This window comes from Romboutsia sp. Marseille-P6047 (assembly GCF_900604535.1).
GTDB lineage: Bacteria > Bacillota > Clostridia > Peptostreptococcales > Peptostreptococcaceae > Romboutsia_E.
Genome location: NZ_UWOT01000002.1, coordinates 288,358 through 378,486, shown reverse-complemented (window position 1 = coordinate 378,486; position 90,129 = coordinate 288,358). Strand labels below are relative to the sequence as shown.

At 27.1% G+C, this 90,129-nt stretch carries 89 protein-coding genes, 1 pseudogene, 1 riboswitch and 2 other annotated features (1 of these 93 only partly in view); of the genes and pseudogenes, 12 read left to right on the top strand and 78 right to left on the bottom strand.

Annotated features, from left to right (window positions below; genetic code table 11):
* Nucleotides 1–260: 260 nt before the first annotated feature.
* From EIH23_RS03730 to EIH23_RS16200, 6 genes are all read right to left on the bottom strand, one after another.
* On the bottom strand, nucleotides 261–920 hold the full coding sequence (locus tag EIH23_RS03730) for an NAD(P)/FAD-dependent oxidoreductase (RefSeq protein WP_122638872.1): 660 nt from the start codon (nucleotides 918–920) through the stop codon (nucleotides 261–263).
* 138 nt (nucleotides 921–1,058) lie between these two features.
* Nucleotides 1,059–1,766, bottom strand: a complete 708-nt coding sequence (deoD, locus tag EIH23_RS03725; RefSeq protein WP_122638871.1) for a purine-nucleoside phosphorylase — start codon at nucleotides 1,764–1,766, stop codon at nucleotides 1,059–1,061.
* A 152-nt stretch (nucleotides 1,767–1,918) separates the two neighbouring features.
* The gene (locus EIH23_RS03720) at nucleotides 1,919–2,770 is read right to left on the bottom strand and encodes a patatin-like phospholipase family protein (RefSeq protein WP_122638870.1); all 852 of its coding nucleotides are present in this window, start codon (nucleotides 2,768–2,770) and stop codon (nucleotides 1,919–1,921) included.
* Nucleotides 2,771–2,893: 123 nt separating this feature from the next.
* The gene (gene sstT / locus EIH23_RS03715; RefSeq protein WP_122638869.1) at nucleotides 2,894–4,141 is read right to left on the bottom strand and encodes a serine/threonine transporter SstT; all 1,248 of its coding nucleotides are present in this window, start codon (nucleotides 4,139–4,141) and stop codon (nucleotides 2,894–2,896) included.
* 296 nt (nucleotides 4,142–4,437) lie between these two features.
* Nucleotides 4,438–5,751 carry a Na+/H+ antiporter NhaC family protein gene (locus tag EIH23_RS03710; protein ID WP_122638868.1) on the bottom strand — a complete coding sequence of 438 codons (1,314 nt, stop codon included), beginning with the start codon at nucleotides 5,749–5,751 and terminating at the stop codon, nucleotides 4,438–4,440.
* A 130-nt stretch (nucleotides 5,752–5,881) separates the two neighbouring features.
* Nucleotides 5,882–6,136, bottom strand: a binding site (T-box leader).
* Nucleotides 6,137–6,254: 118 nt separating this feature from the next.
* A complete protein-coding gene (locus EIH23_RS16200; RefSeq protein WP_164488974.1) occupies nucleotides 6,255–6,431 on the bottom strand; it encodes a hypothetical protein in 177 nt (58 codons plus the stop codon).
* A 195-nt stretch (nucleotides 6,432–6,626) separates the two neighbouring features.
* On the opposite strand from EIH23_RS16200, the gene EIH23_RS03705 reads away from it, so the two are divergent.
* Nucleotides 6,627–7,253: a peptidylprolyl isomerase gene (locus tag EIH23_RS03705; RefSeq protein WP_122638867.1), complete on the top strand. Its 627-nt coding sequence runs from the start codon at nucleotides 6,627–6,629 to the stop codon at nucleotides 7,251–7,253.
* A 46-nt stretch (nucleotides 7,254–7,299) separates the two neighbouring features.
* Here the strand turns inward: EIH23_RS03705 and EIH23_RS03700 are convergent, their stop codons facing one another.
* The 4 genes from EIH23_RS03700 to EIH23_RS03685 form a co-directional block, all read right to left on the bottom strand.
* A complete protein-coding gene (locus tag EIH23_RS03700; protein ID WP_122638866.1) occupies nucleotides 7,300–8,499 on the bottom strand; it encodes a cation:proton antiporter in 1,200 nt (399 codons plus the stop codon).
* A gap of 165 nt (nucleotides 8,500–8,664) precedes the next feature.
* Entirely contained in the window at nucleotides 8,665–9,636 is a 972-nt protein-coding gene (locus EIH23_RS03695; protein ID WP_122638865.1) for a Gfo/Idh/MocA family protein, read from the bottom strand.
* 78 nt (nucleotides 9,637–9,714) lie between these two features.
* Nucleotides 9,715–10,272, bottom strand: coding sequence for a C40 family peptidase (locus EIH23_RS03690; protein WP_243113309.1), 558 nt, complete (start codon nucleotides 10,270–10,272; stop codon nucleotides 9,715–9,717).
* Nucleotides 10,273–10,332: 60 nt separating this feature from the next.
* Nucleotides 10,333–11,823, bottom strand: a complete 1,491-nt coding sequence (locus tag EIH23_RS03685) for a phytoene desaturase family protein (protein ID WP_122638864.1) — start codon at nucleotides 11,821–11,823, stop codon at nucleotides 10,333–10,335.
* A 140-nt stretch (nucleotides 11,824–11,963) separates the two neighbouring features.
* Here EIH23_RS03685 and EIH23_RS03680 point away from each other — a divergent pair, with 140 nt between their 5' ends.
* Entirely contained in the window at nucleotides 11,964–12,878 is a 915-nt protein-coding gene (locus tag EIH23_RS03680) for a patatin-like phospholipase family protein (protein ID WP_122638863.1), read from the top strand.
* A 64-nt stretch (nucleotides 12,879–12,942) separates the two neighbouring features.
* Here the strand turns inward: EIH23_RS03680 and EIH23_RS03675 are convergent, their stop codons facing one another.
* The 4 genes from EIH23_RS03675 to EIH23_RS03665 form a co-directional block, all read right to left on the bottom strand.
* Nucleotides 12,943–13,383, bottom strand: a complete 441-nt coding sequence (locus tag EIH23_RS03675) for a hypothetical protein (RefSeq protein WP_330566169.1) — start codon at nucleotides 13,381–13,383, stop codon at nucleotides 12,943–12,945.
* A 12-nt stretch (nucleotides 13,384–13,395) separates the two neighbouring features.
* Nucleotides 13,396–13,569 carry a hypothetical protein gene (locus EIH23_RS16840; RefSeq protein ID WP_330566168.1) on the bottom strand — a complete coding sequence of 58 codons (174 nt, stop codon included), beginning with the start codon at nucleotides 13,567–13,569 and terminating at the stop codon, nucleotides 13,396–13,398.
* 82 nt (nucleotides 13,570–13,651) lie between these two features.
* On the bottom strand, nucleotides 13,652–15,514 hold the full coding sequence (locus tag EIH23_RS03670; protein ID WP_122638862.1) for a heavy metal translocating P-type ATPase: 1,863 nt from the start codon (nucleotides 15,512–15,514) through the stop codon (nucleotides 13,652–13,654).
* Nucleotides 15,515–15,670: 156 nt separating this feature from the next.
* On the bottom strand, nucleotides 15,671–15,946 hold the full coding sequence (locus EIH23_RS03665; RefSeq protein WP_122638861.1) for a metal-sensing transcriptional repressor: 276 nt from the start codon (nucleotides 15,944–15,946) through the stop codon (nucleotides 15,671–15,673).
* 205 nt (nucleotides 15,947–16,151) lie between these two features.
* On the opposite strand from EIH23_RS03665, the gene EIH23_RS03660 reads away from it, so the two are divergent.
* The 3 genes from EIH23_RS03660 to EIH23_RS03650 all read left to right on the top strand — a co-directional run bounded on the left by EIH23_RS03660 (nucleotide 16,152) and on the right by EIH23_RS03650 (nucleotide 19,235).
* Nucleotides 16,152–16,793, top strand: a complete 642-nt coding sequence (locus EIH23_RS03660; RefSeq protein ID WP_122638860.1) for an undecaprenyl diphosphate synthase family protein — start codon at nucleotides 16,152–16,154, stop codon at nucleotides 16,791–16,793.
* A gap of 143 nt (nucleotides 16,794–16,936) precedes the next feature.
* Nucleotides 16,937–17,722: a PIG-L family deacetylase gene (locus EIH23_RS03655; protein WP_122638859.1), complete on the top strand. Its 786-nt coding sequence runs from the start codon at nucleotides 16,937–16,939 to the stop codon at nucleotides 17,720–17,722.
* A gap of 241 nt (nucleotides 17,723–17,963) precedes the next feature.
* Complete coding sequence (locus EIH23_RS03650) at nucleotides 17,964–19,235, top strand: DUF1002 domain-containing protein (RefSeq protein ID WP_122638858.1); 1,272 nt, start codon at nucleotides 17,964–17,966, stop codon at nucleotides 19,233–19,235.
* A 43-nt stretch (nucleotides 19,236–19,278) separates the two neighbouring features.
* Here EIH23_RS03650 and EIH23_RS03645 read toward each other — a convergent pair whose 3' ends face one another.
* From EIH23_RS03645 to EIH23_RS03600, 10 genes and pseudogenes are all read right to left on the bottom strand, one after another.
* Entirely contained in the window at nucleotides 19,279–19,527 is a 249-nt protein-coding gene (locus EIH23_RS03645; RefSeq protein WP_122638857.1) for an RsiV family protein, read from the bottom strand.
* Nucleotides 19,528–19,644: 117 nt separating this feature from the next.
* Nucleotides 19,645–19,704: pseudogene (locus EIH23_RS17170) on the bottom strand (hypothetical protein); the annotation flags it as partial.
* A complete protein-coding gene (locus tag EIH23_RS03635) occupies nucleotides 19,695–20,042 on the bottom strand; it encodes a hypothetical protein (protein ID WP_122638856.1) in 348 nt (115 codons plus the stop codon). The gene EIH23_RS03635 and the pseudogene EIH23_RS17170, both read right to left, overlap by 10 nt.
* 80 nt (nucleotides 20,043–20,122) lie before the next feature.
* A complete protein-coding gene (locus tag EIH23_RS03630; RefSeq protein WP_122638855.1) occupies nucleotides 20,123–22,120 on the bottom strand; it encodes a penicillin-binding transpeptidase domain-containing protein in 1,998 nt (665 codons plus the stop codon).
* A 16-nt stretch (nucleotides 22,121–22,136) separates the two neighbouring features.
* Nucleotides 22,137–22,967, bottom strand: a complete 831-nt coding sequence (locus EIH23_RS03625) for a DUF6241 domain-containing protein (protein WP_122638854.1) — start codon at nucleotides 22,965–22,967, stop codon at nucleotides 22,137–22,139.
* Nucleotides 22,960–23,487 (bottom strand): sigma-70 family RNA polymerase sigma factor, encoded by a 528-nt coding sequence (locus EIH23_RS03620; RefSeq protein WP_122638853.1) that lies wholly within the window; start codon nucleotides 23,485–23,487, stop codon nucleotides 22,960–22,962. The genes EIH23_RS03625 and EIH23_RS03620 overlap by 8 nt, the downstream gene beginning before the upstream one ends.
* A 148-nt stretch (nucleotides 23,488–23,635) precedes the next feature.
* On the bottom strand, nucleotides 23,636–25,270 hold the full coding sequence (locus EIH23_RS03615) for a hypothetical protein (protein WP_122638852.1): 1,635 nt from the start codon (nucleotides 25,268–25,270) through the stop codon (nucleotides 23,636–23,638).
* 3 nt (nucleotides 25,271–25,273) lie between these two features.
* Nucleotides 25,274–26,059, bottom strand: a complete 786-nt coding sequence (locus EIH23_RS03610) for an ABC transporter ATP-binding protein (RefSeq protein WP_122638851.1) — start codon at nucleotides 26,057–26,059, stop codon at nucleotides 25,274–25,276.
* A gap of 15 nt (nucleotides 26,060–26,074) precedes the next feature.
* The gene (gene proC, locus EIH23_RS03605) at nucleotides 26,075–26,878 is read right to left on the bottom strand and encodes a pyrroline-5-carboxylate reductase (protein ID WP_122638850.1); all 804 of its coding nucleotides are present in this window, start codon (nucleotides 26,876–26,878) and stop codon (nucleotides 26,075–26,077) included.
* A gap of 137 nt (nucleotides 26,879–27,015) precedes the next feature.
* A complete protein-coding gene (locus EIH23_RS03600) occupies nucleotides 27,016–27,684 on the bottom strand; it encodes a GntR family transcriptional regulator (protein ID WP_122638849.1) in 669 nt (222 codons plus the stop codon).
* Nucleotides 27,685–27,817: 133 nt separating this feature from the next.
* On the opposite strand from EIH23_RS03600, the gene EIH23_RS03595 reads away from it, so the two are divergent.
* Nucleotides 27,818–28,345 carry an AbrB family transcriptional regulator gene (locus tag EIH23_RS03595; protein ID WP_122638848.1) on the top strand — a complete coding sequence of 176 codons (528 nt, stop codon included), beginning with the start codon at nucleotides 27,818–27,820 and terminating at the stop codon, nucleotides 28,343–28,345.
* A gap of 14 nt (nucleotides 28,346–28,359) precedes the next feature.
* On the opposite strand, the gene EIH23_RS03590 is transcribed toward EIH23_RS03595, so the two are convergent.
* The 6 genes from EIH23_RS03590 to EIH23_RS03565 form a co-directional block, all read right to left on the bottom strand.
* Nucleotides 28,360–29,013 (bottom strand): DNA-3-methyladenine glycosylase, encoded by a 654-nt coding sequence (locus EIH23_RS03590; protein WP_122638847.1) that lies wholly within the window; start codon nucleotides 29,011–29,013, stop codon nucleotides 28,360–28,362.
* 112 nt (nucleotides 29,014–29,125) lie between these two features.
* Nucleotides 29,126–29,902, bottom strand: a complete 777-nt coding sequence (locus EIH23_RS03585; protein WP_122638846.1) for a MetQ/NlpA family ABC transporter substrate-binding protein — start codon at nucleotides 29,900–29,902, stop codon at nucleotides 29,126–29,128.
* A 66-nt stretch (nucleotides 29,903–29,968) separates the two neighbouring features.
* A complete protein-coding gene (locus tag EIH23_RS03580) occupies nucleotides 29,969–30,631 on the bottom strand; it encodes a methionine ABC transporter permease (RefSeq protein WP_122638845.1) in 663 nt (220 codons plus the stop codon).
* Nucleotides 30,618–31,589 carry a methionine ABC transporter ATP-binding protein gene (locus EIH23_RS03575; protein WP_122638844.1) on the bottom strand — a complete coding sequence of 324 codons (972 nt, stop codon included), beginning with the start codon at nucleotides 31,587–31,589 and terminating at the stop codon, nucleotides 30,618–30,620. Before EIH23_RS03575 ends, EIH23_RS03580 begins: the two co-directional genes overlap by 14 nt.
* A gap of 83 nt (nucleotides 31,590–31,672) precedes the next feature.
* Nucleotides 31,673–31,779, bottom strand: a riboswitch (SAM riboswitch).
* 98 nt (nucleotides 31,780–31,877) lie between these two features.
* The gene (locus tag EIH23_RS03570; protein ID WP_122638843.1) at nucleotides 31,878–32,510 is read right to left on the bottom strand and encodes a hypothetical protein; all 633 of its coding nucleotides are present in this window, start codon (nucleotides 32,508–32,510) and stop codon (nucleotides 31,878–31,880) included.
* Nucleotides 32,511–32,659: 149 nt separating this feature from the next.
* Nucleotides 32,660–33,154: a hypothetical protein gene (locus EIH23_RS03565; protein ID WP_122638842.1), complete on the bottom strand. Its 495-nt coding sequence runs from the start codon at nucleotides 33,152–33,154 to the stop codon at nucleotides 32,660–32,662.
* A gap of 122 nt (nucleotides 33,155–33,276) precedes the next feature.
* Between EIH23_RS03565 and EIH23_RS03560 the strand changes: the two genes are divergently transcribed.
* Nucleotides 33,277–33,498, top strand: coding sequence for a hypothetical protein (locus tag EIH23_RS03560; RefSeq protein ID WP_124097558.1), 222 nt, complete (start codon nucleotides 33,277–33,279; stop codon nucleotides 33,496–33,498).
* 47 nt (nucleotides 33,499–33,545) lie between these two features.
* Here the strand turns inward: EIH23_RS03560 and EIH23_RS03555 are convergent, their stop codons facing one another.
* The 8 genes from EIH23_RS03555 to asnA all read right to left on the bottom strand — a co-directional run bounded on the left by EIH23_RS03555 (nucleotide 33,546) and on the right by asnA (nucleotide 43,444).
* Nucleotides 33,546–34,307 carry an alpha/beta hydrolase gene (locus EIH23_RS03555; RefSeq protein WP_122638840.1) on the bottom strand — a complete coding sequence of 254 codons (762 nt, stop codon included), beginning with the start codon at nucleotides 34,305–34,307 and terminating at the stop codon, nucleotides 33,546–33,548.
* Between the two features lie 39 nt (nucleotides 34,308–34,346).
* A complete protein-coding gene (locus tag EIH23_RS03550) occupies nucleotides 34,347–35,069 on the bottom strand; it encodes a glycerophosphodiester phosphodiesterase (protein WP_122638839.1) in 723 nt (240 codons plus the stop codon).
* 84 nt (nucleotides 35,070–35,153) lie between these two features.
* Entirely contained in the window at nucleotides 35,154–36,167 is a 1,014-nt protein-coding gene (locus EIH23_RS03545; protein WP_122638838.1) for a sensor histidine kinase, read from the bottom strand.
* Complete coding sequence (locus tag EIH23_RS03540; RefSeq protein ID WP_122638837.1) at nucleotides 36,164–36,841, bottom strand: response regulator transcription factor; 678 nt, start codon at nucleotides 36,839–36,841, stop codon at nucleotides 36,164–36,166. Before EIH23_RS03540 ends, EIH23_RS03545 begins: the two co-directional genes overlap by 4 nt.
* 12 nt (nucleotides 36,842–36,853) lie before the next feature.
* Nucleotides 36,854–40,021 (bottom strand): DEAD/DEAH box helicase, encoded by a 3,168-nt coding sequence (locus EIH23_RS03535; RefSeq protein WP_122638836.1) that lies wholly within the window; start codon nucleotides 40,019–40,021, stop codon nucleotides 36,854–36,856.
* A 210-nt stretch (nucleotides 40,022–40,231) separates the two neighbouring features.
* Entirely contained in the window at nucleotides 40,232–41,611 is a 1,380-nt protein-coding gene (locus EIH23_RS03530) for an MATE family efflux transporter (protein WP_330566167.1), read from the bottom strand.
* Nucleotides 41,612–41,729: 118 nt separating this feature from the next.
* Entirely contained in the window at nucleotides 41,730–42,227 is a 498-nt protein-coding gene (locus EIH23_RS03525) for a lecithin retinol acyltransferase family protein (RefSeq protein WP_122638835.1), read from the bottom strand.
* A 212-nt stretch (nucleotides 42,228–42,439) separates the two neighbouring features.
* Nucleotides 42,440–43,444 (bottom strand): aspartate--ammonia ligase, encoded by a 1,005-nt coding sequence (gene asnA, locus EIH23_RS03520; protein ID WP_122638834.1) that lies wholly within the window; start codon nucleotides 43,442–43,444, stop codon nucleotides 42,440–42,442.
* A 60-nt stretch (nucleotides 43,445–43,504) separates the two neighbouring features.
* Nucleotides 43,505–43,755, bottom strand: a binding site (T-box leader).
* Nucleotides 43,756–44,079: 324 nt separating this feature from the next.
* Between asnA and hydE the strand changes: the two genes are divergently transcribed.
* Nucleotides 44,080–45,147, top strand: a complete 1,068-nt coding sequence (gene hydE / locus EIH23_RS03515) for a [FeFe] hydrogenase H-cluster radical SAM maturase HydE (RefSeq protein ID WP_122638882.1) — start codon at nucleotides 44,080–44,082, stop codon at nucleotides 45,145–45,147.
* A gap of 103 nt (nucleotides 45,148–45,250) precedes the next feature.
* Here hydE and EIH23_RS03510 read toward each other — a convergent pair whose 3' ends face one another.
* A complete protein-coding gene (locus EIH23_RS03510; RefSeq protein ID WP_122638833.1) occupies nucleotides 45,251–47,377 on the bottom strand; it encodes an adenosylcobalamin-dependent ribonucleoside-diphosphate reductase in 2,127 nt (708 codons plus the stop codon).
* Nucleotides 47,378–47,666: 289 nt separating this feature from the next.
* On the opposite strand from EIH23_RS03510, the gene EIH23_RS03505 reads away from it, so the two are divergent.
* Nucleotides 47,667–48,533, top strand: coding sequence for an EamA family transporter (locus tag EIH23_RS03505; protein WP_122638832.1), 867 nt, complete (start codon nucleotides 47,667–47,669; stop codon nucleotides 48,531–48,533).
* Between the two features lie 36 nt (nucleotides 48,534–48,569).
* Here EIH23_RS03505 and EIH23_RS03500 read toward each other — a convergent pair whose 3' ends face one another.
* The 23 genes from EIH23_RS03500 to EIH23_RS16195 all read right to left on the bottom strand — a co-directional run bounded on the left by EIH23_RS03500 (nucleotide 48,570) and on the right by EIH23_RS16195 (nucleotide 71,933).
* Entirely contained in the window at nucleotides 48,570–50,468 is a 1,899-nt protein-coding gene (locus EIH23_RS03500; RefSeq protein ID WP_122638831.1) for an FUSC family protein, read from the bottom strand.
* Nucleotides 50,469–50,808: 340 nt separating this feature from the next.
* A complete protein-coding gene (locus EIH23_RS03495; RefSeq protein ID WP_122638830.1) occupies nucleotides 50,809–51,702 on the bottom strand; it encodes a tagatose-bisphosphate aldolase subunit GatY in 894 nt (297 codons plus the stop codon).
* Between the two features lie 106 nt (nucleotides 51,703–51,808).
* Nucleotides 51,809–52,534 (bottom strand): N-acetylmuramoyl-L-alanine amidase family protein, encoded by a 726-nt coding sequence (locus EIH23_RS03490; RefSeq protein WP_122638829.1) that lies wholly within the window; start codon nucleotides 52,532–52,534, stop codon nucleotides 51,809–51,811.
* Between the two features lie 145 nt (nucleotides 52,535–52,679).
* On the bottom strand, nucleotides 52,680–54,113 hold the full coding sequence (locus EIH23_RS03485; protein WP_122638828.1) for a carbon starvation CstA family protein: 1,434 nt from the start codon (nucleotides 54,111–54,113) through the stop codon (nucleotides 52,680–52,682).
* Between the two features lie 382 nt (nucleotides 54,114–54,495).
* Nucleotides 54,496–55,548 (bottom strand): flavodoxin-dependent (E)-4-hydroxy-3-methylbut-2-enyl-diphosphate synthase, encoded by a 1,053-nt coding sequence (ispG, locus tag EIH23_RS03480; protein WP_122638827.1) that lies wholly within the window; start codon nucleotides 55,546–55,548, stop codon nucleotides 54,496–54,498.
* A gap of 26 nt (nucleotides 55,549–55,574) precedes the next feature.
* Nucleotides 55,575–56,579 (bottom strand): RIP metalloprotease RseP, encoded by a 1,005-nt coding sequence (rseP, locus tag EIH23_RS03475; protein ID WP_122638826.1) that lies wholly within the window; start codon nucleotides 56,577–56,579, stop codon nucleotides 55,575–55,577.
* Nucleotides 56,580–56,591: 12 nt separating this feature from the next.
* On the bottom strand, nucleotides 56,592–57,743 hold the full coding sequence (locus EIH23_RS03470; RefSeq protein ID WP_122638825.1) for a 1-deoxy-D-xylulose-5-phosphate reductoisomerase: 1,152 nt from the start codon (nucleotides 57,741–57,743) through the stop codon (nucleotides 56,592–56,594).
* A gap of 149 nt (nucleotides 57,744–57,892) precedes the next feature.
* A complete protein-coding gene (locus EIH23_RS03465; RefSeq protein ID WP_122638824.1) occupies nucleotides 57,893–58,672 on the bottom strand; it encodes a phosphatidate cytidylyltransferase in 780 nt (259 codons plus the stop codon).
* Nucleotides 58,673–58,686: 14 nt separating this feature from the next.
* Nucleotides 58,687–59,421, bottom strand: coding sequence for an isoprenyl transferase (locus EIH23_RS03460; RefSeq protein WP_122638823.1), 735 nt, complete (start codon nucleotides 59,419–59,421; stop codon nucleotides 58,687–58,689).
* 27 nt (nucleotides 59,422–59,448) lie between these two features.
* On the bottom strand, nucleotides 59,449–59,652 hold the full coding sequence (locus EIH23_RS03455) for a hypothetical protein (protein ID WP_122638822.1): 204 nt from the start codon (nucleotides 59,650–59,652) through the stop codon (nucleotides 59,449–59,451).
* Nucleotides 59,653–59,656: 4 nt separating this feature from the next.
* Nucleotides 59,657–60,211 carry a ribosome recycling factor gene (frr, locus tag EIH23_RS03450; RefSeq protein ID WP_122638821.1) on the bottom strand — a complete coding sequence of 185 codons (555 nt, stop codon included), beginning with the start codon at nucleotides 60,209–60,211 and terminating at the stop codon, nucleotides 59,657–59,659.
* A 28-nt stretch (nucleotides 60,212–60,239) separates the two neighbouring features.
* Nucleotides 60,240–60,944 carry a UMP kinase gene (pyrH, locus tag EIH23_RS03445; protein WP_122638820.1) on the bottom strand — a complete coding sequence of 235 codons (705 nt, stop codon included), beginning with the start codon at nucleotides 60,942–60,944 and terminating at the stop codon, nucleotides 60,240–60,242.
* Nucleotides 60,945–61,045: 101 nt separating this feature from the next.
* On the bottom strand, nucleotides 61,046–61,954 hold the full coding sequence (gene tsf / locus EIH23_RS03440) for a translation elongation factor Ts (protein ID WP_122638819.1): 909 nt from the start codon (nucleotides 61,952–61,954) through the stop codon (nucleotides 61,046–61,048).
* 61 nt (nucleotides 61,955–62,015) lie between these two features.
* The gene (gene rpsB, locus EIH23_RS03435) at nucleotides 62,016–62,738 is read right to left on the bottom strand and encodes a 30S ribosomal protein S2 (protein ID WP_122638818.1); all 723 of its coding nucleotides are present in this window, start codon (nucleotides 62,736–62,738) and stop codon (nucleotides 62,016–62,018) included.
* Between the two features lie 211 nt (nucleotides 62,739–62,949).
* Nucleotides 62,950–64,131: a D-alanyl-D-alanine carboxypeptidase family protein gene (locus EIH23_RS03430; RefSeq protein WP_164488973.1), complete on the bottom strand. Its 1,182-nt coding sequence runs from the start codon at nucleotides 64,129–64,131 to the stop codon at nucleotides 62,950–62,952.
* 82 nt (nucleotides 64,132–64,213) lie between these two features.
* The gene (locus EIH23_RS03425; protein ID WP_122638816.1) at nucleotides 64,214–65,275 is read right to left on the bottom strand and encodes a potassium channel family protein; all 1,062 of its coding nucleotides are present in this window, start codon (nucleotides 65,273–65,275) and stop codon (nucleotides 64,214–64,216) included.
* 224 nt (nucleotides 65,276–65,499) lie between these two features.
* Nucleotides 65,500–66,567 carry a polymer-forming cytoskeletal protein gene (locus EIH23_RS03420; RefSeq protein WP_122638815.1) on the bottom strand — a complete coding sequence of 356 codons (1,068 nt, stop codon included), beginning with the start codon at nucleotides 66,565–66,567 and terminating at the stop codon, nucleotides 65,500–65,502.
* 64 nt (nucleotides 66,568–66,631) lie between these two features.
* The gene (locus EIH23_RS03415; RefSeq protein WP_122638814.1) at nucleotides 66,632–67,321 is read right to left on the bottom strand and encodes an MBL fold metallo-hydrolase; all 690 of its coding nucleotides are present in this window, start codon (nucleotides 67,319–67,321) and stop codon (nucleotides 66,632–66,634) included.
* An 80-nt stretch (nucleotides 67,322–67,401) separates the two neighbouring features.
* Nucleotides 67,402–68,565 (bottom strand): AI-2E family transporter, encoded by a 1,164-nt coding sequence (locus tag EIH23_RS03410; protein ID WP_122638813.1) that lies wholly within the window; start codon nucleotides 68,563–68,565, stop codon nucleotides 67,402–67,404.
* Between the two features lie 26 nt (nucleotides 68,566–68,591).
* The gene (locus EIH23_RS03405; protein ID WP_122638812.1) at nucleotides 68,592–69,536 is read right to left on the bottom strand and encodes a protein kinase domain-containing protein; all 945 of its coding nucleotides are present in this window, start codon (nucleotides 69,534–69,536) and stop codon (nucleotides 68,592–68,594) included.
* 156 nt (nucleotides 69,537–69,692) lie between these two features.
* Nucleotides 69,693–70,949 carry a VanW family protein gene (locus EIH23_RS03400; protein WP_122638811.1) on the bottom strand — a complete coding sequence of 419 codons (1,257 nt, stop codon included), beginning with the start codon at nucleotides 70,947–70,949 and terminating at the stop codon, nucleotides 69,693–69,695.
* A 113-nt stretch (nucleotides 70,950–71,062) separates the two neighbouring features.
* Nucleotides 71,063–71,695, bottom strand: coding sequence for an endonuclease/exonuclease/phosphatase family protein (locus EIH23_RS03395; RefSeq protein WP_122638810.1), 633 nt, complete (start codon nucleotides 71,693–71,695; stop codon nucleotides 71,063–71,065).
* A 79-nt stretch (nucleotides 71,696–71,774) separates the two neighbouring features.
* Complete coding sequence (locus EIH23_RS16195; RefSeq protein WP_164488972.1) at nucleotides 71,775–71,933, bottom strand: hypothetical protein; 159 nt, start codon at nucleotides 71,931–71,933, stop codon at nucleotides 71,775–71,777.
* 307 nt (nucleotides 71,934–72,240) lie between these two features.
* On the opposite strand from EIH23_RS16195, the gene hydF reads away from it, so the two are divergent.
* Nucleotides 72,241–73,467, top strand: a complete 1,227-nt coding sequence (gene hydF, locus EIH23_RS03390; protein ID WP_122638809.1) for a [FeFe] hydrogenase H-cluster maturation GTPase HydF — start codon at nucleotides 72,241–72,243, stop codon at nucleotides 73,465–73,467.
* Between the two features lie 205 nt (nucleotides 73,468–73,672).
* Complete coding sequence (locus tag EIH23_RS03385; protein WP_122638808.1) at nucleotides 73,673–74,239, top strand: hypothetical protein; 567 nt, start codon at nucleotides 73,673–73,675, stop codon at nucleotides 74,237–74,239.
* A 55-nt stretch (nucleotides 74,240–74,294) separates the two neighbouring features.
* On the opposite strand, the gene EIH23_RS03380 is transcribed toward EIH23_RS03385, so the two are convergent.
* The 7 genes from EIH23_RS03380 to EIH23_RS03350 all read right to left on the bottom strand — a co-directional run bounded on the left by EIH23_RS03380 (nucleotide 74,295) and on the right by EIH23_RS03350 (nucleotide 79,495).
* Entirely contained in the window at nucleotides 74,295–75,212 is a 918-nt protein-coding gene (locus EIH23_RS03380) for a hypothetical protein (RefSeq protein WP_122638807.1), read from the bottom strand.
* 19 nt (nucleotides 75,213–75,231) lie between these two features.
* A complete protein-coding gene (locus tag EIH23_RS03375) occupies nucleotides 75,232–75,657 on the bottom strand; it encodes a hypothetical protein (protein ID WP_122638806.1) in 426 nt (141 codons plus the stop codon).
* Between the two features lie 28 nt (nucleotides 75,658–75,685).
* Entirely contained in the window at nucleotides 75,686–76,486 is an 801-nt protein-coding gene (locus EIH23_RS03370) for a putative ABC transporter permease (RefSeq protein WP_122638805.1), read from the bottom strand.
* Between the two features lie 142 nt (nucleotides 76,487–76,628).
* Entirely contained in the window at nucleotides 76,629–76,853 is a 225-nt protein-coding gene (locus EIH23_RS03365; protein WP_122638804.1) for a hypothetical protein, read from the bottom strand.
* A 205-nt stretch (nucleotides 76,854–77,058) separates the two neighbouring features.
* Nucleotides 77,059–77,904 (bottom strand): DegV family protein, encoded by an 846-nt coding sequence (locus EIH23_RS03360; RefSeq protein ID WP_122638803.1) that lies wholly within the window; start codon nucleotides 77,902–77,904, stop codon nucleotides 77,059–77,061.
* A 33-nt stretch (nucleotides 77,905–77,937) separates the two neighbouring features.
* Nucleotides 77,938–78,783, bottom strand: a complete 846-nt coding sequence (locus tag EIH23_RS03355; protein ID WP_122638802.1) for a DegV family protein — start codon at nucleotides 78,781–78,783, stop codon at nucleotides 77,938–77,940.
* 124 nt (nucleotides 78,784–78,907) lie between these two features.
* The gene (locus EIH23_RS03350) at nucleotides 78,908–79,495 is read right to left on the bottom strand and encodes a TetR/AcrR family transcriptional regulator (protein ID WP_164488971.1); all 588 of its coding nucleotides are present in this window, start codon (nucleotides 79,493–79,495) and stop codon (nucleotides 78,908–78,910) included.
* A gap of 200 nt (nucleotides 79,496–79,695) precedes the next feature.
* Here EIH23_RS03350 and EIH23_RS03345 point away from each other — a divergent pair, with 200 nt between their 5' ends.
* Entirely contained in the window at nucleotides 79,696–81,903 is a 2,208-nt protein-coding gene (locus EIH23_RS03345) for a YhgE/Pip domain-containing protein (protein ID WP_122638800.1), read from the top strand.
* Nucleotides 81,904–82,088: 185 nt separating this feature from the next.
* Here the strand turns inward: EIH23_RS03345 and EIH23_RS03340 are convergent, their stop codons facing one another.
* From EIH23_RS03340 to EIH23_RS03300, 9 genes are all read right to left on the bottom strand, one after another.
* Complete coding sequence (locus EIH23_RS03340; RefSeq protein WP_122638799.1) at nucleotides 82,089–82,286, bottom strand: hypothetical protein; 198 nt, start codon at nucleotides 82,284–82,286, stop codon at nucleotides 82,089–82,091.
* 44 nt (nucleotides 82,287–82,330) lie between these two features.
* Entirely contained in the window at nucleotides 82,331–83,614 is a 1,284-nt protein-coding gene (locus EIH23_RS03335; protein ID WP_122638798.1) for an HD domain-containing phosphohydrolase, read from the bottom strand.
* Between the two features lie 198 nt (nucleotides 83,615–83,812).
* Nucleotides 83,813–84,475, bottom strand: a complete 663-nt coding sequence (dhaL, locus tag EIH23_RS03330) for a dihydroxyacetone kinase subunit DhaL (RefSeq protein ID WP_122638797.1) — start codon at nucleotides 84,473–84,475, stop codon at nucleotides 83,813–83,815.
* 52 nt (nucleotides 84,476–84,527) lie between these two features.
* Nucleotides 84,528–85,523 carry a dihydroxyacetone kinase subunit DhaK gene (locus tag EIH23_RS03325; RefSeq protein WP_122638796.1) on the bottom strand — a complete coding sequence of 332 codons (996 nt, stop codon included), beginning with the start codon at nucleotides 85,521–85,523 and terminating at the stop codon, nucleotides 84,528–84,530.
* A gap of 39 nt (nucleotides 85,524–85,562) precedes the next feature.
* Nucleotides 85,563–85,898 carry a Lin0368 family putative glycerol transporter subunit gene (locus tag EIH23_RS03320; RefSeq protein ID WP_122638795.1) on the bottom strand — a complete coding sequence of 112 codons (336 nt, stop codon included), beginning with the start codon at nucleotides 85,896–85,898 and terminating at the stop codon, nucleotides 85,563–85,565.
* A 40-nt stretch (nucleotides 85,899–85,938) separates the two neighbouring features.
* Nucleotides 85,939–86,316, bottom strand: a complete 378-nt coding sequence (locus tag EIH23_RS03315; protein WP_122638794.1) for a Lin0368 family putative glycerol transporter subunit — start codon at nucleotides 86,314–86,316, stop codon at nucleotides 85,939–85,941.
* Nucleotides 86,317–86,352: 36 nt separating this feature from the next.
* On the bottom strand, nucleotides 86,353–87,045 hold the full coding sequence (locus EIH23_RS03310; RefSeq protein ID WP_122638793.1) for an L-ribulose-5-phosphate 4-epimerase: 693 nt from the start codon (nucleotides 87,043–87,045) through the stop codon (nucleotides 86,353–86,355).
* 19 nt (nucleotides 87,046–87,064) lie between these two features.
* A complete protein-coding gene (locus tag EIH23_RS03305; RefSeq protein ID WP_122638792.1) occupies nucleotides 87,065–88,750 on the bottom strand; it encodes a ribulokinase in 1,686 nt (561 codons plus the stop codon).
* 110 nt (nucleotides 88,751–88,860) lie between these two features.
* On the bottom strand, nucleotides 88,861–90,129 hold the 3' portion of the coding sequence (locus tag EIH23_RS03300; protein ID WP_122638791.1) for a sn-glycerol-1-phosphate dehydrogenase. Its footprint extends 90 nt past the window's final position; only the last 1,269 of its 1,359 coding nucleotides appear in the window; the start codon falls outside the window, past its right edge; it ends in the stop codon at nucleotides 88,861–88,863.

The window sequence follows — 90,129 nt, the reverse complement described above, 5'->3', positions numbered from 1 at the left end:
ATATTTGGTGTATGGGAGTATAAGTAAAAAGCTGCGGACAAGGGGTCTTACAGCGGATGTATATAAAAATATGTAATGTTGATAGGAATAATAGGCTTACGTACGTTTGGGTTTTTTTTTTTTTTTCAAGCAGAAGACGGCATACGAGATCCTCTCTGGTCTCGTGGGCTCGGAATGTGTATAAGAGACAGAACTTAAACTTTTTATATTCAATAGCAATGTCTCCCGTTATTTTATAGTCTATCTTAAATATCATATTATTAAATTTTTAATAATATATTCTCTTTTATATCTTTTATACCAATTCTTTCTATAAACATAGTAAACTTTTCGCTATCTAAAGCATTTCTTTTGTATAAATAAAGTAATTTATCAATAATATCTATTACTTCAATTTCATTTAGGTTTTCAGCTAATATATCATATTTTCTTGGGTTTACACCACCCTTTCCACCTACAACTATAAATAATTTTCCCTCAACATTTGATAAAATTCCAATATCCTTTGTATATGCATTTATACATGCGTTTTTACATCCTGCTACTGCAATTTTTACTTTACCTGGTAATTCCATTCCATGAAATTTCTTTGTCACTTTTATACCTAATCCTATTATCGGATACTTTGATCTTCTGCAAAAATTTGCCGAGCACATTTCTACATTTATTACTGAGCATATATTTTTTATGGCAGGTTCCATTTCTAGTTCTTCCCATATTGAATCTATGTCTTCTTCTTTTATATTACCAATTGCTATTTTTTGTGCAGATGTTAATCTTACAAATGCATTATATTTTTTAGCTACTTCACCTATTTTTATAAGTGTTTGAGGTGTTAGGTATCCACCTGGTATCATTGGAGTTATTACATATTTTTCTTTTCCATTTATATTTTTTTGTAATTTTGCATATTTAGGCATATATATCTCCTTATTATAACTTTTATATACTTTATATTATCAAATATTGGTCAATTTGCAACTAATTCAAATTTTAATAAATAAAAAAGAACTGATAAAATAATTTATAACATCATTTTATCAGTTCTTTTTTATTTATTATGCTAATTCTAATGCAACTTCCATCATTTTTGTAAATGCTGTTTGTCTTTCCATTGCAGTAGTAGCAACACCTTCAAATGGTAAATCTGAAATCGTAAGCATACAAAGTGCATTAACCCCAGCTCTAGCTGCATTCATATAAAGAGCTGCAGCTTCCATTTCCACAGCTAATATATTCATCTTACTCCATACTTTTAATGACTCCATACCAGTATCACTGTAAAATACATCACTTGATAAAATATTCCCAACTTTTGCATCTATACCTTTTTCTTTAGCTATATCATAAGCTTTTTTTACAAGATCAAAACTTGCTGATGGAGCATAAGTTCCAGGTAAGTTGTATTGAGCTCCAAAGTTTGAATCTGTACTAGCAGCCATTCCTATAACTAAGTCTTGAATTTTTAAATCCTTACTTAATGCTCCCGCTGAACCTATTCTTATAAGATTCTTAACTCCATAAAAATGTATTAGTTCATATGAGTATATTCCCATTGATGGACCACCCATACCTGTTCCTTGTACAGATATTCTTTTCCCTTTATAGTATCCAGTGTATCCATACATTCCTCTAACAGTGTTGTATTCAACTGCATCTTCTAAAAAATTCTCTGCTATAAATTTAGCTCTTAATGGATCTCCAGGTAATAGTATAGTTTCTGCTATATCTCCTTTATTTGCATTATTATGTGCTGTTAATCCCATAAGTCTTCCTCCTAAAGTTTTAATTTAACTTTTATTATTTTTGATATAAGTTTAACTTCAAAATTTAATATAATAAAAAATTAATAATATTACAAGCTATAAAAAGCTAAAATTTCCATTATAAACTTGAATCTTTTATGTATTATTTAAAATTATTCTTTTTTCATAAACTTTAGAATATCATTGTAAACCTCTTTTGCATCATTATATCCATCTTCATATAGCTGATTTAATTTTTCTCTATTCTTTTCTAGTTGGCTAATTTTTACTGGCTTTTTAGGTCTAATAACAAAAGCATCTCCTGTATCCTCTAATTTTTTTACTAAATCTAAACTTTTATTATAATTAATATGTCTATTTTCCATAGCATCTACTAGCTTTGGATATTCTCTATACCTACTTTTTATTATAGGTATAAACTTTAACTTATCTTTTTTGTATGTTTCATCTCTTGTAAGTATAACTATATTCTTTTTATATCCTTGACTTAATGAATATTCTATAGGTATAGAATCTGCTATTCCTCCATCAACTAATTTATATCCATCAACTTCTACAATATTTGCGAACATAGGTATTGATGATGATGCTTGCATATATAATATTTCTTTATTCATATCTTTTAGTTCAAAATACTCAGCTTTACCACTTTCACAGTTAGTTGTTACCACTATAAATTTAGATTTTGATTTGTTAAATGTTTTATGATCAAATATGTTTAATTCATTTGGTATCTTATTAAATATAAAATCCATGCCGAATATAGATCCCGTTTTTATAAGATTTCTAAAACTTAAATATTCTTTATCTTCTATATAATCTAAGGTAGCATGGTACGATCTCTTGAACTGTCTAGATAAATAAGACGCACCATGACAACTTCCTGCTGAAACACCGATAACTATATCTACCTCTATATCTTTTTCTATAAAAAAATCTAAAACACCGGCAGTATAAATACCTCTCATACCGCCTCCTTCTAATATTAATCCTATCTTCTCCATATCTTACCTCTTTAAATTATTTCACTTATTATTATAGCAAGTTTTACTCTATTTAATTATATATAAAAAGAATCTAATGCATTAGACTAATACATTAGATTCTCTAGACTCTTAATAAAAATATTAACTAAAATCTTTTACATACTCAACTTCTTTTCTAGATTCTTGTTTGCGCTTTTTAGAAAGTTCTGCTACCGCTGTAAAAAGAACATCTGTAGATGAATTAAGTGCAGTTTCGCAAGAATCTTGTATAACTCCAACTATAAACCCAACACCAACTACCTGCATTGCTATATCATTTGATATTCCAAATAAGCTACAAGCAAGAGGAATTAATAATAATGAACCACCTGCAACCCCTGAAGCTCCACAAGCACTTACTGCAGATAATAAACTAAGAACTAAGGCCATTCCCATATCAACTTCTATATTTAAAGTATGTACTGCGGCAAGAGTTAGTATTGATATAGTTATTGCAGCTCCTCCCATATTAATTGTAGCCCCTAAAGGAATGGATACTGAATAGGTATCTTTATCTAATCCTAACTCTTCGCATAATTCCATATTTACAGGTATATTTGCTGCAGAACTACGAGTAAAGAATGCCGTTAATCCACTATCTTTTAAACATTTAAGTACCAATGGATATGGATTCTTACGTATCCCTATAAATACTATTAACGGATTTATTACAAGTGCTATAAATGCCATAGAACCAACTAATAAAATTATTAATTTACCATATCCTAATAATGTCTCTAATCCTTGTGTAGCTATACTATCAAACACTAGTCCCATTATTCCAAATGGTGCAAAGTTTATTATCCATCTCACAATTTGTGATAAAGCATCTGAAACATTACTTATCATTATTTTCGTACTTTGTTCAGCATTTTTAAGAGCAAATCCTAATATTAGTGCCCAAGCTAATATACCTATATAATTTGCATTAAATAAAGCTTTAACTGGATTATCAACCACATTAAGTAATAAGTTCTTTAATACTTCAACAACTCCACTCGGAGGTGTAACGTCTGTTACGCTTGCACCTAAAGTTAATGTTATTGGGAATAAAAAACTAGCTGCAACTGCAACAAGTCCTGCTAAAAATGTCCCTAAAAGATAAAGACATATTATCGACTTCATATTCGTTTTTTTACCACTATCATGCTGAGATATTGCTGTCATTACTAAGAAAAATACCAGTATTGGTGCGACTGATTTTAATGCTCCTACAAATAATGATCCCAATATTACGATTGGACTAGCAGCATTTGGAACTACTAAAGCTAATATAATACCAATAATTAATCCTACTAAAATTCTTTTAACTAAGCTTATTTTGTTCCATTTGTTAATCATTTCTTTCATCGTTTTCCCCCCAATTACTCTTTTGATAAATATATTAATGTCATATTCTATCAAAATTATTTTTAGAATATTTTTAATTTTCCTTACATTATAACAATAATTTTTTAAATTGTATACTTATATTCTTAATTTTTAGAAATTTTTATTAAAAACAAAAATAGCTATTGATTATATTCAATAGCTATTTTTTTATTTTTTAGTACCTAGATACACTCGTACCATCAACTTACTCATTAATGTTTAACAGATGATTCGTCTACAATTGATCTACCTAGTAATATTAAGTTTAATATTTATTAAGCTATGTTTTTAGCTTTAAACTTTTCAGATACCGATTTTGAAAATGCAATTGACAGTATTCCACATATAAACATTAATCCTGGATAGTAAAGATATGGTATTATCTCTACTGGAGATATTCCCGCTACACCTGCAGCTGTTAATAATTGTGCTCCATATGGTATTATCCCTTGCCAACAAGATGAGAATATATCTAATATACTAGCTGATTTTCTTTTATCAATTCCATATTCTTCTGATATATTTTTAGCTAATGGTCCTGCTGCAACTATAGCTATTGTATTATTTGCTGTACATAAATCTATAACACTAACTAAAGCTGCTATACCAAATTCAGCACCTTTTTTACTATTTATTTTACTTGTTATAAAGTAAAGTACATAATCTATTCCACCATTATATTTTATAACTTCAACTACACCACCAATTATTATTGATAGTAAACATAATTCATACATTCCACTTATTCCAGTTGAAGCTGCTTCTATAAGACCATATATATCAAAAGTACTTGTCGCTAATCCTACAACACCTGCAAATAAAACTCCACTACCTAGTAATACAAATACATTTACTCCACATAAAGCACCTATTAATACCAATAAGTAAGGAACAACTTTTATTATTTCATACTCATAGTTTTGACCTAAATTTATATTATATCCTGATGTTACAATCGTTAATAATATTGCTGTTATTATAGCCGCTGGTAAAACTATAAAAAAGTTCACTTTAAACTTATCTTTTAATTCACATCCTTGAGTTCTAACTGCAGCTATAGTTGTGTCTGATATTATAGATAAATTATCACCAAACATAGCTCCACCTACAACTGCTCCTATTACTAATGCTACTGGTATAGATGTTTTTTCCGCTATACCTAAACCAATTGGTGCTAATGCTGCTATTGTACCTACTGATGTTCCCATTGAAACTGATATAAAGCATCCTATTACAAATAGACCTGTAACTATTAAATTTGATGGTAGTATTGATAAACTTAAATTAACTGTTGCATCTACACCTCCAGTTGCTTTAGCAACTCCTGAAAATGCTCCTGCAAGTAAAAATATTATAACCATTGTAATAATATTAGAATCTCCTGCTCCCTTACAAAATACATTTAATTTTTCCTCTAAGGTTGCTTTTCTGTTAAATAATAATGCTACACCTGCTGCTATTATAAATGCTACTAAAGCTGGTAGTTTATAAAAATCCCCACTTATAATTCCACTTCCTAAAAATAGGATCAAAAACACAGCTAATGGTAATAAGGCAAATGGATTACCTTTTTTTATTTCATTTTTCATTTCATATCTCTCCTTTTTTATTTTAATTATAATGTCAGTACTTTAATGTATAACCACTTTTTACTTATAAATACTTAGCCCGCGCGTTAGCTATATAAGCAATAAAAAACTCTCATCCCTAAGACTACGTCTTAGGAACGAGAGTATTATCTTCGTGTTACCATCCTAATTTATTTGTATCTCACGATACAAACCTCATCAAGTACACCAACATTTTGGTTATACTTTATCACTGTAACGGGTGAACCCGTTGTAGCCTAAATCTTTACGATCTCGGTACACCACTCCAAGGCCATTTTCGCTTTAATATCCTTTGCTCCTTCTCACCAACAGGAACTCTCTGTATAAGTATTTTTAAAGTTACTTTCCTTTTCTCTGCGTTTAATTAATTTTATATTTATATAATATATGCATACTATATCTTTGTCAATCATTTTTTAATTTTCTAAATATTTTTTTAATTATATTTTTTAAAAACTACTACTCTTATATTATATGTATACCTATTTGTTATGTTTCTCTGGATGACAATTTTCACCATATACATCTGGACTTTTCTTTAAAGTGGATGTCCATTGATTATTATTTTCATCTTTTTGTTTTATTTCTGCCTTACTTGTTAAAGATGCATTTGCACCTGCCCATTGATTGTTACATTCACACTTATTTTTCTTATCCATAAGGTTCCTCCTTTAAGTAAATATATTTATATTATTTGTAAAAAAGATTGTTATATATATGTAAATACTTGTTAATTCTATATTCAAGTAGAAATAAATTAGTATTATTTTATCTTGCTTTTCGTCTAGTTTATTTTGAGTAGTCAATTTCTTTATGATATAATAAATAATATTAAAATTAAGGATGGTACATATATGACAACAAAAAAGAAAAAAGGATTTATTGCAAGTATTATAGCATCAGTACTTTCTTTAGTTGGTTGTTCATCAAATACTGTAGTTGATGAAGTGAGAACTCCACCTAAAGAATTACCTATAGCAACTATAACATTCAAAGATTTTGGTACTGTTGAAGTTGAATTATATCCACATATAGCTCCAAATACCGTAAATAATTTTATAGAATTATCAAATAATGGATTTTATGATGGGCTTACTTTCCACAGAATTATAAAAGACTTTATGATTCAAGGTGGAGACCCTGAGGGAAGTGGTATGGGTGGACCTGGTTATAAAATAAAAGGTGAATTTACAAGTAATAAATTCACAAATAACTTAAGTCATACTGAGGGTGTAATATCTATGGCAAGAAGTCAAAGCAAAAACAGTGGTGGAAGTCAATTCTTTATAGTAACTAAAGATGCTCCACATTTAGATGGTCAATATGCTTCTTTTGGTAAGGTTATAAATGGTATGGACATTGTTCATGAAATTGAAAATGTTGAAACAGGTGCTAATGATAGACCAGTTAAAGATGTTATTATTGAGTCTATAAAAGTTGATACTAAAGATATTAACTACGATTCACCCATAAAAATATAAATTATAAAAGGATGGTTTAAAAGACCATCCTTTTATAATTTATATACTATTTTACTAAATCAACTTGTAAAGATTCTTTTTTACTTCTAAATGCTAATTTTAATAGTATTGGAGATATAATAGTAGTTATTACAGCTACAATTACTATTGGCCCCAGCATTGTTGATGATATAAGACCTAATGCTGCCCCCTTACTAGCTACTATAAGTGCAACTTCTCCTCTTGATACCATCCCTATACCAATTTGAAATGATTCTTTTTTAGAATATTTACAAAGTTTTGCTCCTAATCCACAACCAATTATTTTACTTAGTATTGCCACTATAGTTAATAATGTTGCAAATATAATCATGTTTATATCCATTTTAGGTAAAACTATCTTTAATCCTATACTTGCAAAAAATACTGGTGATAATAAAGTGTAGGATACTACACCTAGCCTAGCTTCTATATACTCTTTTTTATTTATATTAGATAATGTTAGCCCTGCTATAAATGCACCAGTTATACCAGCTACATTAAATATCTCTTCTGATATATATGCAAATACCAAACAAAATACAAATGCAGCTATTATAAACCTTCTTCTATCTCTATCTTCACGTTCAGACCACCTTTTAAATATATTATAAAAAATTATTCCTACTATGATTGCAAATATAAAAAATCCAACTATTTTTAACAATACACTACTGACATTAACTGATGTGTCTGAAAGACTTGTTACTAATGTCAAACCTACTATTCCAAGTATATCATCTATAATTGCAGCTCCTAATATCGCTGTACCTACAGATGTATTTAATTTTCCCATTTCTTTTAATGTTTCAACTGTTATACTAACTGAAGTTGCAGTTAAAACTATTCCTATAAATATATTTTTTAAAAATGTATTCCCAGTATCACCACTTATATACCCATAAAAATGGCCTACTAAGAATCCTCCAATTAAAGGCACTAAAACTCCTAAAACAGCTATAATAAAAGAAGTTTTACCAGTTTTTTTTAAATCTTCTAAGTCAGATTCTAATCCTGCACAAAACATTAAAACTATAACTCCAAGTTCAGATAGCTGTAATATAAAATCAGTTTCTTTAAGTATATTTAACATAGCAGGCCCTAATACTAGTCCAGCTAATAATGCACCAACAACTTGAGGCATTTTAAATCGTCTAGTCACTAAACCTAATACCTTTGTACTTAATAAAATTAAAGATAGGTCTAGTAAGAAATGATATGATAACATAAGTTATCCCCCCTTTTATTTTACTTTAATTTCCAATAAGTTAATTTACTCCTTTTAATTGACTTTGTCAACAGTTTGTTTGTTAAAAAAAATACACCTTTTTTTAGGTGTATTTTTAACTGAATTTTTTATATTATTATAAAATTTTTTTGTTATATCTGTATTTTATTCAAATGGATAAACTAATCCTATTTTACTTCTAACTATATCCATTAAGCTTGCTAGATCTAAAGTTACTTTGTGAGATGCTATATCGCTTTCAACTTTGTTATTTTTTATACAATCATTCACTTCAATAATTTCATATTTATATCCTGATTTATTATAATTATCCTTAAAATATAATTCTTCATTTTTTGAATATAAATAAGCTTCTTTTGCCATATGGAATTTAGGAATAATTATTTTACCTTTTTCTCCATATATAACGGCTGTATTATCTGTCTCTAAAGCTATGGAACATGTTAAAGATGCTAATGCATCATTTTCATATCTTAAACTGATAACATCACTTTCATCTACATTTGTTCTAGTCATAACTGAAGTGGCATTTATTTCCTTGGGAATATCACTCATCATAAAGTTAGACAATAATATTGTGTAAATACCCACATCTAAAAGAGCTCCTCCAGCAAGATTCGGATTATATAATCGTGAATTAATATCCTCTTTACTTTTAAATCCAAAGTTAGCTGTTATCATTTTTATATTTCCAATCTTATCTTCATCAATCCATCTTTTCGCCTCTTTAATTGCTGGTAAAAATAATGTCCATAGGGCCTCCATTATAAAAACATTATTTTCTTTGGCTAAATCTAAAACTAACTTACTTGTTTTTTTATTATAAGAAAATGGCTTTTCACATAATATATGTTTTTTTGCATTTATACATTTTGTTGCATATTCCATATGATAATTGTGAGGTGTAGCTATGTAAACTGCATCTATATCATTATCATTTAAGAATTCATCAATATTGCTATAAAATTTTTCAATTCCATAGTTATTCGAAAATTCTTTTGCTTTAGTCTCTGTTCTTCCATATACTGCAACTAATTTACCATTTTCTGTTTCATTTATTTCCTTTGCAAAAGCATTAGCTATTGCACCAAGTCCTATTATTCCCCATTTAATCATTTAATGTATTCTCCTTAGGTGTTTTAATTTATATTATTATATAATAAGTATAAAATTTTAAAATATATTCAAATCTTATTACTGTATTTCTTTTATATTATTTATATAATCTATAGGTCTATATATATCTCCATTACTATACATGAAAAAAGGTGACTGTTTTACTCCACCAATTGGATATGCCATATTATTTGATGATTGTATAACTTGTCCTTTACCAATATACATTACTACATGCCCTGGAGTATATATTAAATCTCCAGGTTGAATTTCAAATTTACTTACTTTATAACTTTTTAATATATCCTTTTGTTGAATAGTTGAGTATCCTATATTTATACCAGTTGCCTTTTTATATGTCCAGTATGTAAGTCCAGAACAATCAAATCCTTGCTTTCCAATGTATCTTTCCTTATTTAACGGATAGTAATCTATACCATATTCTGATATAAGCTCATTAAGTCTTTCTTCAGTTATAACTTCACCTTTTCCACCCCATACATACTCTAACTTTATCTTTTCTTTAGCCAATGAAACAACTTCTGTTATTACTTTAAGGTCTTCTTCGCTTATATTCTTATTTTCATCCTTATATTTATTTTCAATATATTTAGTATAAATAAAAAATATTAACATTATAATTATCATTACTAAAAATACTTTTAATAATAATTTTAAAAATCTTTTAATTATAACTCACTCCTTATTATCATTATTAATAACTTCACTTACTATCTTACTTCCATCTATAATTACTGATACGCCATTACCTGGATGAGTTGATGAACCTATAAAATATAATCCTTTTATAGTTTTTGACTTAATATGAGGTCTCATATATCCTATTTGGCTTAATTTATGACTAATACCAAATGCATTTCCATAGTAAGCATTAAATTTATCTTTTAAATCTAATGGTGTTAGGTAGCTTTCATGTACAATATTTTTATCAATATCCTCTAACCCTTTTATATTTTTAACTTCAAGTATTATTTTATCTCTAAATGCGCGTATAAATTTTCTATCCCATTTTATATCTTTAAATTTTAAATTTGGAACCCTTACAATAATATTCATAACGCTACATCCTTTTGGACACATACTTTCATCTATAGAACTTGGTGAATATATATACAATGATGGTTGTTTTGGTATATAACCTTTAAATGCTGCCTCTATACTTTCTCTAAAGTTATCATTTATATATATATTATGTACTTTTAAATTTTCATATTTTTTATTTAATCCCAAATAAATAATAAATACTGAACATGAGTAGTCTTTATTATCTATATTATTTTTATTATATCTAAACTCCTTAAAATTATCTTCAAATAAATCTTTAATTGCATATGGATAATCGGCATTACATATGACTATATCTGATTCATATATTTTATTATCACATTTTACACCTATAACATTATTATTTTTTATTATAACTTTACTAACCTCTTTATTTAACTTAATTTCTCCTTTAAGCTCTTTTATAAGTCTTTCTAAACTACTAATATATTTATACATACCTCCTTTTATATACCAAAGTCCATACATACTAGATATTGAAGGTATTAGTGTGTATAAATTTGAGTTAGTATACGGATTTACTCCAATATACATTGATTTAAATATAAAATACTCTCTTAGTTTTTTATTACTTATTTTAGATGAAATGTATCTACTAGCACTAGAAATTGGATTTATATAAATTAAATTTTGTAATGATTTTAAATTAAGTGTTTCATTTATGTCAATCATAGGTTCATCTAAAAATCCTTTTTTGCTTATTAAATATTTTTTAAATGATGTCATAATAAGATTAAAATACTCTATAGACAGACCTTCTTGGATATCTTCTAAAAAATTAATCATCTTTCTAGTGTCACTATAAATATCTAAGTAAGACTTATCATTATAATTAACTCTATAAATTAAATTTAAATTTATTAATTCAAAATAATCTTTATAATCTTTGCCTACTTCTTCAAATATTTTAGTGTAAATATCTGGAGTCATTAATACAGATGCGGTTAAGTCAAACTTAAATCCATTTTTTTCTTTTAAATTTACCTTTCCTCCTACTCGATTTTCTTTTTCTAGTATAGTAACTTTATACCCCTTATTAAGTAATCTTATGGCAGTACACAATCCACCAATTCCAGCTCCAATAATAATTACTTTTTTCATTTTGCATACACCTTATCTTTGTTATTATGATTTAAATAAATTTTGCCCGAAATTCATTATATTTAATATAGTTGGTTCACTTTTCAAATAATGTAATATTATGTAATAAGATATTTATTTTATTTGGTGGTGAATTATATATGTATGCAGACTTAGTATGTAAAGGTGGTGGAGTTAAGGGCATTGCTCTTGTTGGAGCTATTTCATACTTTGAAGATCAAGGTTACTCCTGGAAAAAACTAGCTGGAACTTCTGCAGGTGCAATTGTAGCATCTTTACTGGCTGTTGGATATACCTCTAGGGAACTTACAGATATTTTATTTGACTTAAAATTAAAAACTTTTATACATGAAAAATCATTAAATTCTATACCTATACTTGGTCCACTATCTAATCTTTTAATAAGAAAAGGCATTTATTCTGGAGACCCTGTAGAAAAATTTTTAAACGAAAAATTTAGAGCTAAAAATAAAACTACTTTTAGAGATGTATATATAGATGGTGAAAGTAAGTTGAAAATTATAGCCGCAGATGTAACAAATAAAAAACTTGTTATACTTCCAGATGATTTAATTAAATACAATATAAATCCTTTAGATTTTGAAATTGCAAAAGCAGTTAGAATGAGCATTAGTATACCATTCTTTTTTAGACCTGTAATAATTAATGATAGTATTCAAAATAATTATATTGTTGATGGTGGACTTTTAAGTAATTTTCCAGTTTGGATATTCGATATTCCAGGAATACCTAGATGGCCTACATTTGGTTTAAATCTATTTGATGATAAAGTAAGTTGTCCTAAAAAAAGAACAAGGTTTACATCTTATGCTTTAGATATAGTTGAAACTTCACTAAATACTAGCGAAGATATTTACTATAAAGAAAGTGATACTATTAGAATAGTTAATATACCTACATTAGGTATAGATTCTGTAAACTTTGATATTTCACAGGATGAAAAATTACGCTTATTTGATTCTGGCTATAACTCAGCTAAATCATTTTTAAACAATTGGTGCTTCGATTCTTATATAAATCGATATAGATTTTAATTTAATAAAACTAAGAGGCTATACTTTCTTTCAAAACTTAAGTTTAGCTTCTTAGTTTATATCATTAAACTCTCTCTATTTTATTTATACCATCTTCTTCTACATAATTAAATTCATTATTAACAGTATTTATAAACGACTTTATCCAAAGGCTTCTTAATTGATAAAATAATTCTACATCATTTTCCCAAACTTTTTTATGTACACATATTCTTCTCTTCCAACTTACAATATCATCACTAGATTCTAATATCTCATTTACTCTATCACATGGCATTCCATCTAGTATGTAATCATCAATCTTTTTAAATATAGATTTAGCATTGGATAAATCTATATTATTTTCTAAACATTCTTTACCTGCTTTAAGACCTTGATCTATATATATCTTTTCTATCTTAGTAATAGATTCACTATCTTTTTTTAAAATTTCTCTTATCCAAAATGCCATTCTTTCTTCTGCACAAGTTATTTTATCTTGCAGCCATCCATGTATATTCTTCATATCTATAAGTTCTTATAATGGCTTATTTGGTAATTTTTCTCCAAAGTTTTTAATTAATATTTCAAATTTTTTATCTACATCTATACCTTCTTCTTTTGCCAAGTTTATAATTTCATCTTCCAACCCTTCAAACCATAGTATTTTGTTATATAGCCAATAATGTATCTTACCTAAATATAAACTCATTATAACCTCCTAATTTATCTTTTCTAATTATTATTTGTATTATTAAATCTGTAAATTCATATTTAAGATAAATTAATTTTTATTAGCTACACCACTTCAGTAATAAAGCTGAGTGTATTATTACTAGTACTGAACCAATATTGTGCACAAGCGCTCCTACTATTTGGTTTAGTACACCTGTCATAGCTAATAATATAGCTACAAAGTTAAGTAACATTGATAATATTAAATTTATATTTATAGTTTTCATTGTTTTCTTAGATAAAGCTAGCAAATGAGGAATGCACTTTATATCATCACTTGCTAAAGCAATATCCGCTGCCTCAATAGCAATATCACTTCCAATTCCACCCATAGCTATACCTACAAATGATTTCTTTAACGCTGGATCATCGTTTATACCATCACCTACCATACAAACTTTATAGTTATCTTTTTGTAAATTATCTATAATAGATAGCTTATCACTTGGCAGACACTCAGAGTAAACAGTCTTGATTCCTGACATAGATGCTATATTATTAGCAGTTTGATTGTTATCACCAGTTATTAATATACATTCTGCCTCTAATCTTTTTATTTTTTCAATCATATTCCTTGCACTATCACGAAGTACATCTTCAAGTACTATAAATCCTTTTATTGCATCTTCATTGGCTATAAATATAATTATGCTTCCTTTTTCTTCAAACTTACTTACTAAACTTTCTTCTTTATTTGATAAATCTAATTTATTATAATTTAACAATTTTTTATTTCCAGCAAATACTTTTTGATTATTTACAGTGGCACAAACACCTTTTCCAATTTCCATTTTAAAGTTAGTAGCTTCATATAATTTAGAATCTGATTTATTCTTAAAACAATCTACTATAGATTTTCCAATTGGATGTTCTGATAACTTTTCTACACTTGCAGCTAACTTTAATAATTCATCATTACTTAAATTTTCCTCAAAAGAATATATATTCGTAATCTTAGGTTTTCCATATGTTAGCGTTCCTGTTTTATCAAATGTAATTTTTTTTATTCTAGATAACCTCTCTAGTGCATCTCCTTCTCTAATCAAAATACCATATTTAGTCGCATTCCCTATACCAGCCATAATAGCTGTTGGCGTTGCTAGTACTAATGAACATGGGCAAAATACAACTAAGATTGTAACAGACCTAATTACTTCCCCTGTTATAATCCAAGTTAATATTGCTGAGATTAATGCAATTACAACTATCCATGTAGCCCATTTGTCTGCTATCCCTACAATTTTAGCTTTTCCTGAATCTGCAGATTGAACTAATTTTATCATTTTTTGAAGTGAACTATCTTCTCCAACCTTTGTAGCTTTCATTGTAAATGCTCCAAATTGATTTACCGTACCACTGAAAACTTCATCCCATATTCCTTTATCTACAGGCATTGACTCCCCTGTCATTATGGATTGATCAATAGATGTTGCACCTTCTATTACTATACCATCTACTGGTATAGTTTCTCCTGGACGTACCTTTATAATATCATTTACTAAAACATCTTTAGCTGATATTATTTCTTCTTTATTATTTCTCATTACCCTTGCTGTTGTTGGAGTTAAATGTACTAGTTTTTCAATACCTGCTTTAGCTTTTGCTACCGTATGTTCTTCTAGTAATGCTCCTAATGTCATTATTAATGCAACTTCACCAGCTACAAAAACTTCACCTATTATTACTGATGCAATTAGTGCAATAGATACAAGTACGTCTGCTTTAATATCAAATTCTTTTATTAATCCTATAATAGCATCCTTTATTATTGGTAAACCACAAAGCATAATTGATATCCACGCAAAGTCAATAGAGCTTTGTACTAAATCAAAAAAGCTAATAAATAGTGATACTGCCGATATTATAAGTACTAATACCTTCCTTTTTTCTTCATCTTCCATAAATAACTTTAATTTAATCATAATCCCATCCCCTTTTATACCCATAGGGGTATATGTATTTATGATTAAATAGTAGTTCTATATATTTATATTTGTCAATAAATTTATCTATTAATAAAAAAGTTATCTAATTATAAACTTTTAATTAAAAGTATTATATTAGATAACTTTTTTAATCTATGACATTCGTGCAAAATGTTCTATTGCTTTAGCAAATTCATCTATTGCCTTATCTGCATCTCCGTGTTCTATTCCATCTTTTACACAGTGACTTAAGTGCCCTTCTAGTACAATTTGCCCCACCTTATGTACTGCACTCTTTACTGCATTTATTTGTATTAGTATGTCCTCACAAGGTACATCTTTATCAATCATTTTATCTATAGCATTTAATTGACCAATAACTTTTTTTATTCTTCTGTGTAAATTATCAGCATCCATGCATTTACGCATAATTCCCACCCCTTTTTATATTAAACTCATTCTTTAGAAAGCATATCATTCATATTTATTATTGTCAATTAATGCAAATTAATTAAAAATTAGTCATAAATAAGTTATATAATTCTCATTTTTTATTATAAAGTACAACCTTTGAGTTTATTTTTTTAATTATATGGAGAAAATAATACAATAATTTATATTTTATGGAGGTTCTATGAGAGTACCAGAGCATATTGGAATAATACCCGATGGAAATAGACGTTGGGCTTTAGAAAATAATTTAAGTAAGGATAAAGGATATGTATATGGAGTTAATCCAGGTCTTGAGGTATTTAAGCTTTGTCAAAAAGAAAATGTAAAAGAAGTAACTTTTTATGGATTTACAGTTGATAATACAAAACGCCCATCAGATCAAAAATTAGCATTTACAAAGGCTTGTATTGATTCTGTCATGCTTTTAACTAAAGAAGACTGTGAAATACTAGTCGTTGGAAATACAGAATCTAGTGCATTTCCAACGGAATTAATTCCTTTTACTACTAGAAGGAAATTTGGTAATGGAGGTATTAAAGTTAATTTCTTGATACATTATGGTTGGGAATGGGACTTAAATTTATTAAAGGGTAACGATACATCTAAGAAACGTATACTTCCATATCTTCATTCAAAAGATATTTCACGTATTGATTTAATTATTAGATGGGGTGGAAGAAGAAGACTTAGTGGTTTTTTACCAGTTCAATCTGTATATTCAGATTTTTATATAATAGATAGTTACTGGCCTGCATTTAAGCCACAAGATTTTTATGATGCGTTAAATTGGTACGATAAACAAGACGTTACTTTAGGTGGATAATATACATATGGTATGTCAATTATACTCATTTTTCTTACTATTTTGAGTATTTTTAGACATACTTTTTTATAATTATTTGTCAAATATATATCTTTTTTTCATAGTATATTATAAATCTTCTTATAAAAAGGAGTTGATATAAGATGAAATTTAAATCAAAAAAGTACTTTATATGGATATTGCTACCTATTTTGATATTTATTTTATTGTTTATAAACTACATATCTCTTTATTCAAATAAAAAATTTAATGACTATGTTGTTTTTTATCCTCAGCATCAAGATGATGAAATTCTTTGGGCTGGTAGTGCTATTTTAAATGCAATAAATGAAAGAGGCAATAATCATGTTTTTATAGTGCTTATTTCAAATGGATCGGGATCTTATATTTTTGATAAGTATGATAAATATAAAGATTTAACTATTGAAGAAAAAAGGGAAATACGTAATAAAGAATTTTTATCATCCGTTGAGGCTTTAGGCATAAAAAAAGAAAATGTCTTAATCTTATCAGATAAAAATCCTTCTAATTCATCGGACTTTAATTTAATGAAAGAAACTGCTTTAAGTTTTGAAAAAAAATATAAAAGTGTAACTCATATTGCTCATACTTATAAATATGATAACCATCCTCAACATTTAAAAAATGGATTGGTTATTAAATCTTTGTATGATAATGGGTATATAAAAGATGCACGATTTTTTATTAAACCTAAATTTGTATACCATGTACCCAAAAATATTCTTGAAATTTACTATATAATTTCAAATAAAGATCTTAATAAAATAAAAAATTCTTGTAATCAGTATAAAATTATAGATGAATCTATAGGTCGAGAAGGAATAGGATACAAATCAGATAATAAATCATTTGATGCACTTTTAAATGATTTTCATGCTAAATCCTATTTACATCATCTAGATATATAGATAATTTAAAAGTATTGACAAAAATATTCTAGTAATTATAATATTTATAAGTCTATAAACTAGAATATTTTTATTTTTATTAATATTTATTAAGAAATTCTTAACTTTTTTGTCATTAGAGTTACAAAATTGTAAATGCATTGAATAAAAAAATAGTTTATAGTATATTAACAGGGGGATACATAAATTCTGATAACAAATCGTATACATTGTTTGTACGATAAATTAAAGGAGATTGAGTATGAAATTAAAAAATAAAATAACTTCCTTATTACTTTGTGGTGCTTTATTTTTAGGAAGCATAAATTTTGCATTTGCTGATGGAACTAGAGTTGTTACTCTAGGTGCAAACTTAAGTACTGAACAAAGAGCTACTATGTTAAAGTATTTTGGTGTTAATGAAAATGAAGTTGTAATAGTAGAAGTAAATAACCAAGAAGAAAGAAAGTATCTTGAAGGTGTTGCTACTGAAGCACAGCTAGGTAAAAAAACTTATTCTTGTGCTTATGTTGAGCCTACTAAGTCTGGTAGTGGTATCAATGTTAAAACTGCAAATATAACTTGGGCTACAAGTTCTATGATAGCAAGTATAATGTCAACAGTTGGTATAGAAGATGCTAACGTAGTTGCTGCGGCTCCATTCCCTGTATCAGGAACAGGAATGATGACAGGTATAATGAAGGCTTTTGAAGATGCAACTGGAGAGCCTTTAGATGAAGATAAAAAGGAAATTGCATCAGAAGAATTAATAATAACTGGTGATTTAGCTGATGAAATAGGTGGAGAATCTGGTCAAGATAAAGCTACAGGAATTATTAATGATATAAAAACAGAAATAATAAAGAACAACACTAGTGATACTGTTCAAATAGCTGAGACTATAAATAATATTACTAATAACTATAATATAACTTTAACAAGTGAACAACAAAAACAAATAGAGGAATTAATGGCTAAAATAGCACAACAAGATTATGATTATAATAGCATAAAAAATGCTTTAAATAGCGTTAAAGATAACGTAAATGATAGTTTAATCGCTGCTGGAGAAATAAAACCAGGATTTTTCGACTCTATAAAAAATTGGTTTAGTGGTATCGGTCAGTGGGTGTCTGGTATATTTGAAGGAAACAAAGATTTAGGTATACTTGAAAATACTAACGATACTCTACTTGGAGATAATGCAGTTATAGATGCTACAGATAAGGATGCTATAAACTTACCTTCAAGTGAACAAGTAGAAGGATTCTTTGCAAAAATTTGGAATTGGTTTACAGGATTGTTTGATAATAATGATTCTAATAATGTGGATAGTAATACTTCTACTACAGAAGAATCTAATGATAGTGATGTTAATTCATTAGAACAAAACTCTACTACCTATGAAAATGTTCAACCAGATTCTTCATCAACTCAAAATGGTACAGTTGAAAATCCATCTGAAGATGTAGATAACTCAAACAATAATGATACAGTAAATCCTTCTGATAGTGAACATGCTACAGAACAATAAAATAACTAAAATAAAAAAAGACAGATTTTATTATCTGTCTTTTTTATATATTTAAGTATTTTTTAAATTGATTATTGTCAATTTTAAACTTTGGAATTCCAACATAATATGGTGCTATATCATAAACTTGGAAATAAATCACAATTCCATCATCTTCAATATAAAAATCTTGATTATCAGATATCCCATTAAACCCTTCTTTTCCTGTAAAGTATAACTCTTTATTTTTATTTATTTCTGAATTTATATAATCATTAATTACTTTTTTATAATCTACATCTTTTTTAAACATATCACTTAATAAAATTTTATCTCCAGTAAGTAAATTGTAATTAAATGATTTTAAATAAGTTATCCCATGAGCTCCTCCTGTGAAATTATATGTAGTTAAAGGTATTGAGATAATATTATTTTTATTATAAGTAACATCGTACTCTGAATACGCTTCATACTGATATTTTACATATTGTTGATTTTTATCTTTTGAAAGATCATTTGTATATTCATTTTCATATTTTTTAGACTGTTTTCTATCTCTTCTTTAAAATTTAATACGTATTTTTCTATATCCTCATTAATTTTATTAATTACTTTGATAGTATTTTTATCATTATAATTTTCTTTAATTTTTAAAAATGGATATTTTATATTTGCTTTAAAGAATTCACTTTCTTCATTTATACTCTTAACTTCTATTGTAAACATATTATTTGCACTTAAATCATTCTTTTCTTGTGCATATGAGTTACTTAAAACTATAAAAAACATAACTAGTATAGTTGATAATATTATTTTTAAATCTTTCATTTTCATTCTCCTATATATTTATTTTCGTAAATATATTTTCTTCTATATTCTATCAACTATACTAATTTTAAATTAATAAATTATCTATTTAAGTAGCTTTTTATTACATTTTTTACTTTTGGAACTAAATATGAAGATGTAGATTTATCCTTCATATCTTCCATTACCATAGCTATTGATAATTTTGAATTATCTAGATCTACTGCTACAAACCAACTATTTTCATTCCCATTATTATCATCTTTACTAGATTTTATTTCTGCAGTTCCAGTCTTCCCTGCTAGATTAACTCCATCTATTTTACATAAATATCCACTTCCATTAGGATCATTTATTACTCCAGAAAAATCTTTTTTTAATTCTTCTAAAAAATCTTTTGATATAGCTTCACTATATATATTAGGTTCACTATTTTCACTTATAACTAGTCTAGGCGCCATTATTTTTCCACCATTAGCCAATGAACTATATGCCATAGTTACTTCAAGAGGAGTGGTAAGTACTTCTCCTTGACCATAACCCGTATCTGCTAGTAGTATTTCATCTTCTATACTTCCACTATTAGAAATTTGTGATTTAGCCATAGGATATTCAAATTTTATATCTGCTCCTATTCCAAACTTCTTAGCACCTGATATAAATTTTTCGCGTCCTAACTTGATAGCTTTATCAGCAAAGTATATATTATCAGAATATATTGTTGCCTCATATAAACCAACTGAATCTATATCTTTTACTCTACTTACTTTATAATTTCCCCAAGAAGAAGAATTTTGCCAAGTTAATCCTTTTATGCTCATTTTTTCATTTGGATTTATTACATTATTTTCAAGACCAATTGCTGCTGTTATAAGCTTCATTGTAGACCCTGGAGAGTACGCATTATTTGCTCTATTATCAAACTCTGCATTTTTGCTTTCTTCCAACTCTTTAGCTATAGTTTTAGTTTTGTAACTTACCAATGTATTTGAATCATATGAAGGTGAACTTACCATAGCTAATACTTCTCCTGTAGTAGAATTCATTGCAATAGATGCACCTTTTTCATTATCCATTTGATTATATATTTCTTGCTGAAGCTTTGAATCTATGGCCAATTGTATATATTCTCCATCTTTAGAATCTGTTTTGGCTACAGTAATTTTTTCTTCTCCTCTTTCTATATAAATATGTACTCCATCTTTACTTCTTAACTTCTCTTCATATACTTGTTCTAATCCATTTTTACCTATCTGACTACTTGCAGTGTAACCTTTATCTGAATTTTTTTCTAATTCTTCAGCTGTTATATTTCCAATATAACCAAGTAAACTACCAAATGCCTCACCTTGTGCATAGACTCTTGATATTCCTACTTGTACATTAACCCCCTCTATTTCAAGTGCTTTACTTGCCTTTTCTTCATCATACTTTGAAACTTTTACAATAAATATTAGGTGGTCTGGATTTGAATTACTATCTAACTTATTTTGTATATATTCTTCGCTAATATCTAAAATACTAGCTAAATTACTTACATTACTCTTATCAAAAGTTTTTGGATTTATATATATATAATTAACTTCTCCATCGTATGCAAGTATATTTCCATCTCTATCTAATATTCTTCCTCTACTTCCGTTATATATTTGAACTCTTATTTTATCTCCTTGAATCATGTTAGGTAATATAAGACTCTCACTCCAAGATATTTTATATTCATTATCTTCTTTTTCTAATTTTATAATTAAATCATCATATTTTAACTGTCCAGCAGATGTATCCATGCTAATACTTATAGGGACTTGTAAATTTTCCTTACTTTCTTTTAATGCTATTTTAATATTACTTACATTCATAGCAGAATAAATTGATGTATATTTATTTATAAATCCTTCTTTACCCCCATACTCAGTTTCAATATATTCTTTAGATTTTTTTGATAATCCTTCATAAAATTCATCATACTTTTTTTCATTTAGTAATTGTACATAATTGTTTATACTGCTTTGTACTTTATCTTTAGTGCCACATCCTACTAAAAAAATCATCGTAAAACTTATAATGCTTATTAATAAAATAATTCTCTTTAATTTCATTTAGTTCTCCCCCTTATTAATTATTAAAGTAATTATTAATTATATCTTCTATCCTTTCTTCATTTATAGATATAGCTTTACCAACTTGTCCATCTAATATATTCCATACATAGTTATGAACTTCTACAGCATTTCTAAATTCACCCTTTTTCCACTTATTAAGTTCTGCATATAAATAATTCCTTGCCTCATTATTTTTAATATATTCTAATCCACTAATTGCTAGTTCTATACTTTTTGGTGTTATCTCTATATTTCCATACTTTTTATTGTCTATAGGGTTTATTATACTATTTGACATTTTATGTATAAACTGAACTGCTAAATATTCACTTTTAGGGCTTTCTGAGTTATCATTAATACTACTTAATATCTCATCTTCTTGATCTTCACTTATATTATCTACATTATTTACTTTATATTTTATAGGTTTAACAAACTTTATTTTATTATCTTTGTCTAAAGTAGCTTTGGGAACTATATTATCTATTCCTAACCTATATGCTAGTTCATCAATTTTCAAAGTTGAATTTATATTTCTTAACGCCATTTCTAAAATAGGTATTTTATGAGCTAATGCAGGGTTATATACACCTACGCTAAAAATAATAAATATACTCGCCGCACTTGCTACTAATCTTTTTTTATTTTTACTTTTCTTTATATCTAACTCAGCTTTATCTATAGATTCCTTTATCCAAATCTTCATATCATTAGGTGCTTTAATTGAGTTAATTTTTTCTTTATCTATATAAAATTCATTCATTTCTAAATCTAATTCTTCTAAACTTATATTTTCAATTTCATTGCCTGATTTATCATTTATTATCTTATTGTTTTTACTCATTACTATATCCCTCCTTTAATAGATTTTTCATATCAAAAATTGCTTTTCTAAGGTGGGTCTTTATAGTATTAATAGGCCTATTTAATACTTTAGATACTTCTTCAATTTTCATATCATGTATATATCTTAATATTATTGCATCTTTATATTTATCTTCTAATTCATCTATAGCATTATATAAATCTATTTTTGTTTCTATTTTATCATCTACTATTATTTCTTTTATATATGAACTTTCATCGTGTTCTAAATCAATCATCCCAATTTTGCTTATATAGTCATTAGAAGTATTTATAAGAATTCTACTTATCCAAGTTTTAAAATATTTAGGCTCTTTTAGTGAGCTTATATTTCTATAAGCTTTATAAATTGTTTCTTGAATTATTTCCTTTGCATCATCTTCATGCTTACATCGTATATAAGCTTCTCTATATAATCTATCTGAATATATATGTATTAATTCTTCAAATGCCTTTCGGTCCCCCTTTATGGCCCTTTTGACTAAGATTATCTCCTCCATTATATCCCCTCTTCTAATTATTTAATTTTATATTCACCTATTAGACTCTATTTTTCACAAAAAAGTTTTAAAAAAAAGACTATTTCTCACATACTTACATAGTATGATTAAAATAGTCTTTTTTTCAATATGTTTTTATATAAAGTTTTTATTTTACTGTAAATACTTTATTCCAAAGCAATGCGATTAATCCTACTAATAAGAATGAATAGCCATAAATAAAAATACTTTGCTTTGTAATACATATACCAAAATGAATTCCTACTAAAATTAAAGTTATAAACATAGCTTTAAAAACTACAAACATATTTTTAGATGAATTTGCAACATTATATGGCTTAGAAAATGGAAGACTTTTTTCATTTAGTTTAAATGTTGCCATTGATACAAGTATTCCTGATAAAAGAAGTACTATCATATGTTTTATAACTGATATGCCGAATATAAAAGCAAATATTATACTTAGTAATATAAATGATGGTAAAAATAATTTAATTAAACTACTTTTAAACATTCCAGTATATATATTTCTTTTATTTTTGATAGGAAGTATTTCATATATCCATGCTCCTTCATATTCATTTGAATATCCAACCATGGATACTATATTTTGCATTATTACTACTGCAAAGTAACCACTTAAAAATAAATAGCTTCCTTTTATTTCACTTAAATAATTAAATATACCACTATTATCATATGAAGTAAATATCATAATTAAAGGCATAAATGTTCCTAATGCTAAAGATGGATATACCTTTGTTTTAAACGTTCTATCCTTATCTAATACATTATAAACAAAATTAAATATAGCTCTTTCTTCTTTATCTTTGCAAATATATTTGCTAATCTTAAATCTTAAAGGATCTTTTTTTACTTTAATTTTATAATAATTATCATTTAACTTTTGTAAACTTTCTTCAAATACCGGTACTAATCTTTTATATATAAATAAAGATACTATTGGTACTATTATTGATAATATACTTAATATTATAGTCATAGTGTCAATATCATTACCTTGTATAAGTTTAAAGTTAGATGCAAAATACATTGGTACAAAAAATATATTCCACCATGATGAATTATATACAAAGTCTATGTTCATATAATCAAAGCTTCTAATTATAAATTGATATCCAATTGTAAATAGTAATAAGAATCCTATTTGGAATGTATTTAACATATCTTTAAGCTTTTCTCCTTTAAATAGCCTAAGAATTATTAAATATAAAATAGCTGTTATTACTATCATTAATATATCTATAAGAGCAATACTAAATAAAAATAGTAAAAAGTTTTTAATTCCAAATCTTAAAAATACAATCATGCTAAATCCACATAAAGCCAAACTTAAAGTAAATATGTATATAAATATATGTGTGGTTTTCGCTGCATTTAAAGTTTTTGAATCTATTCCTCTTATTCCGATTATATCTTTATCATCAATATCTAGTATAACACTTGAAAAATCTGATATTAATATAGTTAATAATAAAATCATAAAACATGAAAAATACATCGTCATTTTTAGTCTTATATCAATATTCATAAATAACATTGGTATATACATAACACCTAATATAGCATATACAATTAATGAACTATAAAAATAGTTTTTTTCTTTTAAATTTTTACTATTATCTATAGTATTAGGAACCCTTCTACTATCTAATGTAAGCTTTACTTGAAGAATTAATCTCATAGTATTATAATCAACACCAAACTTTGTATAAATACCTTTAAATAAATCTAATATTCTAAGTGTAAAATAATTTTTCATATTCTACACCTCATTTAAAATATCTATAAACTGTGTTGATAGGTTATCATGCTCATCAAATCCAGTTATATTATTAAATATTTCTTCTAAAGATCCATCAAAGCTAGCGCTTTTTATCTCTTCAAAATTACCATCTGCAGCTATATTTCCATCATTTAAAACTATTATTCTATCGCTTATCTTTTCTACAACTTCCATAATGTGAGATGAGTAAAAAATAGTTTTTCCATCTTCTTTTAATTTGCTTATTATTTCTTTAATAAGAAGAACACTATTTGCATCTAAACCACTTAATGGTTCATCTAGAAATAATATATCTGGATTATGCAATAATGAAGATATTATAGCTACCTTTTGTTTCATACCTTTTGAGTAGGATGATATTCTACTTTCATATGCTTCTCCTATTCCTAAAACATTCATAAGCTTTCTAGATTTATCATCACACTTTTTATAATCTAGTCCGTATAGTTGACCTATAAATGTCAAATACTCCCTTGCAGTTAAGCTTTCATATACTTTTACAACTTCTGGAACATAACCTATTTTGTTTTTGTATTCAAATTCTTTTTCTTTGATATTTCTTCCAAATAATTTTATTTCTCCGTCATAACCATCTATAATACCTAAAATTATTTTTATAGTAGTACTTTTTCCCGCACCATTCGGACCAATATATCCTATAATTTGCCCTTTATTTATATCTAAATTAATACCTTTTAATACTTCTTTTTCTCCATAGCTCATTTTTAAATTTTTTATCTCAATTATTTTATCGCTATCAAACATTATGATCCCCTTTTATTATTTACTCATTTTTTTTGATTTTTTTGCAGCCTTACTTACAGCTTTTATAACAGATGCTCTCAGATTTTCTTCTTCTAATACAGCAACAGCATCTATAGTTGTTCCACCTGGAGAACAAACCATATCCTTTAATTCACCTGGATGTTTTCCACTTTCTAAAACCATCTTTGCAGAACCCATAACAGCTTGTGCTGCAAACTTATACGCTTGATTTCTTGGCATACCTTCTTTTACTGCTCCATCAGCTAATGCTTCTATAAACATAAATACATATGCAGGTGATGAACCACTCACTCCTATTACTGAATCGATTAAAGATTCTTTAACTACTTCAGATTTTCCAAATGAATTAAACAATTCTATTACTAAATCTAAATCTTCTTTTGTTATATTTTTATTTGGGCAAATAGCAGACATTCCTTCATTCACTAAAGCTGGTGTATTTGGCATAGTTCTAATTATTTTTTTATCACTTCCTATAACTGCTTCTACTGACTCTATACTTTTTCCTGCAGCTATTGTTACTATTAATTTTTCATCATCTATAAATTCTTTAACTTCTTCTAGTACTATATCATAAATATTGGGTTTAACAGCAACTACAATTATATCTGAATTTTTAACTACTTCCTTTGAATCCTTAGTAGTCTCTATTCCAAAATCTATTTTTATTCTTTCTAATGTAGATTCACTTAAAGCTGAAGCTATTATTTGATCTGTATTTAATAATTTAGAATTAATTATACCTCCAATTATCGCAGATGCCATATTCCCTGCACCTATAAATCCTATCCTTTTCATATTTAACCTCCTTAAAATATTAAATTTCATTTTATTCCAATTTCTTTTTATTATATCATTTATAGATATAAATTTTTAAAATTTTATATATAAAAAAATAGAGTTAACAAGTAATTATATCGTTAACTCTCTATATATTATTTAGTTGATTCAATAAATCTCTTTTTAGCATTTCTAACATGCTTTCTAGCTTCTTCCTCTGCTAAATATTCATTACCTTTGTCAATTGCTTGTACTATTTTTATATGCTCTTCTAAAATATCCGATCTTTTCTCTATTGCATGTAATCCTACTTTTCTTAAGCTTTTTAAGTATTCATATATATTTTCTATTTGTGATAATAATCTTTTATTTTTACTAGCTGACATAATTATATCATTATATTCAGTATGTGCTTTCATATATTCATCATAATTTTCTTCATTCATAGTTTCTTTCATTATATCTATAATTTCTTTTAAACGATTTATTTCTCTTCTAGATATGTTTAAACAAGCTAGCCTTACTGCTAACCCTTCTAAAACTTCCCTTAAATCGTAAATTTCCATAGCATCTTCCTTTGAAATTCCTTTTACTAATGTACCTCTTCTTGGAATATTTACTGCTAATCCTTCTATCTCTAATTGTCTTAAAGCTTCTCTTACAGGCGTTCTACTTATACCCATGCTAGATGCAATTACATTTTCTACTAATCTATCTCCAGGCTTTATTTTATTTTCAAAGATTGCACTTCTTATTTCATCTAAAACTACTTCTCTTATTGGTCTTAAGTCTGTAACGTCTATTTTTTTAAATACAGTTTCCATTTTACACTCCTTAAAAAATTATAATCCATATATATATTACAATATTATTTAGTGTTCTTAAAGTGTTTTATGTAGCAAAATGAATACTTGTATTGTATAATCAAAATTAATGACATAATCTAGGAGGATATATATGGATAAGGCTATTTTAAGCTCGGCTATTGGATTAGACAAAATAATATACACTTTAGCTATTGGCTCTATTGGAGGAGTAATTGGGGTTAAGTTAAAAATTCCTGCAGGAGCTATGATTGGGTCTATGATTTCTGTTGGTATATATAACGTTTTTATCAGTAAAGGTTACGTTCCTTCTAACTTCAAAACTATTGCACAAATAGTTATTGGCTGTATAATTGGACTTAATTTTACTATGGATTCTATTTTAGGTCTAAAAAAACTTATAATCCCATCTATAATCTTAGTTATTGGATTAACTTTTTTAAGTATAATTTTAGGACTTATATTACATAAAACTACAGGACTTGATTTGCCAACTGCGTTATTTAGTTCAGCTCCTGGTGGTTTAACAGATATGGTTATTATGTCTGAATCATTTGGTGCACAAACACATATTGTTGCTTTACTTCATCTTACTAGATTAACAACTGTATTAACAGTTTTACCTATAGTTATAAGATTTATTACAACTAAACTTTTATAATAAAACTGGGAGCTTTACTTGCTCACAGTTTTATTTTTTTCAATTACAGAAACATATTTATTATTTTTTATATAAAATCTCCAAAGATAATCTTTAGCTTCTTGAGCATAATCTATATTTATTCTTTTTCCTATCTCAATTTCAAAGTTATTATCTGCATAAATTTTTTCATTATTTTTATAATAAAAATCACTTATGTATAATTCATCTCCTAATATACTTTTTTCATTTAAGCTTTTATCTATTTTTAGTCCCATACAAAGCTTTCCTGGTCCATTTGTAATATTTTTTCTTTGATATGTATTTAAGTCTTTATATTCTTTTTTATATCTATTTTCTGATATTTCATCTATATTTTCAATAGGTTCCACAGCTCTAATTAAAACACATTCGGGTATATTTTCTTTATTTGCAGATATATTTAGACAATAATACATACCATAAATTAAATAAACATATATGTGACCTCCCTCTAAGTATAAAGGTTTTGTCCTATTTGTTTTTTTATCCTTATATACGTGAGCTGCTTTATCATTTATTCCCATATAACTTTCTGTTTCTACAATTTTACTTACTATTTGTTTTCCATCATACTCTCTTATCAGATACATACCTAAAATACTTTTAGCTAATTCTATTGCATCTTGTTGAAAAAAATGTTTATCCAAAGTAGCATCTCCTTTATAAATGTATTTAAACTTAGTATATCACGACTTTAAATATGTATAATAGTATGAAGAAAACTGGAATAAAATAATATCCCAGTTCAAGAATTAATTACTAAAATGATGGTATTATACTACCTTCATATTTTTCTTCAATAAAGTTCTTTGCTTTATCGCTAGTTAAAGCATCAGATAAAACTTTTATCTTCTCACTTTCCTTATTATCTTCTCTGCATGCTAATACATTTGAATATGGTGAATCTGAAGATTCTATTGCTATAGCATCCTCTGTTGGATTTAAGTTTGCGCTTAATGCATAATTTGTATTTATTACAGCTGCATCTACATCTTGCAATACGCTTGGAAGTTGAGCTGCTTCTACTTCTATAAACTCTATATTTTTATTGTTTTCAGATATATCTTTTACTGTTAATAATTCTTTATTATCAACCTTTATTAATCCATTATCAGCTAATAATTGTATAGCTCTTGATCCATTAGTAGGGTCATTTGGTATTGCTATTTTTGAATTATCTTTTAACTCACCTAATGATTTTAGTTTATTTGAGTACACTCCCATTGGTTCTAGATGTACCTTAACAGAGTAAGTTAAATCATATCCTTTTTGGCTTACTGTTTCTTCTAAATATGGAATATGCTGAAAATAGTTAGCATCTAAAGCCCCTTCAGATAAAGCTGTATTTGGCAATACGTAATCATCAAATATTTTCACATCTAATTTATATCCTTTTTCTTCTACTAGAGGTTTTATTGCATCTAGTATTTCTGCATGAGGAGTTGATGATGCACCTACAACTATTGTTTTATCTTCTGATGCATCTGCTTTTTTGCTACTATTCTCACCTAAGGAGCATCCCACTACTGATGTCATTATCACTAATCCCAAACCTAATCCTAATATTTTTTTAATTTCATAATTTTATCCCCCTATTATATACTATTTTAGTTTTTTATAAGCTAAATTTCCTAAACTTTGTATTATTTGAACAATTATTATAAGAGTTATTACTGTGTAAATCATTACTGCTGTATCAAATCTTTGATGTCCATAAGTAAGCGCTACATTTCCAAGTCCACCAGCCCCAACAGCACCTGCCATTGCAGTATATCCTAGTATTGAAATTACTGATAATGTTATTCCTGACACAATAGAAGGCATTGCTTCTTTTATCATTACTTTAAATACTATTTGAGTTTTAGTAGCTCCAAATGATTTTGCAGCTTCTATTAATCCATAATCAACTTCATTTAATGCACTCTCTATTATTCTAGCTATAAATGGAGCTGCACCAACAGTTATAGGAACTATTGCAGCTTCTTCTCCTATTGATGTGCCAACTATTAGTCTTGTAAATGGAATTAAAGCAACTATAAGTATAATAAATGGGAAACTTCTAAAAATATTAACTATAAATCCTAATACTTTATATATTAAACTACAAGGCTTTAATCCATTTGGCTTTGTTACAACTAATGTTATTGCTAATATAAATCCAATTATTGTTGCAAGTATTGTTGGTACTAATATCATGTATAATGTTTCTAAGAACGCTTCTCCTAAAATTTCTGTTAAAAATGTACTTAAACTAGTTTGATTCATTGTTTATCTCCTCCCATCTTAGCCCTTCACTTTCTAAGTATGCTTTAACTCTATCTCCATATTCTGAAGATACATTTATAATTAATGACCCTAATATTTCATCTCTGAATTTCTCTAACCTTCCAAATACGATTGAGAAATCTATATCTAAATTTCTAGCCATACTTGTTATGACACAACTGTTAGAAACATTTTTAGGGAATAATATTTTTATATTAGTTCCTTTTGGTAAAATTATATTTTCTTCCCCAATTAACTTACTAAGTGCTTTACTATCATTAAAAAAAACTTCTTCTGTTTCATTTATATCTAAAACTTCACCATCTTCCATTATTGCTACTCTTGTGCATATTTGCTTTATAACTTCCATTTGGTGAGTTACCATAATAATTGTTATTCCAAACTTTTTATTTATATCTTGTAATAAACTAAGTATTGATTTTGTAGTATTTGGGTCTAATGCTGAAGTTGCTTCATCACAAAGAAGAACCTTTGGATTTAATGCTAATGCTCTTGCTATTGCTACTCTTTGCTTTTGACCTCCACTTAAGTTTCTTGGTTTAATATTACTTTTATCACTTAAACCTACTAGGTCTAATAATTCCTTTACTCTTTCTTCTTTTTCTTTCTTAGAATATTTAAAACATTCTAATGGTAAGGCTACATTTTCAAATACCGTCTTTCTTTCTAATAGTGAAAAGTGTTGAAATATCATTCCTAAATCTTTTCTAAGTAATCTAAGTCCCTCTCCTTTTAATGATTTGACTTCTTTCTCTCCTACAAGTACGCAACCTTCTTGATAGTCCTCTAAGCCATTTATACATCTAAGCAGCGTTGACTTTCCAGCTCCACTATGGCCAATAATTCCAAAAATTTCCCCATTTTTAATTTCCATATTAACATTATTCAAAACCTTAGTATCACCATAATATTTGTTTACATTTTTAATGCTTATCATATTTACTCCTCCCAAATATAATTCAATTAACGCTTTAAATTTAAAAAGCCTGAGTATAAACTCAGGCTTTTGTAAGCAGTTTATACTCATCTTTCAATTCTTATGAATTGCAGGATTTAGCACCTTGTATATAAAATATACTGGTTGCTGGGTTTCATCGGGCCAGTCCCTCCACCTCTCTTGATAAGGAATTATTTTATTTTGTACTTCTATGATTTATATATTATAGTTTTTTTTTCCATATGTCAATATATTTTCTGAATATTTTTATTTTGCACACTTTTTAGACTATTTGTTTTTTCCATTATTAGATGTAGTATCTATTCCTAACATATTATTCATATCTTTTATCATTTTATCAAACTCAGATCTAACATCATTTTCAACTTTAGTTGTATCATCAACTAATTTAATAAATTCATCTTGGCTCTTATTGTATGCATCTTTAGGAATTGTATCTAATCTACTTATTTTTTCATCTATTTCTTCTATTAAATCTTCACCTTCATCTATAAGCTCTTGATTTGCTTCTTTTAATTTTGCATCATCAGTTTTTGCATCATTTTTTAATCCATTAACAAAAGCTTGTAATTTTTCTTTACTATCTTGATACGCTGCTTTTACTTCTGATAAATATTTTTCATTACCAGGGTATTCTTTAGTTTTATAAGCGTTATTTACTTCATCTACACTACTATACATTGCATAATTATTTAAAGGAGATATATTATTAGTGTAAAGACCAGAGTAAGTATTTGCATACTCTGTATTTAAATACCCATTATCTTGTGTTGTAGTGCTATTTTGTGTTGTATTAGTGTTATTATCTGTTGTAGTTTCACCCTTTTTATTAGTACAACCAACTGATCCTACTGATAAACCTAACGCTAATCCTAGTGCTAATAATTTTTTTAATTCCATTTTACTTCCTCCTTAGTTTTATGTAGTACTCCTTATTATTTTTAATTATTTACTTAAATCTATACCTAATAAATCTTCTATTTTATCTAAAACATCATCAATATTATCATTATTATCTATGTCATCTAATTCTCTATCTAAATAATTTATTAATGAGTTTTTATCACTTTTAATAAATCTTCTTTCTTTAAATTTAAATCATCTTGTTTTTTTATTATTATTTCAATTGCTTTATCTGAGTATGATATTAAATCACTATTTAATTCTTGTAATTTAGAATCAATTATTTTTAATCCTGTTATAGATTTCTTAAATGATTCTATATTATTTTTACTATCTGATAATAAATTTTCATAATTCTTTATTAACTCTTCATTATTTAAGTTACTGTTATTATCTAGTAAATCATCTACACTTTCATCCTTTATATCTATAGGTTCTAAATATTTTTCATAATTCTTAGTTAATAAATCCTTGTACTCATCTTTACTTAATTCATTTGCTTTTTCAGTTTCTGATTGTGTGTTTTGAATACTTTCATTTGTTGTTTTTTCAACTTCTTCACTATTTCTTTTTGCACATCCAGTCATATTGAAGTTTAACATTAAAGTAAATATTATACCTAAAATGCTTAATCTTTTCATTTTTACCTCCTTGTGTATAAATAATTTATTTAAGTTATTATTTGTATATTTTTCTTTTTTAGTCTTATAAAGAGTAATATGTTTAAATAAATTGAAAATATGGGTATAATTCTTCTAGGAGTGTGATTGTTTTGAAAAATATAAATAAAATAAAAATAACTTATAATAACGGATTCACGAGAATAATTGAAAAAGATAGTATTCGAAATTTTTCATCTTTAATTGAATGGATGGATAAATTTAATAAAAACGAAGATGCGGGATTCTTGACACTATCTGGAAGAGATCTCGGTAGTGCAGTTTCTATTAATAAAAATAATGTAAAATATATAGAATCTATATAATAAAAAAGTATCTTAAAATTTTTATTTTAAGATACTTTTTTATTTCATCATATAAATGATTTAAATTCACTTTCTAAAACTTCTAAATCATCATAATCATAATAGAAATGACCTGAGCTTTCTAATTTTATAATACTTTTATTATTTAACTTATTATTGTATTTAAAACTCTTTTTATATATTTTTATACTTTTTAAACTTACAAGTTCATCGTTCATAGAGTGAAATATTAGCATTGGTATATCTATATTATTTAAATTTAATCTAACTTTTATTATTAGCTTAAATAAATCTATGTATCTTGGTGCCCATTTTATATAATTAAATAAATTTGTTTCATTTACACTAATAGCTTCATACGCATATCTTGTTAAAAGATCACCTTTAGGAATTATTCCTAGAGCTATTTTTATACAGCTTCTTATAATATTAAATTTTACTCTTATACATAACGGTGTTGCTATTGCAACAATATATTTTATATTTTGCTTGTACTTTAAATAGAATTCAATAGATAATAATGCCCCCATTGAATGTCCTACTAGTATTATATTTTTATATTTAGTTTTATACTTTTCAATTTCCCTTTCAATTGAAGTTCTCCACATATTTAAATTACTTTTTACAAAATCTTTTCCACTTTTTCCATGACCAGCAAGGAGTACTCCACAAACAGATATATTATTATCCATTGCAATTTGAGCAAGATTTCTAAATTGATATGGACTTTCTACTATACCATGTATAAATATTATCATAGTATCTGAATTCTTTACTTCTTGTACAAATGGCTTATGTCTATCTTTCATTTTCTCTACTCCCTATTACCCTTTTTAAGTATAAAATAACTATCTATTTACAAGTTTTTTTATCACATCAGGATCATCAGATATTAATGAGTCTATTCCCATTTCTATTAATTTTTTATAACTAACTTTCTCTTTACCTAACCAAACATTAACTTCTATACCTTCATTTTGTATTTTATTTACTTTTTCTTTAGTAAGATAATATGCTGATGGATGGTAGCATTCTACATTATAATTTTTAGTATATTTACCTGGCTCCATCATCCAGCAATCAGATAAAAATCCACATTTAATACTATCATCTATATTTTTCATTCTTATAATACTTTCATGATTAAATGATGATATAATAACTTTATCTTTTAAGTTATATTCAATTATTAGTTCATATACTTTCTCTTCTAGTTTTTCATAGTCATATACACTATTTTTTAACTCTATATTGGATATTATGTTAGTATCCTTTACTAGTTCGAAATATTCTCTTAATAGAGGTAATTTTATTTTTCCAAACTGTGCTCTGTACTTCCATGAAAAGTCATATTTTAATAATTCATCATATGTATAATCACATACTCTACCAGTACCATCAGAAGTACGATCTATAGTCTCATCATGTATTATGACAACTTCTCCATCTTTTGTTAGCTGAACATCAAATTCCATTCCATCTACACCAACCTCAATAGCTTTTTCAAAAGCTAAAAGAGTATTTTCTGGGTATTTTCCACTAAATCCACGATGAGCAAAATTTTTTACCATAATTTTAATTCTCCTATTCTTCTTATAAAATAAATCTTATATTACGTAATTTATGTAAATTGATGTTTACCGTAAATATTAATATTATTCAATAGTATTAAAGTAATCAGATAAATTATAAAATGTTATAATTACATCAGTAAACTCATTTTGTTTAGATATTATATTTATATCATGACTTAACTTTGTTAATATATTCTTAGCTATATAAAGTCCTATACCTGTAGATTTAGTCCTTTTTCTTCCATTTACACCTGTAAAACCTTTGTCAAATACTCTATCAATATCTTGTGGTGCTATTCCTATTCCATAGTCCTTTATATGCAGTTCCAATCCTTTTTTATTTTCAATTGTATAAATTTCTATTTTCCCATAACTCTCACTATATTTAATAGCATTATCAATTATTAATTCTATTATATGAGTAATCCATTTTTTATCAGTTAGTATAACTTTATTTAAGTCTAAAACATTTAACTCTATTTTATTATATATAAATTGGTATTTATTTTTCTTAATTACCTCTTTAACTATATTTTCTAAATTAACTTCATTTATAAAAAAATCTGAATTATAATTTCCTGCTCTACTTGAATACATAGCTTGTTCTACTAATTTATCTATTCTAGTAACTTCAGCTTTTATTTGTTTAGATAAATCTTTTCCATATTCTATTTCACTTACTCTCTTTCCAATTATCTCAAGAACTGATATTGGTATTTTCACTTCATGTATCCAATTAGTCATATAATCATTTATTTCTTCTAATTCTTTTTTTAAAGATTTTACTTCATCTTCATTTTTATCTATTATATTCTTAACTCTTTTATATTCATAGCTTTCTTTCAGTTCATAATTTTCTATATTAAAATCACTTACTGCATTAATAAAATTATTAACTCTTTTTTTATAATTTAAATAATCTAAATATAAAAATATAATAGATGTTAATGAAACTAGTAAATTCATATATATTAAGCTATCAGTGCTTTTAGATAAATTAGGATCTAAAATTATAATTAAATTTACTATTATCATTATTAAGATTATTAATATAAAAATTACCTTTGTATTTTTCAAATAATTTATAAATCTCATTTTATAATATATCCATGTCCTTTTTTAGTAAGTATAAATTCTTCTAAGCCTATACTTTCTAATTTTTTTCTAAGTCTATTTATATTAACTGTTAAAGTGTTTTCACTTATAAATTCTTCACTATCCCAAAGATTTTCTATTATTTCTTCCCTACTAACTATTTTTTCCTGATTTTCCATAAGTATCTTCATAATTTTCAACTCATTTTTAGTTAAATCTGTATTTTTATTTTTATAATAAATTTTACCTTCAACAATATTTAATATTACATCCTTAAATTTTATTATTTCATTTTTTATATCACTGTTATAAGAATATGTTCTTCTAAGTATTGCTTGTATTTTTGCAACTAAAATCTGGGGTGAAAATGGCTTTGTTATATAGTCATCTCCTCCCATATTTATTGACATTATAATATCCATATCGTTATCTCTTGATGATATAAATATTATTGGAACTTTTAAAAAGTTTCTTATTTGTAAGCACCAATAAAATCCATCATAACAAGGTAAGTTTATATCCATTAATACAAGCTTTGGATTTTTTTCTAAAACTTCATCAGTTATATTTTCAAAATTTCTAACTTCACATACACTATATCCCCATTTACTTAAGGTTAAACTGATTTCTCTACTTAGAGCATTATCATCTTCTACTATAAAAATATCTGTCATAAATTTACCTCTTTACTTTAATAAATCGAGTATATCCTCATCTGATAAACTCTTTAATACACTTCCATCAGATAAATTTCCATCTATCATATCATCAATTAATTCCTTTTTCTTTTCTTGAAGTTCAACTATTTTTTCTTCTATAGTTCCTTTGGCTATAAGCTTTATAACTTCAACAACGTCTTTTTGACCAAATCTATGAGCTCTATCACTTGCTTGATTTTCAACTGATGGATTCCACCAAGGATCAAAATGAATAACTGTATTTGCAGAAGTTAAATTAAGACCAGTTCCTCCTGCTTTTAGAGAAATTAAAAATACCTTTTTATCATTTCCTTCATTAAATTCATTTACAAGTTTTATTCTATCTATCGCCTTAGTTTGTCCATCTAAATAACTATAGCTTATATTATTTTGAGATAATTTCTTTCCTATATTTTTAAGTACACTTGTAAATTGTGAGAATACTAATATCTTATTATTTTCTTCTGTATATTCTTTTATAATTTCAAAACATGCATCAGTTTTGGCACTTTTACCTTTATAATCTTGTATTATTACACTTGGGTCTAAACAAAGTTGTCTTAATTTTGTTAAATAAGAAAATACGGTTATTTTATCTTTTATATTCTTCTTTTCTTTAAGTTTTTTTTGTATATCTTCTACATATACTCCATATACTTTTCTTTGTTCTTTACCCATTTCAACTAAAAATTGTCTTTCTATTTTATCTGGAAGTTCTTTTATAACTTGTTTTTTAGTTCTTCTTAGTATAAATGGCCTTATCATTCTTTTTAGATTTTCTATATGACCTTCATCTCTTATAAAAACTGCATTAAATTTAGTTAAATTATATAAATATCCAGGCATTATAAAATCAAAGATAGACCATAACTCCATTAAATTATTTTCTATTGGAGTTCCTGTAAGGGCAAATCTATTATTAGCTTTTATAGATTTTACTGCATCCGTACTCATAGCTGTTGGATTTTTTATATTTTGAGCTTCATCTATAATACAATAGTCAAAGTTTATATTTTCATATTTATCTAAATCATTTCTAAGGGAACCATAAGTAGTTAATATTACATCATAATCATTAATACTCTCTACTACTTTTTCTCGTTCTTTTTTTATACCATGAGCTATTCCTACTTTCATACTTGGTGCAAATTTTTCAAATTCACTTTTCCAGTTATGTATAAGTGAAGTAGGAGTTACTACTAAGCTCTTTTTATTTTCTTTAGATAATAAGAATGCTATTGTTTGTATAGTTTTTCCTAATCCCATTTCATCTGCTAAAATACCACCAAAACCACAATAATCTAAAGTTTCAAACCAACTTAAGGCATCAATCTGATAATCTCTAAGGTTTGCATTTAAATTACTTGGAACTTCTACAGATAAATTTTTAAGATTTTTAAACTTATCTACTAATTCTTTAGTTTTTTCTATACCATCTATATGAGGAAGCTTTTTTTCAGTAAGTAAATCATTTATAAATAAAGATTTACTTGTGTGAATTTTCATATTTTTATAGTTATCAGTAAATCCTAAACTTTCCATAAGCTTAAACATTTCTTTAGTTTCGGCTTCTTCTAAGTTTACAAAATTTCCATTTCCTAATTTGTAAAATCTTTTATTAATTTTAAATGCGTCTATTATTTTTTTATATTCGCTTTCATCTACACCTTCAATTTCAAAATTAAATTCTAAATAATGATTTACTTCTTCTCCAAGTCCTACTTTAATATTAGCTGAATTATATATTTTTCTTTCTTTTAGTTTTTCAGAATAGTATACTTCACCTATATTTTTTAATCTATTTATTTCCTTACTTAAAAAGTCATATAATTGTGCATCATTTCCTTTAAATACATATTTATTTTTATAATTTTCAAAGTAATTACTATATAATCTATATATAGCTTCTTGTTCTTTTACAGTATCTCTTATTACAAATTTACCTTCAGATTCGCCTTCATATTCAAACTTAAGGTCACAAGTTATTTTACTATCTTCTAAGTCAAAGTAAAATTTAACTTCTAACTCTCCGGAAGTGTTTTTTTCTATCTTCTCATCGATTTTTACATTACTGCATATTTTTTTAAGTTTTGGAATAACATTACTTAGTACCTCATTAACTTCACTTTTAGTAAATGATATTTCCTTAAACTCATCTAGTACACTATATAATTTATTGTAATATATACCATTTTCAGAATTAAGTAAGTATATATCACCTTTATAAAAAACTACATCTCCTTTTTGAGATATAGGAATTGGAAGTGGCCCTTCATTTTTAAGTAATATATTATCATCATCCATTTCTAAATCTATATTTATAGGTAATTCTCCTCTTATTACTCTTGGAGTATAATACATATTTCTAAATTTAAAATCAAATTCTCTATGTTCTAAAGCTTCTATTAATCTTCTAACTTTTGGTCCTGATAATGTCATATATCTAAGCTCTCTTTGTGGTGCAATATATGAAAGGCCTAAACCATATTCTTCTATCATATCAACTACTTTTTCATCTTCTTCTGAAAAATAATTGTCTATAGGATTATAAGCAAAATCAACTCCATACACTAGACTGTTAGAATTAGCTCTTGCAAAAGCAAACTCTCTTAAGTTTTTAAGTACATACATTTTATCAATACCTATTTTAAAGTCTGCACAAATAGTATTTGGTCCTACCATTTCTAGTTTAATATCTAAATTAACTTCCTCTTTAGAATTGCTTTTAAAGTAATTTAACAATTCTTTATTTATAAAATTTTTATTTCTATGAACCTTGCTTTTATTTTTTACTGTAAAAGTTGTCTGCTTTAAACTGCTTATTACATCTGATTTTAATAAGTTTACTACATACATAGTCATTGCTACTATGTGCTTGCATATAGCTAAATTAGTAGATGTACTTCTACTCATACAATCTTGGCAATTACAACTACCTGATGCGACTCTTTTGTTCTTTAAATCGATTACTATTGAGCTATTATAAACTCTATTTTGAAATTCTGAAGCTACTCTACCTTCAATAGTCAAAACTTTATCTTCATTTGTATATTTTACTTCTTCTACATATCCATCTTTATAGTATTCCGTACCTCTACTTAATCTAGTTTTATCCGTGTTATCAATTAGTATGTCATTTACTATTTTAAAGTCCATAATCTCACCTGTTTTCTTTTATTCTATTTATAACTTTATAAAACAAGTTAGAAGCTGTCTTTTATTTTAAGACAGCTTCTACGTTCATAATTTATATTTATTATATAAGCACCTGTGTTATATAATTTTAACCCGCTCTAATTTTTTTATTATAAGTTAGTTTATAGTTTTATAAATTAACTTATATTTTCTATAAGTAGTCTATTTATATTATATCAAATTTTTATCATCTTTTTTGCTCATTAATTTAAATTCTTTTAATGTACTCATACCCATAGGTAGAGCTATTATAAATGTTAATAAGTCAGCTATTAACTGGCTAATCTGAATACCTGTAACTCCAAATATCCTAGGTAGTATTATTATCATAGGTATAAAGCATAATCCTTGTCTTGCCATAGCTAATATACTTGCCTTTACATACTTTCCTATATTTTGAAGTAACATATTACATAGTATTATCCATCCTAAGAATGGAAATGCAATACAATGCATACGAAGTGCTGTAACACCTATTTCGATTAAACTAGAATCATCTTTAGTAAATAATGATACTATACTTGGTGCAAATATAATACCAAGTACACCTAATATGCTTAAAACTATTGTAGATACTTTTACACAAAACCAAAAAGCATTTTCTACACGTTTATAATTTTTAGCTCCATAGTTAAATCCACAAACAGGCTGAAACCCTTGACCAAATCCAATTAAAGCAGAGCTTGCAAATGTTGTAATACGCATAACTACAGACATTGCAGCTACTGCTCCATCACCATATAATCCTGCTCTAATATTAAGAAATATAGTAGCAAAACTTGTTATTCCTTGTCTACATAATGATGGTACTCCTCCATGTAATATTTCTTTATATTTATTTAAGTTTGGCTCAAAATTTTTAAATCTTATTGGTATAGTTCCTCCATAATCACAAAGCTTAATTAGTAAACTAAAGCTAATAATTTGACTGATTACAGTAGCTAAAGCCGCACCTTTAATTCCCATATTAAGCTTAAATATAAGAATAGGGTCTAATATAACATTCAAAACTGCACCTGTTGCTATACCAATCATAGCATAAGATGCATTTCCTTGTAATCTAAGCTGATTATTTAATACAAATGAAGAAATCATAAATGGAGCACCAATTAAAATTATGCCCATATAATTTTTTGCATAAGGTAATATAGAGTCTGTTGCTCCTAATACTTTAGCAAGAGGGTCTAAAAACATTATGCCTATTATAGTTATTATAACGCCAATAAAAAATGCTGAGAAAAATCCTGTCGATGCCATTTTTATCGCAGCTTCATTTTCCTTAGCACCTAATTTTCTTGAAATATAATTTCCCGAACCATGACCAAAACAAAATCCTATTGCTTGAAACATTGACATTAATGAAAATATAACTCCTACAGCTGCTGTTGCACTACTATTTATAAGGCTTACAAAAAAAGTATCTGCAATATTATAAAATGATGTAATTAACATAGTTATTATCGTAGGAATTGCCATTTTTATAACTAATTTTTCAACGGGTTCTTCTACCATTTTTTTATATTTTATTTTCTGTAATTCCTGTGCATTCAAATATACTCCCCCTTATATTAATAATACTTCTTATATGCTCTACTTTACATTATACCATTATTTTGCTTTAACTTTTATAAAGTACTCATTATAAACTAGATATTTTAAATATATTCTATTAATATATATCTATTTTACTCTTAATAAATATTGCATCTAACACTAAATTAACTTGATATGATTGACTAACTCCAGTTTTACACCAAACTGCAAAATATTCACAATTATTAAATCCTAAATTAAACCTACGCTCTCCAATTCTACTTCTAGCTCTTTTTACTGTTTCATCAGGAGAATAAATTTTATATTTTATCTTATTTTTTAATTTTAATAACATATACATTGCATATGCACTTTCTTTATAACCTCTATTTAAACCATTAGCTCTTATTCTTTTCACTGATTTAGAACTATCTTCTGAAAATTTGTATACATAATATCTATTTGAATTTCCCAAAAATTTATCCATAGAAGTTTCATCTATGTGCATTTTTCTCAAAAAAAAATCTTCATCTTTACCAGCATAATGGATGACATGATTTTCATCTACATATATACCAAAATGATTATAAATACCATGATTTACACATATTACATCTCCATATTCTGGCTTCATCTATATCCCTCCCTGCATTAGTAGTTATATAGATATTTTATGAATTTAAGTCCTATCTTGTTAATTAGTATATAAAATTACTTTTTATTATAAGAAATTTATTTTAGTTAAACAAAATAAATTCCAAGCCATTTTAAGATTATTTTAATCTATATGACTTGGAATTTATTTTATTAACTACACTAGTTTTAAAAACTACCTATTATATAAATTTATAATAAATATACTCCTGCTTCTTTGCACTCTTTAATCATTTTCTCTGGCCAAATTCCAACTTGAACCTCACCTATGTGTGCCTTGTTTAAAAAATACATACATATTCTAGACTGACCAATTCCTCCACCTATAGTATAAGGTAACTCTCCGTTTAATAAGGCTTTATGGAATTCTAATTCTTTTCTATCCTCACATCCAGATACTTCTAATTGTCTTTCTAAGCTTTCTTCATCTACTCTTATCCCCATAGAAGAAAGTTCTATAGCATTATCTAATACTGGGTTATAGAATAATATATCTCCGTTTAATTCCCAGTCATCATAGTCTGGACTTCTTCCATCATGTTTTTGACCGTTACTTAAAACTTTGCCTATTTGCATTAAAAATACTGCTTTCTTTTCTCTAACTATTGCATCTTCTCTTTCTTTAGGTGTTAAATTTGGATACATATCCAATAATTCTTGTGATGTTATAAAAGTTATCTCCTCTGGTAAATCACATCTTACTTCTGGATATATAGCATGTACATGCTCTTCAGTTTCTTTAAATACTTGATATATATCTTTTACAACCTTCTTTAGTGTTTCTATACTTCTATCTTCCTTATTTATTATAAGTTCCCAATCCCATTGATCTACATATAAAGAGTGTAGATTATCTAATTCTTCATCTTTTCTTATAGCATTCATATCAGTATATAGACCTTTTCCTACTGAAAAACCATACTTTTTAAGAGCCATTCTTTTCCACTTAGCTAGTGAATGTACTATTTCCGCATTTTTATTTAAATGAGGCACTGTAAAGCTTACTGGTTTTTCTATTCCGTTTAGGTTATCATTTACTCCTGTTTCTGGTAAAACAAATAACGGTGATGAAACCCTTGTTAATTTTAACATTTCCCCTAATCTGTTTTCAAAAAAGTCCTTTAAATCTTTTATTGCTTGCTGAGTTTCTATTACTCCTAAGCTAGTTTCATATTTTTGGGGTACTATTAAACACATACTACAACACTCCTTTTTGTTATTAATTCTTGATATTAAAAAAGCCCTTCATCCCTATATAAAAGGGACGAAAGGCTGTCTTCCGCGGTACCACCCAATTTAACTTTAATAAAAGTTCAACTCTATTAGCGTACAATTCATACACTACCAATATGATAACGGTTTGGCTCCGACTAAGTCTACTCTCTTAATTAAAGATTTCGGTTAGTAGCTCTGGGATGTTCTTCGTTATAAATCTTGTACTGGACTCTCACCATAACCAGCTCGCTTTGACTTAATTTTATAATTACTCTTCCCTTCAATGCGTTTTTGAATTTTCTGTATTTTCTTATTACTAATAGTAATTCATACTTCACTTTATGTCAATAAATAGTTTTTTTATTTTTTATTATTAAAATTCTATATATTAAAACTTTTTTAACACAGTATAAGATTTACATTCATTTATTTATGTAGTATAACGGTTTCTACTTAATTTTATAAGAAATTACTATATTTTACAAAATAATAAATTTAAACTATAAACTTTTATTTATACTAATATAATTATATAGCAATTTAAGAAATTAAGTACTACAATTTATTTTAAAGAAAACAAATCCTAAGTCTGAAAGGAGTAAAGTAAATTGTACATTATGGCATTAATACATAAATTATGTGAGACTCATAACTTATCAGAAGATGAATTAATTTATTTAATTGATAGTATTAGCTCAGAAGATAAAGAATATTTATTTAAAAAAGCAAGTCAAGTAAGAGATCACTATTATGGAAACAAAATTTTTTTAAGAGGACTTATAGAATTTACTAATTACTGTAAAAATGACTGTTATTACTGCGGTATACGTTGTTCTAATAAGAATATAGATAGATATAGACTTTCTTTAGATGATATACTAGAATGCTGTAAAATTGGATATAAACTTGGATTCAAAACCTTCGTACTTCAAGGTGGAGAAGATCCTTTTTTTACAGATGATAAGTTGATTAATATTATAAAACTGATAAAGGAAAATTATAATGATTGTGCCATAACTTTATCTTTGGGAGAAAGAAGTTATGATTCTTACAAAAAATTATTTGATGCAGGAGCTGATAGATATTTACTTAGACATGAGACAGCCTGTGAAAAACACTATTCTAAATTACATCCAGAAAATTTAAACTTATATGATAGAAAAAAATGCCTTTTAAATTTAAAAGAAATTGGATTTCAAGTTGGGGCAGGATTCATGGTAGAATCTCCATTCCAAACAACTGAAAATTTAGCAAAAGATTTAAGATATCTAAAAGAATTAGATCCTCATATGGTTGGTATAGGTCCATTTATCCCTCATCATGACACTCCATTTAAAAATGAAAAAGCTGGTAGTTTAGATAAGACGCTATTAATGCTCGCAATAACAAGGCTATTATTACCAAAAGTTTTATTACCAGCTACAACAGCACTTGGTACAATAAGCAATATAGGTAGAGAGTTGGGTTTAAAAGCTGGTGCAAACGTTATAATGCCTAATTTGTCTCCCAAAAAACTTCGTAAAAAATACTCTCTTTATAATAATAAGGTTGGTACAGGAGATGAGGCAGCAGAATCTAAAAGACTAATAGAAGAAAAAATCAACAATGCAGGATTTATATTAGATGATAGTAGAGGAGATAATATTTCCCAGGAAAGAAGTGGAACTATTCTGAATACATTATAAAAATATATTTTTTACCATCAATAAAAGATAGTATTTAATAATTAAGATAGTTAGGATATATATAATATATATATATATCCTAACTATCTTTTATTTATACTACTTAATTACACTTACTATACCCACACTGTAAACAAATCGCACATCCTCCTGTAGGAATAACTGTTTTATTTCCACATTCCGGACAAATAAATTCTTCAACACCATCTTCTAATGTAACTATTCCTTCATCATGCTTATCTTCTTTTTTTGCCTTTTTATCAGCCTTATCATTTAATAAAATTCCACTTCTTTTGCAACCATCTCTATAAATAGTAATACCTTTAAGTTTATTTTTCCATGCTAACATATATATATTATACACATCTTCAACAGTAGCTTCATAAGGCAGGTTAATTGTAGATGATATTGATGCATCAATATACTTTTGCCATGCTGCCTGCATCTTTATTCTTTCATCAGGTTTTAATGTCATAGCAGTTTCAAAAATATTAGGTAAATCATTATCGTCTAAAATATCGTTTATATCCATATATTCTTTAACAATAGGTGTATATACCTTATAAAATACATCTTCATCATGTAAGCTTTCAGTTTTTCTTATATATGAAGTATTAAACATCGGCTCTATTCCTCCACTTATTCCTAACATTGTAGATATAGAACCCGTTGGTGGTATTGTCAATATTTGTGAATTTCTTAATCCATATTTTTTTATTAACTCTTTAACATCATCATCTATATTATTAATAAAGAAATCAGATTTAAATATAGCTTCTTTATTATATTTTTCATAGCTTCCTAATTCTTTTGCTAATAATGCAGATTGCTTAATAGCACTATTTAACATTATTTTAGCTAATTCTTCACATAATTTAATAGATTCTTCTGATCCATATCTTATATTTAGTTTTATAAGCATATCAGCTATACCCATAACGCCTAAACCAATTTGTCTATATTCTCTAACACTTTCTTTTTGTTCATCTAATGGATGTAAGTTTAGTCCTTCATCCAATACTTCATTAAGTCCAATTATACAATCAGATACAGTATCTTTAAATTTTTCTTTATCAAAAATTGCATTTTCTGTGAATGGTTCTACTACAAATTCAGATAAATTTATAGAACCTAATAAGCAACTTCCTCCAGGTGGTAGTGGCTCTTCTGCACAAGGATTAACTCCAGCATATTTAAACTTTTCATCTTCACTTAATAAATGATATCTTTCAATGTTGTCCCAAAAAAGTATTCCAGGTTCTGCAAAGTCCCAATTATTAGTTATAAGCTTCATAAATAACTTATAAGCATCCACTTCTTTTTCTATTACTTCTTTAGTTTCTTCTACTACAAACTTACATTTATATTTTTCCTTCTTCTCTACAGCTTCCATAAACTTATCATTTATTCTAACAGATATATTAGCTTTAGTTACTTTTTCTAAATCTGTTTTTACATCTATAAAAGATTCTATATCTGGATGATTTATATCCATAGATATCATTAAAGCTCCTCTTCTTCCTCTTTGACCAATTAATCCAGTTGTCATTGAGTATAAATCCATAAAGCTAACTGCTCCTGTAGTTGTTTTTGCAGAATTGTGAACTAATGCTCCACTTGGTCTTAATTTAGATATATCAAATCCAACTCCACCACCATAACTAAATGTTCTTGCTAGCTTTTTAGCTGTATCAAATATTGATTCTAAGTTATCCTCTGGTGGACTTAAAACATAACAATTTGAGTAAGTTACTTTAATTCCATCCTTAGGTAAACCTCTATTTGCTAGAATTCTTCCTGCAAATAGAAATTTTCTTTCTCTTATTAACTTAGCTATCTTTCTGTTATTTCCTGAAACTCTATCTATCCACTCATCAAAAGATTCATTATTATATTGATATTTGTTAGTCCAAATTGATTTTTGTAATTCATCCATATGCCATTTTGATTTTCTTATATCAGCTCTTTTATCTCTATATAATATATACTTTTTTGCAACATCTTTTCTATTAGATTCCATTAATAAAAGCTCTACATTATCTTGTATATCTTCTACGCTTATTTCTTCTTCCCTTGAATTTACTATTTCTTCTATTTTATCAGCAACCATTTTGGGTAATTCTTTATCTTCTCCTTCTTTGCTATTTATAGTTGACTTATAAATAGCATTCATTACTTTTACTTTATTGAATGGTTCAGTTGTACCATCTCTTTTTATGATTTTCTTCATAACTTTGTAACTCCCATTCTTAATATATTTTAGCTATTTTTATATTAACTTGTATACTTTATCTTGTGTATTAATATATTTTTTAAATAAAAACATACTATATATAGTATGACAATACTATATCTTCTTTATTTATATAAATATATTTTTAATATAACTTATTCACAAAGTTTTATAAAATTGATTGATATATTATTAAAAATATACTAAACTAAATAAGTTGAATATACTAATTAATTTCAATTGATTTTAATATTCATTAATATACTTATGGGAGGACTATACATAAATGTGGTTAATATTCGCATTTGGTTCAGCTTTATTTGCTGGTGTTACTGCTATTCTTGCAAAGATAGGAATAAAGAATACTGATTCAAATTTAGCAACTGCAATTAGAACTATTATTATTTTAATTTTTTCATGGTTAATGGTATTTGTCGTAGGATCTTTTGATACAATACCTAATATTAGCTATAAAACTCTATTATTCTTAATATTCTCTGGTCTTGCAACAGGAGGCTCTTGGTTATGTTATTTTAAAGCCCTTCAACTAGGAAATGTTAATAAGGTTACACCTATTGATAAGTCAAGTACAGTGTTAACTATGATTTTAGCATTTATAATTCTTGGTGAATCTCTTTCTTTTACTAAAATTATTGGTATGATATGTATTGCTATTGGTACTTATATGATGATTACTAAAAAGGAAATAGATATTGATGATAATACTAAAACTAATAATAAATGGATGTTTTATGCTATTCTTTCAGCTGTTTTTGCTAGTTTAACATCAATACTAGGTAAAATAGGTATTATTGGAATTGAGTCTAATCTAGGAACTGCTATTAGAACTATTGTAGTTTTAATAATGGCATGGATTGTTGTGTTTATAACTAAAAAGCAAGGGGAAATAAAAAATATAGATAAAAAAAGTTGGATATTTATTTGCTTATCAGGTATAACAACTGGTATGTCTTGGCTGTGCTACTATAAAGCATTACAAGATGGAGAAGCAAGTATAGTTGTTCCAATAGATAAATTAAGTATTTTAATTACTGTAGCTTTTTCTTATATATTCTTAAAAGAAAAGCTGACAAAAAAATCTTTTATAGGACTGATAATTATAACACTTGGAACACTTACACTTTTAATATAAAAAGCTTAAGGCATGAATACCTTAAGCTTTTTATTTTTAAATTGCTATTTTTATATCTGATATTTTTCTTAATTCTTTTAAAATAATAACTATACTGCTTAATGTTATTTTAGTTCTTAAATCTTTTATTTCTCTTATATTTGCTTTTATTTCTTCTATTGTATTTTCGATTGGTTCATTTTTATACTCAATTAATTGATTTATTTCATCTAAAATATACTTTACATATTTTGGATTAACTTTTTCTCTTATAATCCAAATATATAGCTCATATATATTTGTAACTAAAAATCTTTCTTCTTTTATTAATTTATCATAAGAATTAATACCTAGTATTTGATTATTAACTTTTAACTTTTCTTCTACTAAAGATGTAATTATAAGTAAGTTCTTTATACCATGAGGTTGCTTAATACCTCCTGCAACATTTTTAATTTCTCTAAGCATATCTGATACCGCACCTTTATATATTGCTTGTAACTCATCATTTGAATCCTTTAGTTTATATGGAAATATCACTTTATTAGCTATTATCGCAATTAATGCACCTAATGCAACAAATATTAATCTATTTAGTGTTAATGATCCTATATCTCCTAAAATTGCTGCAGAACCAATTGCAGATACAGTTACACATATTGTACTATGCTTATATTCTTTCAAATATCCACTTATATAGCCAGTTAACATTAATATTAAACTTCTTGATGTAGTATCTTTAAATATATTAAATAATATAAATACAATTATACTTCCTATTATTGTAGATAATATTCTATCTTTTATTTTGCCTTTAGATATCTCATATATTGGATTAATAATAGATAACATTGTAAACATTATCCATCGACCTTCTGATAAATTAAATAAATCTGTTATAAATGCTCCAAATGTAATTGTTATTGCTACACGCATTGCATAACAGAATTTAAGAGATTTATGATTTTTAGACATGTATTTAATTTTTCCGTTATTTTTAATGTCTCCTATTGATTTAACTAAGTTATAGTTTTCCTTTTTTAAATTCTTTAATTCTTGTAATGTATCTTTTAAAAGTATAGTACTATCTAAAAGTTGTAGTGTAAGTAAGTCACTTATATTTCTTTTTTCACATTCACTTAAGAATTCATATATATCTTTTTCTAAATCAGTTTTAATATCTTTGCCTTCTAAAACATCTTTTGTGTCTAAGATTAGTTGTTCTAAGTTATTAATTATATACAATACATCATCTGATTTATCAATTACTTTAAGCATTGTATATATACTTTCTAACGCCACAGATAAATTAAGTTTTATTCTACCTTCTTCTGTTAGATAAAATTCAACTTCTCTTTTATCATAAACCATCTTTCTAAATGCATTTATATTAGACTCTATATCTATATCTGTATTTTCTTTAGATTGGCCTTTCATACTTTCAATCTTTGATGTTATTGCATTACAAACACTTATTAATATTTTATTTCCACTTTTAGACATCTTATTTTTATTAGCTATTATTTGAGCTAACATTATAAATAATGCTCCAAATATAAGAGCTAATAATCTTTTGGGTATTTGATCTATGTTTACTGGAGCTGATAATAAAAATAAATATTGTAGAGTAAATGGAAAATACATTGGTGTTTCTAGATTATAGCAAAGTGTATAACTCACTGTAAATAAAGCTATAAAATTAATCACAATACCTAACCATATATTTGATAATGCAATCATTGCACATATACCTATAAATAAATTAAGTAAAATTAATCTAATAGAATTCCTTATAGGTGATATGGTTAAATCTTTACTTAAAAACATTAGTGTAGCAGTTATTGTAGTTATTCCTATTAGTGTATTTTCATCTCCAAATATACTTTTAAATCCAACTACAAAGGCTACTACAAATATAAATACTAAACTTTTTGATATAATTAGTTTTTTATTCATACTCAGTCCCCTTTATCTTTTTATTTTGTCAATTTTAATTTTATAATTAGTTTTTTACTTTTTAATAGATATTTTTATTTTTAGATATATTATTAGTTAAAAATGTTATTATTATTGATTAAAATTTAATATTAAATAGCATATTTTAAATTCCTCTATTTGTCAATAACGGTATTTTTAAATATTTTAGTTACAAATTTGTAACCAAAAATCCTCTATATAAATTATCAATATTATATTGATAATCATATAGAGGATTTTTATTTATACACAGTTACTATATCTTTACCTTTATTTATTTTGCCAATAAACACTTACTTAATTCATAAATTTATAAATTTTAATATATACTATCATTATAACTTAATGCTTTACTTTGGCTATTGCACATTTTTATTTTATTTACAACTACATCATACATTGCTTTTTTAGCTGGTACTAGATATTGTCTTGGATCTGTTGCATCTGGATGCTCTTTAAAATACTCTTTTATAGCATTAGAAAAAGGAATTTTAAGCTCTGTAGCTATATTAACTTTACATATTCCAAGACTAGTAGCCATTTTTACGGCTTGAGTTGGAACGCCTGATGCTCCATGAAGTACTAGAGGAATATGAACTAAATTTCTTATTTTATCCAACCTTTCAAAATCTAGTTTAGGCTCTCTCTTATATAGGCCATGGGCTGTTCCTATAGCAACTGCTAATGAATCTACGTTAGTTAATTTTACAAATTCTACTGCTTCATTAGGGTCTGTAAAAAAGGAATCTCTCTCATCAACAACTAAATCATCTTCTTTCCCTCCTAATTTACCAAGTTCAGCTTCAACAGTTGCACCATATTCATGTGCAAAATCAACAACATCTTTTACTATAGATACATTTTCTTCAAATGGATACTTCGATGCATCTATCATAACTGATTTACACCCAAGTGAAATTATTCTTTTTATATCTTCTACATTTTCATGGTGATCTAAATGAAATGTAAGTGGTATGTCATTTATTTCTTTTGCTTTTTCTATGATAGCTAATAGGTACTCTTCTCCAGCATATTTTACTGTTGAAGGTGTAGCAGCTAATATAACTGGCGATTTTAAATCTCTCGCTGCATCTAATACAGTTTCAATAGTTTCCAGGTTATGTATATTAAATGCTGGTACCGCATATCCTTCTTTTTGAGCATTTAATAGCATTGACTTGCTTGATTGTAATTTATTTTTTAATTTACACATATACTCGCCCCCTACTTTTATTTAGATTATCTTTACACTTATATCTATATTCATTATTTCTAAATAAAAATCCTAAAAATTGTAATAAGGTTAAGAAAATATAATCTTAACCTTGTTTATCTTCAGAGCTATTAAGTTGTAAATATTCCTTTATCCCCTCAACTATTGCATTAGCTATTTTATCTTGATACTTATCATTAGATAAGTTAATTGATTCTAAGTAGTTAGTTAAAAATCCTGTTTCTATAAGTATAGATGGACAGCTAGCATCTCTTATGACTTGGTAATTACCAGGCTTTATGCTTCTATCATTTGCATTAGTATATTGAATCAATTTATCATGTACTACTTTTGCTAAATTATATGAGTCTTCATTTTCCTTATCCCAATAAAAAGTCTCTATACCATCTACATTTGATGACTTTGGAGCTGCATTTGCATGTATTGATATGAATAACTGTGCGTTATTATCTACTTCAAATTTATTTCTATCTTTTAAAGATATAAATTCATCAGTTGTTCTTGTAGCTAAAATCTTTATATCTTTATCTTTTTCTAATTTCTTAAGTACTTTATTTCCAATACTTAGAACTATATCTTTTTCTAATATTTTTCCATTTGAACTTTGAGTTCCTTGGTCTTTACCACCATGACCAATATCTATTACAACAACCGTTCTATCATCATTAAATAAACTAATTCCACTTTTTATAAGATAGTCTATTTTATTAAACAAAATAATAATTAATACTATTCCAATAACCCCTAAAGTTAATTTAACCCATCCTTTTAGCTTTCTTTGTGAATCCCTATTTTGTGTTTTATTACTCATTATATATTTAACTCCTTTTTATAGCTACTATAATCTATGCGAATTAATTATAGCCTAAGTTTACTATATAAATCAACTTAACATTTATATTGATATATATAAAAATATCCTATAAGGACTTTACCTTATAGGATATTTTCATATATTAAGCAGCTTCTTTAGCTTGCTCTGATCTTACTTTTTTAACTTTTAGCATAAACCATACTGCTAATAATATGGCACCTATTATACCTACTACATCTGATATTGTTCCATTTAATCTGAAACCTTCTTTAGCTTGTAGTATATAAGATATTACAACATAACTCATGAATATTGCTGGTAATGCTGCTATCCAAGGATTCTTCTTATTTATAAGTAAGAATACTGCACCTGTCCATAGGAATATTGTTGCTAGAGTTTGGTTAGACCAAGCAAAATATCTCCATATTATGTTGAAATCTATTTGAGTTAATGCTATACATACTACAAATAGTGGTATAGCTAATATAAATCTATTTTTTATACCTTCTTGCTTTATTTTAAAAGCATCTGCTATTGTAAGTCTAGCACTTCTAAATGCTGTATCTCCACTTGTTATTGGACAAGCAACAACACCAAGTACTGCAAGTATTGCACCAACTGGTCCTAATAATTCTTTTGAAACTACATTAACAACACCTGATTGTCCACCAAACTCAGTTAAAGCAGCTTGTATGCTTAAAGAATCTCCAAAGAATGCTATTGTTACAGCACACCATATTAATGCAACTATACCTTCTACAACCATTGCTCCATAGAATATTCTCTTATTTTCACTTTCTCTATTTACACATCTAGCCATCATAGGTGATTGAGTAGCATGGAATCCTGATAATGCACCACATGCTATAGTAGTAAATAAGAATGGGAATACACTATCTCCATTTGGATGTAAGTTTTGTAATGTCATTTCAGCCATTTCCATACTTCCATTGAAATGTCCTATAAACATTGCACCACATAATCCAACTGCCATTAATAATAATGCTGCTCCAAATATTGGATATATCTTACCTATTACTTTATCAACGGGTAAAACTGTCGCCACTATGTAGTATACTATTATAAGTGCAACCCATATAGTATTGTTCATTCCTGTTATATTAGATAATAATCCAGCTGGAGATGTAACAAATACTGTACCAACTAATATAAGAAGTACAACTGAGAATACTCTCATTATATTCTTCATTGTATCCCCTAAGTATATACCAACAACTTCTGAAACAGAAGTTCCATCATGTTTCATTGATATAACACCAGATAAGAAGTCATGAACTCCTCCTGCAAATAAAGTCCCAAATGTTATCCATAAGAATGCAACTGGACCAAATAAAGCCCCCATTATTGCCCCAAATATTGGACCTGTACCTGCTATATTTAAAAATTGTATTAAAAAAACTTTGTACCAAGGCATTGGCATATAGTCAACACCATCTTGTAGTCTTAATGCTGGAGTTTCTTTTGTATCATCGAATCCAACAGTTTTTGCTACAAATGTACCGTAAGTAAAGTATCCAACTATTAATATAGCTAGACAAGATAAAAATGTAATCATAATAATTCCTCCCATTTTGTAATAAAATCAAATAATTCATAAGTGCGTTTGTTAAAAAACTAACCTCTATGCTTATTATAACTACAAAAGAAAACATTTGCAATCATTTTTTATTATTTTTATCACTTTTTGTATTTTAAAGTAATTTATTGTAAAAAGTTATACATTTCATAAAGCAATCTTTTTCCCGCCTTATTTTTCGTATAATTTTATATTTATTCATTGGTATTATTGTATTTTTTCAAAACAATTTAATAATATCTAATATACTTTATAGTTAGTTGCCATTATCAACTTTGTTAAATTTAAGTCATTGAATACAGTAAAAAAACAGTATTAAATTAATTTATATATCCTAAACCAATTTAATACTGTTTAAAATTTAATACTTTTCAATTTCCTCTAATAATTCTTCTACTAATCTATCACCTTTTATCTTTCTAACTATTTCACCTTTTTTAAATAAAAGACCCTCACCTTTTCCACCAGCAATACCTATATCAGCTTCTCTAGCTTCTCCTGGACCATTAACTGCACATCCCATTATAGCAACAGTTATGTTTTTATCCATATTATTTATTTTTTCTTCAACTTCATTAACCGTACTTATTAAATCAATATTACATCTTCCACAAGTAGGGCAAGATACTACTTTTATTTTATCATTTAATAAATCTAAACTTCTTAGTATCTCTTTAGCAACTATAACTTCTTCTGTAGGATCACCTGTAAGAGATATTCTCATAGTATCTCCTATTCCTTTTAAAAGAAGAGCTCCTACACCTATAGAAGACTTTATAGTTCCTTTTTTAATACTACCAGATTCAGTTATACCTATATGTAGTGGATAATCTACTTTCTCAGATATAAGTTCATATGCATCTAATGTTTTATATATATCTGATGATTTAAGAGATATAACTATATTATGGAAATCTAAATCTTCTAGTATCTTTACATGGCCTAATGCACTCTCTACAAGTGCCTCAGCAGTTGCCGAACCATATTTTTCTAAAAGTTCTTTTTCTAAAGATCCGCCATTGACACCAATTCTTATTTTTAAGTTTCTTTCTTTACATTTTTCAACTACAGCTTTAACCTTGTCTATACTTCCAATATTCCCTGGATTTATTCTAACTCCATCAACACCTTGTTCTATAGCTTCTAGGGCAAGTCTATGATCAAAATGTATATCTGCAATTACAGGAATATTCACTCCTGATTTTATTTTTCCAATGTTCTTAGCCGCTTCCATATCTGGAACTGCAACTCTAACTATATCACAACCTACAGATTCTAATCTTTTTATTTGTTCTATAGTTGCATTAGCATCTCTTGTATCAGTAGTAGTCATAGATTGAACACTTATAGGATTGTTACCACCTATTTTTACATTACCTACGCTAACTTCTCTACTTAACCTTCTTTTGTACATGTTTTCACCTTCTACCTATATGATGACTAAAATAGCCTTAGTATATCCTTATAAGTTATAAATACCATAAATAACATTAAAGCACTTAAGCCTACTATGTTTATCATAGCTTCCTTATTAGGATCTATTTTTCTTCCACCTCTTATAGCTTCTATAAGTAACATTAATAATCTACCACCATCTAATGCAGGAAGTGGTACTAGGTTAATTATACCTAAGTTTAAGCTTATTACTGCACCTATATACATTACATTTATAATACCCACTTTAGCAGCTTCTGAAACTATATTAATAACTCCTAAAGGTCCTGTAACTGAATTACTAACACCTCCAGGAACAGTTCCTGTAACTAATTGACCTAAGAATATAACCATTTGCTTTGTCATATCCCAAGTTGTAACAAATGCATTTTTTATAGATGAAAAAATACTTCTCTCTACTTTTGTTTCTATTCCAATTACATATCTACCCTCATCATTTTTTTCTGGAGTTACAGTTATTTCTTTATCTTCTCCATTCCTATCTATAGATAGCTTAACTTCACTACCATCAGAATTATTTAAGCTTAATATTATATCTTGCCATGTATCTACCTTTTTACCATCTATAGCTTCTATAAAATCTCCACTTTTTACTCCTGCATCATATGCAGGCCCATTTTCAATAACATTTCCTAATGTTGTTGTTTGAGCTCCTATAAACATAAATATAGGTATAAATAATATTATAGTAAACACTATATTAAAAAATGGTCCAGCAAATATTATACTAGCCCTTTGAAGTATGCTTTTTTCTCCAAATGATCTTGGACTTTTTGATTCTTCATCTTCACCTTCCATACTTACAAATCCACCTAATGGAAGAAGTCTAATTGAATACTCTGTATCTTTTTTAATACTAAATAATTTAGGTCCCATACCTATTGCAAATTCATGTACTTTTACTCCATTGATTTTAGCAAAAAGAAAATGACCTAATTCATGTATAAATACAATTAAACCAAATAATAATATGGCAACTATTATTGTCATAAATTCACCATCCTACTTTATACAATTTTTTACGAATTCTCTAGCCCATTTATCTATCTCTAAGATTTCATCTAATGTAGGGTCTTCGATCGACTTATGTGCCTTTAGAGTTTCCTCTATGTAATATGGTATGTCATAAAACCCAATTTTATCCTCTAAGAATTCATTTACTAAAACTTCATTTGCAGCATTAAGTACTGCACAATATGTACCTCCCATTTTCAAGCAATCATATGCTAGCTTTAGACATGGGAAAGTTTCTAAATCTGGCTTTTCAAAAGTAAATGTTGAGAACTTTGTAAAATCTAGTCTTTCAAAATCATTTAACATTCTATCTGGATATGTAAGGGCATATTGAATTGGAAGCCTCATATCTGGACAACCCATTTGAGCTATAATTGAGCTATCATTGAATTGTACCATTGAGTGAATTATACTTTGAGGATGTACAACAACATCTATATCCTTATAATCTACATCAAATAGCCATTTAGCTTCTATCACTTCTAATCCTTTATTCATTAAAGTAGAAGAATCTATACTTATCTTTCTACCCATGCTCCAGTTTGGATGCTTTAATGCTTCATTTTTAGTTACATTTAAAAGTTCATCCTTAATTTTTCCTCTAAATGGTCCACCTGAAGCAGTTAAAATAATCTTATCTATATTTTTATATTTTTCTCCATTTAAACTTTGGAAAATAGCACTGTGTTCACTATCTACAGGTAATATTTTTACATTATGCTTTTTAGCTTCACTCATAACTAATTTTCCTGCTGTAACTAATGTCTCCTTATTTGCAAGGGCTATATCTTTACCATTTCTTATTGCGCATAAAGTTGGAACAAGTCCTATCATACCAACAATAGCCGTCAATAATACATCTATTTCATCTAATGATGAAATTCTTTCTAAACCTTCCATACCACTTAAAACTTCTATATCAATTTCTTTAGGTATCATTGTCTTTAATTTATTTGCACTATCCTCATTATAAACAGCTACAAATTTAGGCTTAAATTCTATTATTTGTTCTAATAATAAATCTACACTACTGTTTGCTGATATTGCAATTACTTGAAATTTATCTGGATTTTTTCTAACTACATCTAAAGTCTGTGTTCCTATAGAACCCGTCGACCCTAATATCGATATTTTCTTCATCTTAAATTATTCCTTTCTAACAAGATTTTAATACTATGTTATATTTATGTCCTCTTTGTATTATATCATTGTTAAATATATTATTTACATTATTCACTAAAATTTCATATTAAAGTTAAAAATAATTAAAGCTTCAGTTTACACTGAAGCTACTTAACAAAAAGATTTATCGCATTATATACAAATGGTGCAACCAATATAACACTATCAAATCTATCTAATATACCACCATGACCTGGTATTAATTTTCCATAATCTTTTATTCCTACATATCTTTTTATAGCAGATGCAAATAAATCTCCTAATTGTGCAACTATACTTCCTATACTTCCTATTATGGCCATATGAATTAAATCTAATTTGAATATATATCCAAATACTACGCAGCAAACTATACTTCCTACGATTCCACCAATTGAACCTTCAATAGTCTTTTTAGGACTTATTTTAGGTATTAATTTGTGTTTTCCAAATAAATAACCACTGAAGTATGCAAATGTATCAGTTGCAAAAGATATTATAAATATAAGCCATACATAAATTTTCCCTAATTCAAAATTATTATTAGTTAAAACTATAAAATCCATAAATATGCCTACATACATTATTCCTAAAGTTGTAATTGCTATATCTATTATGTCATGTCTCAAGCTTAACATGTAAATAATTCCAATTAAAAATAGTATAAAACCTAAAGTAAGGGTATATGATACTGGTAGCTTAAGGTAATTCTTTATACCTATATATACAGCAAAAACATATCCTAACCAGTATATTGGCTTTATATTTTTTTGATTAAAGGCCTTATAAAACTCATGTAATGCAATAGAAATTAATACTATCTCAGTAATATATAAAGGAATCCCTCCATATATTAATATTCCAAGTAGTGGGACTAAAGCTAATGCAGCAATGATTCTTGTAAGCATGTTAATTAATCTCCTTACTTAAGTCCTCCAAACCTTCTATCCCTACTTTGATAAACATATATTGCCTTTTGTAATTCGTGCCTATTAAAGTCAGGCCAGTGTATGTCAGTGAAGTAAAATTCAGAATAAGCTAATTCCCATAATAAGAAATTACTTAATCTTTGCTCTCCACTAGTTCTGATAAGTAAATCTGGGTCCGGAGTAGACTTTGTACTTAAATAGTTTTTTATAGTATCTTCATTTATACTATCTATATTTATTTTATCAGATTTACAATCTTTTACTATATCTAAAACTGCATTTGTTATATCATTTCTACTTCCATAGTTTAATGCTAAATTTAAAGTTACTCCAGTATTATCTTTTGTTAACTCTTTAGCATTATCTAGTTCTCTAATACATACTTCAGGTAATTTACTTATATCACCTACAGTTGCAATTTTAACATTATTTTTATGTAGTTCTTTTATTTCACTTTTTAGGTAAAAAACTAACAAGTTCATAAGAGTGTCTACTTCTAATTTAGGTCTTTTCCAGTTTTCTGTTGAGAAGGCATATAGTGTTAAATACTTTATTCCAAGTTTTGAACATTCTTTTACAACTTCTCTTATAGTCTCTACTCCTGCTTTATGTCCAGCTGTCCTTGGAAGAAATCTTTTTTTAGCCCATCGTCCATTACCATCCATAATTATAGCTATATGAGTAGGTACATTTTCTAAGTCGATATCATAAATTAATTCACTATTCATATATAACTCCAATATTATTCTGACTCCTTATTTTAAGGAGTCAGAAAAGTATGTGACTATTAATTCTACACCATCTTCTAATTCAGTTATTTTTATAACCTTAGGAATAATAAGTTTATCCTTATCTTTATTTCCTTGAATACTTTTTATAGTATAATTAATATTTTCTCTTTCAAAAAACTTTTTTACATCATCTAAATGAAGGCCTAAAAGTTCGTAATATTTATTCACTTTATTAAACAGCCATTATATCTGCTTCTTTAGCAGCTAATAATGTATCTATATCTTTAACATATTTATCAGTAGTTTTTTGAACGTCTTCTTGAGCTTTCTTTAATTCGTCAGCTGTTATTTCGCCTTCTTTTTCCATTTTCTTGAATTTATCGTTAGCATCTCTTCTTTCGTTTCTAAGTCTAACTTTGAATTCTTCAGCTACTTTATGAGCTTTCTTAGCTAATTCTCTTCTTCTTTCTTCTGTTAATGCTGGTACATTTATTCTTATAACTTCACCATCACTAGTTGGGTTAAGTCCTAAGTCAGAGTTTCTTATAGCTTTTTCTATTTCACTCATAGCAGACTTATCCCAAGGGCTTATCATTAAAGTTCTTGGTTCTGGAACAGATATAGCTCCTATTTGATTTATTGGTGTTGGAGTTCCATAGTAGTCAACTCTTATTTTATCTAACATTTGAGGGTTTGCTTTTCCAGCTCTTATAGTTGTAAATTCAAACTTAAGTGCTTCTATTGTTTTGTCCATTTTTGTTTTTAACTCAGCGTGTACTGCTTTCATATTAATTGCCTCCTTAAAGTATTATCTATTATTTTACTATTGTACCTATTTTCTCGCCCATTACTGCCTTTAATATATTCTCTGTTGAAAGCTCAAATACCTTTATAGGTATTTCATTGTCCATACATAAAGATGTTGCTGTTGAATCCATTACTTTTAATCCTTTTTGAAGAACATCTATATAGCTTAATTCATCAAATTTCTTAGCATCTGAATGTACTTTTGGATCTTTGTCATATACAGCATCTACATTTTTAGCTAATAATATAACTTCAGCTTCCATTTCTGCTGCACGAAGTGCTGCTGTTGTATCAGTTGAGAAATATGGATTTCCTGTTCCTGCACCAAATATAACAACTCTATCTTTTTCTAAGTGTCTCACGGCTCTTCTTCTTATATAAGGTTCTGCTATTTGTCTCATTTCTATAGCAGTTTGCACTCTTGTTTCAACACCTATGTTTTCAAGAGCATCTTGAAGCGCCATAGAGTTCATTACAGTTGCAAGCATACCTATATAGTCTGCAGTAGTTCTGTCCATTCCTTCAGAAGTTCTTCCTCTCCAGAAGTTACCACCACCTACAACTACAGCTACTTCTACATCTATTTCTCTTAACTTTTTGATTCCAGTAGCTATATCATTTACAACTTCGTTGTTAATACCAAAGCCTTTTGCCCCTGATAAAGCTTCTCCACTAAGCTTTAACAATACTCTTTTGTACATTGGTTTGTTCATCAGAAATCCTCCTCTAAATTGTTCCTATTTTATTATATGTATTTTACAAATTTTCTTACATTTCTAAAAAAGAGAACACGTAAGTGCTCTCTTTTGGTTAATTACTTAAGTTGCTTAGCAACTTCTTCTGCAAAGTTTTCTTCTTTCTTTTCTATACCTTCACCAACTTCGAATCTTACAACTCTTCCTACTTCTATTTCAGTTCCAAGTTTTTTAGCAGTTTCAGCAACTAATTGCTTAACTGTTAAGTCTCCGTTTTTAACGAAAGGTTGTTCTAAAAGACAAACTTCTTTTAATTGCTTTTCAAGTCTACCTTTTATCATTTTTTCAACTATGTTAGCTGGCTTTCCTTCGTTTAAAGCTTGTTGAGTTAATATTTCTGTTTCGTGAGCTATGTACTCAGGATCAACATCGTTTCTAGAAACATATTTTGGATTCATTGCAGCAACTTGCATAGCTATATCTCTTCCCATAGCTATTAATTCATCGTTCTTAGCAGAAGTTAAAAGTTCAACAAGAACTCCTATCTTTCCTCCACCATGTATGTAACCTGCTATTTGTCCTTCAGTAGTTACTTTTTCAAATCTTCTTAAGTCTAATTTTTCACCTATTTTAGCAACTCTATCATTTAAAACATCTTGTAATGCTTTACCTTCTTTGTGAGTTTCTGCTAATAAAGCAGCAACATCTTTAGCTTCTGAAGCTAAAGCCATTTCAGCAGCATCCTTAACGAATACTTTGAAATCTTCGTTTTTAGCAACGAAGTCTGTTTCTGAGTTTACTTCTACTACTACAGCAGCAGTATTGTCAGCGTTCATTTCTATTGCAACTAAACCTTCAGCAGCAACTCTATCTGCTTTCTTAGCAGCTTTAGATAAACCTTTTTCTCTTAATATATCAACAGCTCTTTCCATGTTTCCTTCAGCTTCTTGTAAAGCTTTTTTACAGTCCATCATTCCAGCGCCAGTGTTTTCTCTTAACTCTTTAACCATTTGTGCAGTTATAGCCATTTTAAATTCCTCCTATATATTATTAATGGTAAGGGAATGACCCTTACCATTTAGTTTTTAATTATTCTTGATCTTCAGATACTTCTTCAGCTTCGTCAGCTATTGCTTGTCTACCTTCTATTATAGCAGTAGCCATAGCTCCAGTTATTAACTTAACAGCTCTTATAGCATCGTCATTTCCTGGTATTGCGTAATCTAATTCATCTGGATCACAGTTAGTATCTACTATACCTATTACTGGGATTCCTAATCTATGAGCTTCTTGTATAGCTATATTTTCTTTTCTTGGGTCTACTACGAATATAGCTCCTGGTAATTCAGGCATATCTTTTATACCATTTAAATATTTTTCTAATTTTTCTTTTTCAGCTCTTAATTTTATAACTTCTTTCTTAGGAAGAACGTTGAATACACCTTCGTTTTCCATTCTTTCTAATTCTCTTAATTTGTTTATTCTAGTTTGTATAGTTTTGTGGTTTGTTAACATTCCACCTAACCATCTTTCGTTAACGTAGAACATTCCACATCTTTCAGCTTCTTCTTTTATAGCTTCTTGAGCTTGCTTCTTAGTTCCTACGAATAAGATTGGCTTTCCAGTTTCAGCTATTTCTTTAGTGAATCTGTAAGCTTCTTCTACTTTCTTAACTGTTTTTTGTAAATCTATTATATAGATTCCGTTTCTTTCTGTGAAGATGAATTTAGCCATTTTAGGGTTCCATCTTCTAGTTTGATGTCCGAAGTGAACACCAGCTTCTAATAATTGTTTCATTGATATTACTGACATTGCTTTACCTCCTTGGTTTTATACCTCCGGTGTGATCAACTCCCTAAAAAACCTCATTGGGCACCTTTTAAGGATCCCATCACCGTGTGTGATTAATTATATTTTATTTTTTCACCTCTAGTAGTATAACATAGGGTTTTATAAAATACAACATTTTATTATCATATATTTTTGTATTTATCCTTTGAATTATATCCAAATTTGTATTTATTTACTCAAAGAATAATATTTTAATTTTATTGATGAAAGATACATTATCTACATCATTTGCACTAACTATATTTACACTACCTAATATGTCTCCATTATTTGTGTAGTATTTTATTACACCTAGCACATCACCTTTTTTAATAGGATAAGTTATTTCTTTAAATGTAACTTGAGATTTTAAATTTTCTTCTTTGTTTATTACTGCATATACTTCATCTTCTGCTACTAAAGTTACTTCAAGGTCATTTATTTTCTTTATATATCTTTTCCCAATTAAAGTTCCTTTTTGTAGTAAAGTTTCACTTTTAAAATCATTCTTAGCATAATCTAACATTGATATTGCAGCTGAAATTCTTTTGTCTTTATGATTAGCACCAAGAACTACACCTATAACTCTTCTGTCTCTTTCATTATCTTCATTTTTATTTATTTTCATTGAAAATGCTAAACAATATCCAGCATTTCCTGTATACCCAGTTTTTATTCCATCTACTTCAGGTATTATTCTAAGTAATGCATTTGTGTTATTTTTTACAAATCCTCTTTTAGGATTTGAGTAAGTTGACATATCAGTAATTGATGTTACTTGTTTTTCATAATGATCAAACATATATTTTGCTAAAATTGATATATCTCTTGCTGTTGATATATTTTGCATTGGTTGAGCTTTTGGATCACTCAAACTATATATAGGTAGTCCATTAGGATTTACAAAGTAAGTATTTACCATGCCAAGTTCTTTTGCTCTTTTGTTCATTCTTTGAACGAATGCTTTTTCATCTTTACAAATGTGTCTTGCTATACCAATAGATGCATCATTACCAGATACTATCATAAGACCTTTCATAAGCTCAATTAAAGGAACTTCTTCTCCTTCTTTTAAGTGATAGCTTGAGCCTCTTACTTTAGCTATATTTTTATCAATTTTGACTATATCATTTGCATTTACTTCTTTATTTTCTATAGCCTCTATTGCAATTAAAAAAGTCATCATTTTACTTAAACTAGCTAAAGGTCTTTTTGCATCAGGTTCTTTTTCATATAAAACTCTGCCTGTATCTTGGTCTATTAAGATTGATGATTTTGAATACTTATCTATCTTATCTAAAGCATAAACGTTTGTAGGAGTTACAAATGTCAAGATGATTATAAGTATTAGTAATTTTTGTGCTCCCTTTTTCAAAGATCTCACCTTCTCAGATTTAATAAGTCTATCTTATTTTTTGCCTTATAAGTAAAATTTATATCAGTAATTATTTACTAACTTACCTTATCATCCTTTTTATTACCAATGATGCCCATGTAGAACCTATTGTTACACCTGCAAAAGCTTCTATACAGACTAGTATTTTTCCAAAGAATGTACTAACTGTTAAATCTCCATAACCTAATGTGGTAAATGTTACCGTGCTAAAATACCATAAATCTAAATATATATCCAACACGTCTTTTATTGAATAGTTTTTTATATTATTTAAGTCTATACCTATAAATATCCCCTTAGAGTTTTTAACCCCACAAAACATATATAAAAAAGTAAACATGCTAATTACAATTACAGTGGTTACTAATAGCCTCCGTGGTTTTTCTCCATATCCTATTGTATATTTAGATAAATTATCAAAAAATTTTTCATTTAAATATTCACTATACTTAGGATAGTCACTGCTTTTCATTATTTTACTGGCATAATTTCTTTCATTATAATAATAGTATCCTATTCTTTCATTATCACCAATTATATTAGCTTGCGTTCTAGCTATTCTATAATTTATTTTTCCATATAAAGCATGTGCTTTTGAATATTTAACATACCTTAATACTAATTTTGTACATGGACTAAAAATTATACCTTCTAATCGAGGTAAGTTTTTTACACTTGTTATTACAAATGCTTGTCCGTTAAAATGTACCTTTTCAAAGGCTTTATTGGCTATGTATTTTTTATTAAACTTAGTTTTATTAAGTTCTAAATTTTCTTGGAAAATTGAACTTTCAAAAGTTGTATACCCTCTAAAATCAGTATAATTTAAAGTAAGGTTTTTTTTAAAATTATACTTATTTAAAAATACCTTTTTCTTAAATATTGCTTCGTCAAAGTTTAGTTTTAAATAATCATATTTAATTACGTCTCTTATAATAAAATCATCTTCAAATACAAATCCTCTAAAGTCACTTATCTTTTCTTTCATTATCAAATATATAAATAATGAATTTTCCTCTCTATTTTTATTTTCTTTATGAAATATACAATATCCAGATGCATCTGCTTTTCTACAACATTTTAATCCTTGATTATGAACAGATGTCCACTTACATTCATTCACACAAAAAACCTCCAGACAACTTACTATATCAGTAATTAGTTTGGAGGTTATTAAAATATTTATTCATTGTTGTATATCCTTATATATTAGAATAGTAAATCTCTTTTTACACATAATACTGATATAGCCTATTAAAGCTCTTTAATACTTAGCATGTATTCTCAACAGCTGATCCCAGTTCATTAAAGACCTCCTTTATAAAATAGCAACTAAATGTTGCTATTTTATTTTTTACATATATAGCTATATAGCTTCATAGTAATTAAACCTAATATAAATAATACACTTAAAAACCATATAATAAAGCTTATATACGGTATTAGTAATAAAACTTTAATTATTAATATACCTAATAAAACTTGAAGTATTGGATTTTGTTTTGATAAAATTAATTGGCCTAAAATTATACCTAAAATAACTGGGCATAAGTATATTATTATTCCATATAAAATTAAGATTATTATACCAACGGGTACACATATAACGCTAATAATAAGAAGTAATGATAGTATTGGCATTATAATAAGTACAGCTAATCCTATTAATAAATATTTATAAGATTTACTTAATTTTCTATCAAATCCAAACAATGACTTATTAAGTAATACATATAAAATTAATCCAGTTATTATAGCTGCAACTAAGCTTATCAAAAAATCTACTATATTTGATTTAGTAAATATACCTTCTTCTTCATTATTAGTTGTAATTTTTTCATAGTCTATATCTGACATAGACATTTTTGAATTTAAATTTGGTTCATTAGATGATTTAACCTTAATATTACCTTTAACCACTGCATTTTCTGTAAAAGTTATATTTTCACAATCCACATTTAAATTTCCATTCACAGTACCATCTATTACTATAGTTTGTGCACTTGCATAAAAGTCATTAGTTTCACCTTTAAAACTTATATCACTTGCTGCTAAATATATTGCATTGGCATTAGTCTTATCCCCTATATTAATACTTTCACCTGCTACAGTTATATTTTTAGTTCTACCTACATCTATATTTACTGTCTGACTTGCAGTTCTTATATTTCCTTTTACTTCACTTGATTGTATATTAATGTCTCTACCTGCACTTATAATATCTCCGCCTATAATATTGCCTATACTTATACTATTTCCAAATGTATAAACATCACCATCTACATCTTTATTTACAGCTATGTTACTATCACATGAAAATAAATTTGATGATGTAGTTGTATCTTCTGCAAAAGCAACAATACTAAACATAAGAATTACAATAGTAGTAAAAATATAAATAATCCTTTTTTTCATAATAGCCCTCCATATAAATATTTGCTTTCTATAGAGATTCTATTATTATAACTTCTAAGTTATGCTATAGTTCTATTTCAAATACTTCATTTTCTTTATTTATTTTAACAACTCTATCTTTATATGAACTTGCCATATCCATTTCTTTTAACTTATCTATAATGCTATATGTTCTCCAAAAATGCATTGGAAAAGCATATTTAGTATCCGTCATATTCATAAATTCATTAAATCCTAAATAGAATTGCTCTCCTTGTCTAGAATCAAGAGGTAAAAATGCAACATCTACTTTTTTATCCTTTAATTTTTTCATTTCATGTTTGAACCTATCTCCTGCATCCTTATTTTGAGCATCAGTATTTTCCCCTTCCCAGTGCCACCAATTTAAGTCACCCGCATGATATAGAGTTTTTCCATCTAACGTAATAATAAATGCAACTCCTAAATCTGTAGACTCTAATGTTCTTATTCTTAATCTATCTACTTCTATATCTTCATTTGGACCTACAAAAACTGTGTTTTCTGATTTTCTACAGTTTATATCATTAGAAAGAATATATTTAATATTTTTATACTCTTTTTCTAAATCGAATATAATTGAATTAAAGTGATCATGATGCTGATGACTTGAAAATACGTATAATTTTTTATCTTTATCAAATTTAGGTAAATCCCCTTTAAAATAATCAAATAGTAATGTAACTTTATCTAATTCTACACTAAAGCAACTATGATGAATGTATGTTATCTTCACTTTTATTCCTCCTCTTAATTAAAAATAGATTGCCTCAATTTTTAACATTTTAATAGTTACTTTGAGACAATCTTTTCTGTTTACATATATTCTTCTGTATCCTCTGGTAATCCTTTACGTCTTAATTTGCCTTCTATAACTTCTTTTATTATAGAATAAATTATAGCAAATAAAGGTACTCCTATTACCATACCTACAATTCCAAAGAACTTACCTGCTACTAATAATGCAAATAATATCCAGAATGCAGATATTCCAATTGAATCTCCTAATATTTTAGGACCTATTATATTCCCATCTATTTGCTGTATTACTAATATTATTAATAAAAACCATACAGCCTTTATAGGTGAAACAAATAGTATTATTATAGCTGATGGTATTGCACCAAAGAATGGTCCAAAAAATGGTATTATATTAGTTATACCTATTATAACTGATATTAATGTTGAATAAGGCATTTTAAAGATATTTAACACAATAAATGTTAAAACTCCTATTATAGCTGAATCTATTATTTTTCCACTTAAAAACCTACCAAAGGTATAATTACTTCTACTTACCAATTCAAAAACTCTATTAGCTACCCTTTCTGAAGATATAGCATATACTATTTTCTTTCCTACTCCATAGAATCTTTCTTTATCTATTAATAAGTAAGATGATACTATTAATCCTAGTATTATATTCCAAATACTTGATGCTATATTAACAACCCAATTTCCTAATATAGGTAATAAATCTGTTGCAAATTGTATTATATAGTTAACAATTTCAGTTAATTTTTCATTTGCAATATCAAAGTACTTAGGCTCTAAGTTTAAATTTTTCATTATATCTTCAAGTAATACTGTAAGATTATTTAAATATGATGGTATATTATTAACTAATCCAACTATACTTTCTATTACCTGAGGTACAACGAAGTTCATAAATAAGTATATAATTAAAAAAGCAGTTATATAAGTTAAAAGTAAACAAGTACTTCTTCTAACTTTCTTACTCATACTTTTAAATCCATCAATGTTTTCTATCTTTTCTTCATAAAATTTTAATATAAAATTTAATAAGTAGGCAATTACAAATCCTATAATAAATGGTTGTAAAATACCTATAACTTCACCTATTTTACCTGTAAATACTTTAAGTTGAGAACTTATAAGATAAAATACTATACTACAGCAAACAACTATAAATGCATATACAGAAATTGTTGTGTACTTTTCATTCCAGTTAACCTTCATTTATCTTCTCCTTACTTAAATTAGACTTATATAAATCCTATAACTAACATAATCACTAATAATATTGTAGCTACACTCATAAGTAGCTTTTTATTTATGTGATTACTTGTATAAATCTCTATTTCCTCTTCCTCTTCAAACTCCTCATTAACATCTTCCAATTGGGTACTTTTATATACTATATCACTTAATTCAACTAATACTTCTTGAGCTGAATTATATTTTTCATCTCTACTTAATAATTTCTTAGTTATCCTTATAATTTCCTCTAAGTCTTCATCGTAATATAAAAGACTCCATTTCACACCTTTATCAACACTCTTTAGCATTTCTTTATCATTATAATCATTTCCAAAAGGAAGTTCTCTAAACATCATTTCAAATAAGATTATACCTAATGAAAAGAAATCACTCTCTTTATCTGTGTAATCTATGTTTAGCTGATGAGGACATAAATAACTTAATTCTTTATCTAATCGTAAGTGTACTCCTTTATTTGCCTTAGTCATACCAAAATCAAATATTTTTATATTTTGATCTTCATCAATTAATATATTATTTGGGTTAAGACTTCCATGATATAAATTATTTCTATTTGCTATTTCTAAAGATTTTATTAGCTTCATAGCTATATTAGCTATAGTAATTTTATCTAATATATTATTGTAAATAAAACTTTTTAGTGTTTGTCCCCTGAAGTGTTCACTAACTATATAATAATATACATCATATTCAGAACAATGTATATCTATATGTAATAAATTACTAATATGATCGGAGTCTATTTGATTTAAAACTGTCGCCTCATCTATCAAATCAGGAATGAATCCCTTACTTAATGTCTCTACATTATTTATAAGCTTTAAATAAACTAAATTATTATAATAGGTATCTCTAGCCTCATATAGTTTCCCCACTTCTATTTCTCCATTATAATTTAAAATATCATACCTATTTCCTACAAATTGCATTATCTTTTCCTCCAAATAAATCTTAAAACTCCATATAAATCTATTATAGCAATTTTGTTACATGTTTTACCATTTAATTTACAAAGTTTTTATTTATTTGTAAAAATAAAAAGGTTGATGACTCATTATTAATTTTATCATCAACCTTTTATATTTTTATTTTTTATATACGCTTGTTGCTATGTATTCTGTTTTTAATTGTTTACCATTAGAATCTTTAAATACTCTATATGTTTTAGCACCCATATTAAAGTTTTCTAACTTTATTTCTATATTTTTCTTATCTTGTGAATTTCCATAAATTTGACAAGTAACAGTTCCACCACTTACATAACTTTTTACATATATAGGATGGTCATATGGATTAGAGAACTTTAAATCACTTCCACTATCATTCACCATTGCATCCTTACCTCTTGGAGCATAGTTTGAAGTTATTGAGTGATTCTTAACTTGCTCTATAGTTAGTCCAGAATATAAAACTGCATTGTACAAAGTAGTAGATGTCTGACATACTCCACCACCTGGTGCATCTTTAAGATCCCCACCTATTATTACTGGAGCATTATAAAAACCATTAGCTAATGTTCTTATACCAGTTTGTTCATTATAAGAATATGTTTCACCAGGCATAAGAAGTACATCACTTATTCTTTGAGCAGAAACTCTAATGTTACCGGCTCTACCTGAGTGACTAGAACTAAATGTTGTACTATGCTCTGCTAATAATGTATCTACACTTTGAGCCATTGCTGTAGTTATATTTGGCTGTACATCGTTTACCTTTAAGCTAACTTGTCCATATTTTCTACTATTAATAGCTTCATATATAGCTTCTTTATTTGCAGCTACATCAAACTCCTTACCTATTAATGATGGAGTAACATTAAAACTACCACCTGATATGTATAACTTAGCATTTTTTACAGGTACATTAACCTTACTAGCTATACTATCTATAACTTCACTTAACTTAGCTTCATCAAAAGAACTTGTTAATGTGTATTCTTGCTTTGATTTATCTAGTTGAAATAATCTTTTTACATTTTCAAAATATGAGTCCGTTTTAGTATAGTTATATGCATTATTTACAACTTCTTCAATATTATACTTAAGGTTTATATCCTCAGGTACTACATCAAAACTTTCATTATTATAAGTTAAAGATAAACTCTCTGGCTTATATTTTTCATTAACTAAAGCTATTGCTTCTTCTTTTGTCATTAATGAGATATTTACACCCTCTACAAAAATGTTATTAGCTATTTTTCCATTATACATGTAATTATTGTTAAATGAATATATCATATAGCCTCCAATTATAGCTACTAATATACCTATTGTAATGTATATTTTCAATTTAGCATTATTATGTCTGGCTATACTTTCTTCAACAATAACTTCACTATTCATCACTCCACCCCCACTTACTACAAAATATAGTATATAACTAAGTACATTTTAATATAATTTAAATAACTTTAACAATATTTAGGTGGAATATGTAACTTTATTGTTACCCTTTTCTAAATTGTACAAATTATTGGATAATGATCTGATAAATTTATTTTATCTACAATATAACTTTTTGGAGTGTATCTTTTATCTACAAATATATAGTCTATTCTAACATTATATTTAGGAAGAGTTTCTTCACCATGTTTTTTTAAATAAACAGCACTATCATAATATGAATTTAAATATATATTTTTTTCATTAAAATCACCACATATTATGCTCGAACCTATAAATCTATTTTTTAAACTAAGTATCTCTAATATCTGTATATTTCTTTCCTCTTTATCTAACCCTAAATGTGTATTAATTATATTAATATTTTCTTCATCACTAATATCTATAGTTATAGCTAGTGCTCCTCTTTGTTCCTTTTTACTAGTTAATAAAAAATTATTGCTACCTTTAATTTTATACTTAGAAAAAGTACATACACCATACTTCATAGTTTTATTGTTTACATTAGCTGCAAACACTCCATCAATTTCTAAATCTGATTTTATCTTTACAAATTGATGATATAAAACTTCCTGTAAGCATATAATGTCACACTCTAGATTTTTTAAATATTTGATAATCTCTTTTAAAGTAGGTATTTTTTTTATATCGCTACCTTTGTGTATATTGTAAGACACTATTTTCATAACTTATCACTCCTAAAAAAACCTAGCTTATCTACATTATGTATAAAGCTAGGTTTATATATCTATATATAAATTATTATTAATGGCGTATCTCTCTTTTTATCTTAATAAATCTTCCTTCACTTGCTTCAAATATAAATCCAAATTTATTATATATCTCTTCTAATTGAATTAAAGTAACTTCTCCATTTTTTAAGTTAGCAACTGTTATATCTTGAATATTTTTAACTGTTCTCATTTGTATATCCCACTCCTTAAATTTAATTCTTTATAGTCTATATATATTTATGTATCAATTACTTTATTACAAAATTTATAAATATTTTTTTATTTTATTTTGTCGAACATTCGTTCTGTTTTTATTATATACGAACAGCTGTTCGTTTTCAATACGTAAAATTAATTTTTTTAATTTTATTTTTTATTTATTGTAGATTTTAAGTATATTAAATACTACCATTTAAGATATTATCAAAATTTACCAGGATTAATATCTTAATATATAAAGTCAAAATTAAATTTTTATATAAAAGGGGGTAATAAATATGAGTTTAAATTCAACACCTCAATCCGTTAGAGTACATATTGGATTATTTGGAAAAAGAAATGCAGGTAAGTCAAGTGTAATTAATGCAATAACAAATCAAAACGCTGCAATAGTATCAAATGTTGCAGGAACTACTACTGATCCAGTCTTTAGACCTATGGAAATTCTACCTATCGGACCTTGTGTTCTTATTGATACTGCTGGACTTGATGATATAGGAGAATTAGGTGAACTTAGAGTAAATAAATCCTTAGATGTTTTGGATAAAACTGATGTTGCCTTATTAGTAGTAGACTCTACTATAGGCATAGGAGAAGAAGATTTATCTTTAATTGAAAAATTTAAAGATAAAAAAATACCACATATCTTAGTTTTAAATAAGATAGATATGCTAAACAATGAAAATAATGTCTTAGAAGAAAGTAAAAAACTAGCCAAATGTCCTATAGTGTGCGTATCTACTATTAACAATGTTGGTATAGATAAGTTAAAAGAATGTATAATATCTAATACCAAAGAAGAAAGTACTGAGTTTAGATTAGTTGGTGATTTAATAAATGAAAATGACTTCATAGTCTTAGTTATACCTATAGATAAAGCTGCTCCAAAAGGAAGGCTTATACTTCCTCAACAACAAGTCATAAGAGACATACTAGATAGTGGTGCTATGCCTATTATAACTAAGGAAACTACTTTAAAAGAAACCTTAGCTAATCTAAATCAAAAACCAACCTTAGTTATAACAGATTCTCAAGCTTTTGAAAGAGTTTCAAAAGATACTCCAAAAGATATTCCATTAACTTCATTTTCCATACTGTTCGCAAGACAAAAAGGAGATCTTTATGAGTTAGTTAAAGGTGCTCATGCTATAGATAATTTAAAAGATGGAGATAAAATACTTATTGCAGAAGGATGTACTCATCATAGACAAAGCGATGATATTGGAACTTATAAGATCCCTAAATGGTTAAAAGAAAAAACAAAAAAAGATCTTAATTTTGAATTTACTTCTGGAGTAACATTTACAGATGATGTAAATAAGTATTCTCTTATAATACATTGTGGTGGCTGCATGATGAATAGAACTGCTATGATGAGTAGAATAGAAAAAGCAAAAGAGCTAAATGTTCCAATAGTAAATTATGGTGTATTAATAGCTTATTTGCAAGGCATTTTAGATAGATCTTTATATCCTCTTAAAGAAAAAGAGTTATCACTTGATTAAATATTATTTTATTTTTTCTTAAATTTACATTTTTATACTTTTATCCTGTTTGTAATTGTATTTTTTTAAACTTTCATAAATTTTCTTGTATTATATTGCATAATTATGATTATTATATAATATTGGTATTTCAAATACTTTATAGTATGATTATTTATATAGAAATTAATAAAAACTTAAGGGGAGTTTAAAAGGGGGTAACAGTTTGAAATCTTCTAACATCAATAAAAATACAATTCATTTTAAAAGTAAAAAAGAAGAACTAAAAAATCTAAATAAAATCCATAACAGTAAAAAAGATTATTTACGATTTTATAAAGAACACGATAACTCACATAAAGTTCTTCAGTATCCTAGCAGAAGAAAAAAAGGAGTAAAGAAATTCAATAAAGTAAAAGAGTATTTCAATAAAAACAAGTATACTAAAGTTATTCTTTGCGTAATACTTTTTATAGGTTTATTATTTATCGCAGATAAAATTCTGCTTAATAACAATGATTCATCTAAATCTCAGAATACTTTTACTTCAGAAAATATTAATGTTGCTAAATCTAAGGCATCCACTTACTCCTCAATAATAGAACAAACAGTAAAAAAGTATGCAGGAATAAACTATAAAGTTACAACAGAAGATATGCATAAAAACGGAAATACTGTTTATGCAACTGGATATTTTCAGCATCCTTCTGAGGGAGAAATTTATTTTGATATAATATTAGAAAATAATAATCCTTCTTCTCTTGTTATTAACGGAGAAGAATATATAGATTAAAATAAAACGGTTAAAATAATTAGAATATTCTAATTATTTTAACCGTTTTATTAATTTACGCTTGGACTGTTAAGACTTCTAAGGATTTACTTTTCTTTTTAATAAACTTTAAAGAAAACGTTATCTGGCAAGCTTCTTCTGTACCTTCTTGAAGTACTAGTGCAACTCTTTGTAATAGTTTAATAGCTTCATCATAGCCCATATAATCTTCATTTGCCGTTGCATTTATCATTATTTTTTCTGGATGTTCATAACTTCCTTTACATATTCTATGTTTTACTAGTTTTATTTTCATATCATCTTCCGAGCTTTTTTCATTTATTTTGATTATACTCATTTCAACATCTTGTTCTCCAGAAAAAATCCACTTCATATCTTCATAGTCAACATTTAAACTACATGTAGACATTAAATTATCTATAAATAAATCTATTATAGAATGAATTATATAATAATCATCAATTTTATCATTTAGATATTTTATATTTCCAAAAACTTTATTATTTGAAATGTTTATAGTTGGACCTATCATATTGTTAACTTTCTTCATAAAAAACTTATAATTAATATTTTGATTATCTTGAGTATTTATAATTATTGGAATTACAAGTATATTGCTTTTCTTGGCCATTTTACCTAACTCTATAAGTATATGAACAGAGGTTAAGTCACATATATCACATGTAATAAAAACTATTTTTTCTTTTTCTATTATTTTATATATAATTTCTTTATTTCTATTTATAATGTCTGTTATTTGAAAAAAATCTACCTTATACAAGTCCTTATCTTTATTATATAGATTTTTTATTATCAACCTTTCACTTACTTTTTCATCTATATTAGTATCTTTTATGTCTATTGCACAGAGCTTTATATATTTTTTATTATCATGAGATAACTTATTTACTATGTCTATTCCTTTTACACCCACTCCTATAAACTTAATATCATTTAAACTGTTAATTCCCATAATTAACGACACCTCTATATTATTTTTCATCACCTAACATTTCAATTAATTCATTGTAAATACCTTCTGCACTTCCTTGCATTGTAAAACCGGTAAAAGTTATATTATCAGTACTTTCTACTATAATTCTAATTAATTTACCTCGCTTTATATCATCTAATGTTTTAGCTTCCAATCTTCCTTCATCTGTAGAGTAGTCTATTATTATCTCATTCATTTTTAAATAATAAATAGTATCTAAAACCTCTCTTCTTTCATAATCACTTAGATTTTCATCTATAATTTTTTCATCATCTATTATATAAAGTCTAACTGAGTTTTCAGGGTGATTTGAGATCTCTTTAATAAGGTCCTTAAATTCTTCTACTGAGAAAGACTTGGCATTATACTTTTCCTTTAATGTTTTGTCTAGTTCATCTAGAGTATATGCTTTTTTCTTAAACATAGTTTACCCTCCTTATATTAGAAGTATATTATTTTGTCTTATCTTTTAGCATTTGTTTTAAGTATTTAAGCCCTTCATTTCTATTCTTGTGATTCATATTTGGGAATGCCTTTAAAATCCTTCTTTGAACTTTTGATTTTTTCTTTATATTGACTAGTTTAGAGTAAATATCATTAATTTTAAACTTTAATTTATCATCTTTTTGTCTAAAATTATAAATAGATTTGAGTATATTTTCTTCGGTAAATTTTTCTGATTTTACATGTATGTTTATTTTTTTTAGATCTTCTAAAGCTTCTTCTAATCTTTCTAACTTATAACGCAACTTATTTAAAGAATTTAAAGTTATTGAAATGTCTATAATTATATATAATATTAATAAAAATACTAATATATATAAATAATTTATATTTATGTCGTCTACAAATCCCACTACCATAGGATGAATAATTTCCATTAATACTACACTCATCATTCCAAATAATATAGAATTTTTTAAACATACCCTTCCATTAATATTAAACATTCTATTTGAGTAATCCCACCAAGTACTATGAAATAAAAATTCTAATATAACACTTGTTACATATTCTAAAATTGACGTCATTATAAGTCCCATTGTAAAAACTATGGCCCAGTCTCCTATATAATCATTTAATAAAAAAATTATAAATAATGCTCCAAATCCATATATTGGACATATAGGACCATTAAGAAATCCTCTATTAACCACTTTCTTATCTCCAAATGAGCAATAAATACACTCACAACACCATCCAAAGAAAGCATATAAAAAAAAATACAGTATGTATTTACATAAATATATCATCAAATATCTCTCCTATATCTGTATACTTTTATTATACAACATTATTTATCATTACGCTTTACTAAAATCATTTTCCTATATTAATTGAGGTTTATAAAAATTAAATGCGACTCTATATTGTCGCATCTAAATTTATAGTTATTTATTTTTTACTAACATTATCTTTAACTGCTTTGCCTACATTTTTACCAGTTTTATAAGTTTCTTTAACTACTCCACCTACACCTTTAATAGCATCTTTACCTACATTTCCTACAGTATCAATTACTTCTTTACCTACATTTCCTACACCATTTACTAATTCTTTACCTACATCAGTAACAGGTTTAGTAACTTTTTTAACACTTTTTTTTGCTTTATCTTTCATATTATAGAGCATCTCCTTTATATAATATTTAGATGTATAGGTATTTATACTACCTATAATATAATATGTCATAAATTGTAATTAGTTACTAATTTCTAAGTTAACGTATATATCTATGGCTTAATATAAAATGCACATATAAAAAGATATGCTCAAAATAAATTTAAATAACCATTTATTTGAGCATATCCTCTTATCATTCTTTTTATTTACTTAAACAAGCTATACCTAAAACATCAGGACCAGAGTGACAAGCAACACATGACCCTATTTGAATTGAATAAACATTTCTAGGATTTAACTTTTCCTTAACTCTTTCAATAAATTGATCTCTAAGGTCTAAGTCATCATTATATGCAACATAAACATCTATATCAGAAAAATCTCCTGAAACTTCTTCACTTAATTTTTCCATAAGACCTGACATAATCTTTTTACTTCCTCTTACTTGAGACTTTTGCTTAACTAAACCATCTTCTATTTTTAAAATTGGCTTTATATTAAGTAAAGTTCCTACAGCAGCCTTTGCACCAGATATTCTTCCACCTTTATGTAAATGATCTAATGCATCAACTGAGAAGTAAACTTGAACCTTCTCTTTTAATTCTTCTAATTTTTCAATTATTTCTTCTACAGACTTTCCTTCATTAGCCATTATAGCAGCTTCCTTAGCAAGCATACCTCCACCTATACATAAACTATAAGTATCAAATATATAAAGAGGTCCTTCTATATCACTTTTAGCAAGCATTGCAGATTGATATGTTCCAGAACTTACTGATGATCCTGCTAAATATAGTACAGTTTTTCCTTCATTTATATATTTATTAAATACTTCACTAAATGTAGCGTATGTTATTTGTGAAGTCTTAGGTATTTCTTTAGATTCTCTTAACATCTTATAGAATTCATCACCATTTAAATCTACACCTGCTTTATATTCTTTTTCATTAAATATTATAGTTGCAGGCAGTACATCTATGTCATACTTATCAACTATATCTTGTGGCACATCATTCATAGTATCACATATTATTTTTATATTATTCATATCCTAAACTCCCTCTACGAATTAATTTATATTTTATTTAAAGCATGTAAGTCCTATAAAACCAGGCCCTGAGTGTGAACACATTGGAGGATTTATAGTTATCTCAATTAATTCTTTTGGGTTTAATTCTCTTAAAACCGCTTCTTTTAATTGTTCTCTTTCTTCTAAATTGTCTCCACAACCTATAGCTACAACTTTATCGCTAAAGTCCTCACCACATACTTCTTTAGTTCTCTTTATTATCGTAGGTATTATTTTCTTATTACCTCTAACTTGACCTTCTTGGAATATTAATCCATCCTTTACAGTAAGCATTGGTCTTAGACTTAACATATTACCTACTAAGGCCTTACCATTAGATATTCTTCCACCTTTTCTAAGATACTCTAATGAGTTCATAGACATAGATACGAAAACTCTATCCCTTAACTTTTCTAATTCATTTAAAACTTCGTCTAAACTAGAACCATCTTCTATCATTCTAGCTGCACTCAAAACTAACATTCCACATCCAAAACTAATACTCATACTATCAAATATATGAATCTCACCATATACATCTTTACTAGCAAGAACTGCAGATTGATACGTACCTGATGATTTAGAAGAACCTGCTATATATAAAACAGTACTTCCATCAGATACAAGTCTATCAAATATTTCTTTAAAGTCAATATAAGTAGCCTGAGAAGTCTTCGGCATATCCTTAGCTTCTCTCATCATAACATAGAATTCTTCATCTGTTATATCAACATCTTTGTACTCTTTTCCATCAATATTAATAGTTAAAGGAACTATTTCTATATTATATTGCCTGGCTAACTCTCTTGGCATATTTGCAATGCCATCACAAACAACCTTAATCTTGTTATTTATCATTTTTTATCAACCTCTATAATTATCTAAATTTATTTTATAAACACATTTTAATTATAACATAAATAAATTTAGATAAATATATAAAATAATGTAAATCAAACTCCGAAATTGTCGAATTTTTTAACTATATCTTACAAGTTTCTACTACACTTTTAACTAGGCTATAAGTTAAATCTGCAATTTCTTCTGATGATTCTATACAACCACCTTTCATCCAGTTCTTTAGAATACCTATATATCCACTTTTAAAGAAAGAATATACGTATGCTAGATTATTTATTCTACCTTCACATCTTTCCCTAAGTTGATCTTTTATATTATTTTCAACTAGTTCTTCTAACTTAAATAAAAAATTGATATCTCCATTTTTACTAAAAATGCACTTACAAAACTCATAATTATTTTTTATTACATTACACATATCTTCAATAAATCCATGAACATTATATGAAATATCAGCTATTCTTGGCTCTTTAGTAAGATGTATTTGTATTGTATATAGAAATTCTTTATAAAGTTCATCTTCTAGCTTAGATAACATATCCGGTATATCAGAGTAATAATTATAGAATGTTGATCTGTTTAAATCAGCAGTAGAAACTAGTTCTTTTACTGTAATATTATTTACTGACTTTTTACTCATCAGTTCTATTAAGCTATTTTTTAATGATTCCTTTGATTTTCTAATTCTACGATCTTTTTTTGTATCCATGATTTCATCCATTAATATTGTTCCTTTCGTGTACATATCCAACATTCATCAATAAAAATGTCGGTTATCATACATTTTTGTTTTTTTTAATGATTGAATAGTACTTCGTATAAAATTATAATTCATATTATAACGAAAAACAACACCATGTTGTTTATAATTTAAAATTAAAAACTAAATATTGAGAAAGGTGTGTAAGTATGCTAAAAAAAGAATGGAAAAATCTAATTAACAACAAATTCCTAATTGTAGCACTTATAGCTATAGTAACAATACCTACAATATATTCAACTTTATTTTTAAGTTCTATGTGGGATCCATATGGTAAGGTTAGTAATCTTCCTGTTGCTATAGTAAATAATGATAAACCTACTAATTACGAAGATAAGAAAATAAATGTAGGAGAAAAATTAGTTGATAGTTTAAAGGATAATGACTCATTAGCATTTAATTTTGTTGATGAAGATACAGCTATGAAAGGATTAGAGAATGGTACTTACTATATGGTAATTACAATACCTAAAAACTTTTCAGAAAATGCTATTACTTTACTAGATAAAAATCCTGAGAAAATGGTATTAGAATATGCTACAAACCCAGGTAAAAATTATATTGCTAGTAAAATGAGCCAAAGTGCATTATCTAAGATTCAAAAAACTATATCTGAGACTGTAACTGAGTCTTATGCAAATGTAGTTTTCGATCAATTTGAAACTTTAGGTGATGGATTACAAGAAGCAGCTGATGGTTCTTTAGAGCTTAAAGATGGATTAGTTAAATTAGAAGATGGTGGTACTAAGATAAGTAATGGATTAGGTACATTATCTGATAGTATGTTAACTTTCACTGATGGTACAACAACATTATCACAAGGGCTTAATACATACTTAAGCGGAGTTGAGTCTATAAACGATGCATCTAAAAAATTAGCTAGTGGAGCATCTCAATTAGCAGAAGGTGCTAATAAATTAAACTCGGCAGTTGCTAATATATCTATTCCTAATATTTCTTTAAGTGAGGAACAACAAAACACATTAATGAGTACTGCAGCTTCTAGTACTTCTGGTTATGCTAGCAAATTATCTTCAGGTATAGGTAGTGCTGTTAGTAATAATGTAAGCTCTACTTTAACATCTAAAGATACTATATCTGCAGTTTCTGCTAAAGTACTTAGCGATGGTAATATAATTCAAATGATTAATGCTCTTCAATCAGTAGGATATACTAAAGAGCAAGCACAAACTTTAGTTGTTGGAATTATATCTAATACTTTAAACGGTGTATCATCTAATATTACTGCTGATTCTATTACTAATGCAATTTCACCAACAGTTTCAAGTACTATAAGTCAAATTGCAGGAGGAGCAGCACAAAAGGGAGCATTAGCAGTTGTTGATCAAGTAAATTCAAATCTTTCTTCATATGAAGAAATGTTTGCTACATTAAAAACATCTACTAAGACTCTTTCAGATGGATTAAACACTTTAAGTTCTGGTGCTAATGAATTGAATGCAGGAGCTGGCAAACTTGTTGCTAATAACTCTGCTTTAAAACAAGGTGTAGCATCACTTTCAGATGGTTCTAATAAAATATCATCTGGTGTTAAAGAATTATATGCAGGTTCATTAACTTTAAAAGATGGGTTAAAAACTGCATCTGAAGGAACTGATACTTTACAATCAAGTTTAGCTGACGGAGCAGATACTTTAAATGATAAACTTTCTAATGTAAGTGATAATACATCAGAAATGTTCTCAGCACCTGTAAGCAGCAACGAAACTCAAATAACTAAAGTAGCAGATAATGGGCATGCAATGGCAGCATATATGATGGTTGTTGGACTTTGGGTTGGATGTATGGCATTCTGTACGATGTATCCATTAACTCAAGGAATTTCAAAAACAAAATCAGGATTTAGATTATGGTTAGGCAAAGCAAGTATAATGTATCCAGTTGCTATAATAGCTTCAATGGTAATGTTAACAGCACTACACTACTTCGATGGATTTAGTCCTGTTGACTTAAATAAAACTATATTAGTAGCAGCTATAACTTCAATTACATTTATGAGTATAATATACTTAATTAGTATAGTATTTGGAAAAGTTGGTCAATTTATAACACTAGTATTAATGGTTATACAATTATCAGGTTCTACTGGTACTTACCCTGTAGAATTATCTGGAGATTTCGTAGCTAAGATAACAAGCTATCTTCCATTTACTCATGCAGTATCAGCATTCAGAAGTACAATCTCTGGAGGAACTAGTATAAACACTAACTTAAGATTCTTAGGTACTCTAAGTATAGTTTTAATAATATTAACAATAATATTCCTAGAATTCAAAGCAAGATCAAGCAAAGAAAACTCTTCTTTAGACAACTTATCTGACGAATTCGCAGTATAAAAAAAAGAACCGCAAAGCGGTTCTTTTTTATTAAATTCAGTTATTATATATCTCTTCTATTCTCTATATCTTTCCAGTCAACTTTGTAAGCAGTAGGAGATGTAGTATATAAATTACAATACATTAGCAGCATCTTTTAGCTGCATGAATTGTAATTTATATACACATCTCCCTGCAACAAAACTTTACTCTTCTTCGTCTTCCATATAATCTTCTACTTCAAATCCACATTCAGGACATTTGTATGTATCAAGAACGTAGTGATAATCTTCTCTTATTTCATTTTCACTACCTTCATTTATTATTTCAAAATCATTTCCTTCTTCATGATCTATTAAGTCCATAACTTCTATTATACATTTAGGACAATACATTGTTGCCATAGTTTTACCTCCACTAAATAGTTTATTTAAATAAAAATATATTTTTAATATATTTTTATATTATTTTCTTCTCCATATTTTAATATACTGTTGTACTCTTTTTTTATGCTGTCAATTGCATTTTCAAATCCACTTATTAAATTATTTAAATATGAATTTAAATTATCATAATCATTCATAACATGATTACAAATATTTTTATCTATAAGGCCGTTATCAGCCATTTGGGAAATTATATTGTATATTTTTTCTTTTGAGAATGCATCCTTATAATGTCTTTTTTCAGTAAGAGCACAAAATATATCACATACTGAGATAATTCTATCTCCTATAGATAGTTCACTTGAATCTATTCCTATTGGATATCCACTACCATCTAACTTTTCATGATGATTGCATGCCATAGATATTATATCTTTATCTATATTAGCTTCTTCTAAAAGCTGTCTTGTAAATAACACATGCCTTTTCATCAATTCAAATTCTTCAAAGGTTAGGGGACCTTCTTTTTCTAATATATACTTTGGTATACCAACCTTACCTAAATCATGAAGATATGAAGATATTTCTATTTTCATAATATCCTCATCTTTAAGTCCCAAGCTCTTACTTACCTTTTTTGCTAAGAAAGCTACACTTATAGTATGTAGTGCTGTTTCATAACTATATAAATCTACACCAAGTGGTATTAAGGTTAGATATTCAGTTGCTTGTTCTACTTTTATATATGAGTTATTAACTACTTGATTTATTTCTTTTTTATATTCCCCACTTATTATATTATCAATAAGATTTTCATTTGATATTAAATCCATTAATATTTCAAAATGAACTGGATTAAAATCTTCTTTATTAATACTTTTTATTTTATTTATTATTTCTTCCTTATTATAATCCTCATTATTGCAGATTAGAGATATTTTATCTCCTAAAGATATTAAAAAAGCATCATCTGGAACTGGTATATCTTTAATAATTTTATCATTAAAATTTTTATAAGAACAATGATGATATAAAATAGTACTAGCACAATTACTAAGCCCCTTACTATGTTTAAGAAGCACATAACCATAATATGAATGTCTGTTACTATCTTTATATCTAAACCTGTCAATACAATCAATATTTTCTGTTTTATATGCCCCTAAATCATGTATTTCTCCTGTTATTATTAAATAGTAAAGTTGCTTTTTACTATACCCTAGTTTTTCACCTATTTTATAAGATATATATGCAACTTCTTTTCCATGTTCAACTATCTCTGGTTTTATTAATTTCATAATACCTTGAACTATACTAAGTAAGTCTAATACGCTAATAAGCTCCATTATTAAACTCTCCCTTTGATTATCATTCTAATTTATATTATAGTATAAATTTCGATCAGTTTCTATTTTTTTATTTTTAAAATATTATTTTATAATCTTTTTTATAATAAGTTCATATATTTTTATTTTATATTTCTATGTAATAACATAAAAAATAAGAGGTATGCTCTATAGCATACCTCTTATTTTTTTCTATTATTATATTGTTGATATTTCTAAATAAGATTTTAAATTTTTATTAAATACATCTAGTATATAACATGCTGAAGCTGCACCTGGGTCCATATGTCCTATAGCTCTTTCTCCTAGCCTCATTGCTCTTCCTTTTGTTGCAACTATATCAATAGTAGACTTTGCTCCTTCATTTGCAGATTTCACAAAATTTTCAAAGCACTCTTCTACTTCCAATCCTTCTTCTATTGATTTTGTAAATTCATCTAAAGCTGGTCTTAGCGCATCAACCATTGTTTTTTCCCCAACAACAGCCTTACCCCTTGATTCTATCGCCTCTATACCCATTTTAAACATTTGATAAAATTCATTAAAATCAACTTCATTTTTATTAGCTGCTGGTACGCCAAATTTCATAAAGAAACTTCCATACAAAGGTCCAGAAGAACCTCCTACTTTTGAAAGTAAACTCATTCCAACTTTTTTAAATAAAGAAGTTATATCTAAGTCTTCCCATGTTGAAAGCTGTTTAGAAACTTCTCTAAATCCTATATTTAAGTTTATGCCATGATCTCCATCTCCTATTTCAGAGTCTAACTTTGTAAAATATTCATTTTTTTCTTCAGCCATTTGAACTAAATCTTTTATTACTTTTATAAAATAGTTTTTATCTAAACTAATATTAGTCATAATACCTAACTCCCCTTATTTACATTTTACAAAAACATTTTCCCTTATAATATTATTTTATTGTAAAATACGGAGTATCACATAGATAATCCATAGCTTCTTTTAATTCATCATCTAACTTTAATAAAGTTACAGACATTCCACACATATCCATAGATGATGCGTATGTTCCTACTAAAGATTTATATACTTTTATACCTTTTTCTTCTAATATATCATGTACTTTTCTATAGCATACATGTAAATCCATAAGTGGTGTTCCACCTAAACCATTAACTAAAACATAGACTTCATCTCCATTTTCATATGGTAAGTCTGGTAATATATTATCCATAATTTCAGTCATTACTTCATCAGCTGGGCGTAATTTTTCTCTTTTTATTCCCGGTTCACCATGTATACCCATTCCTATTTCCATATCTCCTTCTTCCATTTCAAAGATAGTGTTTCCAGTAACAGGTAATGTAGATGAAGACATTGCAACACCCATTGATCTGCAATTAGCATTTGTTTTTTGAGCTATATATTTAACTTCATCTAAATCTTTTCCCATAGCAGCTGCTGCGGATGCTGTTTTAAATACAAATAAATCTCCTGCAACACCACGTCTATTTTCTATATCTTTAGAAGATACACAATCATCAGTTACAAGAACTGTTTCAACTCTTATACCATCATCTTGTGCCATTTCTGCACCCATATCAAAGTTCATTACATCCCCTGCATAGTTACCATACATATATAAGCAACCTTTTCCACTATCAACAGCTTTAACTGCATTGTAACAAGGCTCTGGTGATGGAGATGTATTTATATTTCCTATTACTGCTGCATCAGCAAAATTTTCCCCAACATATCCTAAAAATAAAGGTTCGTGACCACTTCCTCCACCTATTACTATTCCGACTTTATCTTTTTTAGGTGCTTCATTATAAACTACTACTCTTTTATCATTTTCTAAAAGATGAACTGTATCTTTATGCGCTTTTTCATATCCTTCTAACATTTCTTCAACTATATCATATGGATCATTAAATAATCTTCTCATTTTTCCCCCTAAATTTATTAATTATATTTAATCTTTAATTTATAAGATAATTGATAAAGCTGTTCCTGCTATTATGCCACCTATTATAGTTCCAAATATTGTTGGAACACATTTTTTTAAACTACCACCATTCATTGTTGAGAATGTAAGGCCTCCAAAACATGCAGCAATTGCCATATCCATCCATATTCCTCCACCTTGATGCACTAAATTTATTCCATGATTTAAGGCCCAAGTAGTTCCAACAAGTGTACCTGCTGCAACCCATCCTCCTATTGGTCCAAAATTATCAACTAATTTACCCCAAACAAAGTTACATAAAAAAGCAAATACAATTCCTCCTAATATTGTAGTAAACATAAATTGTATAGTCATTATAATACCCCCACTATATTTTTATAATATATTTTATTATTTAAGCATTTAGAGATTCTTCACTATCTTTTTCCATACTTTTTTGAACAACATAAGCTAATGCTCCACCTATTATTCCTCCTATTGCTAAACATATAAATGTTGGTATTGAAGATGGTAATTCAACTACTCCATTCATAATTAAATCCCTTACTATACAAGTAGTTCCTATTGCTGTTGCCATATCAACAAAAGATCCTTCTGCTGAATTATGTATAAGTCCAACATAATGATTCATAAACCACATTAAGCCAATTATAACTAATGCTGCAAACCAACCTCCTATTATCCCATATGGTTGTGCTGAAAATGCTCCCCATACTCCTCCTGCAAACAAGCCTGCTATAGTACCACCTATAGCTGTTCTTAAGATAGCCATTATTTTAGTCCCCCTTTAATTTAAATATATTTATAATTACTGACCGTAGTAAGCGTTTTCTCCGTGTTTACGAAGATAGTGCTTATCTAGAACGTAATCATTTATATTACTAATACTTGGATTTAAACTCTTTGATATAAAATTCATTTTAGAAACCTCTTCTAATACTACTGCATTATGAACTGCATTTTTAGAGTCTTTCCCCCACGCAAATGGACCATGGCTAGCAACTAATATACCTGGTATGCTAAGGGGTTCTATATTTCTTTTCTTAAGTTCTTCAAGTATAACTAATCCAGTATTTTTTTCATAATTATATTCTACTTCATTTTTACTTAACTCTCTAGTACAAGGTATCTCTCCATAAAAATAATCGCTATGAGTAGTTCCTAATGGTAGGATACCAAGTTTAGCTTGAGCCCATCCAGTTGCAAAAGTTGAATGAGTGTGAACTACTCCACCTATTTCCTCATACTTTTTATAAAGCTCAATATGTGTATCTGTATCTGATGATGGTTTTAAATTTCCTTCAACTACATGGCCGTCAAAATCTACAACAACCATATCATCTACTGTCATCCTATCATAACTAACTCCACTTGGTTTTATAACTATTAAATTTTTTTCTCTATCAATTCCACTTACATTACCCCAGGTAAATATGACTAAATTATGTTTTACTAATTCTAAATTAGCTTCAAAAACTTCTTTTTTTAAGTTCTCAAGCATTATTAATCCCCCTAAAAATTTAAGCAAGTACACTTACAGTATTTTCTTTAACTTCTTTTTTAATATTTTTTAATCTTATCATAGCATCATTTATCCCAGTTCCAAAATAATCATGTAAGATTTTATATTCTTTATATAATCTTTCATAAATCTCTACATTTTCTTCAATTGGAACATATACTTCATCTTTTAATCTTGCCATATTATTTGCTGCTTGAACTATATTATCATATCCGCCTGCATCTTTACCTGCTGCTACTGCTGCAAACATAGAAGATCCTAATGATGTAGTTTGTAATTCTGCAGATACTTTTATTGGTATATTAGTTATATCAGCATATATTTGCATTAACATATTATTCTTTTGTGATAATCCACCACAAGCATATAATTCATTTATTGGCACTCCATGTTCTATAAATGATTCTATTATAACTCTTTGACCATATGCAGTTGCTTCTATTAATGCTCTGTATATTTCCTCTGGCTTAGTATGAAGAGTCATTCCTAATATCATTCCTGTTAAATCTGCATTTACAAGTATAGATCTATTTCCATTAAACCAATCTAGTGCTACAAGACCACTTTCACCTGGCTTTAATTTAGATGCTTTTTCTTCTAATAATTGATGTATTCCTATATTTCTTTCTTTAGCTTCTTTATAATAATTTTCTGGTACACAGTTATTTACAAACCATTCAAATATATCTCCAACTGCAGTTTGACCTGCTTCATATCCATATAATCCTGGAACAACCCCATCTTCAACTAATCCAAATATTCCTGGAACTGGTTTTTCTTCTTCTGATATTACAATATCACATGTTGAAGTTCCCATTATCATTAACATTTTTCCACTATCTACAACTCCACATCCTGGAGCTGAAACATGTGCATCTATGTTACCACAAGATATTGCTATCCCTGGATTAAGTCCCATCTTTTTAGCCATTTCTGGTAGTAATTCTCCTGCTTTTTCTCCTAAAGTCCTTACTTCACCAAATAATTTTTCTTCATAGAAGTTTTCTAACTTTGGATTTAACTTAGCCATAAATTCTTTAGTTGGATATCCTTCTTTTTTATTCCATAATGCCTTATATCCTAAAGTTCCATTACTTCTTACTAATCTTCCTGTCATTTGCATCGTTACCCAATCAGTTCCTTCTATAAATGCATAAACTTCATCATAAAGATCTGGATCATCGTTAACTAATTCAAATATTTTAGGTAATAATAATTCTGAAGATATTTTACCTATTCTCTTATAAAATCCTTCTCCCATTTCTTTTGCTAGATCATTTATTATATTAGCTTCTGGTTGACCACCATGATGCTTCCATAATTTAGTCCAAGCATGAGGATTATTTTTATATTTATCAAGATTACAAAGTGCTTCACCTTTTTCATTTATAGGTAATACTGTACAAGCTGTAAAGTCTATACCTATACCAATTATATCATCTTTGTGTACATTTGAATCTTTTACAGCTTCTGGAACTGCCTTAAATAAAACTTCTAAATAGTCATTTGGATTTTGTAATGCCCAGTCAACTGGTAATTCTTCTTTAGTTGTTGGAAGAACCTTATCTATAACCCCATCTGAATAGTTATACACTGATTCTCCTACTACAGTTCCATTTTCGCAATTAACAACTACAGCTCTCCCTGATTGCGTTCCATAGTCTATTCCTATAACATACTTCATTAAAAAACTTCCCCCTTGAATATATTTTTATATTAATATTTATAAGATAACGTCTTCTAAATATCTATTATTAAAGGGCTTATATTTATCTTGCTAGCCCCTTAATATTTTTATTTAGATAATGCTTTTTCTTTGTAATATTCATTTGGTATAACTTTACTATACTCATCTAATAATCTTAAGTCCCATAATAAGTGACTTATAGTATATCTATCTCTTATTTCTTTGGCATATAAAACTGCATCTTGTAACATTTCATGACTTATAAATGAATAATCATAATCTAATCCTATAGAATCATATATATCAATTATTTCTTTAGATGATGGACCGCTAGAAAGTAGTTCTACTATTTTTTGTTTATTTTTATGTATTGAATTTACCCTTTCTAATCTCTTAGATTCTGATAATGTATCATTTTTTTCACATAAGCTAAATATTTCATTTGATGCTTCTTTATATTTACTTAATATATCTTTTTTCCATTCATCTAAACTAAATTTATATTCTTTACTTTCTTCTAATTCTTTATTTGTATTTACTAATCTTTCTCTTAATCTTTGAGTAAGAACTGTACCACATGCTACTTTTTCTCCATGTGATGGTATATCAAAGTTTCCTAATAATGATTGAATTTCTATATAATGTGATAAGTGATGTTCTGAACCTGAAGCTGGTCTTGAATTTCCTACGAATGCCATTCCAATTCCTGTAAGAACTAAGCTATCCATTAAGCTTTTTATTCCTGAAGTGTTTCTATTTTTTATATTTTCCGCCTCTTTTAATACATTATTTATTGAGTAATTAACTAAGTCATATACTTCCTCACATACATACTCATTATTTACTATTTGACCTAATCTCCAATCTTTTAAAGCAGAGAATTTACCCATTATATCTCCAAATCCAGCAAGTATCATTCTGTATGGAGCATTTTTTAATATTTCTATATCTGCCACTATAGCCTTCGGAAGGTTAGCTGGATATGTTACTTTTAAATTGTTTAAAGTAAGTGCAGATACATTTGATGCATACCCATCCATTGAAGGAGCCGTTGCAATAACCATATATGGCTTATTTAATTTATAACTTGCATATTTACATATATCATTTATTACTCCAGATCCAACTGCTATTATAAACTCATTACCTGGATTAAAATTCACCATAAGTTCTGCTAAAGATCTTTCATCTGGAGTTAATTCATGGTCTCTAACATAAACCATTGAATTTATATTAAATCCTTTATTTTCTAAAGCCTTATTTATTTTCTCATTACATACTTTATAAGTGTTATTATCATATACTAAAAATAAATTTTTATATCCGTACTTATTTAATAAACTTTCTAGCTTATCAATTGCATTATCTTCTATTAT

Coding starts and splice junctions, on each gene's coding strand:
- EIH23_RS03510 (WP_122638833.1), bottom strand. CDS start 47,377: ATGAAGAAAATCATAAAAAGAGATGGTACAACTGAACCATTCAATAAA.
- EIH23_RS03305 (WP_122638792.1), bottom strand. CDS start 88,750: ATGAAGTATGTTATAGGAATAGACTATGGAACGCAATCAGGGAGAGCT.
- EIH23_RS03620 (WP_122638853.1), bottom strand. CDS start 23,487: ATGGAGGAGATAATCTTAGTCAAAAGGGCCATAAAGGGGGACCGAAAG.
- EIH23_RS03700 (WP_122638866.1), bottom strand. CDS start 8,499: ATGTTATCATATCATTTCTTACTAGACCTATCTTTAATTTTATTAAGT.
- EIH23_RS03490 (WP_122638829.1), bottom strand. CDS start 52,534: ATGAGTAATAAAACACAAAATAGGGATTCACAAAGAAAGCTAAAAGGA.
- EIH23_RS03550 (WP_122638839.1), bottom strand. CDS start 35,069: ATGGTAAAAAATTTTGCTCATCGTGGATTTAGTGGAAAATACCCAGAA.
- sstT (WP_122638869.1), bottom strand. CDS start 4,141: ATGAAAGAAATGATTAACAAATGGAACAAAATAAGCTTAGTTAAAAGA.
- EIH23_RS03350 (WP_164488971.1), bottom strand. CDS start 79,495: ATGGATACAAAAAAAGATCGTAGAATTAGAAAATCAAAGGAATCATTA.
- EIH23_RS03730 (WP_122638872.1), bottom strand. CDS start 920: ATGCCTAAATATGCAAAATTACAAAAAAATATAAATGGAAAAGAAAAA.
- EIH23_RS16840 (WP_330566168.1), bottom strand. CDS start 13,569: ATGAGTTTATATTTAGGTAAGATACATTATTGGCTATATAACAAAATA.
- EIH23_RS03540 (WP_122638837.1), bottom strand. CDS start 36,841: ATGACAGATATTTTTATAGTAGAAGATGATAATGCTCTAAGTAGAGAA.
- EIH23_RS03365 (WP_122638804.1), bottom strand. CDS start 76,853: ATGAAAGATAAAGCAAAAAAAAGTGTTAAAAAAGTTACTAAACCTGTT.
- EIH23_RS16200 (WP_164488974.1), bottom strand. CDS start 6,431: ATGGATAAGAAAAATAAGTGTGAATGTAACAATCAATGGGCAGGTGCA.
- asnA (WP_122638834.1), bottom strand. CDS start 43,444: ATGTGTTTAATAGTACCCCAAAAATATGAAACTAGCTTAGGAGTAATA.
- EIH23_RS03720 (WP_122638870.1), bottom strand. CDS start 2,770: ATGGAGAAGATAGGATTAATATTAGAAGGAGGCGGTATGAGAGGTATT.
- EIH23_RS03645 (WP_122638857.1), bottom strand. CDS start 19,527: ATGTTTAAAAAAGATGTAGATTATAAAAAAGTAATTAATGATTATATA.
- EIH23_RS03420 (WP_122638815.1), bottom strand. CDS start 66,567: ATGAAAAAAAGGATTATTTATATTTTTACTACTATTGTAATTCTTATG.
- EIH23_RS03535 (WP_122638836.1), bottom strand. CDS start 40,021: ATGGACTTTAAAATAGTAAATGACATACTAATTGATAACACGGATAAA.
- EIH23_RS03465 (WP_122638824.1), bottom strand. CDS start 58,672: ATGCTTACAAGAATCATTGCTGCATTAGCTTTAGTCCCACTACTTGGA.
- EIH23_RS03335 (WP_122638798.1), bottom strand. CDS start 83,614: ATGGAGCTTATTAGCGTATTAGACTTACTTAGTATAGTTCAAGGTATT.
- rseP (WP_122638826.1), bottom strand. CDS start 56,579: ATGACAATAATAGTTGCCATATTATTATTTGGTTTAATTGTATTTATA.
- EIH23_RS03380 (WP_122638807.1), bottom strand. CDS start 75,212: ATGGGAATTAACAGTTTAAATGATATTAAGTTTATAGGAGTGGGTGTA.
- EIH23_RS03670 (WP_122638862.1), bottom strand. CDS start 15,514: ATGATTAAATTAAAGTTATTTATGGAAGATGAAGAAAAAAGGAAGGTA.
- EIH23_RS03395 (WP_122638810.1), bottom strand. CDS start 71,695: ATGAAAATAGTGTCTTACAATATACACAAAGGTAGCGATATAAAAAAA.
- EIH23_RS03555 (WP_122638840.1), bottom strand. CDS start 34,307: ATGAAAGATAGACATAAGCCATTTGTACAAGAAGTAAAGAATTCAGAT.
- rpsB (WP_122638818.1), bottom strand. CDS start 62,738: ATGTCAGTAATATCAATGAAACAATTATTAGAAGCTGGTGTTCACTTC.
- EIH23_RS03360 (WP_122638803.1), bottom strand. CDS start 77,904: ATGAATAATATAAAAATAATATGTGATACTATGAATGATGTGCCACAA.
- EIH23_RS03345 (WP_122638800.1), top strand. CDS start 79,696: ATGCTAAAAAAAGAATGGAAAAATCTAATTAACAACAAATTCCTAATT.
- EIH23_RS03375 (WP_122638806.1), bottom strand. CDS start 75,657: ATGTTTAAGAAAAAAGCATATACTCTAGATGAACTAGACAAAACATTA.
- EIH23_RS03580 (WP_122638845.1), bottom strand. CDS start 30,631: ATGAATCAAACTAGTTTAAGTACATTTTTAACAGAAATTTTAGGAGAA.
- EIH23_RS03660 (WP_122638860.1), top strand. CDS start 16,152: ATGAGAGTACCAGAGCATATTGGAATAATACCCGATGGAAATAGACGT.
- EIH23_RS03710 (WP_122638868.1), bottom strand. CDS start 5,751: ATGAAAAATGAAATAAAAAAAGGTAATCCATTTGCCTTATTACCATTA.
- EIH23_RS03685 (WP_122638864.1), bottom strand. CDS start 11,823: ATGAAAAAAGTAATTATTATTGGAGCTGGAATTGGTGGATTGTGTACT.
- pyrH (WP_122638820.1), bottom strand. CDS start 60,944: ATGAACAAACCAATGTACAAAAGAGTATTGTTAAAGCTTAGTGGAGAA.
- proC (WP_122638850.1), bottom strand. CDS start 26,878: ATGAAAAGGATAGGATTTATAGGTGCAGGGAATATGGCATCTGCGATA.
- EIH23_RS03485 (WP_122638828.1), bottom strand. CDS start 54,113: ATGATTACATTTTTATCTTGTCTAGCTATATTAATAGTTGGATACTTT.
- EIH23_RS03610 (WP_122638851.1), bottom strand. CDS start 26,059: ATGTTTGATAGCGATAAAATAATTGAGATAAAAAATTTAAAAATGAGC.
- deoD (WP_122638871.1), bottom strand. CDS start 1,766: ATGGGATTAACAGCACATAATAATGCAAATAAAGGAGATATAGCAGAA.
- EIH23_RS03565 (WP_122638842.1), bottom strand. CDS start 33,154: ATGAAAAGATTAAGCATTTTAGGTATAATATTTACTTTAATGTTAAAC.
- EIH23_RS03470 (WP_122638825.1), bottom strand. CDS start 57,743: ATGAAGAAAATATCGATATTAGGGTCGACGGGTTCTATAGGAACACAG.
- EIH23_RS03625 (WP_122638854.1), bottom strand. CDS start 22,967: ATGAGTAAAAACAATAAGATAATAAATGATAAATCAGGCAATGAAATT.
- EIH23_RS03690 (WP_243113309.1), bottom strand. CDS start 10,272: ATGTTAATATTTTTTATTTATACTAAATATATTGAAAATAAATATAAG.
- EIH23_RS03595 (WP_122638848.1), top strand. CDS start 27,818: ATGGATAAGGCTATTTTAAGCTCGGCTATTGGATTAGACAAAATAATA.
- hydE (WP_122638882.1), top strand. CDS start 44,080: ATGGCATTAATACATAAATTATGTGAGACTCATAACTTATCAGAAGAT.
- ispG (WP_122638827.1), bottom strand. CDS start 55,548: ATGTACAAAAGAAGGTTAAGTAGAGAAGTTAGCGTAGGTAATGTAAAA.
- EIH23_RS03570 (WP_122638843.1), bottom strand. CDS start 32,510: ATGGAATTAAAAAAATTATTAGCACTAGGATTAGCGTTAGGTTTATCA.
- EIH23_RS03665 (WP_122638861.1), bottom strand. CDS start 15,946: ATGCGTAAATGCATGGATGCTGATAATTTACACAGAAGAATAAAAAAA.
- EIH23_RS03600 (WP_122638849.1), bottom strand. CDS start 27,684: ATGGAAACTGTATTTAAAAAAATAGACGTTACAGACTTAAGACCAATA.
- EIH23_RS03630 (WP_122638855.1), bottom strand. CDS start 22,120: ATGAAATTAAAGAGAATTATTTTATTAATAAGCATTATAAGTTTTACG.
- EIH23_RS03460 (WP_122638823.1), bottom strand. CDS start 59,421: ATGAATAGTGAATTAATTTATGATATCGACTTAGAAAATGTACCTACT.
- EIH23_RS03705 (WP_122638867.1), top strand. CDS start 6,627: ATGACAACAAAAAAGAAAAAAGGATTTATTGCAAGTATTATAGCATCA.
- EIH23_RS03310 (WP_122638793.1), bottom strand. CDS start 87,045: ATGCTTGAGAACTTAAAAAAAGAAGTTTTTGAAGCTAATTTAGAATTA.
- EIH23_RS03370 (WP_122638805.1), bottom strand. CDS start 76,486: ATGATATATTTATGTAAATACATACTGTATTTTTTTTTATATGCTTTC.
- EIH23_RS03320 (WP_122638795.1), bottom strand. CDS start 85,898: ATGACTATACAATTTATGTTTACTACAATATTAGGAGGAATTGTATTT.
- EIH23_RS03505 (WP_122638832.1), top strand. CDS start 47,667: ATGTGGTTAATATTCGCATTTGGTTCAGCTTTATTTGCTGGTGTTACT.
- EIH23_RS03585 (WP_122638846.1), bottom strand. CDS start 29,902: ATGACATCAGTAGTGGGATGCTCCTTAGGTGAGAATAGTAGCAAAAAA.
- EIH23_RS03410 (WP_122638813.1), bottom strand. CDS start 68,565: ATGAAGGTTAACTGGAATGAAAAGTACACAACAATTTCTGTATATGCA.
- EIH23_RS03500 (WP_122638831.1), bottom strand. CDS start 50,468: ATGAATAAAAAACTAATTATATCAAAAAGTTTAGTATTTATATTTGTA.
- tsf (WP_122638819.1), bottom strand. CDS start 61,954: ATGGCTATAACTGCACAAATGGTTAAAGAGTTAAGAGAAAACACTGGC.
- EIH23_RS03545 (WP_122638838.1), bottom strand. CDS start 36,167: ATGAGATTTATAAATTATTTGAAAAATACAAAGGTAATTTTTATATTA.
- EIH23_RS03675 (WP_330566169.1), bottom strand. CDS start 13,383: ATGAAGAATATACATGGATGGCTGCAAGATAAAATAACTTGTGCAGAA.
- EIH23_RS03315 (WP_122638794.1), bottom strand. CDS start 86,316: ATGGCTATCTTAAGAACAGCTATAGGTGGTACTATAGCAGGCTTGTTT.
- EIH23_RS03400 (WP_122638811.1), bottom strand. CDS start 70,949: ATGAATAGTGAAGTTATTGTTGAAGAAAGTATAGCCAGACATAATAAT.
- EIH23_RS03695 (WP_122638865.1), bottom strand. CDS start 9,636: ATGATTAAATGGGGAATAATAGGACTTGGTGCAATAGCTAATGCTTTT.
- EIH23_RS03575 (WP_122638844.1), bottom strand. CDS start 31,589: ATGATAAGCATTAAAAATGTAAACAAATATTATGGTGATACTAAGGTT.
- EIH23_RS03340 (WP_122638799.1), bottom strand. CDS start 82,286: ATGGCAACAATGTATTGTCCTAAATGTATAATAGAAGTTATGGACTTA.
- dhaL (WP_122638797.1), bottom strand. CDS start 84,475: ATGACTAATATTAGTTTAGATAAAAACTATTTTATAAAAGTAATAAAA.
- EIH23_RS03325 (WP_122638796.1), bottom strand. CDS start 85,523: ATGAGAAGATTATTTAATGATCCATATGATATAGTTGAAGAAATGTTA.
- EIH23_RS03525 (WP_122638835.1), bottom strand. CDS start 42,227: ATGAAGCCAGAATATGGAGATGTAATATGTGTAAATCATGGTATTTAT.
- frr (WP_122638821.1), bottom strand. CDS start 60,211: ATGAAAGCAGTACACGCTGAGTTAAAAACAAAAATGGACAAAACAATA.
- EIH23_RS03635 (WP_122638856.1), bottom strand. CDS start 20,042: ATGAAAGATTTAAAAATAATATTATCAACTATACTAGTTATGTTTTTT.
- EIH23_RS03655 (WP_122638859.1), top strand. CDS start 16,937: ATGAAATTTAAATCAAAAAAGTACTTTATATGGATATTGCTACCTATT.
- EIH23_RS16195 (WP_164488972.1), bottom strand. CDS start 71,933: ATGAGAACAGTTAAAAATATTCAAGATATAACAGTTGCTAACTTAAAA.
- EIH23_RS03650 (WP_122638858.1), top strand. CDS start 17,964: ATGAAATTAAAAAATAAAATAACTTCCTTATTACTTTGTGGTGCTTTA.
- hydF (WP_122638809.1), top strand. CDS start 72,241: ATGAGTTTAAATTCAACACCTCAATCCGTTAGAGTACATATTGGATTA.
- EIH23_RS03495 (WP_122638830.1), bottom strand. CDS start 51,702: ATGTGTAAATTAAAAAATAAATTACAATCAAGCAAGTCAATGCTATTA.
- EIH23_RS03355 (WP_122638802.1), bottom strand. CDS start 78,783: ATGATAAATAACAAGATTAAGGTTGTTTGTGATGGCATTGCAAATATG.
- EIH23_RS03405 (WP_122638812.1), bottom strand. CDS start 69,536: ATGCAATTTGTAGGAAATAGGTATGATATTTTAAATTATAATGGAGAA.
- EIH23_RS03615 (WP_122638852.1), bottom strand. CDS start 25,270: ATGAAAAATTATTTTACACTTAGAATATTAGATTTATTTAAAGGTATT.
- EIH23_RS03680 (WP_122638863.1), top strand. CDS start 11,964: ATGTATGCAGACTTAGTATGTAAAGGTGGTGGAGTTAAGGGCATTGCT.